The sequence below is a fragment of the Serratia sp. TSA_7 genome, assembly GCF_052692135.1.
This window is the reverse complement of sequence record NZ_JBQZFU010000011.1, coordinates 1-115,343: the sequence shown is the minus strand read 5'-3', so window position 1 is coordinate 115,343 and position 115,343 is coordinate 1. Positions and strand designations below refer to the sequence as shown.

At 58.0% G+C, this 115,343-nt stretch carries 96 protein-coding genes, 1 tRNA gene, 1 rRNA gene and 1 riboswitch (1 of these 99 running past the window's edge); of the genes, 45 read left to right on the top strand and 53 right to left on the bottom strand.

Annotated features, from left to right (window positions below; all coding sequences use genetic code 11):
• The 10 genes from ACUTQW_RS23370 to csrD all read right to left on the bottom strand — a co-directional run.
• Nucleotides 1-186, bottom strand: partial view of a ShlB/FhaC/HecB family hemolysin secretion/activation protein gene (locus ACUTQW_RS23370; protein WP_006328303.1) — the 5' end (the start) only. It extends 1,488 nt beyond the left edge of the window; 186 of the gene's 1,674 nt are visible here — the first part of the coding sequence; it begins with the start codon at nt 184-186; the stop codon falls past the left edge of the window.
• Nucleotides 187-454: 268 nt separating this feature from the next.
• Complete coding sequence (tldD, locus tag ACUTQW_RS23365) at nt 455-1,900, bottom strand: metalloprotease TldD (protein WP_004948634.1); 1,446 nt, start codon at nt 1,898-1,900, stop codon at nt 455-457.
• Between the two features lie 7 nt (nt 1,901-1,907).
• On the bottom strand, nt 1,908-2,768 hold the full coding sequence (gene nit1, locus ACUTQW_RS23360; RefSeq protein ID WP_004948637.1) for a deaminated glutathione amidase: 861 nt from the start codon (nt 2,766-2,768) through the stop codon (nt 1,908-1,910).
• Nucleotides 2,765-6,577, bottom strand: a complete 3,813-nt coding sequence (yhdP, locus tag ACUTQW_RS23355; protein ID WP_064799205.1) for an AsmA2 domain-containing protein YhdP — start codon at nt 6,575-6,577, stop codon at nt 2,765-2,767. Before yhdP ends, nit1 begins: the two co-directional genes overlap by 4 nt.
• 95 nt (nt 6,578-6,672) lie before the next feature.
• The gene (gene rng / locus ACUTQW_RS23350; protein WP_004948644.1) at nt 6,673-8,142 is read right to left on the bottom strand and encodes a ribonuclease G; all 1,470 of its coding nucleotides are present in this window, start codon (nt 8,140-8,142) and stop codon (nt 6,673-6,675) included.
• Nucleotides 8,143-8,179: 37 nt separating this feature from the next.
• Nucleotides 8,180-8,764, bottom strand: a complete 585-nt coding sequence (locus tag ACUTQW_RS23345; protein WP_004948648.1) for a Maf family protein — start codon at nt 8,762-8,764, stop codon at nt 8,180-8,182.
• Between the two features lie 8 nt (nt 8,765-8,772).
• On the bottom strand, nt 8,773-9,261 hold the full coding sequence (mreD, locus tag ACUTQW_RS23340) for a rod shape-determining protein MreD (RefSeq protein ID WP_004948651.1): 489 nt from the start codon (nt 9,259-9,261) through the stop codon (nt 8,773-8,775).
• Nucleotides 9,258-10,262, bottom strand: coding sequence for a rod shape-determining protein MreC (gene mreC, locus ACUTQW_RS23335; RefSeq protein WP_004948652.1), 1,005 nt, complete (start codon nt 10,260-10,262; stop codon nt 9,258-9,260). Before mreC ends, mreD begins: the two co-directional genes overlap by 4 nt.
• Nucleotides 10,263-10,356: 94 nt before the next feature.
• Nucleotides 10,357-11,400: a rod shape-determining protein MreB gene (gene mreB, locus ACUTQW_RS23330; protein WP_004948655.1), complete on the bottom strand. Its 1,044-nt coding sequence runs from the start codon at nt 11,398-11,400 to the stop codon at nt 10,357-10,359.
• Between the two features lie 412 nt (nt 11,401-11,812).
• Nucleotides 11,813-13,744: an RNase E specificity factor CsrD gene (csrD, locus tag ACUTQW_RS23325; RefSeq protein ID WP_020439876.1), complete on the bottom strand. Its 1,932-nt coding sequence runs from the start codon at nt 13,742-13,744 to the stop codon at nt 11,813-11,815.
• 307 nt (nt 13,745-14,051) lie between these two features.
• Between csrD and acuI the strand changes: the two genes are divergently transcribed.
• The 14 genes from acuI (at nt 14,052) to ACUTQW_RS23255 (ending at nt 26,840) form a co-directional block, all read left to right on the top strand.
• Nucleotides 14,052-15,029 carry an acrylyl-CoA reductase (NADPH) gene (gene acuI / locus ACUTQW_RS23320; RefSeq protein WP_020439877.1) on the top strand — a complete coding sequence of 326 codons (978 nt, stop codon included), beginning with the start codon at nt 14,052-14,054 and terminating at the stop codon, nt 15,027-15,029.
• Nucleotides 15,030-15,275: 246 nt separating this feature from the next.
• On the top strand, nt 15,276-16,277 hold the full coding sequence (msrP, locus tag ACUTQW_RS23315; RefSeq protein ID WP_004948661.1) for a protein-methionine-sulfoxide reductase catalytic subunit MsrP: 1,002 nt from the start codon (nt 15,276-15,278) through the stop codon (nt 16,275-16,277).
• Nucleotides 16,278-16,877 (top strand): protein-methionine-sulfoxide reductase heme-binding subunit MsrQ, encoded by a 600-nt coding sequence (gene msrQ, locus ACUTQW_RS23310; RefSeq protein ID WP_006328310.1) that lies wholly within the window; start codon nt 16,278-16,280, stop codon nt 16,875-16,877. It abuts the gene before it with no gap.
• 241 nt (nt 16,878-17,118) lie between these two features.
• On the top strand, nt 17,119-17,571 hold the full coding sequence (aroQ, locus tag ACUTQW_RS23305) for a type II 3-dehydroquinate dehydratase (RefSeq protein ID WP_004948665.1): 453 nt from the start codon (nt 17,119-17,121) through the stop codon (nt 17,569-17,571).
• Between the two features lie 32 nt (nt 17,572-17,603).
• Nucleotides 17,604-18,071 carry an acetyl-CoA carboxylase biotin carboxyl carrier protein gene (accB, locus tag ACUTQW_RS23300; protein WP_004948669.1) on the top strand — a complete coding sequence of 156 codons (468 nt, stop codon included), beginning with the start codon at nt 17,604-17,606 and terminating at the stop codon, nt 18,069-18,071.
• 10 nt (nt 18,072-18,081) lie between these two features.
• The gene (gene accC, locus ACUTQW_RS23295; protein WP_004948672.1) at nt 18,082-19,431 is read left to right on the top strand and encodes an acetyl-CoA carboxylase biotin carboxylase subunit; all 1,350 of its coding nucleotides are present in this window, start codon (nt 18,082-18,084) and stop codon (nt 19,429-19,431) included.
• Nucleotides 19,432-19,584: 153 nt separating this feature from the next.
• A complete protein-coding gene (locus ACUTQW_RS23290; protein ID WP_020439878.1) occupies nt 19,585-19,827 on the top strand; it encodes a YhdT family protein in 243 nt (80 codons plus the stop codon).
• On the top strand, nt 19,817-21,262 hold the full coding sequence (panF, locus tag ACUTQW_RS23285) for a sodium/pantothenate symporter (protein ID WP_004948678.1): 1,446 nt from the start codon (nt 19,817-19,819) through the stop codon (nt 21,260-21,262). The genes ACUTQW_RS23290 and panF overlap by 11 nt, the downstream gene beginning before the upstream one ends.
• An 11-nt stretch (nt 21,263-21,273) precedes the next feature.
• Nucleotides 21,274-22,155 carry a 50S ribosomal protein L11 methyltransferase gene (gene prmA, locus ACUTQW_RS23280; protein WP_004948683.1) on the top strand — a complete coding sequence of 294 codons (882 nt, stop codon included), beginning with the start codon at nt 21,274-21,276 and terminating at the stop codon, nt 22,153-22,155.
• 191 nt (nt 22,156-22,346) lie between these two features.
• A complete protein-coding gene (locus ACUTQW_RS23275; protein ID WP_004948687.1) occupies nt 22,347-23,081 on the top strand; it encodes a carbonic anhydrase in 735 nt (244 codons plus the stop codon).
• Nucleotides 23,082-23,451: 370 nt separating this feature from the next.
• Nucleotides 23,452-24,417 (top strand): tRNA dihydrouridine synthase DusB, encoded by a 966-nt coding sequence (gene dusB / locus ACUTQW_RS23270; RefSeq protein ID WP_004948691.1) that lies wholly within the window; start codon nt 23,452-23,454, stop codon nt 24,415-24,417.
• Between the two features lie 21 nt (nt 24,418-24,438).
• Nucleotides 24,439-24,735, top strand: a complete 297-nt coding sequence (gene fis, locus ACUTQW_RS23265) for a DNA-binding transcriptional regulator Fis (protein WP_000462905.1) — start codon at nt 24,439-24,441, stop codon at nt 24,733-24,735.
• A 361-nt stretch (nt 24,736-25,096) separates the two neighbouring features.
• Nucleotides 25,097-26,017 (top strand): kdo(2)-lipid IV(A) palmitoleoyltransferase, encoded by a 921-nt coding sequence (gene lpxP, locus ACUTQW_RS23260; protein WP_004948702.1) that lies wholly within the window; start codon nt 25,097-25,099, stop codon nt 26,015-26,017.
• A 127-nt stretch (nt 26,018-26,144) separates the two neighbouring features.
• On the top strand, nt 26,145-26,840 hold the full coding sequence (locus ACUTQW_RS23255) for a CTP synthase C-terminal region-related (seleno)protein (protein WP_064799206.1): 696 nt from the start codon (nt 26,145-26,147) through the stop codon (nt 26,838-26,840).
• Nucleotides 26,841-26,883: 43 nt separating this feature from the next.
• Here ACUTQW_RS23255 and ACUTQW_RS23250 read toward each other — a convergent pair whose 3' ends face one another.
• On the bottom strand, nt 26,884-27,573 hold the full coding sequence (locus ACUTQW_RS23250; protein ID WP_064799207.1) for an LrgB family protein: 690 nt from the start codon (nt 27,571-27,573) through the stop codon (nt 26,884-26,886).
• A complete protein-coding gene (locus ACUTQW_RS23245) occupies nt 27,566-27,988 on the bottom strand; it encodes a CidA/LrgA family protein (RefSeq protein ID WP_004948705.1) in 423 nt (140 codons plus the stop codon). The genes ACUTQW_RS23250 and ACUTQW_RS23245 overlap by 8 nt, the downstream gene beginning before the upstream one ends.
• 135 nt (nt 27,989-28,123) lie before the next feature.
• On the opposite strand from ACUTQW_RS23245, the gene ACUTQW_RS23240 reads away from it, so the two are divergent.
• On the top strand, nt 28,124-29,011 hold the full coding sequence (locus ACUTQW_RS23240; protein WP_006328328.1) for a LysR family transcriptional regulator: 888 nt from the start codon (nt 28,124-28,126) through the stop codon (nt 29,009-29,011).
• Nucleotides 29,012-29,049: 38 nt separating this feature from the next.
• On the opposite strand, the gene ACUTQW_RS23235 is transcribed toward ACUTQW_RS23240, so the two are convergent.
• From ACUTQW_RS23235 to ACUTQW_RS23220, 4 genes are all read right to left on the bottom strand, one after another.
• Nucleotides 29,050-30,699: a Na+/H+ antiporter gene (locus ACUTQW_RS23235; RefSeq protein WP_006328333.1), complete on the bottom strand. Its 1,650-nt coding sequence runs from the start codon at nt 30,697-30,699 to the stop codon at nt 29,050-29,052.
• 184 nt (nt 30,700-30,883) lie between these two features.
• A complete protein-coding gene (locus ACUTQW_RS23230) occupies nt 30,884-32,245 on the bottom strand; it encodes an NCS2 family permease (protein WP_004948711.1) in 1,362 nt (453 codons plus the stop codon).
• A 355-nt stretch (nt 32,246-32,600) separates the two neighbouring features.
• Nucleotides 32,601-33,008 (bottom strand): VOC family protein, encoded by a 408-nt coding sequence (locus ACUTQW_RS23225; RefSeq protein WP_004948713.1) that lies wholly within the window; start codon nt 33,006-33,008, stop codon nt 32,601-32,603.
• A 47-nt stretch (nt 33,009-33,055) separates the two neighbouring features.
• A complete protein-coding gene (locus tag ACUTQW_RS23220; RefSeq protein WP_004948715.1) occupies nt 33,056-33,724 on the bottom strand; it encodes a glutathione S-transferase family protein in 669 nt (222 codons plus the stop codon).
• A 316-nt stretch (nt 33,725-34,040) separates the two neighbouring features.
• Between ACUTQW_RS23220 and bhsA the strand changes: the two genes are divergently transcribed.
• Complete coding sequence (gene bhsA / locus ACUTQW_RS23215) at nt 34,041-34,301, top strand: multiple stress resistance protein BhsA (RefSeq protein ID WP_064799208.1); 261 nt, start codon at nt 34,041-34,043, stop codon at nt 34,299-34,301.
• A 57-nt stretch (nt 34,302-34,358) separates the two neighbouring features.
• On the opposite strand, the gene ACUTQW_RS23210 is transcribed toward bhsA, so the two are convergent.
• Nucleotides 34,359-35,276, bottom strand: a complete 918-nt coding sequence (locus ACUTQW_RS23210; protein WP_004948719.1) for a LysR family transcriptional regulator — start codon at nt 35,274-35,276, stop codon at nt 34,359-34,361.
• Nucleotides 35,277-35,405: 129 nt separating this feature from the next.
• On the opposite strand from ACUTQW_RS23210, the gene ACUTQW_RS23205 reads away from it, so the two are divergent.
• Nucleotides 35,406-36,155 carry a 3-oxoacyl-ACP reductase family protein gene (locus ACUTQW_RS23205; protein ID WP_037433713.1) on the top strand — a complete coding sequence of 250 codons (750 nt, stop codon included), beginning with the start codon at nt 35,406-35,408 and terminating at the stop codon, nt 36,153-36,155.
• 62 nt (nt 36,156-36,217) lie between these two features.
• On the opposite strand, the gene ssb1 is transcribed toward ACUTQW_RS23205, so the two are convergent.
• Nucleotides 36,218-36,754: a single-stranded DNA-binding protein SSB1 gene (gene ssb1, locus ACUTQW_RS23200; RefSeq protein WP_006317814.1), complete on the bottom strand. Its 537-nt coding sequence runs from the start codon at nt 36,752-36,754 to the stop codon at nt 36,218-36,220.
• A gap of 277 nt (nt 36,755-37,031) precedes the next feature.
• Here ssb1 and uvrA point away from each other — a divergent pair, with 277 nt between their 5' ends.
• Both uvrA and ACUTQW_RS23190 read left to right on the top strand, forming a co-directional pair.
• Nucleotides 37,032-39,866: an excinuclease ABC subunit UvrA gene (gene uvrA, locus ACUTQW_RS23195; protein WP_006328337.1), complete on the top strand. Its 2,835-nt coding sequence runs from the start codon at nt 37,032-37,034 to the stop codon at nt 39,864-39,866.
• Between the two features lie 222 nt (nt 39,867-40,088).
• On the top strand, nt 40,089-41,141 hold the full coding sequence (locus ACUTQW_RS23190; RefSeq protein WP_004948729.1) for an NAD(P)-dependent alcohol dehydrogenase: 1,053 nt from the start codon (nt 40,089-40,091) through the stop codon (nt 41,139-41,141).
• A gap of 34 nt (nt 41,142-41,175) precedes the next feature.
• On the opposite strand, the gene maa is transcribed toward ACUTQW_RS23190, so the two are convergent.
• From maa to ACUTQW_RS23160, 6 genes are all read right to left on the bottom strand, one after another.
• Nucleotides 41,176-41,733: a maltose O-acetyltransferase gene (gene maa, locus ACUTQW_RS23185; protein ID WP_020439896.1), complete on the bottom strand. Its 558-nt coding sequence runs from the start codon at nt 41,731-41,733 to the stop codon at nt 41,176-41,178.
• Between the two features lie 164 nt (nt 41,734-41,897).
• The gene (locus ACUTQW_RS23180) at nt 41,898-42,251 is read right to left on the bottom strand and encodes an MmcQ/YjbR family DNA-binding protein (protein ID WP_004948738.1); all 354 of its coding nucleotides are present in this window, start codon (nt 42,249-42,251) and stop codon (nt 41,898-41,900) included.
• Between the two features lie 4 nt (nt 42,252-42,255).
• Entirely contained in the window at nt 42,256-42,672 is a 417-nt protein-coding gene (locus tag ACUTQW_RS23175) for a secondary thiamine-phosphate synthase enzyme YjbQ (protein ID WP_004948741.1), read from the bottom strand.
• Nucleotides 42,673-42,797: 125 nt separating this feature from the next.
• The gene (locus ACUTQW_RS23170) at nt 42,798-43,991 is read right to left on the bottom strand and encodes an amino acid aminotransferase (protein WP_006328339.1); all 1,194 of its coding nucleotides are present in this window, start codon (nt 43,989-43,991) and stop codon (nt 42,798-42,800) included.
• A gap of 41 nt (nt 43,992-44,032) precedes the next feature.
• Nucleotides 44,033-44,650, bottom strand: a complete 618-nt coding sequence (locus ACUTQW_RS23165; RefSeq protein WP_006317804.1) for a YitT family protein — start codon at nt 44,648-44,650, stop codon at nt 44,033-44,035.
• Nucleotides 44,651-44,964: 314 nt separating this feature from the next.
• Complete coding sequence (locus tag ACUTQW_RS23160) at nt 44,965-45,432, bottom strand: Lrp/AsnC family transcriptional regulator (protein WP_004948752.1); 468 nt, start codon at nt 45,430-45,432, stop codon at nt 44,965-44,967.
• A 353-nt stretch (nt 45,433-45,785) separates the two neighbouring features.
• Here ACUTQW_RS23160 and ACUTQW_RS23155 point away from each other — a divergent pair, with 353 nt between their 5' ends.
• Together ACUTQW_RS23155 and ACUTQW_RS23150 are read left to right on the top strand one after the other, a co-directional pair.
• The gene (locus ACUTQW_RS23155) at nt 45,786-47,174 is read left to right on the top strand and encodes an amino acid permease (protein ID WP_006328340.1); all 1,389 of its coding nucleotides are present in this window, start codon (nt 45,786-45,788) and stop codon (nt 47,172-47,174) included.
• 13 nt (nt 47,175-47,187) lie between these two features.
• Entirely contained in the window at nt 47,188-47,955 is a 768-nt protein-coding gene (locus tag ACUTQW_RS23150) for a transporter substrate-binding domain-containing protein (protein WP_006328341.1), read from the top strand.
• A gap of 43 nt (nt 47,956-47,998) precedes the next feature.
• Here the strand turns inward: ACUTQW_RS23150 and alr are convergent, their stop codons facing one another.
• Both alr and dnaB read right to left on the bottom strand, forming a co-directional pair.
• On the bottom strand, nt 47,999-49,078 hold the full coding sequence (gene alr / locus ACUTQW_RS23145) for an alanine racemase (RefSeq protein WP_004948761.1): 1,080 nt from the start codon (nt 49,076-49,078) through the stop codon (nt 47,999-48,001).
• Nucleotides 49,079-49,095: 17 nt separating this feature from the next.
• Entirely contained in the window at nt 49,096-50,520 is a 1,425-nt protein-coding gene (dnaB, locus tag ACUTQW_RS23140; RefSeq protein ID WP_004948763.1) for a replicative DNA helicase, read from the bottom strand.
• A gap of 180 nt (nt 50,521-50,700) precedes the next feature.
• Here dnaB and ACUTQW_RS23135 point away from each other — a divergent pair, with 180 nt between their 5' ends.
• Nucleotides 50,701-51,684, top strand: coding sequence for a quinone oxidoreductase (locus tag ACUTQW_RS23135; protein WP_020439898.1), 984 nt, complete (start codon nt 50,701-50,703; stop codon nt 51,682-51,684).
• A 307-nt stretch (nt 51,685-51,991) separates the two neighbouring features.
• Here ACUTQW_RS23135 and pspG read toward each other — a convergent pair whose 3' ends face one another.
• The gene (gene pspG / locus ACUTQW_RS23130; RefSeq protein WP_006328344.1) at nt 51,992-52,210 is read right to left on the bottom strand and encodes an envelope stress response protein PspG; all 219 of its coding nucleotides are present in this window, start codon (nt 52,208-52,210) and stop codon (nt 51,992-51,994) included.
• 156 nt (nt 52,211-52,366) lie between these two features.
• Nucleotides 52,367-53,377 carry a tRNA dihydrouridine(20/20a) synthase DusA gene (dusA, locus tag ACUTQW_RS23125; RefSeq protein ID WP_006328345.1) on the bottom strand — a complete coding sequence of 337 codons (1,011 nt, stop codon included), beginning with the start codon at nt 53,375-53,377 and terminating at the stop codon, nt 52,367-52,369.
• Nucleotides 53,378-53,580: 203 nt separating this feature from the next.
• Between dusA and ACUTQW_RS23120 the strand changes: the two genes are divergently transcribed.
• The 4 genes from ACUTQW_RS23120 to zur all read left to right on the top strand — a co-directional run bounded on the left by ACUTQW_RS23120 (nt 53,581) and on the right by zur (nt 56,106).
• Nucleotides 53,581-54,114, top strand: a complete 534-nt coding sequence (locus tag ACUTQW_RS23120) for a tetratricopeptide repeat protein (RefSeq protein WP_004948775.1) — start codon at nt 53,581-53,583, stop codon at nt 54,112-54,114.
• 50 nt (nt 54,115-54,164) lie between these two features.
• A complete protein-coding gene (locus ACUTQW_RS23115) occupies nt 54,165-54,653 on the top strand; it encodes an RNA polymerase sigma factor (RefSeq protein ID WP_071531492.1) in 489 nt (162 codons plus the stop codon).
• Complete coding sequence (locus ACUTQW_RS23110; protein ID WP_004948784.1) at nt 54,650-55,408, top strand: anti-sigma factor family protein; 759 nt, start codon at nt 54,650-54,652, stop codon at nt 55,406-55,408. Before ACUTQW_RS23115 ends, ACUTQW_RS23110 begins: the two co-directional genes overlap by 4 nt.
• A gap of 185 nt (nt 55,409-55,593) precedes the next feature.
• A complete protein-coding gene (gene zur / locus ACUTQW_RS23105; protein ID WP_004948787.1) occupies nt 55,594-56,106 on the top strand; it encodes a zinc uptake transcriptional repressor Zur in 513 nt (170 codons plus the stop codon).
• Nucleotides 56,107-56,220: 114 nt separating this feature from the next.
• On the opposite strand, the gene ACUTQW_RS23100 is transcribed toward zur, so the two are convergent.
• The 4 genes from ACUTQW_RS23100 to ACUTQW_RS23085 all read right to left on the bottom strand — a co-directional run bounded on the left by ACUTQW_RS23100 (nt 56,221) and on the right by ACUTQW_RS23085 (nt 59,284).
• On the bottom strand, nt 56,221-56,430 hold the full coding sequence (locus ACUTQW_RS23100) for a CsbD family protein (protein ID WP_004948789.1): 210 nt from the start codon (nt 56,428-56,430) through the stop codon (nt 56,221-56,223).
• A 319-nt stretch (nt 56,431-56,749) separates the two neighbouring features.
• Entirely contained in the window at nt 56,750-58,087 is a 1,338-nt protein-coding gene (dinF, locus tag ACUTQW_RS23095; protein ID WP_006328347.1) for an MATE family efflux transporter DinF, read from the bottom strand.
• 101 nt (nt 58,088-58,188) lie between these two features.
• On the bottom strand, nt 58,189-58,797 hold the full coding sequence (lexA, locus tag ACUTQW_RS23090; protein WP_004948794.1) for a transcriptional repressor LexA: 609 nt from the start codon (nt 58,795-58,797) through the stop codon (nt 58,189-58,191).
• 118 nt (nt 58,798-58,915) lie between these two features.
• Nucleotides 58,916-59,284, bottom strand: a complete 369-nt coding sequence (locus ACUTQW_RS23085; RefSeq protein WP_004948796.1) for a diacylglycerol kinase — start codon at nt 59,282-59,284, stop codon at nt 58,916-58,918.
• 149 nt (nt 59,285-59,433) lie between these two features.
• Here ACUTQW_RS23085 and plsB point away from each other — a divergent pair, with 149 nt between their 5' ends.
• Nucleotides 59,434-61,899, top strand: coding sequence for a glycerol-3-phosphate 1-O-acyltransferase PlsB (gene plsB / locus ACUTQW_RS23080; RefSeq protein ID WP_062791592.1), 2,466 nt, complete (start codon nt 59,434-59,436; stop codon nt 61,897-61,899).
• 61 nt (nt 61,900-61,960) lie between these two features.
• Here plsB and ubiA read toward each other — a convergent pair whose 3' ends face one another.
• Complete coding sequence (gene ubiA, locus ACUTQW_RS23075) at nt 61,961-62,833, bottom strand: 4-hydroxybenzoate octaprenyltransferase (RefSeq protein WP_006328357.1); 873 nt, start codon at nt 62,831-62,833, stop codon at nt 61,961-61,963.
• A gap of 17 nt (nt 62,834-62,850) precedes the next feature.
• Nucleotides 62,851-63,375, bottom strand: a complete 525-nt coding sequence (gene ubiC, locus ACUTQW_RS23070; protein WP_006328360.1) for a chorismate lyase — start codon at nt 63,373-63,375, stop codon at nt 62,851-62,853.
• Nucleotides 63,376-64,013: 638 nt separating this feature from the next.
• Between ubiC and ACUTQW_RS23065 the strand changes: the two genes are divergently transcribed.
• The 3 genes from ACUTQW_RS23065 to ACUTQW_RS23055 are packed head-to-tail and all read left to right on the top strand — an operon-like array spanning nt 64,014 to nt 67,425.
• Complete coding sequence (locus ACUTQW_RS23065) at nt 64,014-65,396, top strand: MFS transporter (protein WP_037433716.1); 1,383 nt, start codon at nt 64,014-64,016, stop codon at nt 65,394-65,396.
• A 21-nt stretch (nt 65,397-65,417) separates the two neighbouring features.
• Nucleotides 65,418-66,419, top strand: coding sequence for a LacI family DNA-binding transcriptional regulator (locus ACUTQW_RS23060; protein ID WP_006328362.1), 1,002 nt, complete (start codon nt 65,418-65,420; stop codon nt 66,417-66,419).
• 22 nt (nt 66,420-66,441) lie between these two features.
• A complete protein-coding gene (locus ACUTQW_RS23055; protein WP_006328363.1) occupies nt 66,442-67,425 on the top strand; it encodes a nucleoside hydrolase in 984 nt (327 codons plus the stop codon).
• Between the two features lie 55 nt (nt 67,426-67,480).
• Here the strand turns inward: ACUTQW_RS23055 and malM are convergent, their stop codons facing one another.
• From malM to ACUTQW_RS23035, 4 genes are all read right to left on the bottom strand, one after another.
• The gene (malM, locus tag ACUTQW_RS23050) at nt 67,481-68,383 is read right to left on the bottom strand and encodes a maltose operon protein MalM (RefSeq protein ID WP_445654970.1); all 903 of its coding nucleotides are present in this window, start codon (nt 68,381-68,383) and stop codon (nt 67,481-67,483) included.
• A gap of 97 nt (nt 68,384-68,480) precedes the next feature.
• On the bottom strand, nt 68,481-69,776 hold the full coding sequence (locus ACUTQW_RS23045) for a maltoporin (RefSeq protein ID WP_139281263.1): 1,296 nt from the start codon (nt 69,774-69,776) through the stop codon (nt 68,481-68,483).
• A gap of 29 nt (nt 69,777-69,805) precedes the next feature.
• A complete protein-coding gene (gene malK, locus ACUTQW_RS23040; protein WP_004948818.1) occupies nt 69,806-70,915 on the bottom strand; it encodes a maltose/maltodextrin ABC transporter ATP-binding protein MalK in 1,110 nt (369 codons plus the stop codon).
• The gene (locus ACUTQW_RS23035) at nt 70,908-71,879 is read right to left on the bottom strand and encodes an alpha-amylase family glycosyl hydrolase (RefSeq protein ID WP_006328365.1); all 972 of its coding nucleotides are present in this window, start codon (nt 71,877-71,879) and stop codon (nt 70,908-70,910) included. Before ACUTQW_RS23035 ends, malK begins: the two co-directional genes overlap by 8 nt.
• Before the next feature lie 360 nt (nt 71,880-72,239).
• Between ACUTQW_RS23035 and malE the strand changes: the two genes are divergently transcribed.
• The 3 genes from malE (at nt 72,240) to malG (ending at nt 75,976) form a co-directional block, all read left to right on the top strand.
• On the top strand, nt 72,240-73,433 hold the full coding sequence (malE, locus tag ACUTQW_RS23030) for a maltose/maltodextrin ABC transporter substrate-binding protein MalE (protein ID WP_073441199.1): 1,194 nt from the start codon (nt 72,240-72,242) through the stop codon (nt 73,431-73,433).
• 63 nt (nt 73,434-73,496) lie between these two features.
• Nucleotides 73,497-75,074 (top strand): maltose ABC transporter permease MalF, encoded by a 1,578-nt coding sequence (malF, locus tag ACUTQW_RS23025; RefSeq protein WP_006328367.1) that lies wholly within the window; start codon nt 73,497-73,499, stop codon nt 75,072-75,074.
• An 11-nt stretch (nt 75,075-75,085) separates the two neighbouring features.
• A complete protein-coding gene (gene malG / locus ACUTQW_RS23020) occupies nt 75,086-75,976 on the top strand; it encodes a maltose ABC transporter permease MalG (RefSeq protein WP_004948829.1) in 891 nt (296 codons plus the stop codon).
• 95 nt (nt 75,977-76,071) lie between these two features.
• Here the strand turns inward: malG and psiE are convergent, their stop codons facing one another.
• Nucleotides 76,072-76,479 carry a phosphate-starvation-inducible protein PsiE gene (psiE, locus tag ACUTQW_RS23015; RefSeq protein ID WP_004948831.1) on the bottom strand — a complete coding sequence of 136 codons (408 nt, stop codon included), beginning with the start codon at nt 76,477-76,479 and terminating at the stop codon, nt 76,072-76,074.
• 223 nt (nt 76,480-76,702) lie between these two features.
• Between psiE and ACUTQW_RS23010 the strand changes: the two genes are divergently transcribed.
• On the top strand, nt 76,703-78,139 hold the full coding sequence (locus ACUTQW_RS23010; protein ID WP_020439902.1) for a capsule assembly Wzi family protein: 1,437 nt from the start codon (nt 76,703-76,705) through the stop codon (nt 78,137-78,139).
• Between the two features lie 63 nt (nt 78,140-78,202).
• Here the strand turns inward: ACUTQW_RS23010 and pgi are convergent, their stop codons facing one another.
• Nucleotides 78,203-79,849, bottom strand: a complete 1,647-nt coding sequence (gene pgi / locus ACUTQW_RS23005; RefSeq protein ID WP_020439903.1) for a glucose-6-phosphate isomerase — start codon at nt 79,847-79,849, stop codon at nt 78,203-78,205.
• A 228-nt stretch (nt 79,850-80,077) separates the two neighbouring features.
• On the opposite strand from pgi, the gene ACUTQW_RS23000 reads away from it, so the two are divergent.
• From ACUTQW_RS23000 to ACUTQW_RS22980, 5 genes are all read left to right on the top strand, one after another.
• Nucleotides 80,078-81,886 carry a cation:proton antiporter gene (locus ACUTQW_RS23000; RefSeq protein ID WP_020439904.1) on the top strand — a complete coding sequence of 603 codons (1,809 nt, stop codon included), beginning with the start codon at nt 80,078-80,080 and terminating at the stop codon, nt 81,884-81,886.
• A gap of 52 nt (nt 81,887-81,938) precedes the next feature.
• A riboswitch (Lysine riboswitch) is annotated at nt 81,939-82,133 on the top strand.
• Between the two features lie 109 nt (nt 82,134-82,242).
• Nucleotides 82,243-83,610: a lysine-sensitive aspartokinase 3 gene (gene lysC, locus ACUTQW_RS22995; protein WP_006328372.1), complete on the top strand. Its 1,368-nt coding sequence runs from the start codon at nt 82,243-82,245 to the stop codon at nt 83,608-83,610.
• Nucleotides 83,611-83,758: 148 nt separating this feature from the next.
• Nucleotides 83,759-84,676, top strand: a complete 918-nt coding sequence (panS, locus tag ACUTQW_RS22990) for a ketopantoate/pantoate/pantothenate transporter PanS (RefSeq protein WP_006328373.1) — start codon at nt 83,759-83,761, stop codon at nt 84,674-84,676.
• A gap of 412 nt (nt 84,677-85,088) precedes the next feature.
• Nucleotides 85,089-86,765, top strand: a complete 1,677-nt coding sequence (locus tag ACUTQW_RS22985; protein ID WP_062791576.1) for a ShlB/FhaC/HecB family hemolysin secretion/activation protein — start codon at nt 85,089-85,091, stop codon at nt 86,763-86,765.
• 45 nt (nt 86,766-86,810) lie between these two features.
• Nucleotides 86,811-91,634 (top strand): hemagglutinin repeat-containing protein, encoded by a 4,824-nt coding sequence (locus ACUTQW_RS22980; RefSeq protein WP_445654969.1) that lies wholly within the window; start codon nt 86,811-86,813, stop codon nt 91,632-91,634.
• 51 nt (nt 91,635-91,685) lie between these two features.
• On the opposite strand, the gene ACUTQW_RS22975 is transcribed toward ACUTQW_RS22980, so the two are convergent.
• The 6 genes from ACUTQW_RS22975 to ACUTQW_RS22950 all read right to left on the bottom strand — a co-directional run bounded on the left by ACUTQW_RS22975 (nt 91,686) and on the right by ACUTQW_RS22950 (nt 98,149).
• Nucleotides 91,686-93,335 (bottom strand): Na/Pi cotransporter family protein, encoded by a 1,650-nt coding sequence (locus tag ACUTQW_RS22975; protein ID WP_013814766.1) that lies wholly within the window; start codon nt 93,333-93,335, stop codon nt 91,686-91,688.
• 295 nt (nt 93,336-93,630) lie between these two features.
• Entirely contained in the window at nt 93,631-94,623 is a 993-nt protein-coding gene (locus tag ACUTQW_RS22970; protein WP_198640482.1) for an ABC transporter ATP-binding protein, read from the bottom strand.
• 3 nt (nt 94,624-94,626) lie between these two features.
• Nucleotides 94,627-95,412, bottom strand: a complete 786-nt coding sequence (locus tag ACUTQW_RS22965; protein WP_006328385.1) for an ABC transporter permease — start codon at nt 95,410-95,412, stop codon at nt 94,627-94,629.
• Nucleotides 95,413-95,429: 17 nt separating this feature from the next.
• Nucleotides 95,430-96,269 carry an ABC transporter permease gene (locus ACUTQW_RS22960; RefSeq protein WP_037433736.1) on the bottom strand — a complete coding sequence of 280 codons (840 nt, stop codon included), beginning with the start codon at nt 96,267-96,269 and terminating at the stop codon, nt 95,430-95,432.
• A gap of 9 nt (nt 96,270-96,278) precedes the next feature.
• Nucleotides 96,279-97,076 (bottom strand): alkaline phosphatase family protein, encoded by a 798-nt coding sequence (locus ACUTQW_RS22955; protein ID WP_004948873.1) that lies wholly within the window; start codon nt 97,074-97,076, stop codon nt 96,279-96,281.
• Between the two features lie 11 nt (nt 97,077-97,087).
• On the bottom strand, nt 97,088-98,149 hold the full coding sequence (locus ACUTQW_RS22950; RefSeq protein WP_004948876.1) for an ABC transporter substrate-binding protein: 1,062 nt from the start codon (nt 98,147-98,149) through the stop codon (nt 97,088-97,090).
• 193 nt (nt 98,150-98,342) lie between these two features.
• Here ACUTQW_RS22950 and ACUTQW_RS22945 point away from each other — a divergent pair, with 193 nt between their 5' ends.
• Entirely contained in the window at nt 98,343-99,068 is a 726-nt protein-coding gene (locus ACUTQW_RS22945) for a UTRA domain-containing protein (protein WP_006328387.1), read from the top strand.
• A gap of 76 nt (nt 99,069-99,144) precedes the next feature.
• Here ACUTQW_RS22945 and metH read toward each other — a convergent pair whose 3' ends face one another.
• Complete coding sequence (metH, locus tag ACUTQW_RS22940) at nt 99,145-102,855, bottom strand: methionine synthase (protein WP_145917168.1); 3,711 nt, start codon at nt 102,853-102,855, stop codon at nt 99,145-99,147.
• A gap of 182 nt (nt 102,856-103,037) precedes the next feature.
• On the opposite strand from metH, the gene iclR reads away from it, so the two are divergent.
• The 5 genes from iclR (at nt 103,038) to ACUTQW_RS22915 (ending at nt 108,588) form a co-directional block, all read left to right on the top strand.
• Nucleotides 103,038-103,868 (top strand): glyoxylate bypass operon transcriptional repressor IclR, encoded by an 831-nt coding sequence (iclR, locus tag ACUTQW_RS22935; RefSeq protein WP_004948889.1) that lies wholly within the window; start codon nt 103,038-103,040, stop codon nt 103,866-103,868.
• Between the two features lie 236 nt (nt 103,869-104,104).
• Nucleotides 104,105-104,644, top strand: a complete 540-nt coding sequence (gntK, locus tag ACUTQW_RS22930; protein WP_004948892.1) for a gluconokinase — start codon at nt 104,105-104,107, stop codon at nt 104,642-104,644.
• On the top strand, nt 104,641-105,978 hold the full coding sequence (gene gntU / locus ACUTQW_RS22925; protein WP_004948895.1) for a gluconate transporter: 1,338 nt from the start codon (nt 104,641-104,643) through the stop codon (nt 105,976-105,978). Before gntK ends, gntU begins: the two co-directional genes overlap by 4 nt.
• A 110-nt stretch (nt 105,979-106,088) precedes the next feature.
• Nucleotides 106,089-107,903 (top strand): phosphogluconate dehydratase, encoded by a 1,815-nt coding sequence (edd, locus tag ACUTQW_RS22920; RefSeq protein ID WP_006328390.1) that lies wholly within the window; start codon nt 106,089-106,091, stop codon nt 107,901-107,903.
• 43 nt (nt 107,904-107,946) lie between these two features.
• Nucleotides 107,947-108,588, top strand: a complete 642-nt coding sequence (locus ACUTQW_RS22915; RefSeq protein WP_020439908.1) for a bifunctional 4-hydroxy-2-oxoglutarate aldolase/2-dehydro-3-deoxy-phosphogluconate aldolase — start codon at nt 107,947-107,949, stop codon at nt 108,586-108,588.
• Nucleotides 108,589-108,615: 27 nt separating this feature from the next.
• On the opposite strand, the gene aceK is transcribed toward ACUTQW_RS22915, so the two are convergent.
• The 6 genes from aceK to ACUTQW_RS22885 all read right to left on the bottom strand — a co-directional run bounded on the left by aceK (nt 108,616) and on the right by ACUTQW_RS22885 (nt 115,337).
• Nucleotides 108,616-110,370: a bifunctional isocitrate dehydrogenase kinase/phosphatase gene (gene aceK / locus ACUTQW_RS22910; RefSeq protein ID WP_006328392.1), complete on the bottom strand. Its 1,755-nt coding sequence runs from the start codon at nt 110,368-110,370 to the stop codon at nt 108,616-108,618.
• Between the two features lie 70 nt (nt 110,371-110,440).
• Nucleotides 110,441-111,748, bottom strand: a complete 1,308-nt coding sequence (gene aceA, locus ACUTQW_RS22905; protein ID WP_004948909.1) for an isocitrate lyase — start codon at nt 111,746-111,748, stop codon at nt 110,441-110,443.
• 47 nt (nt 111,749-111,795) lie between these two features.
• Nucleotides 111,796-113,394: a malate synthase A gene (gene aceB / locus ACUTQW_RS22900; RefSeq protein WP_004948910.1), complete on the bottom strand. Its 1,599-nt coding sequence runs from the start codon at nt 113,392-113,394 to the stop codon at nt 111,796-111,798.
• Nucleotides 113,395-113,782: 388 nt separating this feature from the next.
• A complete protein-coding gene (gene metA, locus ACUTQW_RS22895) occupies nt 113,783-114,712 on the bottom strand; it encodes a homoserine O-acetyltransferase MetA (RefSeq protein WP_006328395.1) in 930 nt (309 codons plus the stop codon).
• Nucleotides 114,713-115,094: 382 nt separating this feature from the next.
• Nucleotides 115,095-115,210: ribosomal RNA gene (rrf, locus tag ACUTQW_RS22890) — 5S ribosomal RNA — on the bottom strand.
• Between the two features lie 51 nt (nt 115,211-115,261).
• A tRNA-Thr gene (locus tag ACUTQW_RS22885) sits at nt 115,262-115,337 on the bottom strand.
• Nucleotides 115,338-115,343: the final 6 nt, after the last annotated feature.

Below are 115,343 nucleotides of genomic sequence, written 5' to 3'. Positions count from 1 at the left end.
CGCGGGCAACGTCGGCGTCAGGCTGCGTTGCAGTTCCTGCCGCTGCTGCTGATTTTGCTCAAGCAAACCACGCTGCTGCTGTTGAATACTGTCGCGATCCGCCGGGCTAAGCAGGCTAGCGCCGGCAGTGGGGGAAAAGAAAATGCAGAGTAAAGCGGCTGAGAGCCGCCGAGTTACTGAATCCATTCAGAAGGCCATCCGTATGATTTTTCGGCATTCTAAAGGCTACGCGCGGCGGGGAACAAGGCATAAATTATGGGTAAACCATTAGATGGCCTAACCAAACAAGAAATATCTTAAACAAAAACTCCATAAGATCAGTTTTTACACTTAAAAATGGCTTATTGGTTTTCTCTAATCGGAAAAAGCAGCGAATCCGTCTTAATTATGGCTAATGCGATAAGCGCCGCAAAAAACGAATTTATTGGGGCCGTGAACCGGCCCCGGAAAAGGACTAGGCGGTACCGCCAACGGTCAGCATATCCAGCTTCAGGGTCGGCTGGCCGACGCCCACCGGCAGGCTTTGCCCTTCTTTGCCGCAAACGCCCACGCCTTTATCCAGCGCCAGATCGTTGCCGACCATCGAAATCTGCTGCATCGCCTCAATGCCGGAGCCGATCAGCGTCGCGCCCTTCACCGGCTTGGTGATGCGGCCTTTTTCGATCAGATAGGCTTCGGTGGTAGAGAACACGAATTTGCCGGAGGTGATGTCCACCTGGCCGCCGCCAAAGTTCGGCGCATACAGGCCGTACTCCACGCTGGCGATGATCTCTTCCGGCGTGGACTTGCCCGCCAGCATGTAAGTGTTGGTCATGCGCGGCATCGGCAGATGCGCATAGGACTCGCGGCGGCCGTTGCCGGTCGGCGCAACGCCCATCAGACGCGCATTAAGCTTGTCTTGCATGTAGCCTTTCAGGATGCCGTTTTCGATCAGCACATTGTACTGGCCCGGCACGCCTTCATCATCGATGGCCAGCGAACCGCGGCGCCCCTGCAAGGTGCCGTCATCCACCACGGTGCAAAGCTCGGAAGCCACCAGTTGGCCCATCTGGCCGCTGAATACCGAAGTGCCGCGACGGTTGAAATCGCCTTCCAGGCCGTGGCCTACCGCTTCATGCAACAGCACGCCAGGCCAGCCGGCGCCCAGCACTACCGGCATATTGCCGGCCGGGGCCGCTACGGCGGAAAGGTTAATCAACGCCATGCGCACCGCCTCTTTGGCGTAGGCGTCCGCGCGGACGTCGCCATCGACGACTTCCAGGAAATAGTCATAACCGAAACGGCCGCCGCCACCGCTGGAGCCGCGTTCACGCTTGCCGTCTTCTTCCACCAGCACGCTGACGGAAAGACGCACCAGCGGGCGAACGTCCGCCGCCAGGGTGCCGTCGGTCGCGGCCACCAGGATTTGTTCATATACGCCGGTGATGCTGGCGCTCACTTCCTGCACCCGCTTGTCGGCCGCACGGGCAACCTTGTCGACGCGGTGCAGCAGGGCAATTTTCTCTTCGCGCGGCAGGCTTTGCAGCGGATCGAGCAGCGGATACAGCGCCTTGTGGCTGATTTCACCGAGCGTATGCACCCGGCCGTCACCGCTGTCGCGCACGATGCTGCGCGCCGCCTGAGCGCTTTGATTCAGGGCGTTCAGGGTTATCTGATCGGCATAGGCGAACCCGGTTTTCTCGCCGCTGACGGCGCGCACCCCAACGCCCTGGTCGATATTATAAGAACCATCCTTGATGATGCTGTCTTCAATCACCCAGGCTTCGTGGTAGCTGGACTGAAAATAGAGATCGGCGTAATCGAGGCGGCGTTCGGCCAGTTGCCCCAAGACAGAAAACAGGTCCTGGTGGCTCAACTTATTCGCAGCAAGTAACTGCTCACTGACAAACGTCAGGCTCATAATTTTTTCACTCTTTATTGGAGGAGGTTTTTTCAAACGGCGCCGTCAGCGACGTCTGGAATCTGTTGTGTTGCAATACCGGCATTTGCGCGCGAAGGGTGTTGAGGCCGGCCGTATCGACCCGCACTTTCAACGCCGAAACCGCATCCGGGTTTTCGGCCAGCACCTTGCCCCAGCCGTCCACCGCCAGCGAATGGCCCCAGGTGCGGCGGGTCGGGCCGTGGCTGCCAACCTGCGCAGGCGCCAGTATCACACACTGGTTTTCAATCGCCCTGGCGCGCAGCAGGATTTCCCAATGCGCCTCGCCGGTTACGCGGGTAAAGGCGGCAGGCACGGAAATCAGCTCTGCGCCCTGAGCGCGCAGCGCCTGATACAGGGCCGGGAAGCGCAGGTCGTAACATATCGTCATGCCAAGCCGGCCAACCGGCGTATCCACCACGGTCAACTGCTGGCCATGCTGGTACGTGTCCGATTCCCGATAATGGCCGTGGGAGTCGTTAATGTCCACGTCGAACATATGCAGCTTGTCGTAGCGCGCCCGGATTTCACCCTGGTCGTCAAACAGCAGGCTGCTGGTGGTGATCAACGCAGGATTTTCGCGGCTGATCAACGGCATCGAACCGACCAGCAACCATACGCCATAGCGCCGCGCCAACTCGCGTACCGCCTGCTGCAGCGGGCCATCACCCTGCGGCTCCGCATGCTGGCGATAAGCGGCAGAATTGGCGAACAGCAGCGCGTTCTCCGGTGTCATGACCAGCTTTACCCCGGCATTGAGCTGCTTAATCTGCTGTTCGATCTGGGCCAGGTTATCGCGCACCCGATCGCCACTGCACAACTGTAACAACGCAACGTTAGCATTTCTCATGACGCCTTATTCTCCTTTGGCTTGCGCAACACCTCGTTAATTTTCGGCTGGTCCAGATCGCCGCTGATATGGTATCGAATCAGGGAGATCTTGTTCCACAACGGTGCCAGTACCTTAGATGCGGCAAACACCGCCGCGCCGACGATCGGGTTGATCACGAACGCCGTCGCCACGCCGACCGTGGCTGAGATCTCCGGCGCCACCACCGCTTCCATATCAATCTGCCGACGCGCCAGATCGATCTGGCCGTTCATGGCGATATCCGCCGCCAGCCCGTCAACCAACAGATTGTCGGTATGCATTATGCCATCTTTCATCCACGCGGTGCTGCGGATGGAATCAAAGTAGAAGCCTTTCCCGAAGGTATCGCTGAAATCAAACTGCAGCTTGCGTAACAGGGCGTCGAAACTCACCAAACGCAGCAACTGGCCGGCACGGCCGCCGCCCATGCTGTCGATCTCGCCCTTGCCCATTTTAATCGTCAACGCGCCGCTGAGCGTTTCTACCTGCGGTTTCCACGGTTGGCCACGCCAGTAGAGGTCGAAATCGACATCGTAAGGCGCGCCCTTCAGCGGGGTGGTGATACCAAAGAAGGCGGCGGTTTCGTCGATCTTGCCGCCCAGCAACTTGCCTTTCAGCGAGCTGCGCTCTTCCTGCGCGTTTTGCTTCCACAGGCCGCTGGCGGTCATGCGCCCTTTGCCGGTGTCGATCAGCCCATGCTCCAACGTCAGAGTATCCCCCTGATTGGCCAGATCGGCTTCGACCTTACCGAGGTTCTGCCCCATCACCCAGCACGACTTGCAGCGCAGCATCAGCGAAGGCCAGTCACTGAAGGAGACTTTATCCGCCACGGCCAACGGGTTGGTCGCCGCAGGGGCGCTCTTGTCCGCGCTGAACTGCGGGTTGTAATAGAGGTAGTTGATGTCCGCACGCCATGGCCCGCGATCCGCGATCCGCAGATTGCCGTCAACTTCATCGCCCTTGGCGCTGACCAGCGTGCCACCCAGCTGTTTTTCCGCCGTCAGTTGCAGCTTGTGCCATGCCTGGCCACCCAGCATCAATTGCGGTGTTTTCAACGCTACTGTGGTCGGGAAATTAAAACCGCCCACCTGGCCTGAACCACCGCCTTGTTTTATCGCAGGCGCCAACAGCGCCAGCCATTTCTCACCGTCCAGCGGCGGCAGGTTCAGCGTCAGCGATGGGCTACCCGGCAACGGCGGCGTAGCGCCGGCGTCGGTTTGCCATGCGGCACGCGCCAGCGTCACCTGCTTTTTGGCAAAGATCCATTCGCTGTTGAACCGGTTCTGCTTGCCTGCGCTGCCGGTCAACATGAACCCATTCAGGCCACCCTTCACCTTAACGCTCAATGGCAGGGGCTCACCCGCCGGTTTATCCAGCGGTGACGGTAAGTGACTGCTTACTTTTCTGAGGTCGGCATCGAGGCCAATGTCGTAACTGGCCGCGCCCTGATGTGGCAGGACGATCGCAACCTGGCTCTGCCACGGCGCGCTGCCGCTCAGCGCGTCACTCGCTTCCTGCGGTATGCCGGGGAATTTGGCGGGCAACCAGTCAGCTTTCAGGCCAACATTGACCTTATAGTCACTTTTGCCCTCTTGGGTGGTGAAATTCACCGCCACCGGCTGCCCGAACCAGTTAGCCGACAGCGTGTCGCTTGTCAGATTGCCGTTATCAAAGCGGAATTTGCCGCTGACCTTTTTCAGTTCGCTTTCAATCGGCTTCACCAACAGCGAATTGTTGTTCAGCGCAACCTCACCCTGAGCACGCACCTGCTCGCCGTTCAAGGGGATATCGAGATGTAAGCGCCCACTGACATTACCGCCAATCTGCAGCTCATCCAAGGCGGAACCGAGCGAATCATGCAGCGGGGTCTGGTTAAAATAGTTATGGATCTCTGCGCCTTCGCCCGCCACGTCGGCGTCAATCAGCAAGCGTTCTTTCAGGTAGTCCGGAATCACCGCCGTAATATTCTTGCCGTCCACCTTGCCCAATTTGGTTTGCGGGGCATTCATCCACAACCCCTCGTTGGCAAAGTCGAGATCAATCGCCAGATCGGTCAGCGCCGGCCAGCCCGGCTGGAACTGGAAGGTAGAATGACGCAGCGGCACAAACACTTCAAACTGCCCTTCGTTCTTGCGATAAGGGAAATGTTGCGGGTCGCCGGCGTAAATCAGCGTGGCGTTATCCACCTGCCCACCCTGAATCGCACCGCCAAGATAATCCACCAGGTGCTTGCCCATCAGCGGTTCGGGGAAGTAACGCCAGGCGTCTGCGCCGTCATACAAACGAATACCGGCCAAAATGCTCAGCCAGGGATCGCCTTTCGCCGGCTGCTGATAGCGGAAATCGCCGTTAACCCACAGCGATTTGGCCTTCACATCCAGGTTCTTGCTGGCCAACTCCCAGCCCTGGTCGTTGTTAAGCCAGGTCAGCGCACCGCGCGCGCTGCTGATTTCCAACGGGGCGCGGAACATGTCGCCGTAAGGTAAGGTGCTGTTGTCGAGATCAAGCTGCAGGCGGCCATTCTCCACGCCGCCGCTCAGCGCGCCGGAGAAGTGATTAACCCCCGGCAGCAGTTTCCAGTGCTGCCAGCTGACATCCTGCCAGCGGGCCTGGAAACGGGTTTTTTCCGGCTGTTTCAGCGGAATGTCCAGCGCCAGCGCATCGAGTTTGCCCTTCGGCTGCAAGTCGTTCCAGCGCTCCAGTACGTCCGGGCTGAGGAATGAGAACGTGGGCAACAGCGCCGACAGTCGCTCAAGCTGAATATCGGTAGCGCGGACGCGTAATTCTTCGTTCTGCCCCGGCCCCATAAATTCGGTATTTTCCGGCAGCCACAGCGCTGAAAGCCGGCCCTGCGGCCAGGTCTTGCCGTCGGTTTGCAAACTGAGCTGCGGCACGTCAACTTGCCAGCCGTTGCCTTGGCGACTGAGCGCCAGCGCCTGATTGTCCACATCCAGCCGGTGCTGTTCGGTTCCCACGCGCCAGTTGGCCGCGCCTTGTTTCAGCAGCACATTGCCGCCGGCTATCTCGCCGTTTTTGATCTGCAGCCAGGCCGCCAGGCTGAAATCCGCGCTCTCCAGGCCGGTATTGGCGCGCAACCAGCGGGTAAACCACGGCTTCATGTCAATGTTATCGGCCTGCATATAGACCGTACCGGTGTTTAATAACCCCTGGTTATCACGCAGATCCATGCGCAGCTGCACCACGCCGTGCTGGCCATTCAGCGTCGACAGGCTAAGCTGCCCTTCAGCGCGGTGGCGATCGCGGCCATTGAGCCAGGTGAGCTGCGGGATTTCGAATTCGGCGCGTGCGCCGGAAGGCATGAGAAAAGAGATACGGCTGTCGCGCAGATCAAAATGATCGAGCTGATGCAGCATCAGATCGCTGATTTTACCCGGCTCGATGGTGTTGCCCTTACGGTCATCACCGCCCAGCGTGGTATTCATGTCGAGCTGGAATTGATAAAAGGTGAGATCGCGGAACTGCCAGCGCCAGTGCAGCAGCGACTGCCACACATCCAGCGCCAGCGTCACGCGTTCGATGTGCAAATTGCTCTTGGGCAGCGTGGCGCGCACGTTGCGCATTTCAAGCTGTGGGCCGAAGGTTTCCCAGCTCCCCTGCATGAAATCGACCTGGAAAGGCACGCCGGAGAGGCTTGCCACTTTTTCCAGCACCTGAGGGCGGTACTTGTTCAGTTCAGGCAGCGCCAGACGCAGCCCGCTGACCAGTAACGCCACAACAACAACCAGAGTGGCGCCTGTTGCTAACAAAATCCCAGGCAGTCGCCTCACACAGTTCTCCTTGCTTCCGCTGCCTGGCAACGGAAATATCTCGACTGTTCGTCCTCACCCTACCTCGGGGAGAGGTATGGGGCGAGGGCCAACGATCACATCATGACAACGTCAAACTGTTCCTGGCTGTACAAGGGTTCGATTTGCACCTTAACCTGTTTGCCAACAAAGATTTCCACTTCCGCCAGCGCATGTGACTCTTCGCTTTTCAGCGCTTCGCCAACCGCCGCAGAGGCATATACCAGGAAACGATCGGAATCGTAAGCATGGTGTACGCGAACAATTTCACGCAAAATTTCGTAGCAGACGGTTTCCACCGTTTTCACGGTGCCGCGCCCATTACAGGTAGGACAGTCATGACACAGCACATGTTCAATGCTTTCTCGCGTGCGTTTTCGCGTCATTTCCACTAAGCCTAGCTGAGAGAAGCCGTTGATCGTGGTTTTTACCCGATCTTTACTCAGCGCCTGCTCCAACGAGTGCAGCACCCGGCGGCGATGTTCGTCATTGTTCATGTCGATGAAGTCAATGATGATGATGCCGCCGAGGTTGCGCAGCCGCAGCTGGCGGGCAATGGCCTGCGTCGCTTCGATATTGGTATTGAAGATGGTTTCGTCGAGGTTGCGGTGGCCGACAAAGGCGCCGGTGTTGATATCCACGGTGGTCATCGCCTCGGTCTGGTCGATGATCAGGTAACCGCCGGACTTCAGCTCCACCTTGCGCTCCAGCGCCCGCTGGACTTCGTTTTCGACATCGTACAGGTCGAAGATCGGCTGCTTGCCGACGTACAACTCCAGCTTGTCGGTGATGTCCGGAATGTATTCGCCGGTAAATTCCACCAGTTGATCATGGGTCTGGCGCGAATCAATGCGGATCCGGTCCAACGCCGCACCGGCGAAATCGCGCAGAATACGGTGCGCCAACGCCAGCTCGCCGTACAGTTTGTATTTGGTCTGATTGCGTTTTTTGCGCTCCATGACCTTGGTCCACAGGCGCTTGAGGAATGCGGCGTCCTGCGACAATTCTTCTTCGCCGATGCCTTCTGCCGCCGTGCGGATGATAAACCCCCCCAGCTCGTCGCAGTAGGCGGATACGGCCTTTTTCAACCGCTCGCGTTCGGCCTCGCTTTCAATGCGCTGCGAGACGCCAACGTGCGCCGCACCCGGCATGAACACCAGATAACGCGAAGGCAGGGTTATGTCGGTGGTCAGGCGCGCGCCTTTGGTACCAAGGGGATCTTTCACCACCTGCACCATCAGATCCTGCCCCTGGCGCACCAGTTCGGCGATATCGCGCACGTGGAAATTCTTCTGCTCATCACCGGCGACACATTCGGTGTGCGGCATGATATCGGAGGCGTGCAGGAAAGCGGCCTTGTCCAGGCCGATATCGACGAATGCCGCCTGCATACCCGGCAAGACGCGGCTTACGCGCCCTTTATAAATATTGCCGACGATGCCGCGTTTGGATTCGCGCTCGATGTGGATCTCTTGCAGGATGCCGCCATCAATATAGGCAACCCGCGTTTCAGACGGTGTGATATTAACCAGTAGCTCAGCTGTCATGCCTTCTCCTCAGAGCCGGTCGATATGGCAGCGCCCATCAACCGGTTCTTACATCACGTAATGCGACAAAATGACTGAGCAGCTCATGTGTTTCGACCAGCGGCAGGCCCATCACCGCGTGATAACTCCCGGTTATCGTTCTGACGAAACAACCACCCTTTCCTTGAATTCCGTAGGCGCCCGCTTTATCCATCGGCTCGCCCGTTGCAATATAATCGCAGATATCCTGTTGTGACAGGTTGCGGAACGTCACGTCCGTGACCACCAGTTGGCACAAAACGTCCTGGCTATCGGCGATCGCCACTGCGGTCATCACCTGATGCTGCTTGCCCGAGAGCACCGCCAGCATTTCTGCCGCATGCGCTTCGTCGCGCGGTTTTTCCAACACCCGGCCGTTGAGCACCACAATGGTATCCGCGCCCAGCACCGGCCAGTTCTGCTGCGCCAGCGCCACGCCCGCTTTGGCCTTGTCCTGCGCCAGACGGCGCACGTAAGTTTCCGCGGCTTCCCCTTCCCGACGCTGCTCTTCGGTATCCGTCAGGATAATTTCAAACGGAACGCCCAGCAGGGTCAGTAATTCACGTCGACGCGGAGAGCCGGAGGCCAGATAAAGCGAAGTCATTGATATCCTCATTGTACGGCGAACTGACGGCGGATTTTGCGCATCAGCAGGAACAACCACGGCCACAGAATGCCGTTAACCACACTACTCCAGAACACCTCTGGGCGGAAAGAGACGTTGATCACTAAAAACTCAGCCCAGAACACCACAACATCCATCGCCAAGGATAACAGTACGACGATCAGCGCCTGTTGCCATAGCGCCATGTTGCGGAACAGCTGGAATTTGAACGCCACCAGATAGGCGATGATGCCCAACGCCAGCGCACGCACGCCCAGCGTGGAGCCGAGGATCAGATCCATGACCAGCCCCAGCACAAAGCCGGTGCCGACATTCACCCTGTGTGGCAGCGCCATCACCCAGTAAATCAGGATCAAAGCCAGCCAGGACGGCCGGAACATATAGATTTGCTCCGGCCACGGCATGATTTGCAGCACCAGCGCCACCAAAAATGACAGCCAGATTACCCAGCGCCCGTTGCTGCGGTAGCGGTTCATTGCGTGGCTCCCGCAGCCGGTGCGGCGGTCTGCGTCCCAGCGGCACCGGTTGCAGCGGCAGGCAGGGAGGGTTGCGGGCCCATGGCATCGGCCGGCGGCAGCACCTGCGGCATCATCTGCATCAGGCGTTCATTGGCGACGCGGTGAACTTCGTCCGGTGGCAGCGGCATATCGCCATTGCGATCGGCGCCCCACAGCAGCAGCAGGTAGCGCAAGCGTTGCAGGCCTGCGGTTGGCCGCGCCTGGATCACGGTATAAGCACGCTGGTTATCCACTTTAACCGAGGAGACCACCGCTACCGGATAACCTTCCGGGAAGCGGCCGCCCAGGCCGGAAGTGACCAGCACGTCCCCCACACGGATGTCGGTATTGTTGGGCAGGTGCTCTAGCTGCAAATCGTCGGCGCAACCGCTGCCTGCGGCAATCACCCGGATATCGTTGCGCAGCACCTGAATCGGCAGTGCGTGCGAGGCGTCGCAAATCAGCAGCACGCGGCTGGTGAACTTCGCCACCGCCACCACCTGACCGACTACGCCTTTATCGCTGATCACCGGCTGGCCTTCATAGACGCCGTTGTCCGAACCTTTGTCGATCACAACCTGATCGCTATAAGGATCGGAACCGGTAGAGATCACCTGGGTGACCATTTTGTGTTCATCCTGGCGCAGCGGCGAGCCTAGCAGCTCACGCAAGCGGGCGTTTTCCTGCTTGAATTGGCCAAGAAGAAGAGTGTCGCTGTTTTTCAGCAGCAGTTCCTGCCGCAGAGCTCGGTTTTCCAGCTCCAGCTGTTGGCGGGTAGCCAGCGTTTCTGAAACGCCGTCCAAAACTTTACGTGGCCCATTGGCCAAAAAATAGAAAGGGCTGACGGCCGTGTCCATGTAGTTGCGAATTTTCACGAACGTACCGAGACGGCTATCGGCAACGATCAGGCCAATGGCCGCAATCACCGCCAAAAAAAGTCGGAGTTGCAGGGAAGGCCCCCTGCTAAAAATCGGCTTCATAAATTATGCGAGTTCCTCGACAACAGAAAAAGGAACCGTACCTGATTTCCGCTTTGCGCTGTCATCCGATACAGTTCCTCTTTCCTGGGGCTGACTATTCTTCGCTGAACAAATCGCCGCCATGCATGTCGATCATTTCCAACGCCTTGCCGCCGCCGCGGGCTACGCAGGTCAGCGGATCTTCTGCCACGACAACCGGGATACCGGTTTCTTCCATCAGCAGGCGATCCAGGTTGCGCAGCAGTGCGCCACCGCCGGTCAACACCATACCGCGTTCGGAAATGTCGGAGGCCAGCTCCGGCGGACACTGTTCCAGCGCCACCATCACCGCACTGACGATGCCGGTCAACGGCTCCTGCAGCGCTTCGAGGATTTCATTGGAGTTCAGGGTAAAGCCGCGTGGCACGCCCTCAGCCAGGTTACGGCCGCGAACTTCAATTTCATGCACTTCATCGCCCGGATAAGCTGAGCCGATGCCGTGCTTGATACGCTCGGCGGTCGCTTCACCAATCAGCGAGCCATAGTTACGGCGCACATAATTAATGATGGCTTCGTCGAAGCGATCGCCGCCGATACGTACGGAAGAGGAGTACACCACACCGTTCAGTGAGATCACCGCGACTTCAGTGGTACCGCCACCGATATCAACCACCATGGAACCGGTCGCTTCAGACACCGGCAAGCCGGCACCGATCGCGGCAGCCATCGGTTCTTCAATCAGAAACACCTCACGCGCACCGGCCCCTTGGGCGGATTCGCGAATGGCGCGGCGTTCAACCTGAGTTGCGCCAACCGGTACACACACCAACACACGCGGGCTTGGCCGCATGAAGCTGTTGCTGTGAACCTGTTTGATAAAGTGCTGCAGCATTTTTTCGGTCACGAAGAAGTCGGCGATTACGCCGTCTTTCATCGGGCGAATAGCCGCGATATTGCCGGGCGTACGGCCCAGCATCTGTTTTGCCGCATGACCCACGGCCGCAACGCTCTTGGGTGAACCGGCACGATCCTGGCGAATGGCAACCACCGACGGTTCGTTCAGTACAATGCCTTGCCCTTTAACATAAATCAGGGTATTGGCGGTACCCAAGTCGATGGACAAGTCATTGGAAAACATGCCACGAAATTTCTTAAACATAACTAAAGGATAATCCTGCAAGCTGGGGGCGGAAAATAAAATCCGCCTACTTTACCAACCACACGAAGCAGCGACAAGGCGCAAAAACGTTCTACTTCGGTGAAAAATAGTCTGTATTGTTTCTGCTCGAATGCACGGAAATTGGATGAGGCCTGAATTCCCTGAACAAAGGCTCAGTTTACCACCCTGTCAGCGTACGAAACGGCGTAACACAGCTCATAAAATCTAACATATTCCCTGATTGACGCGGGTGGTAAGCACCTACCAACGTACAACAGAAAAGGACTGACAAGAGCCTATATCAAATAGGCGTTCTTGTCGCAGGCAGTTTGGGGATAATCCCAAAATGACAGATAAGATAGCCCGGATGAATTGGCGCTCATTCTACGTCAATTTTTGCCCGGCATTCAGGTTAAACGCGATAACGACGCGAATATTTTTTACGCCCCACGTCTATCGGCTCCGGCGGCGCAAAAAAGTCACCTTGCCCGCCAAGGATCCCGCGCTCTTTCAGCGTCTGCCATTCGTTGCTCGTCCGCACGCTGGCGGCAAACACCTTGGCACGGGTGCCTTCGCAGGCGCCGGTCAGGCTCTGAACGAACAGCTGATTTTCATCACGTTTATCAATCCCCCGCACTAAACCCGGGTGGAGTTTGACGATCTCCACCGGTAAGGACTTGATATAAGAGGCACTGACCACGGTTAACCCCGCCTGAGAAACGGCAAGACGACACCCCAATCCTGAAAGCAATCTCAGCACCGGTCGCAAACGGTCGATATGTTGACACACGTCTGCCTCTGCAAGTTCAATCAGAATTCGTCGACGGTGGTTTTTTTCGCACTGTAGCAGGGTATCGCGCAGCCAGCGCTGGAAACTGCGCTGCAATAATGAATCGACGCACAGCGTAAATGCCAGCGTCTCTTCCGGCCACAACGCCAGCAAGGGAAGAATGCGGCTGATATGCTGACGATCGTAACTTTCGGCCAGCCCCAACTGCTGCACCAGCGGCATATATTCCGAGGGTAGCAACTCTTGGGTTCCATCATAAATCCGGCTCATGATCTCGCGGTGATGAACGTCCCCTTCCACCGTTACCGCCGGTTTCTGATACAGGCGTGGGCCGCCCCGTACCAATACCTGTTCCAACAGGGTGCGCCATTTAACGCTGCCGCGCCCTTTTTCGGGCACCTGGCTGTCGTAAACGTACCAGCCGTTTTCCCCTTGTAACGTGGCGTGACGCGTTGCCTGCTCCGCGTAATCAATCACCTGTTCCGGGGTTTGCCCACTGCGATACGCCACTATGCCGATATGCAAGAACGCTTCGCGATCGATAAGCGCCGTTGAAGGCAATGAGTCAATGGCATTCACCAACTGCGCGGCGATGCCGTCCGCCTCTTTCAACGTGCGGTGCGGCAACAGCACGGTGAAATCACTGTGGAAATAGCGCGCCAACAGCGCCGCCGGATAGCGCATCACAAAGGTCGACAGCAAATTGACCAGCGAGTACATCAGTTCCTGCACCGCCGTGTTGCCGTGGGTTTCCCGCAGCGTATCGAAATCGGGTAACCGCACCATCATGACAATGCCGTGCGAGCCTTGCTCCTCCAATTGAGTGGCCAGTTGGTTATCGAAAAACAATCGGTTGTTCAGCCCGGTTTTTGCGTCCTGTGCGGCAAAAGCGCGGATCAGCGTATCGACCCGGCTGCGCGCTTCACGCGCTTCCGCCAAATCCGCCAGCAGGCGATCAAGCGCACCGCTGACGTTGGCCGGCCATTCGCGCACATCGCCCTGCATCACGTTTTCTCGTTCACCGTTAAGGATGCGGCGCGCACGACGCTCCAGCAGATCCTCCCCCTCGGCCTGCTCACGCAGCCAGCGCAGGCTGAACAACAAAATCACCACCATCGCGACAATCGACAAGGTCACAGCCCCGGTGGATTGCAGCGAGCGCACATCGCTGACGAACGGATCGATATAGGTAATGTGGAGCGAACTGCCTGGGTGCTGCAGCAGCGACCGGGAAACCTGCCGGTAGCCGTTCAGCGAATCCCAGGGCAACTTCAAAGCCGGCAGTTTATAAGTGAAGAGATTGGTGCGGTCGCTATCGACGCTGACGGCCACGATACCAAGCGGGCGCATCACCAGCGGCAACCATTGTTGCTGTTCATCGGGAGAACCATGCAGCATTGACTGATCGAGCGACGTCACCAGCGAATCGAAGCGGCGCTCCAGACGATCCTGAGTCACGTAGAAGAAACTGTATGAGCACCCCATCAGCATCAAAAACATCGCCAGAGCAACAAGCAGGGTGATCAGCGCTGACAGTTTGGTGGTAAATCGCATCCCTGTGCCTTGTCCGTTATGGTTACGTGAATTTTCACCTTTGGAGATATAAAGGCCCCGAATCCGCTCAAATGAATGCAACTCAATACCCTGATTTCTTAATTAATCACTGACTATGCACTTCATTCGTTCCGCCAACGTAAGGCAGTAAATCGTGCCGCTCAACCTATCAAGCCAGGCCTGAGAAGGAAACCTTAAAACGTCATTTTTGCCCTTTATCAAGACATAAGCGTCTTAGTAAGCATATAGTCAAATAAGTCTGATTCAGCCATATATGGCAAAAAATGATAACGAGAGGAAGAGTGACATGCGTGCACTGTTATTGGAACAACAAGACGGGCAAACTTTGGCGCACATCAAAGACATCAACAGCGATCAACTGCCCGATGGCGATGTGACGATCGACGTCAACTGGTCCAGCCTTAACTATAAAGATGCGCTGGCGATCACCGGCAAAGGCAAGATCATCCGCCAATTTCCTATGGTGCCGGGCATCGACTTCGCCGGCACGGTGCGTGACAGCCGAGACCCGCGCTTTAAAGAGGGCCAGAGCGTGGTGCTCACCGGCTGGGGCGTCGGCGAAAATCACTGGGGCGGCCTGGCAGAACAGGCGCGGGTATCCGGCGAATGGCTGGTGCCGCTGCCGCACGGGTTGGATGAGCGTAAAGCGATGATCCTCGGCACCGCCGGCTTTACCGCCATGCTATGCGTGATGGCGCTGGAGGAAGGCGGCGTACATCCGGATGACGGCGACATTCTGGTGACCGGCGCCAGCGGCGGCGTTGGCAGCGCGGCAATCGCCATTCTGACGGCCCTGGGCTATCACGTCACCGCGATCAGCGGCCGCGAAAGCAACGTCGACTACCTGAAAGCGCTGGGCGCCAAAGAGGTTCTGTCGCGTAGCGGCTACCTGGAAGCGCCGCGTCCGCTGGAGAAACAGTTGTGGGCCGGTGCGATAGATACCGTCGGCGACACCCTGTTGGCACGGGTGCTGGCGCAGATGAACTACAACGGCGTCGTCGCCGCTTGCGGGCTGGCCGGCGGTTACCACCTGCCCACCACGGTGATGCCGTTTATTCTGCGCAACGTACGCCTGCAGGGTGTGGACTCGGTACACGCCCCGCTGCACCGCCGCCAAACCGCCTGGGAACGCCTGGCCGGTATCCTGCCGGACAGCTTCTACCAGCAGGCCACGCAGGAAATTACGCTGGAACAGGCGCCGGCCACCGCCGCAGCGTTGCTGGATAACCAAGTCACCGGCCGCACGCTGGTGAAAATCCGCTAAATCTTCTCGCCCCCCGGCGACGGGGGGCAACCGCTCTGCGAAATTTCATATTTTCCTGCCACCTCTCGCATAAGCCCTGCTTTCACGCCATGCTTACCTTTATATACCCCAGCGTATTGCAGGGGCGCGGCTACTGCGCCCGCGTTCATCGGGGCGAATATACGCGGCCCCTACAGTCAGTCTGACCGGCGCAGCTTTGAACGCCCCATTGGCAAGGCGACGGGTAAAAATGCGGAGAAAAACACCATGAGCAAATCCCCAAAATTGACCGAGGCCGACGTCACGCCCGAGAGCGTGTTTTATCAGCGGCGCAAAGTGCTGCAGGCGTTAGGTATCACCGCCGCGTCCTTGGCGCTGCCGCTTAATGCGCAGGCCGATGTGTTGTCATGGTTCAAAGGTAACGATCGGCCCAAAGCCCCGGCGGGCAAGCCGCTGGCGTTCAGCAAGCCGCCCGCCTGGCAGGCGCAACTGGCCATGACGCCCGAAGACAAGGTTTCCGGTTACAACAATTTCTACGAATTCGGTCTCGATAAGGCCGATCCCGCCGCCAATGCCGGCGGATTGAAAACCGAAGGCTGGAAGGTGCGCATCGACGGTGAAGTCGGTAAACCCATCACGCTGGATATCGATGATTTAATCAAACGCTTCCCACTGGAACAGCGCATCTACCGCATGCGCTGCGTGGAGGCCTGGTCGATGGTCGTCCCCTGGATTGGCTTTGAGCTGGGTAAACTCATCAAACTGGCGGAACCGAACAGCAATGCGCGCTATGTCGCCTTCCAGACGCTGTACGATCCGGAACAGATGCCGGGCCAGAAGGATCGTTTTATCGGCGGCGGCCTGAAGTATCCGTATGTCGAAGGGCTGCGTCTGGATGAGGCCATGAACCCGCTGGCGCTGCTGACCGTTGGCGTGTACGGCAAAACGCTGCCGCCGCAAAATGGCGCGCCGCTGCGGCTGATCACTCCATGGAAATACGGGTTTAAAGGCATTAAATCGATTGTCCATATTCGCCTGGTGCGCGATCAACCGCCGACGACCTGGAATGAGTCCGCACCCAATGAATACGGTTTCTACGCCAACGTGAATCCGCACGTCGATCATCCGCGCTGGTCGCAAGCGACCGAGCGTTTTATCGGCTCCGGCGGCATTCTGGATGTCAAACGTCAGCCGACGCTGCTGTTCAACGGCTATGCCGATCAGGTGGCGTCGCTGTATCGCGGAATGGACCTGCGGGAGAATTTCTAAGTGCGTTTAACTCCGACTCACATCAAAGGGATCAAGGTCGCTATTTATCTGGCGGCATTCCTGCCTTTTCTCTGGCTGGTGCTGGCGGTGGATCAGGGCTGGTTCAGCGCCGATCCGGCCAAGGATATTCAGCATTTTACCGGCAGGATGACGCTGAAACTGCTGTTGGCGACCCTGATGATAGCCCCGCTGGCGCGCTATGCCCGCCAACCGCTGCTGATCCGCTGCCGCCGCCTGGTGGGGTTGTGGTGTTTTGCCTGGGGCACGCTGCATCTGATAAGCTATTCGACGCTTGAGTTGGGGCTGAGCAATATCGGTCTTCTGGGGCGCGAACTGGTGACTCGTCCTTATCTGACACTCGGCATTATCAGTTGGCTGATTCTGCTGGCGCTGGCTGCCACCTCTACGCTGTGGGCCATGCGCAAACTGGGCGCCAAATGGCAGACATTGCATAACTTCGTCTATCTGGCGGCGATACTGGCACCGATTCACTACCTGTGGTCGGTAAAAACTTTTTCGCCGCAGCCTTTCATTTACGCCCTGTTGGCTATACTGCTGCTGGCGCTGCGATACAAGAAATTCCGCAATTGGTGGAGTTAAAGGGCGGAACTTTTCTGTGTTCTATCCCTCATAATGCGATAACGCCATCGTCAGTTTGCTGATTTAGGGTTGAATATCTTCGCTGATAAGACCAGTATTTAGCTGCGAATTGCTACGATATCGTTATAATGCCCGGCCTTGCTCCTGTTCACAGGGTGAATTTCCCCCTTAACAGGTGACAAATCGGTGACATCGGGTTATTTTCTACGATGATGGTTTTATTGCCGGAGATACCAGCACAATGGCAGACAAGTCTCACATTTTGCTTCTGAACGGCCCCAATCTGAATCTGCTGGGGACGCGTGAGCCGGAGAAGTACGGCAGCACGACGCTGACAGAGATCGTTAACGGATTGGAAAACCAGGCATCCGCGCTGGATATCACCCTGAGCCATCTGCAATCCAACGCCGAGTATCAGCTGATCGATCGCATACATCAGGCACGCGGCAACACGGATTTTATTCTGATTAACCCTGCCGCGTTCACGCATACCAGCGTGGCGCTGCGCGATGCATTGCTGGCGGTGCAGATCCCGTTTATCGAGATCCACCTCTCCAATGTGCACGCCCGCGAGCCTTTCCGCCATCATTCCTACCTCTCCGATGTTGCGGTAGGCGTGATTTGCGGCCTCGGCGCGGATGGCTACACATTTGCTTTACAGGCAGCGGTTAACCGTCTGTCAAAAACCCACTAATTGCTACGCAAAAAGAGTACGGAATCACACTCATGGATATTCGTAAAATCAAGAAACTGATCGAACTGGTTGAAGAATCAGGCATTTCTGAACTGGAAATCTCTGAAGGCGAAGAGTCGGTTCGCATCAGCCGTGCCGCTCCGGTGCAGACTTACCCAATGATGCCACAGGCCTATGCCATGCAGCCTCAGCAGCAGCCAGCTCTGGCTAGCGCCGTTGCCAGCGCGCCTGCCGCAGAAACCCCGGCAGCACCGGCGGCCATGAGTGGCCACATCGTTCGTTCCCCAATGGTCGGCACTTTCTACCGCACGCCAAGCCCGGATGCGAAAGCCTTCATCGAAGTCGGCCAGAAAGTGAACGCCGGCGACACTCTGTGCATCGTTGAAGCCATGAAAATGATGAACCAGATCGAAGCGGACAAATCCGGCGTTGTTAAAGCTATTCTGGTAGAAAACGGCCAACCGGTTGAATTTGACGAGCCACTGGTCGTCATCGAATAACGAGGCGAACATGCTTGATAAAATTGTTATCGCCAACCGCGGCGAGATCGCGCTTCGTATCCTGCGTGCTTGTAAAGAGCTAGGCATCAAAACCGTTGCCGTGCACTCCACAGCCGATCGCGATCTGAAACACGTACTGCTGGCTGACGAGACCGTCTGTATTGGTCCTGCGCCCTCGGTAAAAAGCTATTTGAACATCCCGGCCATCATCTCTGCAGCGGAAATCACCGGCGCAGTGGCGATCCATCCGGGCTACGGCTTCCTGTCCGAAAACGCCGATTTCGCCGAGCAGATCGAACGCTCCGGCTTTATCTTCATCGGCCCGAAAGCCGAAACCATCCGCCTGATGGGCGACAAGGTTTCTGCGATCAACGCCATGAAGAAAGCCGGCGTACCTTGCGTTCCAGGCTCCGATGGCCCGCTGACCGACGACATGGATAAAAACCGTGCCTTCGCCAAGCGCATCGGCTACCCGGTGATCATCAAGGCGTCCGGCGGCGGCGGCGGCCGTGGCATGCGCGTAGTGCGCAGCGACAAAGATCTCGAGCAATCCATTGCCATGACCAAAGCTGAAGCCAAAGCGGCGTTCAACAATGACATGGTTTACATGGAGAAATACCTGGAAAACCCACGTCATATCGAAATTCAGGTTTTGGCGGACGGCCAGGGCAACGCCATCTATCTGGCCGAGCGCGACTGCTCCATGCAGCGCCGCCACCAGAAAGTGGTTGAAGAGGCTCCGGCACCGGGCATCACCAGCGAAATGCGCCGTTACATCGGCGAGCGCTGCTCGAAGGCCTGTGTGGAAATCGGTTATCGCGGTGCAGGCACCTTCGAGTTCCTGTATGAAAACGGCGAGTTCTATTTCATCGAAATGAACACCCGTATTCAGGTTGAACATCCTGTGACCGAAATGATCACCGGCGTGGATCTGATCAAAGAGCAGCTGCGCATCGCTGCCGGTCAGCCGCTGTCGATCAAACAAGACGAAGTGAAGGTTCACGGCCACGCGGTGGAATGCCGTATCAATGCCGAAGACGCGAACACCTTCCTGCCAAGCCCGGGCAAGATCACCCGTTTCCATGCGCCAGGCGGTTTCGGCGTGCGTTGGGAATCTCATATTTACGCCGGTTATACCGTACCGCCGTACTATGATTCCATGATCGGCAAACTGATCACTTACGGTGAAAACCGTGACGTGGCCATTGCCCGCATGAAGAACGCCCTGGCTGAGCTGATCATCGATGGCATCAAAACCAACGTTGAACTGCAGCAAAAGATCATGAGCGACGAAAACTTCCAGCACGGTGGCACCAACATCCACTACCTGGAGAAAAAGCTGGGTCTGCAGGAAACCTAAGGCAGGCTACTCGCATTGCCTGACAGAAGGCCGGTTAATCACCGGCCTTTTTCTTTTTCGTTTCAGGCAAGTAACGGCTTGGCAAAACGCCGACATGCCGTAAAATTCCCTACCTTTGATACATCCCTCACCCTAAACCTGTGGGAGACACTGATGGACAAACGCTTTATTCAAGCACACCGCGAAGCGCGCTGGGCGCTGGTGCTGACGCTGCTCTATCTGCTGGCCTGGTCGCTGGCGGCCTATCTGCCGGGCAGCGATGCCGGCATCACCGGCCTGCCGCACTGGTTCGAAATGGCGTGCCTGCTGGTGCCTCTGCTGTTTATCGGCCTGTGCTGGCTGATGGTACGCGGCGTGTTCCGCGATATTTCGCTGGAGGATAGCGATGCAAACTGAAGTGATCCTGCCGTTGATCGCTTATCTGCTGCTGGTGTTCGGCCTGTCGGTATATGCTTACAGCCGGCGTCAGAGCGGTAACTTCCTCAGCGAATATTTCCTCGGTAACCGGTCAATGGGCGGCTTTGTGCTGGCCATGACGCTGACCGCCACCTATATCAGCGCCAGCTCGTTTATCGGTGGCCCCGGTGCCGCCTACAAATACGGCCTGGGCTGGGTGCTGCTAGCAATGATCCAACTGCCTGCGGTGTGGTTGTCGCTCGGCGTGCTGGGCAAAAAGTTCGCCATTCTGGCACGCCGCTATAACGCCATCACCCTGAACGACATGCTGTACGGCCGCTATCAAAGCCGTCTGTTGGTATGGTTGGCCAGCCTCAGCCTGCTGGTGGCCTTCCTCGGTGCCATGACGGTGCAATTTATCGGTGGTGCGCGCCTGCTGGAAACCGCTGCCGGTATCCCTTACGACACCGGCTTGCTGATTTTCGGCATCAGCATCGCGCTGTATACCGCCTTTGGCGGCTTCCGCGCCAGCGTGCTCAATGACGCCATGCAAGGGCTGGTGATGCTGCTTGGCACCGTGCTGCTGCTGGTTGCGGTGATCCACGCTGCCGGCGGTCTGCACAGCGCGGTGGACAAACTGCAGCAGATCGACCCGGCGCTGGTATCGCCGCAGGGCGGCGAGCAGATCCTCAGCCTGCCCTTTATGGCATCGTTCTGGATCCTGGTGTGCTTTGGCGTGATTGGCCTGCCGCACACTGCGGTGCGCTGCATCTCATACAAAGACAGCAAAGCGGTGCATCGCGGCATTATCCTCGGCACCATGGTGGTGGCGGTGCTGATGTTCGGCATGCATCTGGCCGGCGCGCTGGGCCGCGCGGTGTTGCCGGATCTGAAGATCCCCGATCAGGTGATCCCGACGCTGATGATCACCGTGCTGCCGCCGTACGCCGCCGGCATTTTCCTGGCCGCACCGATGGCGGCAATCATGTCGACGATTAACGCCCAACTGCTGCAATCTTCCGCCACTATCGTCAAAGATCTCTATCTTGGCGTGCGCCCGCAGCAAATGCAGAACGAAAGGTTGATCAAGCGTTTCTCCAGCCTGACCACGTTGATCCTTGGTCTGCTGGTGCTACTGGCGGCCTGGCGGCCACCGGAAATGATCATCTGGCTGAACCTGCTGGCGTTTGGTGGCCTGGAAGCGGTCTTCCTGTGGCCGCTGGTGCTTGGCCTTTACTGGGAACGCGCCAACGCGCAGGGAGCGCTTAGCTCAATGGTGACGGGTGCGGTATGCTATACGCTATTGGCCAGCTTCAAACTGCAGTTGGCGGGGTTGCACCCTATCGTGCCTTCGTTGTTACTCAGCCTGCTGGCGTTTTATATCGGTAACGTCGTCGGCGAAAAACGCCGGGTGACGTCATCATTACCCTCTTAAAGAGAATTGCTATGCCTTGGATCCAACTAAAACTGAACACCACCGGCAGCCAGGCGGAAGACCTGAGCGACGCGCTGGTTGAAAGCGGCGCGGTATCGGTAACCTTCCAGGACACCCACGACAACCCGGTGTTCGAGCCGCTGCCGGGTGAAACCCTGCTGTGGGGCGATACCGACGTGATCGGGCTGTACGACGCGGAAACCGACATGGCCGAAGTGGTGGCGATACTGGAACAGCATCCGCTGCTGGGCGCCGGTTTCCGCCACAAGATTGAACAGCTGGAAGACAAGGACTGGGAACGCGAGTGGATGGATAACTTCCACCCGATGCGCTTTGGCGAGCGCCTGTGGATCTGCCCGAGCTGGCGCGACGTGCCCGATCCGGACGCGGTCAACGTGATGCTCGACCCGGGCCTGGCGTTCGGTACCGGCACCCATCCGACTACCGCGCTGTGCCTGCAGTGGCTGGACGGCCTCGATCTGACCGGAAAAACCATTATCGACTTCGGTTGCGGTTCCGGCATTCTGGCGATTGCCGCACTTAAGCTCGGTGCAGAGCGCGCTATCGGCATCGATATCGATCCCCAAGCCATTCAGGCCAGCCGCGACAATGCGCAGCGTAACGGCGTTTCAGAGCGTCTGGAGTTGTATCTGCCGAAAGACCAACCGGCCGACCTGCTGGCAGACGTCGTGGTCGCCAACATCCTGGCCGGCCCCTTGCGCGAGCTGGCGCCGCTGATCGGCTGCCTGCCGAAGTCCGGCGGCTATCTGGGCCTGTCCGGCGTGCTGGCCACCCAGGCGGCAAGCGTAGCGGAAGCCTACGAAGATAAATTCACGCTCGATCCGGTCGCAGAACGCGAAGAATGGTGCCGCATCACCGGCCAGCGTAACTAATCACACCGCCCTTTCATGCAAAAATCCATCGGAAGTTACTCCCTTCCGGTGGATTTTTTATTTCCCTCAAGCCAGACCGATTTATACATACAGTTAGTAGGTGTATTCTCTCCTCCCTGGCGCCAACGCCCCCTGAGGTGACGGCGACAATTCAGGCAAATCTCACACTGTCGTTTTTAAAGGGAGTTAACATGAAAGGTCACTTATTGATTGCCGCGCTTTTAGCCGGCAGTTTTGCGGCCACTGCGGCTGAACAGGCGCATTGGGGCTATGACGGCCAGGAAGATCCGGCGCACTGGGGCAAACTTTCCCCAGACTTTTCGCTGTGCGAAACCGGTAAGAATCAGTCGCCGATCAATATCAAAGGCGCCCTGGAAACCCATCACGCCCAATTGCAGCTGGCATTCCAGCCAGGCAAGCAGCAGATCGTCAACAACGGTCACACCGTGCAGGTCAACGTCAGCGGCGGCAATACATTGGTGCTGGATAGCAGCACCTTCACGCTGCAGCAGTTCCACTTCCACGCCCCAAGCGAAAACGAAATTGACGGCAAACAGTTCCCGTTGGAAGCCCACTTTGTTTACAAAGGCAAAGACGGCGAACTGGCGGTGCTGGCGTTGATGTTCCAGCCAGGCAAGGCAAACGCGCAATTGGCGAAGGCCTGGCAACAGATACCGACTGCCGTCAATCAAACCGCGGTGCTGAGCGCTCCGCTGGATATCCAGGCCCTGCTGCCGAAACAGTTCAACTTCTATCGCTTCAGCGGTTCGCTGACCACGCCACCCTGCTCCGAAGGCGTTAGCTGGATGGTGCTGGATAAACCGGTCAGCGCGTCGGCCGAACAGATTGCTCAATTCAAGAACGTAGTCCGGCATGCGAACAACCGCCCGATACAGCCGCTGAATGGCCGGGTCATCATCGACTAAGGGCATCCGCAGGGCTTCACCGCCGGTTCTGACCACCGGCGGCGAATAAACACCTGTTCAGTCGGTTAAGCGTAATTCAGCCTATTCTCAACGGAATACCCTGATAAACACCCTATATTGATACCGTTCTCCAGTGGAATCCGCGCTGATTACAGATAAAATTCTGTTGTGTCGGGAATATTTTATTGTGCGAAAAACAATCAACCAAAGTCAACTCATTGTAAAATATATACAATATTTTTATGAAACCTGACGCAGCCCCTTTTCTCTGCCCGATAACGGCAAATTGGTCAAAGTTTGGCCTTTCATCTCAACGCAAAAATGCGTAATATACGCGCCCTTGCGGACACAGTATGGTTACTCTTTGTCTATGCGCATTGGACACCACCAGCTTACAAATTGCTTGATTGCGGCCCCTATGGCCGGCATTACAGATCGCCCGTTTAGAACCCTATGTCATGCAATGGGTGCTGGGATGGCTGTATCCGAAATGCTCTCCTCCAATCCGGAGGTATGGCGGACGGATAAGTCGCGTCTGCGTATGGTACATAGCGATGAACCTGGGATCCGTTCCGTGCAGATTGCCGGATGCGATCCCGATGATATGGCTGCCGCGGCGCGGATTAACGTGGCCGGCGGCGCACAGATCATCGACATCAATATGGGATGCCCGGCCAAAAAAGTGAACCGGAAGCTTGCAGGGTCTGCGTTGCTGCAGTACCCGGATCTGGTTAAACAGATCCTCCACGCGGTGGTTAACGCAGTGGATGTGCCGGTAACACTTAAGATTCGCACCGGCTGGGCGCCAGAACACCGTAACTGTGTAGAGATTGCCCAACTGGCCGAAGACTGTGGTATACAGGCCCTGACTATTCATGGCCGAACCCGCGCCTGCCTGTTCAACGGCAACGCGGAGTACGACAGCATTCGGGCAGTTAAGCAGAGTGTTTCCATTCCGATTATCGCGAATGGGGACATTACTGACCCGCATAAAGCCAGAGCAGTGCTCGACTACACCGGGGCCGATGCCCTGATGATAGGCCGCGCTGCTCAGGGGAGACCCTGGATCTTCCGGGAAATCCAGCATTATCTGGACACTGGGGAGTTGCTGCCGCCTTTGCCGCTTGGCGAGGTTAAGCGCTTGTTGATAGGGCATATTCGGGAATTGCACGGCTTTTATGGCCAAGGCAAGGGATTCCGGATTGCTCGTAAGCACGTGTCCTGGTATCTACAGGAACACGCCCCGAATGACCAGTTTCGGCGCACATTCAACGCCATAGAGGATGCCAGCGAACAGCTGGAGGCGTTGGAGGCATATTTCGAAAATCTTGCGTAACAAAAAAGAGCTGACAGAACTATGTTCGAACAACGCGTAAATTCTGACGTACTGACCGTTTCTACCGTGAACTCACAGGATCAAGTGACTCAAAAGCCTCTGCGTGACTCGGTTAAACAAGCACTGAAGAACTATTTTGCTCAACTGAATGGTCAGGACGTTAATGACTTGTATGAGCTGGTTTTGGCTGAAGTTGAACAGCCACTGTTGGACATGGTGATGCAATACACCCGTGGCAACCAAACCCGTGCTGCTCTGATGATGGGCATCAACCGCGGTACGCTGCGTAAGAAATTGAAAAAATACGGCATGAACTGATACTAGTCAGTCAGGTTGTTGAAAAAAGGCGCTTTATCTCATTTGATAAGCGCCTTTTTCTTTGTCTTTACACCGCATCAGCGCCGGCGTAATGCGAATGAGAATATTCGTCTACTCCTCTTCCTTCGTAACCCGTATTGTGTGATACAATAAACATTCCTAGAGCCGCCTTCGCTGGCCTACAGCCATCCTTCCGAAGCCTGATAGCAGCGCGAATCGCCCCTTCGAGTGTAAAGATTTAGTCAATTATGGAATCTGGCTAAACCATAATGATGTCTGGGTGTCTTAGTAGTCGTATCGCAATCGAGTGGATCCTTTATGCGTTACAGGTTGCTGCCCCCTACTGCATAAATGAGTTGATATGAAGCGTCCACAAGAATTCCGTTCGGCCCTGCTGCACCCGCGCTACTGGTTTACCTGGTTCGGCCTGGCCATTTTGTTCCTGCTGGTTCAACTGCCTTACCCGCTGCTGCACAAGCTCGGCGTATGGATGGGCCGCACCTCGATGCGTTTCCTGAAACGCCGCGTCGCCATTACCCGCCGTAACCTGGAGCTGTGCTTCCCGGATATGGACGAGGCGCAACGCGAGCGCAAAGTGATCGGCAATTTCGAATCCCTCGGCATGGGCCTGCTGGAAACCGGTATGGCCTGGTTCTGGTCAGATAAACGCGTCAAACGCTGGTTCAACGTCTCCGGCATCAATCACCTGAAAATGGCGCAGCAGAATGAACGCGGCGTGCTGGTGATTGGCGTGCACTTTATGTCGTTGGAGCTGGGCGGCCGTGCTATGGGGCTGTGCCAACCCATGATGGCGATGTACCGCCCGCACAACAATAAAGCGATGGAATGGGCGCAGACCAAAGGTCGCATGCGCTCCAACAAGGCCATGCTCGATCGCAAAGACCTGCGCGGCATGGTGCATGCACTGAAGCGCGGTGAAGCCGTATGGTTCGCTCCGGATCAAGACTACGGCCCACGAGGCAGCGTATTCGCGCCGTTATTCGCCGTCGATCAGGCCGCCACCACCAGCGGCACCTTTATGCTGGCGCGTATGGCCAAGCCGGCACTGGTTCCGGTGGTATTAATACGCCGCGAGAAAGGCCGCGGCTATGACCTGTTGATCCAGCCTGCCCTGGAAGATTACCCGATAGGCGATGAGCTCGCGGCGGCGGCCTATATGAACAAAGTGGTCGAGAAAGAGATCATGCGGGCGCCGGAGCAGTACATGTGGCTGCATCGCCGTTTCAAAACCCGCCCGATCGGCGCTCCCTCGCTGTACTGAGCCCAGATTCTGTTTCCCAGCCCGGCCAAAACGCCGGGCTTTTTTGTGCGTTGCGTTTAAAAAACCTGCTGTCGGCCCTTCGGCTTTGCTGTAACCTCTTTTTTTACCCGCACAGGAAAAGGAAACGATGAAAACCCACGTCCGCATTGCTCTGGTCGGTGACTACAAACCCCAGGCAGTATCTCACCAGGCCATCCCCGTCGCTCTCCAGCTCACCGCCGCACACCTTAACGTCGATATTCAATCCCACTGGCTGCCCACAGAAACCCTCACCGACACCTCGGTATTGCAGGATTATGATGCTATCTGGGTGGTACCCGGCAGCCCGTACAACCATGACGATGGCGTTTTTATGACCATTCGCCATGCTCGCGAACAGAATATCCCCTTCCTCGGCTCCTGCGGTGGCTTCCAGTATGCGATTGTGGAATACGCTCGCAACGTCATGGGGTGGCACGATGCCGGACATGCGGAAACCGATACCGGCGGCAGGCTGGTTATCGCTCCGTTGAGCTGTTCGCTGGTGGAAAAAAGCGGGGACATTATTTTCCAGCCAGACACGCTGGTCGCCCGCGCTTACGGCAAGCTGGAAACGCGTGAAGGCTACCACTGCAATTTCGGCGTTAACCCGGAGTTCGTTGCCGATCTGCAGCAACACCCGCTGATTATCAGTAGCCATGACCACGAAGGTGACGTCCGTTCGATAGAGCTGCCGGGGCACCGTTTTTACGCCGCTACGCTGTTCCAGTCCGAACGTGCCGCGTTGCGCGATGAGCTGTCGCCGCTGCTGGTCGAACTGATTAAAACCGCGGCTAACAGCTGAAAAAAAGCCCTCGTACGAGGGCTTGTAGTATTGTTCAATATCTTTACCACATCAGTTGGCCAATCAGCGGGGCGGCGATCACCGTGATAACCCCCGACAGCATCATCACCAGGCTGGAAACCACGCCTTCTTCCTGTCCCATTTCATAGGCTTTCGCCGTGCCGGCACCGTGCGACGACGCCCCCAACCCGGCACCCTTGGCCAGGCTGCTGCGCACCGCCAGCCGCAGGAACAGAATGTCCCCCACCGCCATGCCGAATACTCCGGTAATCACCACGAACAACGCCACTAAATCCGGCTGACCGCCCATCTGTTTGGCGGCCTCCAGCGCAAACGGCGTGGTGATGGACCGCACCGCCAGGCTGCGCTGTACCTCTTCAGGCAGCGTTAGCAGCCGCGCCAGCCACACCGAGCTGTAGACCGCCACCAGCACCGCCGTCAACACCCCGGCGGTGAGCGACAGCCAGTGGCGGCGGATAATATGCAGGTTCTCATAAACCGGCACCGCAAACGCGATAGTCGCCGGCCCCAACAGCCACAGCAACCAGTGCGTTTCACCGATGTAATCCTGATACGAGATATGCGTCACCACCAGCAACAGCACCAGGATCATGGGGGTCAGCACCAACGGCATCAGCAGCAGAGTGCGATGGCGGCGGTAGAGCTTCTTATTGGCGAAGTACAACGCCAGCGTCGCCAGAAAGCAGGCCAGACTAAGGATAAAATCATTCATCGCGCTGTTTCCGCCGCTGCAGCCAAACCTCTAGACGGTATACCCGATCGACCACCAGCCCGGTTACGCCGAGCGTCAACATGGTACTGATCGCAATCACCAGAAAAATCTTCCAGCCTTCCACCATCAGCAACTGGGCATAGTTGACCACCGCCACCACCGCCGGGACAAAAAACAGCAGCATCTCTGCCAGCAGCCAGCGTGAACCGGCCCTGACCCAGCTCAACGGTAAAACCCTCAGCAAGATCAGCGCCAGCAGCATCAGCATGCCGACAATGTTGGCGGGCAACGGCAGATGAAATTGCTTTACCAACCGGTCGGCAATCAGAAACAGCACCGCATACAAAACAACCTGAACCGGCACCTGCAGGCGGGTCAACAAAGAGGGGGCTGCACGGCGTAACGCCAATGACATGGAAGATAACCTCAAAAAAATTCAAGGTTTGCAGTATACGCGGCCAGGAAACCTTGCCTGAAATGAATTAAAATCATCAATATCATGCCATCAGGGAATAGTTTCCCGCCGGTATTGCCCTGAGGAGAGCCCAACGTGGATGTCCGCACCCTGCGTTACTTCGTGGAAGTCGTGCGCCAGCAAAGCTTCACCCGCGCGGCGGAGAAACTGTTCGTCACCCAGCCGACCATCAGCAAGATGTTGCGGCATCTGGAAGAAGAGTTGGAGTGTACGCTGCTGATCCGCGAAGGACGCAAGCTGCACCTGACCGACAGCGGCCAGGCAGTGTACCAGCGTGGGCTGGCGATCCTGGATGAGTTCCGCCAACTGGAGGCTGAACTGGAAGACATCAGTTCGGTGAAAAAAGGCGTGTTGCGGCTGGGTATCCCGCCAATGGTCGGCCGGCAGATCGCCGATTTGATCCGCCGGTTTCGCCAGACCTATCCTGGCATTGAACTGAAAATTTCCGAGCTGGGCGGGTTGTCGGTCGAGCAGGCGGTGATGTCCGGCGAACTGGACCTGGCGATGACGGTACTGCCCGTCGACCTGGATCAACCGCTGACTTTCTTGCCGCTGCTGAGCCATCCGATGTGCGTGGTTGCGCCGCGTACGCCGCACTGGCTTAACCGCACCAGCATCGATATCGCCGAATTGGCCAACTGGCCGATCCTGATTTATAACGAGGATTTCTCGCTGTACAAAATGCTGATGAAGGCGTTCCGCCTGGCCGGTTTTGAACCGCAGATTGCCGTACGCAGCGGGCAGTGGGATTTTCTGGCATCGATGGTGCAGGCCGGGGTCGGTATCGCTACCCTGCCGGAGCCGGTTTGCCAGTGGCTGGATAAAGAAAACCTGATCTGGCTACCGCTTGAGCCGCGGATGGAATGGCGTGTAGGGCTCATCTGGCGCCAGGGCAGCTACCTGTCGCACGGCGCCCAGGCCTGGATCGCCTGCTGCCGCGACTACTGGCCACCGGTCAAATAGCCGCAAGAACAAGGGCCGCATCTGCGGCCCTGTTGGCATTACCCTTCGCGCTCTATCAGCAGCGCTTCCAGCAGGTCGAGATCGTGCAACAGCTTTTGCAGCGTCTCGTTGCTGATTTTCTGCGTGGCGCGCAGGTGATACAGCTCCCCACGCTCGGCGCGCAGTGCGGTCAGGCGGAAGCGTCGCTCGAGGTTCTCCAGCATCAGCGCATTTTCGATATCGTCTTTGGTGGTGATGCGCCGCCGCAACGTGCCCACGACCCGTGAACTGATCTCTTTCAGCACCTGCGGGTCGATGTTTTCCTCGACGTCGACGGCCAGGCGTTCTTCCATCTTGTTGATGCTTTCGATCGCCACTTCCGCCGCCATGGCAATCGCCATCCGCTCCTCGCTCTTGCTGGCGCTCTTGTCCGCCACCACTACGCCGCGCAGCAGCAACGGCAATGCCAGCACGCCGACGATCAGTGAAAGCAGGATCACACCGGCGGCGATAAACACCAACTGATAGCGCGCCGGGAAGGCGGTGCCGTCACTTAACAGCAGCGGAATCGACAGCACACCGGCCAACGTGATCGCCCCACGCACCCCAGCGAACGACGCTATCCACAGCTCACGCGTACTGTAATCGCCAAACTGCAGTGGCCGTTTTTTCATAAAACGCCGGCTGGCGTTTTTCATCAGCCACAGCCAGGTAAAGCGCAGCAACAACAACGCTGCGTAGATAATCGCCACATCGGCGAACAGGTACCAGGTCTGAATGGTCGGATCCAGCTCCGCCTGCAGGATTGAGGTTTCCAGGATCCCCGGCAGTTGCAGGCCCAACATGATGAACACCATGCCGTTAAACACGAACTCCAGCATCGCCCAGACGCTGTTGGCGCGCAGGCGCATCGCCAGTGGCGCATTGCGGATCACGCCGGACTGGCTGATGGTCATCCCCGCGGCAACCGCGGCCAGAATGCCGGAGACGCCGATATGTTCGGCAATCAGATAAGAAGCGAACGGCAACAGCAGCAGGAACACGATCTGCGTGGCCGGATCATCGCCGCTCCAGCGGCTCATCATCCGCAGCGATTTGCTGTAGCACCAGGTAACAGCCACGCCGGCCAGCAGGCCGCCGATAGCGACCTTCAAGAACTCCAGAGTGGCGCCGCCCACGGTAAACACCATGGTGCCCATCGCCACCGCGATGGCGAACTTGAGCGAAACCAGGCCGGACGCGTCGTTCATCAGCGCCTCGCCTTCCAGCACGCCCATGATCGGTTTCGGAATACGCCCTTTACCGACGATGCCGCCCAGCGCCACGGCGTCCGTTGGCGACAGCACTGCCGCCAGCGCAAACGCCGCCACCAGCGGGATACCCGGCACCATGGCGTAAATCAGGTAACCGACACCGACCACGGTAAGCAACACCAGCACCAGCGCCAGCCCCAGGATTTCACGGCCGTGATGCAGAAATTCGCGCGTTGGGGTTTTCCAACCGTCGGCAAACAGCAGCGGCGGGATAAACAGCACCAGGAACAGTTCGGGGTCAAAGTCGACATGCAGCCCGAAATGCGGCCAGGCCAGCAGAGCCCCGATGGCAATTTGCATTAACGGCAGCGGTATCTGGAACGGCAACATACGTGTCACCACCCCGGACAGAGAAACCACCAGGATCAAAATGAGGATTGTAAAAAATATTTCCATGCTTTCCTTAGACTCTCGGGTTCAGATTACATCTCTGATGTATACCCCGATAGTAGATCACTTTTTTTACAGCGATTAAAGCTTGTTGTGCTTTTCAAAACGCAGCACAGAAAGAAGAAGACTTTTCTGAAGGGGAAGAAGGTCAGATTTTCCCCCACCCAACGGGTGGGGGAAACACAGCGGATTAAATCGCCCAACCGCCGGCATAGAACACCACCAGCGCCACCGCGATCAGCACGGTGCCGATATTCAGCTTGCGCCATTCACCGGAGCAAATGCGGCCAATCACCAGCGAGCTGAAGCCCAGCATGATACCGGTGACGATATTGCAGGTCAGCACGATAAACACCGCGCACAGCAGGCCGGACATGGCGTCGACAAAGTCGTTGAAGTCCAGCTTGGTGACGTTGCTCAACATCAGCAGGCCGACGTACATCAGCGCCGGCGCAGTAGCGTAAATCGGCACCAGATAAGACAGCGGCGACAAGAACAGGATCAGCAGGAACAACAGGCCGACTACGGTTGCGGTCAGGCCGGTTTTACCGCCCGCCGCGGTGCCCGCTGCGGATTCGATATAGACCGCCGCCGGGGCCGCGCCCACCAGGCCGGAGAAAATGCTGCTCAGGGAATCCGAGGTCAGCGCCTTGCCGCCGTTGATGATCTGCCCGTCCTTATCCAGCAGGTTGGCCTGCCCGGCCACCGCGCGAATGGTGCCGGTAGCGTCAAACACTGCGGTCATCACCAGTGCCAGCACGCTCGGCAACACCACCGGTTGCAACGCACCCATGATATCCAGGCTGAAGATCAACGAATTGCCATTGGCGTCCGCCAGGCTTGGCATGGCGAACAGCCCCTGATATTTCACCGCGGGGTCAAACAGCAGGCCAATCACCGAAATGGCGATGATCACCAGCAGAATACCGCCGGGTACACGCAGTTTTTCCAACCCGAAAATCACCGCCAGACCGAGCAACGTCATCACCACCGGGAAAGAGGTGAACGCGCCCAGCGCCACCGGCAGGCCATCCAGCGGATTCTTCACTACCAGACCCACGCCGTTGGCGGCGATCAGCAGCAGGAAAAGACCGATGCCGATACCGGTACCGTGCGCCACGCCCATCGGCAAATTGCGCAAGATCCAGGAACGGATGCCGGTTATCGAGATGATGGTGAACAGCACGCCCATCAGGAAGACCGCGCCCAGCGCCACCGGAATGCTGATGTGCTGGCCCAGCACCAGGCTGAAAGCGGTAAAGGCGGTCAGGGAAATCGCACAACCGATGGCCATCGGCAGGTTAGCCCATAGCCCCATCAGCAATGAGCCGAGGCCGGCGACCAGGCAGGTGGCAACAAATACCGCCGTTGGCGGGAAGCCCGCTTTGCCCAACATGCTCGGCACCACGATCACCGAGTAAACCATCGCCAGGAAAGTGGTTAATCCCGCCACCACTTCCTGACGCACGGAGCTGCCGCGTGCGGAAATATTAAAATAGCCATCAAGCCCGCCTTTTGGTTTAACGGCGTTGTTCGCTTGAGAATTCGACATGTTGCTGTCCCCTGTATTTCATTGCCAGCCCGTTTCACAAGGCTTGTTGCTTGTTATTCCGCCCACGCATGTTCATTACGGAATCGTTTCCATCACGTCAGCTTCCCTGCCCTTCGGCCGCACCGCCCATCGGCGTGGCGTTAAAAGGCAAACGTTTAACTCTCATCGCGTGATACGGGTGATTTATGGTGGTTTATTCAAGGCAAACGATTATCCGGCCTTCCATACCCTCTGATCAACCAAGATCGCGGCAATTCATGCAGAAAAGCGCCGGGATCAATCATTATCGAAAAGGCAAGATTTGTCACATAGGTAAATCCGATGGGGCGCCCCCGGCTCAGGGGGCAAAAACCGGCTACTGAGCCTGTGCGGCTTTTTCATCCATGTACATCAGTTCCCAGATATGGCCGTCCAAATCCTGGAAACCGTGGCCGTACATAGAACCGTAATCCTGCGGCTGATTATAGGTATTGCCGCCGGCGGCAATCGCCTTGCGCACCAGGCTGTCCACCGCCGCCCGGCTGGGCTGCGACAGACAAAGCAGCACTTCGGTCGCCCTCCTGGCATCGCCAATCGGGTTCGGGGTGAACATTTTGAATTTATCGTGAGTCAGCAACATTACATAAATGCTCTCGCTGACCACCATGCAAGCGGCGGTATCATCGGTAAACTGCTGATTAAAGCTGAAACCCAACTGGGTGAAAAACTCGATGGATGCGGGCAAATTGTCCACCGGCAGGTTAACAAAAATTTGCGTAGGCATAGGCTATCTCCAAACAGAGGTTAACCCGTCAAGTATAGTTCATGCCCTCAGCTCAGCAGTTCGTAAGGGCCGCCCTGCTCCAACGCCCGCTGGTAAGCCGGCCGGGTATGGATACGCTGCAGATAGCCGCGCAGCTTCGGGCAATTGTCCAGCGAACCGCGCGCCGCCATCGCTTCCAGCGGAAAGCTCATCTGGATATCCGCCGCGCTGAATTCGTTGCCGACAAACCAGGTGCTTTTGCTCAGGTGCTGCTCAAGATAATCGCGATGCGTGGCGATCTGTTTGTCCAGATATTCCCGCTGAACCCCTTTGCCAATCGCCCCCGCTAGCGGCCGCAACAACCAGGGGACCGGCGATTGACCCAGGCGGCTGAACACCAGCTTCATGACCTGCAGCGGCATCAGCGATCCTTCCGCATAATGCAGCCAGTAACGGTATTGTTGGCGAGCATGATGGTCGGTCGGGATAAACAGCCCCTGGGCATCGTAGGCTTCTTGCAAATATTCGATAATGGCGCCGGACTCCGCCAGGGTCAGATCGCCATCGACAATCACCGGGGATTTGCCCAACGGGTGGATCTTTTTCAGCTCCGGCGGCGCCAGCAGGGTTTGCGGATCGCGTTGGTAACGCTGTACCTGATAAGGCACACCCAATTCTTCCAGAAACCACAAGATACGCTGCGAGCGTGAATTATTCAGATGGTGCACGATAACCATGAAGTTTCTCCAATCCGTTGCCAACCCAGTTCGCCAGTCTGCACGCCGTTACCGATTTGCAGCGGCACGGTGCGCAACGTCAGTCGATCGTCAGTGAAGCGGTAAAAGCGGATCTGATGCCATTGCGCTCCCCTTTAAGAATCACCTTTAAAGGGTAGTGGCGATTGTTCCAGCACGCCAGCGCTCAAAATTAAGTCAATTTATTTGAATAAAATACTCAAAACTCTCCGATTTTCTCTGTGGGCATGTCGGCCTATTATTCAACACATCGAGAGGAAACAACCTCTCACCTGACAAATACTCTGAGGATTGAATCATGAAAAACATCAAAATTTTTGCTACGGCTCTACTGCTGACTACCGCCTCTTTCGCCACCGTTGCCGCTGACCAGCCTTCCAGCCAACCTGCCGCCGACGCTCAGAAAATCGGTGTCGTCTCCGTTGCCGGCGCTTCTAACCTGAGCGCACTGGAAACCGAACTGGCTAACAAGGCCGCAGCATCAGGCGCCAGCTCTTACCGCATCATCTCTGCCGGTGGCCAGAACAAACTGCACGGCACCGCTGAAATCTTCAACTGATCGTCAGACAGCCCACTGACGGAAGAAAAAAAGCCCCGCGAGGGGCTTTTCTCGTTTCTAGCGCGCATCAAAACGCGTCGCCAGCTTCTGCAGGCGAAATTGCTCGGTGATGTAATCGACAAACACCCGGGTTTTGCTGGGCAGAAATTTGGTCGTGGGAAAGTAAAGATAGACGCTACCGCGATCGACATACCAGGCTGGCAACACCCGCAATAAGCGACCGCTTTCCAGATAAGGCAAGGCGCTTGGCATGGCGATCAACGCAATGCCCAGCCCCATTTCCGCCGCTCGCGCCGCCGCCTCCGGCTCATTCACCGTCATGTTAACGGTCATCAAGGGCGCCCGCTGTTCGTTATCCGCATTGCGCAGCGGCAGGTTGCGAATCCGCCCGGTTTGCGGCGAGCGGATAAAAATCCCCGCGTGGTTCGCCAGCTGTTCCGGTTGGCTCAAAAGCGGATGACGCCGCAGATAATCCGCCGAAGCCACCAATACCCCGTGGGCCGGCGCCAATTCACGCGCAATCATTCCCTGCGCCAATTCAATACCGCCGCCAATTGCGGCGTCGAAGTGTTCGCCAATCATATCCACTTTGCGATTGTCAAAATGCCAGTCCGGCACTATCGACGGGTAACGAGATAAAAACGCCGGCAACAGAGGCATCACGAAATGCAGACCGAAGGCGGTGCCCATGCTGACCTTTAGCGTACCTGCCGCGACAGAGCCACTGCTGTTCACCCTTTTCAGCGCACACTGGATCGACTGCAAACCGCCGCTCACTTCCTGAAGAAAACGTTCCCCCTCTTCGGTCAGGATCAGCTTGCGCGTGTTGCGCTGGAATAACCGTACGCCCACCAGCGTCTCCAGCTTGGTGACATTTTTCCCCACCGCCGCAGAGCTGATGCCCAGCTTGCGGCCGGCTGCGGAAAAACTGCCGTTTTCCGCGCTGCTGACAAAACATTCCAGATGGCCGAGCATGGCTTTCCTCCGTTGATTTCAAACCAATGGTTTAAGCTGATTATAGCGCTTTGTGGCTAGTGGCCGCGTTACGTTTCTCCGATACTGGTCCGGTAGATTTTTTAACCTTACCCACTCTGGAGAAACATCATGTCAGCAACCCTCTCTCTGCAAGGCAAAGTCGCATTCGTTCAGGGCGGCTCACGCGGTATCGGCGCCGCCATCGTCAAACGGCTGGCGCGCGATGGTGCCGCGGTGGCATTCACCTACGTAGCTTCCGCCGACCGGGCCGATGCCGTGGTGAGCGAAATCACCGCCGCCGGCGGCAAGGCTATCGCCATCAAAGCCGACAGCGCCGACGCCGCCGCAGTACAGCAGGCGGTACGCCAGGCGGTAAACAGCTTCGGCAATCTGGACATTCTGGTGAACAACGCCGGGGTGTTTACGTTGGGCAGCACCGAAGAACTGGCGCTGGAAGATCTGGACCGTATGCTCGCGGTGAACGTACGCAGCGTCTTTGTTGCCAGCCAGGAAGCTGCGCGCCATATGAACGACGGTGGCCGCATCATTCACATCGGCAGCACCAACGCCGAGCGCGTGCCCTTTGGCGGCGCCGCAGTTTACGCGATGAGCAAATCCGCGCTGGTCGGCCTGACCAAGGGCATGGCGCGCGATCTCGGCCCGCGCGGCATCACCGTCAACAACGTGCAGCCCGGCCCGGTGGATACCGAGATGAACCCGGACGACGGCGATTTCGCCGAGCAGTTGAAACAGCTGATGGCCATCGGCCGCTACGGTAAAGACGAAGAGATCGCCAGCTTTGTCGCCTACCTGGCCGGCCCGCAAGCGGGCTACATCACCGGCGCCAGTCTGAGCATCGACGGCGGCTTCTCGGCTTAACGGTTCTGAAATGCAAAAAGCCCCGAAAAGGGGCTTTTTTATTGGCTTCAGACAGCCCGATATCAGAAAGGAATATCGTCGTCGAAGTCCATTGGCGGTTCGTTGCTGCTGGCTGCCGGCGCGTTGTTCTGCGCTGGGCGCGCCTGCTGGCCGCCGCTGAACTGGTTGCCGCCCTGCGGTTGCTGAGGCTGGCCCCAACCGCCCTGGCCGCCTGCTGCCTGACCACCGCCTGCAGGTGCGCCGCCGCCTTGACGGCCGCCCAGCATCTGCATGGTGCCGCCAACGTTCACCACAACTTCGGTGGTGTATTTTTCTACGCCAGCCTGATCGGTCCATTTACGGGTCTGCAGGGCACCTTCGATATACACCTGGGAACCTTTACGCAGATACTCGCCCGCAACTTCAGCCAGCTTGCCGAACAACACAACGCGGTGCCATTCGGTTTTTTCTTTCTGCTCGCCAGTCGCTTTGTCACGCCAGCTTTCGGAGGTCGCCAGGGTAATGTTGGCCACTGCGCCGCCATTCGGCATGTAACGGACTTCCGGGTCTTGGCCCAGATTCCCGACCAGAATTACTTTGTTTACGCCTCTGCTGGCCATGAGAACTCTCCTGATGATTGATTTTTACACAGTATAAACGAGTAAGTTTAACACGCTCAGCCTGAAACGACACCCGTGTTGATAACTGCGTATTGTATTCCAGAATTGTCCTTTCGAACGACCTTGTTGCATTCGTATACTGGATATTCATTCAGGTTTTTTTGTGTCATAATTATGCGTTTCGTACTGGCTGTGCCGGTTTTTTGCGCGGTTGATCACAAAATCACCCGCACTAAACCCAGACAGGCGCGGTGTATCATCAAGACGGGAAGTGTAAATGGACAATATCGAAGTTCGTGGTGCTCGAACCCATAATCTCAAAAACATCAACCTGATTATCCCGCGTGACAAGCTGATCGTCGTCACCGGTTTGTCCGGTTCAGGCAAGTCCTCGCTGGCTTTTGATACGCTGTATGCCGAAGGGCAGCGCCGCTACGTCGAGTCGCTCTCCGCCTATGCACGCCAGTTTCTTTCGCTGATGGAAAAACCGGACGTCGACCATATTGAAGGTCTGTCGCCGGCGATTTCCATCGAGCAGAAATCCACCTCGCATAACCCGCGATCCACGGTCGGCACCATCACCGAGATCCACGATTACCTGCGCCTGCTGTTCGCCCGCGTCGGCGAACCGCGCTGCCCGGATCACCATGTGGAACTGGCGGCGCAAACCGTCAGCCAGATGGTGGACAACGTACTCAGCCAGCCGGAAGGCAAACGCCTGATGCTGCTGGCGCCGGTGGTGAAAGACCGCAAGGGCGAGCACACCAAAACGCTGGAAAACCTGGCGACCCAGGGCTATATCCGCGCACGCATCGACGGCGAAGTCTGTGACCTCTCGGATCCGCCGAAGCTCGAGCTGCAGAAAAAGCACACCATTGAAGTGGTGGTCGATCGCTTCAAGGTGCGTGAAGATCTGGCGCAGCGCCTGGCGGAATCGTTCGAAACCGCGCTGGAGCTGTCCGGCGGCACGGCGGTAGTGGCCGACATGGACGACGAAAAAGCGGACGAGCTGCTGTTCTCCGCCAACTTCGCCTGCCCGATCTGCGGCTACAGCATGCGCGAGCTGGAACCGCGCCTGTTCTCGTTCAATAACCCGGCCGGTGCCTGCCCGACCTGTGACGGCCTGGGTGTGCAGCAGTTCTTCGATCCGGAACGCGTGGTGCAGAACCCCGAGCTTTCTCTGGCCGGCGGTGCAATCCGCGGTTGGGATCGCCGCAACTTTTATTATTTCCAGATGCTGCGTTCGCTGTCGGAACATTATGCCTTCGACGTCGAAGCGCCGTTCAACTCTCTGGACGCCAACGTGCAGAAAGCGGTGCTCAGCGGTTCCGGCAAAGAGTCGATCGAGTTCAAATACATTAACGATCGCGGTGACACCACCGTGCGCCGCCACCCGTTCGAAGGCGTGCTGCACAACATGGAACGCCGCTATAAAGAGACGGAATCCAGCGCGGTGCGCGAAGAGCTGGCGAAGTTTATCAGCAACCGCCCTTGCGCCTCCTGTCACGGCACCCGCCTGCGCGAAGAAGCACGCAACGTGTTTGTCGAAGACACCACGCTGCCGGAAATCTCCGATCTGAGCATCGGCCACGCCATGACCTTCTTCCAGAACATGAAGCTCAGCGGCCAGCGCGCCCAGATCGCCGAAAAAGTCCTGAAAGAGATTGGCGACCGCCTGAAATTCCTGGTGAACGTAGGGCTTAACTACCTGTCGCTGTCGCGCTCGGCGGAAACCCTGTCCGGCGGCGAGGCGCAGCGTATTCGTCTGGCCAGCCAGATCGGCGCCGGCCTGGTGGGCGTAATGTACGTTCTTGATGAGCCGTCGATCGGCCTGCACCAGCGTGACAACGAACGCCTGCTGGAAACCCTGATCCACCTGCGTAACCTGGGCAACACGGTGATCGTGGTGGAGCATGACGAAGACGCCATCCGCGCCGCCGATCACGTGATCGATATCGGCCCCGGCGCCGGCGTGCATGGCGGCCAGGTGGTGGCGGAAGGCACCGTCGAAGACATCATGGCGCAGCCCGAATCGCTGACCGGCCAGTTCCTCAGCGGCAAACGCGAGATTGCCATCCCTGAGCAGCGCGTACCTGCCGATCCGACCAAGGTGCTGAAGCTGAGCGGCGCGCGCGGCAACAACCTGAAAGACGTGACGCTGACGCTGCCGGTGGGGCTGTTTACCTGCATCACCGGGGTCTCCGGCTCAGGCAAATCCACGCTGATCAACGACACGCTGTTCCCGATAGCCCAACGCCAGCTCAACGGCGCCACCATTGCCGAACCGGCGCCGTTCCGCGAAGTGACCGGCCTCGAACATTTCGACAAAGTGATCGACATCGATCAAAGCCCGATCGGCCGCACCCCGCGCTCCAACCCGGCCACCTACACCGGCATCTTCACCCCGGTGCGCGAGCTGTTCGCCGGCGTACCGGAATCGCGCAGCCGCGGCTATAACCCGGGCCGCTTCAGCTTCAACGTCAAGGGCGGGCGCTGCGAGGCCTGTCAGGGCGATGGCGTGATCAAGGTAGAAATGCACTTCCTGCCGGATATCTACGTGCCCTGCGACCAGTGCAAAGGCAAGCGCTATAACCGTGAGACGCTGGAAGTGAAGTACAAAGGCAAGAGCATCCACGAAGTGCTGGAGATGACCATCGAAGAAGCGCGCGATTTCTTCGACGTGGTGCCGGCGCTGGCACGCAAGCTGCAAACGCTGATGGACGTCGGCCTGTCCTACATTCGCCTCGGCCAGTCGGCGACCACGCTGTCCGGAGGTGAGGCGCAACGCGTCAAGCTGGCGCGCGAGCTGTCTAAACGCGGTACCGGCCAGACGCTGTATATCCTTGATGAGCCGACCACCGGTCTGCACTTCGCCGATATCCAGCAACTGCTGGCGGTGCTGCATCAGTTGCGCGATCAGGGCAATACCATCGTGGTGATTGAGCACAACCTGGACGTGATTAAAACGGCGGACTGGATTGTCGACCTGGGGCCGGAAGGCGGCAGCGGCGGCGGTGAAATCCTGGTCTCCGGCACGCCGGAAACCGTGGCCAACTGCGAAGCTTCGCATACCGCGCGCTTCCTCAAGCCGTTACTGAAAATGAAGAAATAACCTTTCTTGCCGGCGGGCCGTTTGCGGCCCGCCATTTTATCCGTTCTGCCCAAATTAAAGAGAAACAGGCAAGATTTAGACATTTTCAGGCATTTCCCTCCCTGCTCGCCCCTTTTATCATCAATGTTCCCTCTGCGCCGCCCGTATGACCTGGGCCGCGTCTCACCGGCACTCTGCCGCCGGAAAGCATTCTCCCCCCATTCACTGATGACTGGAGTTACCATGAACATTACGCATGCCTATGCCGCGCATGACGCGAAGTCAGCGCTCGTACCTTTCGATTACACACCGCGCGCCCTGCGCGACCACGACGTGCAAATCGAAGTTCTGTTCTGTGGCGTTTGCCATTCGGATCTGCACCAGGCCCGCAACGAATGGAACAACTCGATTTTCCCGGTGGTGCCCGGCCATGAAATTGTTGGCCGCGTGACCGCCGTCGGCAACCACGTATCCCGCCATCAGGTTGGCGATCTGGTCGGTGTCGGCTGCATGGTCGATTCCTGTCGCAGCTGTCCTAGCTGTGACGAAGGGCTGGAGCAATACTGTGAAAGCGGCTTTACCGGCACCTATAACGGCCAGGATCGGCAAACAGGCGCCATCACCTACGGCGGCTACTCAACCGCTATGGTGGTGGATCAGGACTTTGTGCTGCGGGTGCCGGCAAACCTCGATCCGGCCGGTGTCGCGCCGCTGCTTTGCGCCGGTATCACCACCTATTCGCCGCTGCGCCAATGGGGTGCAGGACCGGGCAAGAAGGTCGGTATCGTCGGCCTCGGCGGCCTGGGGCATATGGGGGTCAAGCTGGCGCGGGCAATGGGCGCTCATGTGGTGCTGTTCACCACGTCGGCCTCCAAAGTTGAAGACGCCAAACGCCTCGGCGCTCATGAGGTAGTGATCTCGCGCAACCCGGAAGAAATGGCGCAGCACGTCAACAGCTTCGATTTTATTCTCAACACGGTGGCGGCTCAGCACGATCTGAACCCGTTCCTCAACCTGCTGCGGCGTGATGGCACCTTGACGCTGGTCGGCGCGCCGGAACATGACCACCCGTCGCCGCAGGTGTTTAACCTGATCATGAAACGCCGCCGCCTCGCCGGCTCGCTGATCGGCGGTATTGCAGAAACCCAGGAGATGCTGGATTTCTGCGGCCAGCACGGCATCACTTCGGATATCGAACTGATCCCGATGCAGCAAATCAACGAAGCCTATGAGCGCATGCTGAAAAGCGACGTGAAATACCGTTTCGTGGTGGATATCAACTCTCTGCGAGCATAATGCTACGGGCGCCCACTGTGGCGCCCGTTTTTTGTTATAGCTGTTTAATCACCCGCGCCGGATTGCCGCCGACCACACAGTTGGCCGGTACGTCTTTGGTGACAACCGCACCGGACGCCACCACCACGTTATCGCCCAGAGTAACGCCGGGGTTAATGACCGCCCTGCCGCCGATCCAAACATTGTTGCCAATGTTTACCGGTTTGCCGAACTCCGCACCGCCGACGCGGGTTTGCGCATCCAGCGGATGGGTAGCGGTATAAATATGCACACCCGGCGCCAACAGGCAGTTATCGCCGATATGCACTTCGCACACATCCAGGATTACGCAGTCAAAATTGGCGTAAAAATTCTTCCCCAGATAGATGTTATAACCGTAATCGCAGCGGAACGTCGGTTCGATGGTTCCCCCCTGATACTGGCCCAACAGCGCCGTCAGCCACTGTTTGCGCAGATCGCCCTCGTCCGGGGATGAATGGTTGTAATGGTGCACCAGTTGGCGCGCGCGCTTGCGTTCGCTGCGCAGCAGCTCGTCACCGGCATCGTACAGTTCGCCGGCAATCATCTTGCGTTTTTCTTCACTCATGGCCATCTCACGGCATCCTTTGGTCTCGCGGCTCATCGATTAAAAAGCCTAGTCCTTCCTGGTGAGCAATGGAACGGGAACGTTCCCATTCTCGAATCGCGATCACAATTTAAAGAGAAAAAAGGAGACAACGGAACGGAAAAGGCAGGCGGCCACGCCTGCCCTGCCGGTTAAGCGCGCAGTTCCTGCCGCACGTGGTCGGGTAACCCTTCCAGCACCAGCTGATATGAACTGTCGATCAAGGTGTAAAATTGCGAGTTCGGCAGGTTGCCGTCGAGAAACACCGTATTCCAGTGCGCCTTGTTCAGGCCAGCGCAGGCGACGATCTCCGGGTGATGCTCGCGCAGACTTTCCGCCAACTCCGGGCTTGATTTCACCGCCAGGGCCGGCCGGCCCTGTACCTCGCACACCATGGCGAACATCACGTCGCCGACCTTGATCTGGCTGGCCTGCCACTGGTTCTGGTCGCTTTGCTCCGCGCCCGGCTTCGCCATGCAGTATTCCAGCAGTGCTGTGTTATTCATTGGGTTACTCCCCCTGTAAAGTGGCCACAATACGGCGTGAACCGCCGTGGATGCGGTGCTCCCCCAGCCAAATTCCCTGCCATGTGCCCAACATCAGCCGCCCATGGCCGACGGGCAGCATCAAAGATGCGCCCAGCAGCGAGGATTTGATGTGTGCCGGCATGTCGTCCAGCCCTTCGTAGTCGTGCTGATAGGGTGCGTTCTCGGGTACCTGACGCAGGAAATGCTGTTCCATGTCGGCTCGCACCGTGGGATCGCAGTTCTCGTTGAGCGTCAGCGAGGCCGAGGTATGCTGCAACAACAGATGCAGCAGGCCGGTTTGCAGGCGGTGTAAGTGGGTTAACTGGTCAGTAATCTCTTCGGTAACCAGATGAAAACCACGCGCTTTTGCGCTGAGGATAAGCGTTTGCTGATGCCACATGAGTGAGCGCCCCTCAATCAGTATATTCTCTATCCGGTTTGCGGCAACTTTGGCGGCAAACCGACAACAAAAAAGGAGCGATATCGCTATCGCTCCTTTGCGAACGTCAGTTCACCCTAACAACATTACTGCACCGCGGCAAACGCCTCGGCCACCTGATGCACGTTGTTGTGGTTCAGGCCGGCCATGCAAACGCGCCCGCTGTGGATCAGGTAGACGCCGAACTCTTCACGCAGGCGATCAACCTGCGCCGCGCTGAAACCGGTGTAGCTGAACATGCCGCGCTGCTGCAGCAGGTAATCGAAGTTACGCTGCGGCAACGCGATTTTCAGCGCCTCTACCAGCGTTTTGCGCATCTCAAGGATACGGGTGCGCATGCTTTCCACTTCCGCCAACCACTGGGCCTTCAACTGCGTATCGTTCAGCACCTTCGCCACCACCTGCGCACCGAAGTTCGGCGGGCTGGAGTAGTTGCGGCGTACGGTGGCCTTCAATTGCCCCAGCACGCGCCCGGCGGCTTCTTCGCTTTCGCACACTACCGACAGGCCGCCGACGCGTTCGCCATACAGCGAGAAGATTTTCGAGAACGAGTTACTCACCAGGCACGGCAGGCCGGCGGCGGCGATAGTGCGGATAGCGTAGGCATCTTCGGTGATACCGCCGCCAAAACCCTGATAGGCGATATCGAGGAACGGGATCAGCTCACGCTCGGCGATCACCTTGACCACCTCGTCCCACTGGGCATTGGTCAGGTCAGAGCCGGTCGGGTTGTGGCAGCACGGATGCAGCAGCGCGATGCTGTGTTTCGGCAGCTGTTTCAACGCGCTCAACATGGCGTCGAACTTCACGCCCAGGCTTTCGCCATCAAAGTACGGATAGGTGTTCACTTTGAAACCGGCCCCGCCGAAGATGGCGATATGGTTTTCCCAGGTAGGATCGCTGACCCATACCTGCGAATCCGGGAAGTAGCTTTTCAGGAAGTCGGCACCCACTTTCAGCGCGCCGGAACCGCCTACGGTCTGAATGGTGGCGATGCGCCCCTGCTGCAGCATCGGGTGCTCGGCACCGAACAGCAGATGCTGAATGGCGGTACGGTAAGGCAGCAGGCCTTCCATCGGCAGGTACACCGACGCGCCCTGATCCACGCTGTTCAACTGCGCTTCCGCTGCGGCAACCGCCTTCATCTGCGGGATAATACCCCGCTCGTCGTAGTAAAGGCCGATACTCAGGTTAACCTTGTGCGCACGTGTGTCTTTTTTGAATTTTTCCATCAGCGACAGGATAGGATCGCCTGCATAGGCATCAACGTTCTGGAACACGGGGTCGTTCTCCTAGATTGGGTTATTCAGAGGGTACAAATTCAAACGCTGTAACGACCAGGGCGATGGTTCATCGCGATAATCAGATTCAGCACCATTGCACCTAATATAGACGCAATTAGCAGGGAAATATTCACCACAAACAGTGAGGCTAACACGATAGAAATATCGACCGCCATTTGCAATTTGCCGGCGCGCAAACCGTATTTATCCTGCAGATACAGCGCGAGAATATTGACGCCGCCCAGGCTGGCCTTATGGCGAAATAACACAATAAACCCTAACCCCATGATCATGCTACCGAACACCGTTGCATAAAAAGGCTGCAGGCGGTCGAAATGGATGAAATAGGGGTGCAAATCGGAAAATATCGACACCAGCGCCACCGAGCAGAAGGTTTTGACGGTGAACGCCCACCCCATACGGCGGATCGCCAGATAATAGAACGGCAGGTTAAGCAAAAAGAACGCTACGCCGAACGACAGCGGTGTCAGGTAATTGATTAAGAAAGCCAATCCGGCGGTGCCGCCGGTCAGCGCACCGGCCTGCCGCAGCAGGATCACGCCGAACGACACCATCAGCGTGCCGATCAGGATCGCCAGCACGTCTTCCAGCAGAGTATGGGAAATATTGTCTTCAGGGCTGATGCAGTTATCCATGGTGTTATTACTCAAAGTAGGTTGCCATCACCGCCCGGTGAACCGGGTTTGTACGCTGAATAATGCAAAAGCCACACCATAAGATAAGCAAAACAGCCGTCATCATGCGATTTCGCAAAATGTTCGGCGTTTATCCACAATAAGCCGCTGTTTTTATTTAAAATAAAAAATGCACAAAATACGCATAAAAAACAAAATAACCGCGAACATCATGCATAAAAAGCAAGCTTGTCGGCCACTCGTAGCATTAAATGCCCATTAATGGTGCAGGTCGCCCCTAAATGGTTCATTAAAATGGAGGCGACAATGTCCGATCAGCGCGCTACCGGCAGCAGCCCGTTTTCTTTCAGCCGATTCAGTACCACCGCGGTTTTCACGTGCGCTACGCTCTTGTGCATCGACAGAGTCTTGCTGATAAAGTCGCTCAGCGCTGCCAGATCGGCCACGGCCACCTTTAACAGATAGTCAGCGTCGCCGGTGGTTTTATAGGCGTCGAGAATAGCGTCAACCTCTTCCAGCATGCGATGAAAGCTGTCCACATGCTCCTGGGCATGGTTGGTCAGGCTCACTTCGATTAACCCCACCATCCCCAACCCAACGGCCTCCGGCGCCAGCCGCGCATGGTAGCCACGAATCAACTGAGCCTGTTCCAGGCTGATGCGCCGCCGTGAGCACTGGGAAGCAGACAACCCCACCAACTCGCTCAGTTCCTGATTGGTCAGACGGCCATTGGCCTGTAACAGCGTCAGGATTTTCATATCAAAATCGTCAATGTTGTACATAGCCACCTGTAAACCCGTTAAGAAATGTTGACGTTACAGACTATCAGTTTTTTTGCCCCTGTAATCCCCCCGTTTTGATTCCCCGGCGACGCCTCACAGTTTCGTTGCACCACCCTGGCCCATTTCCGGTCATCACAGGCACCCAATACGGGCATTGCGTGCGAAAAATAAGGTTAAAACGCCTTGAATCCCGCAATAAATACAGTTTAATGCACGGTTTGTGAGCCAAGGTGAAAAATAATTAAATAACGTTTTCAGCAGGTTATTAGTGATGCGCCCCCATCGCCCTTACTCGCTGGCCCGATAGTTGCTAAATCCCCAGCGACACGCATTTACCTTTTTGGGGAACACAGATGGACAATCATCAGTCAGAAAACCAGTTGAAAAGAGGGTTAAAAAACCGTCACATCCAACTGATCGCCCTCGGCGGCGCCATCGGCACCGGCCTGTTTCTCGGCATTGCCCAGACCATAAAAATGGCCGGCCCTTCGGTGCTGCTCGGTTACGCCATCGCCGGGGTTATCGCCTTCTTTATCATGCGCCAACTGGGTGAAATGGTGGTGGAAGAGCCGGTGGCCGGCTCCTTCAGCCACTTTGCCAATAAATACTGGAGCGGTTTTGCCGGCTTTATGTCCGGCTGGAACTATTGGGTGCTGTACGTGCTGGTGAGCATGGCGGAACTGACCGCAGTGGGCATTTACGTGCAGTATTGGTGGCCGGAAATTCCGACCTGGGTCTCCGCAGCGGTATTCTTTGTGGCGATCAACGCCATCAACCTGACCAGCGTCAAAGTGTACGGCGAGATGGAATTCTGGTTTTCCATCATCAAAGTGGCGGCGATCATCAGCATGATCGCATTTGGCGCCTGGCTGTTGGCCAGCGGGCACGGCGGGCCGGACGCCAGCGTGGCCAACCTGTGGCAATACGGCGGTTTCTTCCCTAACGGCATCAGCGGCCTGGTGATGGCAATGGCGGTGATCATGTTCTCGTTCGGCGGTCTGGAGCTGGTCGGCATTACCGCCGCCGAAGCGGATAACCCGGAGAAAAGTATCCCGCGAGCCACCAATCAGGTGATTTACCGTATTCTGCTGTTTTATGTCGGCGCACTGGCGGTGCTGCTGTCACTGTATCCGTGGCAGAAGGTGGTGGAAGGCGGCAGCCCGTTCGTCCTGATCTTCCATGCGCTGGACAGCAATCTGGTGGCGACGCTGCTGAACATGGTGGTGCTGTCCGCCGCCCTGTCGGTGTACAACAGCTGCGTGTATTGCAACAGCCGCATGCTGTTTGGGCTGGCGAAACAGGGCAACGCACCGCGCGCACTGCTGAAGACCAACCGGCGCGGCATTCCGCTGGCGGCGCTGAGCGTGTCGGCGCTGGTGACCGCACTGTGCGTGCTGCTCAATTACCTGATGCCGGGCAAGGCGTTTGAATTGCTGATGGCGTTGGTGGTGTCCGCATTGGTGATCAACTGGGCAATGATCTGCATTACTCACCTGAAGTTTCGGCGCGCCAAGCGGCTGGCCGGGCAGCAAACGCGTTTCCAAAGTTGGGGTTACCCGTTCACCAATCTGATTTGTCTGCTGTTTTTAGCCGGGATTTTGGTCATTATGTTTATGACGCCAGGCATCCGGATTTCGGTATGGTTGATTCCGGTTTGGCTGTTGGTGCTGGCGGCAAGCTATCTGCTGAAGAAAAAGAACGCCGCCGCGCCGGGCGCCATTGCTGAATCCAATAACGTATAAGCAAGGGAAACAGATGAAAAAGCTATTACCTCTCGCACTGCTGGTCGCCGCCGGGAGCGCCAGCGCCCAATCCCATCTGGATAAGGTGACACAACAGGGCACGCTGGAAGTGTGCACCACCGGCGATTACAAGCCCTACACCTTTTTGAAGGAAGACGGCAGCTACGAAGGCATTGATATCGCCATGGCGGAATCGCTGGCCAAGAGCCTGGGCGCCAAAGTGAAATGGGTGAAAACCAGTTGGAAAACCCTGACGCCGGACTTTGTCGCCGGCAAGTGCGACATCGCCATGGGCGGCATTTCCGTCACGCTACAGCGGCAAAAACAGGTGTTCTTCGCCGATAAGCTGGATACCGACGGCAAAATCCCGCTGGTGCGCTGCACCGACGTGAAGAAATACCGGACGGTCGAGCAGATCAACAAAGCGTCCGTGCGCCTGCTGGAGCCGGCGGGCGGCACCAACGAAGCGTTCGTACATGCTTACCTGCCCGACGCCAAGCTGACGTTGACCCATGATAACGTGGGTATTTTTCAGCAGTTAGTGGACAAGAAAGCCGATGTGATGATTACCGACGCTTCCGAGGCGCTGTATCAGCAAAAACACTATCCGAAACTGTGCGCGGTAAATCCGGACAAACCGCTGCAATACGGCGAGAAGGCCTATATGTTGCCGCGTGATGATCTGAGCTGGAAGCTGTATGTGGATCAGTGGCTGCACCTGGCCAAAGCGACCGGCGAGTATCAAAGCATTATCGATCAGTGGCTGGCGGTAAAGAAGTAACGCGTTGAAGATTAGGGCCGGCACCTTGCCGGCCCACGACAGGTTATTCGCCGATATATTCCATCGCCACGCGCTGCGTCAGCTTGGTAATCAGCTCATAGGCGCTGATGCCGGTACAGGCGGCAATGCGCTCGACCGGCAACGCCTTGCCCCATAGCACCACTTCATCGCCGACCTTATCGGTCGCGTTTGGCCCGAGATCGACCGAAATCATGTCCATAGATACCCGGCCGACCACCGGCACTTCGCGGCCATTAAGCCATACCGGGGTACCGGAGGGCGCACTGCGCGGGTAACCATCACCATAACCCATCGCCACCACGCCCAGCCGGGTGTCGCCTTCGCTCACCCAGGTGCCGCCGTAACCCACCGCCTCGCCGGCCTTGTGGTCGCGCACCGCAATCAGGTTGGACTTCAGCGTCATCGCCGGCTGCAGATCAAATTGGCTGCCGCAGGCATCCTCCATCGGAGAAACGCCGTACAGGATAATGCCCGGCCGCACCCAGTCATTGTGCGCATCCGGCCACAGCAAGGTGCCGCCCGAAGCGGCGATCGAGCGCTGGCCCGGCTTGCCACGGACAAAACTTTCGAAACACTGCATTTGCTTGAGCGTAGCGTCAGAGTCCGGTTCATCGGCGCGGCTGAAGTGGCTCATGATATTGACCGGCTGCGCCACGTTACGGCAGGCGCTCAGACGCTGATAAAACGCCTCGGCCTGTTCCGGACGCACGCCCAGGCGGTGCATGCCGGTATCGAGCTTCATCCATACCGGCACCGGGCGCGCCAGCTCGGTCTGCTCCAGCGCTTCAAGCTGTTCGATGCTGTGCACTGCGGTTTCGATGTTATTCGCCACCAGCACCGGCAGATCTTCAGCGCAGAAAAAACCTTCCAGCAGCAGGATCGGTTTCACGATGCCGCCGGAGCGCAGCATCAGCGCCTCGCCAATGCGCGCCACACCGTAGCAGTCGGCGTCTTGCAAAGTGTGAGCTGTTTCCAGCAGGCCATGTCCATAAGCGTTTGCTTTCACAACGGCAATCAGGCGGCTTTGCGGCGCCTGGCGGCGCACCTGTTGCAGATTATGTCGCAGAGCGCGGCGGTCGATTACAGCGGTTGCCGCTTTCATTTCAGTTCCTTAGCTGATTATTCATCATCATATTGTGGCCCCGCGTAGTTATCGAAACGCGACCACTGGCCGTTAAAGGTCAGGCGCACGGTACCGATCGGGCCGTTACGCTGCTTACCCAGAATAATTTCGGCAATCCCTTTCATGTCGCTGTTCTCATGATAAACCTCATCACGGTAGATGAACATGATCAGGTCGGCATCCTGCTCGATGGAACCGGACTCACGCAGGTCTGAGTTGACCGGGCGTTTGTCGGCGCGCTGCTCCAGGCTTCGGTTCAGCTGCGACAGTGCCACCACCGGCACCTGCAGCTCTTTCGCCAGCGCCTTCAGCGAGCGGGAGATTTCGGCGATTTCCAGCGTACGGTTGTCGGACAGGGCCGGCACACGCATCAGCTGCAGGTAGTCGATCATGATCAGGCTGAGGCCGTCATGTTCGCGGAAAATACGGCGCGCGCGGGAGCGCACTTCGGTTGGCGTCAGGCCGGAGGAGTCGTCAATGTACATATTGCGCTTCTCCAGCAGGATGCCCATGGTGCTGGAAATGCGCGCCCAGTCCTCGTCGTCGAGCTGGCCGGTACGGATACGCGTCTGGTCGACGCGCGACAGCGACGCCAGCATACGCATCATGATCTGGTTGCCGGGCATCTCCAGGCTGAAGATCAGCACCGGCTTTTCCTGCGTCATCGCGGCGTGTTCGCACAGGTTCATGGCGAAAGTGGTTTTACCCATCGAAGGACGGGCGGCGACGATGATCAGGTCCGATTTTTGCAAACCGGCAGTTTTCTTATTGAGATCCTGATAGCCGGTGTCTACCCCGGTAACGCCGTCGTGCGGCTGTTGATACAGCTGCTCGATGCGCGAAACGGTGTCTTCCAGAATACGCTCGATGCCTTTCGGGCCTTCATCTTTACTGGCGCGATTTTCCGCGATCTGGAATACCCGCGACTCGGCCAGATCGAGCAGATCTTCGCTGCTGCGGCCCTGCGGATCGTAACCGGCGTCGGCGATCTCATTGGCTACCGAGATCATTTCGCGTACGACCGCACGTTCACGCACGATGTCGGCATAAGCGCCGATGTTGGCGGCGCTTGGGGTGTTTTTCGACAGCTCGGCCAGATAGGCGAAACCGCCCACCGAATCCAGTTCGCCGCGCTGCTCGAGCGATTCGGACAGGGTGATCAGATCGATAGGCCGGCTCATTTCCAACAGCCGCTGCATCTCGGTAAAGATCAGGCGGTGCGGGCGGCTGAAGAAATCGTTGGAGACCACGCGTTCCGATACGTTATCCCAGCGTTCGTTATCCAGCATCAAACCGCCCAACACGGACTGTTCCGCCTCCAGCGAATGTGGCGGCATCTTCAGCCCTTCCATCTGGCGATCTCGAGGGCGATCTCTGGCTTCGTCCGCGTAAGTTTTGTTGGTTGGTTTTTTTCCTGCCATGAAGCGTATTCTTTATCCGGTTGCGAATGGAGAATCCTGACGCGAGAGTATACGTGATTTTTATCTGTGATTCCCGCGGCATAACCGATGCAAAAAAGGTATCAATCCGCACCCGGCTAAACTGGATCGTCGATACTAAAACGCGTAGGGTGAAATCAGACACCCCAACGAGGTAATGAAATGGCAAAGCGCATTCAATTCTCCGCCACCGGCGGCCCGGACGTGTTGCAATACGTTGATTTTACACCTATCGATCCGGCAGCCGGTGAGGTACAGGTTGAGAATAAGGCGATCGGCATCAACTACATCGATACCTATATTCGCAGCGGCCTCTATGCACCCGCCAGCCTGCCAAGCGGGTTGGGCACCGAAGCGGCCGGCGTGGTGATCAAGGTAGGCGCCGGCGTCAGCGCGGTGAAACCGGGCGACCGCGTGGTTTACGCCCAATCGTCACTCGGCGCCTACAGCGACGTTCACAATGTTTCGGTAGAGAAAGTGGCGATCCTGCCGCACAACCTGAGCTTTGAGCAGGGTGCCGCCTCGTTTCTGAAAGGGCTGACGGTACACTATCTGCTGCGCCAAACCCATGAAGTGCAGCCGGGCGAAGTGTTCCTGTTCCATGCCGCCGCAGGCGGCGTCGGGTTGATTGCCTGCCAGTGGGCCAAGGCGCTCGGCGCAAAGCTTATCGGCAGCGTCGGTTCTGACGAAAAAGCTGAACTGGCTAAACGCGCCGGCGCCTGGGCGACCATCAATTACCATCAAGAAGATATCGCCCAGCGCGTGTCTGAACTGACGCAGGGCGAAAAAGTCGGCGTGGTGTACGATTCGGTGGGCCAAAGCACCTGGCAGGCCTCACTCAATAGCCTGAAGCGCCGTGGGCTGATGGTCAGCTTCGGCAACGCCTCTGGCCCGGTAACCGGCGTCGATCTGGCATTGCTGAACCAGAAAGGTTCGCTGTACGTCACCCGCCCTTCGCTCAACGGTTACGTCACTAACCGCGCGGAGTTGCAGTTCGCCAGCAATGAACTGTTTTCGTTGATCGGCAGTGGCGCCATCAAGGTCGACGTAAAAGAAGAGCAAAAATTTGCGCTGGCCGATGCACAACGTGCGCATGAGGTGCTGGAAAGCCGCAATACCAGCGGTTCAAGCCTGCTGATCCCTTGATCCCCAGGCAAAAGAAAAGGGCTCCGTAAGGAGCCCTTTCTATTTACTGCATTTGTAGGGGTAGAGCAGAGTCCGCCAGAGACAGGGGGGTTGCTTCAGCAACGCTCGTATTGGGTATTATTGTCTCTTGCGGTGATGAAATAGGTCGCATCGCTGCATCGACAAATATCCTACCAGCCCCTAAACGCAAAAAACACGCTTAATGTGCCGCATTCGCATTTAAAACACCAAGGTGTGATCGTCGCCGCATTCACGATGCATTCGTTACGCAAATTTCAGCGTGACTGCCTGATTACTCGACAAAAAATCAGTAACGACGTATTTGCGGCTTCTGCACCGAACGGTATATCCAAACGCCCACCACCGCCAAAATCAACCAGGGCAGCAGCTTGATCACTATCGCCAGCAGGCCGCCCAGCAGCATAAACGCCGCCGCGACCAGTAACGCGGCGAAGACGCCCAGCAGCGAAATTCCGGTCACCATCAGCATCACTACAAAGCCAATGAGAAAGAAGAGTTCTAACATGATTGCTCCTTCGCAAAACAAAGTCTCTGCAGGAGTATTACAAGATGCGTGCCAGAACGGCAGAAAAGATAAGTAGTTGAAATATAAAAACAGGCAAACAGCAGAGCGCTGAATGCCTGATGAAAAAGACTAACTGTTAGTCAAATTCTTTGCGTATTACGCCACTTCGGTACGCGGCAGACGAACCAGATCCAGCGCAGCTTCCACCACGCGCGCATCGGCGCCCGGTTTGTGGGCGTTCTCGCTCAGATGGCGACGCCACTGGCGCGCCCCCGGCACGCCCTGGAACAGGCCGAGGATATGGCGGGTGATGTGCCCCAAATAGGTACCGTTCGACAGCTCACGTTCGATATAGGGATACAGCGATTCGATAATCGCCACGCTGTCCATGACCTCGGTCTGGCGACCAAACAGCTCGCTGTCGACCCGCGCCAAAATGCCCGGATTCTGATAAGCCTCGCGCCCCATCATCACGCCATCCAGATGCTCCAGATGCTGCTTTGCTTCTCCCAGCGTTTTCACACCGCCGTTGATGGCGAGAGTCAACTGCGGGAAATCCCGTTTCAGTTGGTACACGCGCGGATAGTCCAGCGGCGGCACTTCACGGTTTTCTTTCGGGCTGAGGCCGGACAACCAGGCCTTGCGCGCATGGATAGTAAACATATCGCACTCGCCGCGCCCGGCGACGGTGGCGATAAAATCGCACAGAAACTCGTAGCTGTCCTGGTCGTCGATGCCGATGCGGGTCTTGACCGTCACCGGGATCGACACCACGTCGCGCATCGCCTTGATACAGTCGGCAACCAGCGTTGCCTGCCCCATCAGACAGGCGCCGAACATGCCGTTTTGTACGCGATCGGACGGGCAACCGACGTTGAGGTTAATCTCGTCGTAACCGCGCTGTTCGGCCAGTTTGGCGCAGTGCGCCAGCGCAGCCGGATCGCTGCCGCCCAGTTGCAACGCCACCGGGTGCTCTTCTTCGCTGTAGGCCAGATAGTCGCCCTTGCCGTGAATAATCGCGCCGGTGGTCACCATTTCGGTGTACAGCAGCGTTTCTTTGGTCAGCAGGCGGTGGAAGTATCGGCAATGACGATCGGTCCAGTCGAGCATCGGCGCAATGGAGAAACGATTGGCGGCATATTTTGAGGCGTGGTTGTCTGTCGTCATGCTGAGTTACTGGCTACCTGATCTGTCTGGGATTCAACGAACGGCATGCTGCCGCAAACGGCTATTATAACGACAATCGACGGCATTGGGAAAACCGCCGTGCCATCAGGCCAAAAAGAAAAAGAAAAAACGAATAAAAACGCGCCTTCAGGTGTTCTCTCACCAAGGGGGCAACTCGCCTCCCTTCCAATGAGGAAAAAACCATGAACAGTTTCGTTAAACGCCTGTTGCTGCCCGTGATTGCTGGCTCTGTGCTGTTTTCCGGCGCGGCCCTGGCGATGGGGGGTGACGGCAGCGGCCAAACCACGCCAACCTGCCCGAAAGGCCAGATATACGACACAAAAACCAAGACCTGCATGGTGGATAAAAGCAGCATGATCGGCGACAACGATCGGGCGAACTACGCCTATGCGCTGGCGAAAAGCGGCCGCTATCAGGATGCCCTCGACGTGCTGAACACTCTGAAAAACCCCAACACCGCCGTGGCATTGAACTACCGGGGTTACGCCACCCGCAAGCTCGGACGCACGGATGAAGGCATCGGCTACTATTTAAAATCAGTAGCGCTCGATCCCAACTACCCAAAAGTCCGCGAATACTTGGGTGAAGCCTATATGGTGAAAGGCCGCCCGGACCTGGCGAAAGAGCAGCTCAAGGTGATCCAGTCGCTGTGCGGCACCGGTTGCGAAGAGTACCGCGACCTGGCGGCAGCCATAGATCACCATCCCGAATCATAAGGTAGCCAGGCCCGGAGGCGAGCATCAGCAACGACGCAATCCGCAACGAAATCGGCCAGTATCTTTCCCGCCTGTGGCGCTATGGTTTAGTGCTCTCTCACCGGCGGGATATCGCCGACGATCTGGTACAAGCCACCTGTGTGCGGGCGCTGGAACGCGCCGCACAGTTTACATTGGGCTCGCGCATGGATCGCTGGCTGTTTTCGATTCTGCATTCCATTTGGCTGAACGAAGTCCGTGCCCGGCATATCCGTCAGGGGCAGGGTTTTGTCGATGCCGACGATCTGGCCGGCGAGGAAAACGGTGAAGATACGATATGGGCCAATGAAGTGATGCAGCGGGTCAATCGCCTGCCGGAGGCACAGCGCAATACGCTGTTCCTGGTGTACGTGGAGGAGCTTTCTTACCGGGAAGCGGCCGAGGTGCTGGGCGTCCCTATCGGCACCATCATGAGCCGCCTGGCAGCGGCACGTCTACGACTTGCGAACGACAGTGTGCTGCAACCCCATATCCCGCAGTCAAAAGGAGAACGATCATGAGCTCATACTATACTGCGGATGAACTGCTGGTCGCCTATCTGGACAATCAACTGGATCCCCAGCAGCGCCGCAGCCTGGAACAGCGCCTGGTCGACGAACCGGCATTGGCCGACCGTTTGTCGCTGCTGGAACGCAGCAATCTGCCGTTCAAACAGGCGTTCGCCCCTTTGCTGGATGAAGCACCGGTGCAACAACTGCAGGACAGGTGGCCACTTGCCATGCCGGCCCCACAACGCGGCGTCAGCCGCCGTGCCCTGATTGCCGCTGCCGTCGGTTTTCTGGCGCTGGGTGTCGCAGGCGATCGCGCCTGGCTGCAAGCGAGTCAGCCAGAAGACAACTGGCGCGGCCTGGTGGCCCAATATATGGCGCTTTACACCCCGGAAACGCTGGCGGGCTTCGATAGCGCCCCTGCGTTACTCGCCAGTCAATTGCAGCACACCGGCGAACGGCTCGGCATTGCCCTCCCCGCTCCCAAACTGGCATTGAACGGCGCTGAGCTGAAAAATGCCCGCGTGTTGGCTTACGACGATCGCCGCATTGCTCAGTTGACCTGGCTGGACGCGCAGTTTGGCCCGCTGGCGCTGTGCATCATTCAGCAACCGGGCAAGCCGGAGTCCGCACAAAGCGAACGCCGCCAGGGGATGAACGTGGTGTATTGGGCCGATGGCAGCCACAGCTTTATGCTGATTGGCCATAATCCTGCGGCGGAGATGACCAGGCTGGCGGAGCGCTTGCAGCGTTCACTGTCCACCTGAGAAGGAATCACGGCGCTTGCCCACCGCTCAGATGCCGGTGTAGCGCGTGAAGGGTCACTCATTTTTCATCGCACCAGCCGTATCTCCGCATCAGGTTGCTCCTTCTCAGCGGAAAAGGGGGCGACTCTCGGCGATTGCGCTTAATCATGATAAAATCGGTTTTTTTACGTACCGGGATATTTGCCATGAACTCAAGCACCCAGGAAAAACTGCTGGCGCAGGCTGAACAACTCTGCCTGCAACGCAATGTGCGGCTGACACCGCAGCGGCTGGAAGTGTTACGCCTGATGGCACAACAACCCGGTGCCATCAGCGCTTATGACCTGCTGGATCTGCTGCGCGTAGCTGAACCGCAGGCGAAACCGCCAACGGTCTATCGCGCGCTGGATTTCTTGTTGGAACAAGGGTTTATTCATCGGGTGGAGTCGGCCAACAGCTACGTGCTGTGCCATCATTTCGAACAACCGATGCATACCTCCGCGCTGTTTATCTGCGATCGCTGTGCTCAGGTGACTGAACGCACCACCGAAGGGGTGGAGGAAACGCTGCAAAAACTGGCGAAAGAGTCGGGTTTTGTGCTGCGCCACAGCGTGGTGGAAGCGCATGGCCTGTGTTCGGGCTGTGTTGAAGTGGAAGCCTGCGACAGCAAGCATGATTGCGGTGAGCACGATCACAGCATTGCCATCAAGAAGAAATAAATTAAGCGGGATTGGTCAGGCACTTCCCTGTACCTGTGGCCGTGGCGTTAAGGGGATCAAAACACCCGGCCGGCTACAGTCGATTACGGCCACCGTATGCTGTGGCCCTGCTCTCTACCAGCGATACTTGCTGTGGTCTTCCCAGGATTTCACTTCTTTCTCGGCCGCCTCTTTCTGGTAGCCATAGCGTTCCTGGATTTTACCGACAAGCTGTTCGCGTTTCCCTTCAATGACCGCCAAATCGTCATCGGTCAGCTTGCCCCATTGTTCCTTCACTTTCCCTTTAAACTGTTTCCAGTTACCGTCGGCTTGATCTTTGTTCATAGTCTCTCCGTTAACCTGTCGTAAATCAGTTTGATACTGTGCTGACCGGGCGTCTAACCAAGCAATTTTTATGGTCTATTACCGCCAACCAAAGGGTTGCCACTCCCCCATTCATTTCGCCAGCCACATGATTAATTGTAGACGCAGATAACGACAACCAAACAAAAACCAGAATAAAAAGCCATAAAAAAACAATTAACCAGAAAAAGACACTAACAAACAAGGTGCTACCCGACTGGAATGGCTCTTGGGAACATGTAAGCAAATATAAATAAAAAACATAAGAAAAATTACTCAATTATCTATAAAGCTCTCTGTCTTATTGCCCCCTAAACCAGGTACCGCGCAGCCGGTGACGGTGCCAGAACCAGCCCAGCGCAATGCCCCTCAGCGACAGAAACACCGCCAGCGCCAGCCATAATCCGTGGTTGCCCAATACAGGTACGGTAAACAACGTCAGGCCGAAGCCGACGGCCGCCACCGCCATGCTGTTGCGCATTTCGGCACCGCGGGTCGCGCCAATAAACATGCCGTCCAGCAGGTAACACCACACACCGACCAACGGCAGCACCACCTGCCACGGCAGATAATGGCTCGCCAGCGTACGCAACTCGGGTAAAGAGGTTAATGCCGAGATGATTTGCTGCCCGGCAACGGCATACAGCACCCCAAAAGCCAGTGCCACCAAACAAGCCTGGCGACAGGCGGCGCGCCATACCTTGCGCAGTTGGCTGTCGTCGCGAGCGCCATAGGCATGGCCGGAATGCGCCTCTACCGCGTAGGCAAAGCCGTCGAGCGCGTAGGCCGTGAAGGTCAGCAAATTCATCAGTACCGCGTTTACCGCCACCACGTCGCCGCCAAGCCGGGCACCGAAAATGGTCAGTGAGGCAAAACACGCTTGCAGCAACAGTGAACGCAACATGATGTCGCGATTCAGCGCCAGCAGGCGCCGCAGATTACCGCGCCAGGCCTGGCGCAGCATCGGCGCGGAAATGCCTCGTATGCGCATCACCCGCCAGGCAAGCCATAGCCCCAGCAGCAGGGTGGCATATTCAGAGATGACGGTCGCCGTCGCCGCCCCTTGCACGTTCCAACCCAGCCCCATCACCAACCAGATATCCAGTACGATATTCAGCAGGTTACCGATAATCAGCAAGATCACCGGTGCACGCACGTATTGCACGCCAAGCAGCCAGCCCAGGATCACCATGTTGGCCAACGCCGCCGGCGCACTTAGCCAGCGGATTTCGAGGAATAGCCGCGCTTGTTCCAGCACCGCGCCATCGCCGCCCACGATCTGCAACGCCATATCGATCAACGGGTGGCGCAGCAGCACAATCGCCACACCGGCCAACACCGCCAGCCACAACGGCTGCATAAAAGCGCGCGCCAACCCCTGAGGATCCTGTGCACCGAGCGCCTGTGCCGCCAGCCCGGTAGTGCTCATACGAAGGAACAGCAGCAACATAAACAGGAAGCTGGTAGCCATGGCACCAATAGCAACGCCACCCAGATAGGCGGGGCTATCCAGGTGGCCAATCACCGCAGTATCCACCAGCCCGAGCAGCGGAACGGTAATATTGGAAAAGATCATGGGTAACGCAAGGCGCCATAGGGCTTTATCAGTATCGCTGGTGAAGGCAGAAAGCAGGCGCATAGTGAAATGTTCCCGTGGCGGTAGGGTTTGAATGAATCAGAAATGACATCGCCCCAGAGCTGGGGCGATTTAAATCAGAGGACAACGTTCAGGCGCAGCGATTAAATCCAGTCGCCGTTGCGGATCACGCCGACCGCCAGACCTTCAATGGTGAAATTTTGCTGACGCAGGTCGACCACGATAGGCTGGAACTCGCTGTTTTCCGGCAGCAGTTCAACCACATTGCCGTGTTTTTTCAGGCGTTTGACCGTAACTTCATCTTCAATACGCGCCACAACTACCTGGCCGTTCCGCACGTCCTGGGTTTTATGCACCGCCAGCAGATCGCCGTCGAGGATGCCGATATCACGCATCGACATGCCGTTGACCCGCAGCAGGAAATCCGCGCTCGGTTTGAACAAAGAAGGATCCACCTTATAGTGCCCTTCGATATGCTGCTGCGCCAGCAGCGGTTCACCGGCGGCCACGCGGCCAATCAGCGGTAAACCTTCTTCATCTTCCATCAGCAGGCGAATGCCGCGTGAAGCGCCGGAGACGATCTCGATCACGCCCTTGCGCGCCAGCGCTTTCAGATGTTCTTCTGCAGCATTTGGCGAACGGAACCCCAGACGCATGGCGATCTCGGCGCGCGTTGGCGGCATGCCAGTTGACGAAATATGATCGCGAATCAGATCATAGACTTCTTGTTGTCTGGTAGTTAATGCTTTCATTCCGCCCCCTGTTTGTTTATACAGTCTTGCTGTGAGTATATACAGGTAAGCGCGGCTTGGGAACCGAAGAATGAATAAAAATCAGGGATTAGCGCCCCGCCGCAACGGAGCGTTCCACTCAGGCAAAGTGTTGCCAGAGTACCGAACCCCAGACAAACAGCGCCAGTATGATCGTCAGCGTTACCGCCGCCGACCCCATATCTTTCGCCCGCCCGGAAAGCTCGTGGTGTTCCGTGCCCACCCTATCGACAATGGCTTCAATCGCGCTGTTCAGCATCTCGACGATCACGACCAACAGCACCGATCCGATCAGTAAAATGCGCGCTATCGCACCCACATCCAGCCAGATCGCCAGTATGATAGCCAGCACGGTCGCCACCAGCTCCTGGCGGAATGCGGCTTCGTGCTGCCAGGCAGCAGAAAAGCCTTTATATGAGTAGCCGGCGGCTTTAATAATACGGGTCAGGCCGGTTGCTTGGTTTGCCATGTTTTTTAGTGCCTTTCACAGAGGTAAGTCATAATTATAGAGCTTGGGTCAGGAAACTCTCCCGGCTCACGGTTTTCCAACACCACAGATCTGCTACCCGGTTTCTGGTATGCTTGCGGCGCATTGCTAACAAGAGGCTTCACGTTGTTATGTCAGGTTGGCGTAAAATTTATTATAAATTATTGAATTTACCACTTAAATTGTTGGTAAGAAGTAAGGTTATCCCTTCAGATCCGGTCACGGAGTTAGGGTTGGATCCCTCACGGCCGATTTTGTATGTTTTACCTTATAATTCCAAGGCGGATTTACTGACGCTGCGCACCCAGTGCCTGGCGCAGGATTTGCCCGACCCCCTCAATCCGCTGGAGATAGACGGCACCGTACTGCCAAGCCATGTGTTTATTCACGACGGCCCGCGCGTGTTCCGCTACTACACACCGAAAGAAGAGTCGGTAAAACTGTTTCACGACTATCTGGATCTGCACCGCAGCAATCCGGATCTCGATATTCAGATGCTGCCGGTGTCGGTGATGTTTGGCCGTTCCCCAGGCCGAGAAGGCCACGGCACGCCGCATCTGCGCTTGCTGAACGGCGTCCAGAAATTCTTCGCCGTCCTGTGGCTGGGCCGCGACAGCTTCGTGCGTTTCTCCAACACCGTTTCGCTGCGCCGAATGGCGACCGAACACGGCACGGACAAAACTATCGCACAAAAACTGGCGCGCGTGGCGCGCATGCATTTCTCGCGTCAACGTCTGGCCGCCGTCGGCCCAAGCCTGCCGGCTCGTCAGGATCTGTTCAATAAGCTGCTGGCGTCCAAAGCGATCGAAAAAGCGGTCGAGGACGAAGCGCGCAGCAAGAAAATTTCCCATGAAAAGGCCCAGCAGAACGCCATTGCGCTGATGGAAGAGATCGCCGCCGACTTCTCGTACGAGACGGTGCGCCTTTCCGATCGCGTGCTGAGCTGGACCTGGAACCGGCTGTATCAGGGCATCAACGTCACCAATGCCGAGCGCGTGCGCCAGTTGGCGCAGGACGGCCACGAGATCGTTTATGTGCCGTGCCACCGCAGCCATATGGACTACCTGCTGCTGTCCTACGTGCTGTATCACCAGGGCCTGGTGCCGCCGCACATCGCCGCCGGCATCAACCTCAACTTCTGGCCGGCCGGGCCGATCTTCCGTCGCCTGGGCGCGTTCTTTATCCGCCGCACCTTCAAAGGCAACAAGCTGTATTCAACGGTGTTCCGCGAATACCTCGGCGAGCTGTTTACCCGCGGTTACTCGGTGGAATACTTCGTCGAAGGCGGCCGTTCCCGTACCGGGCGCCTGCTGGAACCGAAGACCGGCACCCTGTCGATGACCATCCAGGCAATGTTGCGCGGTGGCACTCGCCCTATCACGCTGGTCCCGATCTACATCGGTTACGAACACGTGATGGAAGTAGGTACTTACGCCAAAGAGCTGCGCGGTGCGACCAAGGAAAAAGAGAGCCTGTTGCAGATGCTGCGCGGCCTGCGCAAGCTGCGTAATCTCGGCCAGGGTTACGTCAACTTCGGCGATCCGCTGCCGTTGACCGCCTACCTGAACCAGAACGTGCCGCAGTGGCGCGAATCGATTGACCCGATCGAAGCCCAACGTCCAAGCTGGCTGACGCCAACGGTCAACGACCTGGCGGCCAAGATCATGGTCCGCATCAACAACGCCGCCGCCGCCAATGCCATGAACCTGTGTTCCACGGCGCTGCTGGCCTCACGCCAGCGCTCGCTGACCCGCGAGCAGCTGCTTGAGCAGTTGGAGTGTTATCTGCAACTGATGCGCAACGTGCCTTACGCCGGCGACGTCACAGTGCCGACCCAAACGCCGGACGAGCTGCTGGATCACGCGCTGAACATGAACAAGTTCGAGGTGGAGAAGGATAACATCGGCGATATCATCATCCTGCCGCGCGAGCAGGCGGTGCTGATGACCTATTACCGCAACAATATCCACCATCTGCTGGTGCTGCCTTCGTTGATCGCCACCATAGTGATGCATCACCGCCGGGTGTCCCGCGCTGAACTGCTGCGGCAGATCGGCCTGATTTACCCGATGCTGAAGGCCGAACTGTTCCTGCACAACGACAAGGAACAACTGCCGGAAGTGCTGCGGCCGCTGATCGCGGAAATGATCCGCCAGCAGCTCATCTGCGACAAAGGCGAGGATCTGGTGCTTAACCCGGCGCGCATTCGCCCTCTGCAATTGCTGGCAGCCGGCGTGCGCGAAACGTTGCAGCGCTATGCCATCACCATGTCTATCCTCAGCGCCAACCCGAGCATCAACCGCGGCGCGCTGGAGAAAGAGAGCCGCATCATGGCCCAGCGTCTTTCGGTGCTGCATGGTATCAATGCGCCAGAGTTCTTCGACAAGGCGGTGTTCTCTACCCTGGTGGCGACGCTGCGTGAAGAAGGCTACATCAACGATGTCGGCGATGCCGTTCGTGAGCACACCCTGGAGGTGTACAGCATGTTGAGCGATTTGATTACCCCGGAAATCAAGCTGACTATCGAGAGCGTCAGCATGCCGGCGGAAACCAGCGTGCAGCCGGAAACGGCGGCGACGGAAGAAAAAGCTGAATAATTGATTGATAATCAAAAACAAAAAGGCACCGCAGGGTGCCTTTTTTATTGCAGGAATACCGCTAGCCCTGCCAATAACTCAATGCGATACCGATAAACAACACCAGCCCGACATAGTTATTATCCAGAAACGCCTTGAAGCAGGCGTCGCGATCGCGGGTAGCGATTTGCTTTTGCTGATGAATAAACAAGGCACCCGCCAATAGCAACGACCAATAAAACGCCCCGCTCAGTTTGGCCAGATAGCCCACCCACAGCAGCAGCAGCAGCGTCGCGAACTGCAGCAGACCGACGATCAGTTTGTCGTAACGGCCAAACAGAATGGCGGTGGATTTGACGCCAATCTTCAGGTCATCGTCACGGTCCACCATCGCATACAGCGTATCGTAAGCCACCGTCCAGCAGATATTGGCCAGCAGCAGCAACCAGCAGCTCAACGGCAGTGCCTCGCTGACGGCGGCGTAGCCCATTGGGATGCCCCAACCGAACGCCGCTCCCAGCACGAACTGCGGCAGATTGGTGACCCGCTTCATAAACGGATAGATCCACGCCAGCGCCAGCGCCGCCAGCGACAGCCAGATGGTCATGGCGTTCAGCGTCAGCACCAGCCCAAACGAGACCAGCACCAGCACCACGAACAGGATCTTGGCCTCTTTCTCGCTCACCCGGCCGCTCGGCATTGGGCGCCCCGCGGTTCGCTTCACGTGGCCGTCAACGGCGCGGTCGGCATAGTCATTCACCACGCAGCCGGCAGCACGCATCAGGAACACCCCAATCACGAACACCAGCAGGATAGACAGTGGCGGCACCCCCTGCCCCGCAATCCACAGCGCCCACAGCGTTGGCCACAGCAGCAGCAGGCTGCCGATCGGTTTATCGAGGCGCATCAGATGGCCGTATGCCCGCCATTTGCTTTGAGTCACGCTTCCCTCCAAGGTATTTCCTCTCCTCATCATGCGATTTCCGCGCTGCCCGCCGCGTACAACGGCGAAGCCGGTAAAAACAGTTCGGTCAGCAATAAGGGCTTGCCCGCCAGCCGTAAACGGGAGCGGCGCGCCCATAACGCATCCTGCCGCCCCATATGAATGTAATCGCGAGTCAATTCACCGCTGCTGAACAGGTAACGCCCCAGCGGGAGCGTGCCCAAATCCACCAACGCCTGATCCGGGCCGGTCAAGGTCTCTTGCGGGATCACCGTGCGCCCCAGCAGCCAAGGCTGGTTATCGCCCAGCAGTATTATCTCTCGCAGCCAGTAACGCGGGCTATCCGGCAGGTGTTCGGCTTCTTCACCCAACTGGTCGCGGGTGACGAAACATTCGCGCTGCGGTTCAACGTGCACGCGCCCACAGTGGCGTTCAAAACGGCGGGTCATGGATCCTGGCTCCATCAGCCAGTCGCTGACGGCGGCGGGTACCGGGGGGTGTTGCGCAGATAACCACTCAAGCGGCGGCAGGATGGAATCCCTATTGCCAGACATTGTTCTACTCCAGGCCTGACACCGCACCCTGCGGCCGCACCAGACCATACAAACTGTTAACAGAAATTCATTGTAACGCAGAAATCCAAAAGCGGCAGGCTGATTCGTGGCGCGGCGGGCAGCAAAATCGCCGCGGTAAAAACGCCGCAATGTCATCTTTCTGCCATCTGTTTTCTTTACCTTCACTCCCCGGAGCGGTGGGGATTCTGTGATCGCCTGCAAACTTTCACCTCTGCAGCATTGTTTTGTCTACGCGCGTAGATACCTTTGTCATGCAGCGTTGAATCGCCACCCGCTCGACACTTTTGTCTAAGGCTGTGCCCCGCAATAGGTCGTGGTGCCGTCGCAGTTCCAAAAGCCCGTAATCAAGGCGGAGGGTGCAGAACATAGTGGGCTACGTTCAAGCCCGACAACGCAGAGTACGGGCTTTTGGGGCGCGACCCGAAGGGCTGGGGCCATTTGAACGCGCACCTGTGTTACGAGCCGCTTATTTGGCCCACCAAACCTCACGGCCCGCGCCTTGCTGCGCGCTCAAATGACCGCCAGCGGCGCTCACGAACTATTGCGGGACGCAGCCTCTGGAAACCATCTTTAACGGCGCCACTCATGGCGCATGACGAAAAGAGGACATCAATGCCATGAGCGAAACAACGCTTGCCCCCCCACAGGCCACCGGCAATACGCTGGCAGCCGATGAACGCCTGGCCACCAAAGAAGGACGCAGTCAATTCTGGCGCGCCACCTTCTCATGCTGGCTCGGGACCGCCATGGAGTATGTCGATTTCGCCCTGTATGGCCTGGCGGCCGGCATGGTGTTCGGCGACGTGTTTTTCCCCGAAGCCACCCCAATGGTGGCGCTGCTGGCCAGTTTCGCCACCTACTCGGTCGGTTTTATCGCCCGCCCTATCGGCGCTTTGGTTTTCGGCTGGATTGGCGATCGCAAAGGCCGCCGCGTAGTGCTGATCACCACCGTGGCGCTGATGGGCGTCTCCACCACGCTGATCGGGCTGATCCCCTCCTACGCGCAAATCGGCATCTGGGCGCCAACCTGCCTGGTGATCCTGCGTTTTGCCCAAGGGTTCGGCGCCGGGGCGGAACTTTCCGGCGGAGCGGTGATGCTGGCGGAATACGCACCGGCCAAACGGCGCGGGCTGGTCGCCTCGATCATCGCTATCGGCTCCAACAGCGGTACCTTACTGGCCTCGCTGGTCTGGTTGCTGGTGTTGCAGTTGGATAAAGCCGATCTGATCGCCTGGGGCTGGCGCATTCCGTTCCTTGCCAGCATTCTGATCGCCGGGGGCGCGCTCTACCTGCGCCGACACGTGCGCGAAACGCCGGTATTTGAACGCGAGCTACAGCAAAACCACCAACGCATGCTGGACGCTTCCACCGCCGCGCCGGATGACCGCAGCTATCTGCAGCGCACCAAAGCCTTCTGGGTCATGCTCGGCCTGCGCATCGGCGAAAACGGCCCCTCTTACCTGTGCCAGGGCTTTATCGTGGGTTATGTCGCCAAGGTGCTGATGGTGGATAAGTCGGTGCCGGCATTGGCGGTGATGATCGCCTCACTGTGCGGCTTCCTGGTGATCCCGCTGGCCGGTTGGCTTTCCGATCGCTTCGGCCGCCGCATCACCTACCGCTGCTTCTGCCTGCTGCTGGTGCTGTACGCCTTCCCGGCTTTCTGGCTGCTCGACAGCCGCGATCCGGCGACGGTGATTTCGGTGATTGTCGTCGGCATGTGCATTGCGTCGCTGGGGATTTTTGGCGTGCAGGCCGCTTACGGGGTGGAGCTGTTCGGCGTCAAAAATCGCTACTCAAAAATGGCGTTCGCCAAGGAGCTTGGCTCGATCCTCTCCGGCGGCACCGCGCCGCTGATCGCCACCGCGCTGCTGTCCGGCTTCGGTCACTGGTGGCCTGTCGCCTGCTATTTTGTTGTAATGGCGGCCATTGGCTTAATCACTACCTTCTTTGCACCGGAAACCCGCGGCCGCGATCTCAACCTGCCGCAGGATGCGGTGTAACCAGGGGCACAGGAACCCAACTTGGATAATCAACCCGCGCGGCGCATCACCCGCGCCGACGTTGCCCGCGTGGCGGGCACGTCGGTCGCCGTAGTCAGCTACGTGATCAACAAGGGCCCGCGCCCGGTCGCAGAAGCCACTCGCCTGCGAGTGCTGGCGGCGATCGAGCAGACCGGTTATCGGCCAAACGACATCGCCCGGGCGCTGGCTTCGGGCAGTACGCAGACCTACGGTTTGGTCGTGCCCGACATCTCCAACCCGTTTTTTGCCATGTTGGCGCGGGCGCTGCAGCGTGAGGCATTCAGCCACGGCCGCGTGTTGCTGCTGGGCGACGCCGGTGATGACCGCCAGCGCGAGTACGAATTAATTAACCATCTGCTAAACCGTCAGGTCGACGGCCTGCTGTACACCAGCGTCGACCGCCACCCGTGGTTCGATTTGATCCGCACCTCCGGCACGCCGTGCGTGATGATCGACACCATCGACAGCCAGACCGGCATCTGCGCCATTCGCGTCGATGAACGTGACGCCGCCCACCAGGCAACCCGCCACCTGCTACAGCACGGCTACCTGGAGATCGGCATTTTTGTTGGCCCGCTGACCATGCTTAACGCACAAGATCGCCTGAACGGCTGGCGCGATGCTCTGCGCGAAGCGGGCATTACCCCGCGCGAAGAGTGGATTTTTGAAGCGCCCTATACCCGCCAGGGTGGGTTCCAGGCCACGCAGAAAATGGTTCAAGGTCCCCGCCCTCGGGCGATATTTACCTCCAACGAACAGCAGGCGCTCGGCTGCCTCTCCGCGCTGGCGGAACATCGCCTGCATGTGCCGGACGATCTGGCTATCATTTGTTTTAACGGCACGCAGCAATCCGAGTTCAGCGTACCGCCGCTCAGCGCAGTCGAACAGCCGATTGACGCCATGGCCAGGCAGGCCATCGCCATGCTGGCCGCCGGTGCCGCGCAGCCGGAGCTGCACGAGTTCGCTTTCCAGTTGCATATCCGCCGTTCATGCGGCTGTTAGTTTTTTTATTCAGGTAACCGTTATGCGTTTGATTATTGATTGCGATCCCGGCAACGGCGTTCCCGGTGCCAACGTGGACGACGGGCTGGCGCTGGCATTGGCGCTGGCGGCCAGACCGCAAATCTCGCTGGAGTTGATCAGCATCGTAGCGGGCAATACGCCACGCGACGTCGGCTTTGCCGTGGCCAACCACCTGCTGCTGCAAACCGGCTACCAGGTGCCGGTCGTGGCCGGAGCCGCCTGCGCATTGATCGAACCGCCGGAACCCTGGCGCGCCCACCTTGACCGGGCGATTACCCGGCAGGATTTGGCCGCCCTGTGGCATAACGTCCCTTACCCGCACACGGCGGCGACCGTCACGCCAAACGCCGCCGTGGCCCTCGGCGAACTGATCTGCAATAACCCGGGTGAAATCACGCTGGCGGCGATAGGCCCGCTGACCAATGTCGCCCATGCTCTGCAGCTCTACCCGCAGATGGCGCAAGCGGTGAAGGAAATCGTGATTATGGGCGGGGTGTTCAACGTGGAGGGTTACCTCAAGGACACCAATTTCGGTCTCGATCCTGAAGCCGCCCGACAGGTGCTGACCAGCGGCGCCAACATCACGCTTGCGCCTCTGGACGTCACTACGCAAACCATGCTCACCCAGGCGAGTCTGGCGCGCATGACGCAGCCGGATACGCCGCTGTGCCGCTATCTGCGGGCCACTACCCAACCCTGGATCCATTACTCGCGCCAGACCCGCCACCTGCCGGGTTGCTGGATCCACGATGCGTTGGTGATTGCCTGGCTGCTTGAGCCGCAGTTGGTGACCACCGCGGAGTATTATGTGGATGTAGCATTGGAAGGCGCCATGACGCGCGGCAGCTCTCGCCGCTGGCGACCGGACGGCCTGCGGTTGACGGTCGGCATGCCGGAGCCGCAGGGCAAACCGATACGGGTGATGGAGCAGGTAGATAACGCCCGTCTGCTGGCGCTGATTGGCGAAACGCTGGCCCGCGCATGAAAAAAGGTGCGCCGAGGCGCACCAATCATCGAGCCAGCATCGGCAGCGTCGGGTACTACCCCTTGCCTTTCACGCTGCCAATAAACGTTTCACGCGCTGTGGTGGAACCCAGTCTTTCAGCCTCATTCATCAGTTTCAGCGCTTTATCGATATCGCCCGCCTTCACCGCCTGCCTGATGCTGTTATTGAAGTAGCTTTCGGTGTCGTTCAGCATCGGCTCCGAAGGCTTGGCCGGTACTGCGGCAGGTGCCACCGTGGCCGGCGCGGTTGACCCCACCACCACCGGCGCAGCGGCCGGCGCCGGTTGCAGCATGCCGATCATCACGTTGCCGGAACCCTGTTCAGCGGTTACTTTCAGCTTGAGCGTCCCGCCGGTGCTGTGGCTGGCGATCGGGTCAGGGATATCCGGCACCGCGTTACCCACGCCGGCGGCATAGGCCTTGGCCGGGTTGGTCAACTGGGTGGTTTTGGCCAGATCCTGGCGGGTGGTGTACACCAACATGTAAATCTGTTTTTGACCGAGCGCCGGGGTCAGCTTCAGCGTGCCCTCGAGGCGATCGGAGGACATCGCCCCCGGCGGCTGATACGGGAAGTAGCTGCTCGGGTAATAAGCCGCCGGGCGCAGATGCTCATCCAGCACCAACACGCTTGGCGCGTAAATCGAATTATTCTTGCTGATGCTGCTCAGCGTAACTTCCAGCGAACCGCGATCGGCCGGCAGCGTATAGGCGGCAATGGCGCCCTGAATATCGCCCTGATTGAGTTGCGGGCTGACGTTATCCAGTTTCACTTCCTGGCTGACCGGCGGCACCAGCGGTTGCCATGGCAGGCTTTGCAGCGTGGCGGCGCTGATGGCCGGGGCAACAGAAACATGGGCAGGCGTATCGGCATTGGCCGCCAATGGCGCACCAAGGCTCAGCGCCAGTGACAAGCAGAGTGACAGCAGATTCTTTTTCATTGTTATACCCTCTATCAGCGCCGATGCAGGTCAGGCAAGAGAGCCGGCGTCGGCGAATACATGTTGGGGAGAGCTCAAGGCTCTCCCCGTCCTGTCATTACCACCAGATTTCCATCTGGGCGCCGAAGGTGACTTCATCGTCATTGCCGCGGCTGAAGGTGTGTACGCTGGTGTCGTTATAAGCGGTACCCGAGGTGTAAGCGGCGCCGGAATCGCTGTTGGCGTAGCCCCATTTCTCATCCCACTTGGCGTAGGTGGCGAATACGCGGATAGCCGGACGTGACCAGATGCTGTTGCCCGCCTGCCACTGTTGCGCCAGGGTGACTTTGTATTGGCCGTTGCGATCGCCGGTGCGCTGGGATTTCACGTTGTCGTAACCGGCTTCCAGCAAGGTGCTCATGATTGGCGTCCATTTGTACATCGGGCGTACGCCCACGGTGTACCAGGTGGTGCCGTTGTTGTTGTCGCGATCGATATCCTGGAACATGCCGACGTACATCAGCGCCCATTTATCGTTGAAATCGATAGCGCCGTGATCCAACACGCGAATCATCTTGCCGTCGTTGTTAATGGTCGCGCCCTGGCTGCGGCCGTTGTTTTGCGAGGTCATAGAGTCGGTGGCGTACTGCAGCACGAACTTGTTGTAACCGCTCAGGATGCTCTGGGTATGCTCAGCCGTTAACAGCCAGCCGTCTTTGCTGGCACCGTCGGCCAGGCGGAAATTATCCTGCGCGTTGGCGCGACCGTAGTCCACGCCGAGCTCCAGCGTACCACCCGGGTTCAGTTCCAGACCGGCCAGGCGCACGTCGAAGGTGTCGTTGACGGTTGGGCGTTCTTTCCACTCATTGTCCAGGTAGCCGTAGGAGCCGCCGGATTCGGAGTTACGGGTCACGGCGGCAGACAGCTTGCCGAAGCCCAGATCGATATTTTCCAGACCTGCGCCCGGGCCGGAGATATCCCAGTAGTAGAAGTCGATCATATGGACGTCATGACGCTGATAGAAGCGCTTACCTGCCCACATGTTGGCGCCCGGCAGCCAATCGATCAGGTTTTTACCCTGCACGTTTACTTCACGGAAGCCTGGCGTCACGTCTTCCCAGTCGGAGCGTTGTGAAACGGAATAAGCCAGATTGGTATCGAAGTAGAAGCTTTTATCGCCTTCTTTCCACACTTCCTGACCCAGCTTTAATTCAGCGTAGGTTTCACATTCGTTACCGAGACGGTATTTGCTGTCGGCGCCGGTGGCCTTGAAACATTGTTGTTCACCGCCGCTGCCGGTCCAGCCGATGCCGGAACGTGCATAGCCTTTAAAATCAACGGCCATTGCCTGGGTGGTCAGCACACCTGCGGCGATTGCCAGTGCCAGAGGAAGTTTGCGCAGAGTAGTCATCATTATTCTCCTGTTATACAGACTGTGATGCTTTAAACGCCCGGCTCCTGGTGCAGCCGTTTACATGCCGTACCGTCTTCGCGGAACAGATGGCAGCGGTGAGGCGGCAGGCCTATAGCGAATGTTGCACCTTCTTCTACCAGCACCACGTCGTTCTGGCGGTAAACCAGGTTCTGACGAATTGCCGGGATTTGGATGTGGATTTGCGTCTCGTTACCGAGTTGCTCCACCACCTGTACGTCCCCTGAAAGCTGAACTTCAGAGGCATTGCTGGGCAGCAGATGTTCCGGGCGGATGCCCAGAGACATGTTCGCGCCGGCCTGAACCTGCGTGCCTTCCACCGGCAGCCATACCAGCTGGCGGTTAGGCAGTTCGACCTGCACCTGTTGCGGCTCTGCGGCGGTCACTTTGACCGGCAGGAAATTCATTTTTGGCGAGCCGATAAAACCGGCGACAAAGCGGTTGGCCGGATAGTGATACAGCTCCAGCGGCTTGCCGACCTGGGCAACTCGCCCGGCGTCCAGCACCACGATCTTGTCGGCCAGCGTCATCGCTTCCACCTGATCGTGAGTGACGTAAATCATGGTGCGCTGCAGGCGTTTATGCAGGCGGGAAATCTCGATGCGCATCTGCACCCGCAGCGCGGCGTCGAGGTTCGACAGCGGCTCGTCGAGCAGGAACACGTCGGGTTCCGCCACCAGCGTACGGCCGATCGCTACCCGCTGACGCTGCCCGCCGGACAGCGCTTTGGGGCGCCTGTCGAGCAAGTGAGCCAGTTGCAACACTTCCGACACCTGATTCACCCGCTGGCTGATCTCCGCTTTCTTGGCGCCCGCCAGCTTCAGACCGAACGACATGTTGTCGGCGACGGACAGATGCGGGTACAGGGCATAAGACTGGAACACCATGCCGATACCGCGCTCAGACGGCGGCACTTCATTCATGCGTTTATCGCCGATCAGCAGGTCACCGGAGGTAATGTCCTCCAGCCCGGCGATCATGCGCAGCAGCGTCGATTTGCCGCAGCCCGATGGCCCGACAAACACCACAAACTCACCGTCATCGATGGTCAGATTGACGTCTTTGGAAATCACAGCTTCGCCGAAGGCCTTATAAACGCTGCGCAGTGTGACGCTAGCCATGCGTTACTCCCCTGCTTTCGCAGTTAACATTTCGTGTAAAAATGGCGGACGCAAAACCCGCCAAAACCCATTGATGACCCTCTTGCTGCGCGCCGTGCTGCCATGCCAGTGGCAAGGTCGCCTCAGACGGCGCGGCCGCCTGAGTATAAGGCTGCAGATTAATCAGCGCTTCAAGGCATTGATCCTGATGGGTAATAAGTAAACGAACCACACCGTTCTTTTGGCTGACTGCGCTCAGCTCACCGCGCTGGATCACCGGCAAGCGACGCAGCGCCAAAAGCGACTGGCAGTAACGTAAAGTGGATTGGCTGTCATGCTGTTGACGACTAATCGCCAGTGCGCGGTGCTCTATCGCCACCTGCTGATACCAATGGATCTCACCGGCAGTCACCTGTTCCGGCGCCTCGTGCCACGGCATCGGCGTTTGCGCGCCCAGCGGATCCTGCAGGCCGGCGGCGTGCGGCAGGCCAAGTTCCTCGCCCTGATACAAGCAGACAGGCGCAGGCAACATCGCCAGCAGCGTCAAAAACGCATCGGCGGAGCGTAAATTCCCCTGTCCCCAATGGCTGACCACCCGTGGCTGGTCGGCATCGCCGGTGCTCCACAGGCTGTCCGCCAGCGTGGCGCGGCGAGCATGCAATACCTCAACCAGCCGCTCGATGCTGAAGGGCATGACCTCCAGCGCCAACGGGCTGCGGACGTACTGTTGCCGGGCGACAGAGTGCCGGACAGGGCTTTGCCCGTCGCAGTACCACAACCCCAGCCCCTGAGCGGCGACCGCAGCCGCGGCTTGCGCCGACAGCTCATACGGCAATACCAACCCATCGATCGACAGCGTATTCAGATAAGGCAGCGCCGAAACCATGCCGTGTACGTCACCCACGCCGTCCCCGTTTCCATCACGGAAACTGACCGGATGGATCCGGTACAAGGTGGGTTGAGTGACGGTAGGCATTAGCGACATAAATCCGGTTCCCTGCTGCACGTGACGATGAAAAATCAATGTGGCCGATAGTGCGGGAATCCCCACAAGGGGTAATCATCCGTAACAAGATTTTTCATGGGGGAGGAGATGGGAGGATGAGAGAACGACCGTCGCGGCGAGAAGTTCAACGCTAAAAGCAAATCTGTGATCCGTTTGGCAAAAATCGTCACCCTATTTTGTGTCTTCCCCCACAGAATAGGGCGCAACGTTAACTGGATCACACTCCGCAGGCGTGGGGCGTAGAGGGGGGGAGGATGAGAATGTGTCGCTTTGTGACCCACTATTACTGCGAAACCTCTCTCCTTGATTTACGTGCCCACAAAAAAGAAGGATTGGATTATGACTCGCAGCTTTACCACCGCCCGTACGCTGGTGCTTTCCGCTCTGACCACCTTGGTGCTTTCCTCTTCCGCCTTCGCCAAGATCGAGGAAGGGAAACTGGTTATCTGGATCAACGGCGATAAAGGCTATAACGGCCTGGCCGAAGTCGGCAAAAAGTTTGAGAAAGACACCGGCATCAAAGTCACCATTGAGCACCCGGACAAGCTGGAAGAAAAATATCCGCAGGTAGCCGCCACCGGCGACGGCCCGGATATCATCTTCTGGGCTCATGACCGCTTTGGCGGCTACGCGCAGTCCGGCCTGTTGGCCGAGATCCACCCTTCCAAAGCCTTCCAGGACAAGCTGTTCCCGTTCACCTGGGACGCGGTGCGTTATGACGGCAAGCTGATTGGCTACCCGATCGCGGTAGAAGCGCTGTCGCTGATTTATAACAAAGACCTGATCAAAGACGCGCCCAAAACCTGGGAAGAGATCCCGGTGCTGGACAAAGAGCTGCGCGCCAAAGGCAAGAGCGCCATCATGTGGAACCTGCAAGAACCCTATTTCACCTGGCCGATTATTGCCGCCGACGGCGGTTATGCCTTCAAATATGAGAACGGCAAGTACAACATCAAGGACGTCGGCGTCGCCAACGCCGGTTCGCAGGCCGGCCTGCAGTTCATCGTCGATCTGGTGAAAAACAAACACATCAATGCCGACACCGATTACTCGATTGCCGAAGCGGCGTTCAACAAAGGCCAGACCGCAATGACCATTAACGGTCCTTGGGCGTGGGCAAACATCGAGCAAAGCAAAATCAATTACGGCGTAACCCTGCTGCCGACCTTCAAAGGCAAGGCGTCCAAACCCTTCGTCGGCGTGCTGACCGCCGGGATCAACGCCGCCAGCCCGAACAAAGAGCTGGCGACCGAATTCCTGGAAAACTACCTGCTGACCAACGAAGGCTTGGCGGACGTCAATAAAGACAAACCGCTGGGCGCCGTGGCGCTGAAGTCATATCAGGAACAACTGGCGAAAGATCCGAAGATTGCCGCCACCATGGCAAACTCGCAGACCGGCGAAATCATGCCAAATATTCCGCAGATGAGCGCCTTCTGGTACGCCGAACGCAGTGCGGTGATCAACGCCGTCAGCGGCCGCCAGACGGTGAAAGCCGCGCTGGACGACGTGCAAACCCGTATTACCAAGTAACAAACGACGCTGTGCGGGGCGCGGTAAAGCGCCTCGCTGTTGATCTACAGAAAGGAACGCCCTATGCAATTAGCTCACGCCGGGTCGCCTGCGCGCAAGAAGTCGAAGTGGTGGCAGAGTGACGTACTGAAATGGCTGGTGATCGGCCTGTTCAGTCTGGTTACCTGCTACCTGATTGTGTTGATGTATGCACAGGGTGAATACCTGTTTGCCATTCTGACGCTGATTCTGGTCAGCGCCGGGCTTTACGTCTTCGCCAACCGCCGCGCTTACGCCTGGCGTTACGTCTATCCGGGCATCGCCGGCATGGGGCTGTTTGTCCTGTTTCCGCTGATTTGCACCATCGCCATCGCCTTTACCAACTACAGCAGCACCAACCAGCTCACCTTTGAGCGCGCCCAGTCGGTGCTGATGCAACGTCAGTTCCAGACCGGCAAGACCTTTACCTTCGGCCTGTATCCGGCGGAAAACCAACAGTGGCGTCTGCAGTTAACCCACCCTGACAGCGGCCAACAGCTGATTTCCGGGCCGTTCAGCTTTGACGCCAACGCGCCGCAAACGCTGAAACTGACGGCGGAAAACGCCGAGCCGACAGGCGAACGCGCCACGCTGCGGGTGATTACTCAGAACCGCCAGGCCCTGAGCCAACTGGTAGCGCAGTTACCGGAAGGCGGCGAGCTGCGCATGAGTTCACTGCGCCAGTTTTCCGGCACCTCTCCGCTGTACCTGCTGGATAAAGACAGCAAGGTGCTGACCGACCAACAGACCCATATTCAATACCGGCCGAACCCGGACATTGGTTTCTATCAGGCACTGACTGCCGACGGCAACTGGGCCAAAGAAACCCTTAGCCCAGGATATACCGTCACCATCGGCTGGAAAAACTTCCTGCGCGTTTTGCAGGATGAAGGCATCAAAAAACCCTTTGTGTCGATCTTTATCTGGACCATCGTGTTCTCGGTAATGACCGTGATCCTCACCGTAGCCGTGGGCATGGTGCTGGCCTGCGTGGTGCAGTGGGAAGCGCTGAAAGGCAAAGCGGTGTACCGCGTCATGCTGATACTGCCCTACGCGGTGCCGTCGTTTATTTCGATTCTGATTTTCAAGGGGTTGTTTAACCAAAGCTTCGGTGAAATCAACATGATGCTCAGCCACCTGTTCGGCATCAAGCCGGCCTGGTTCAGCGATCCTATTACCGCCAAAAGCATGATCCTGATCGTCAACACCTGGCTGGGTTATCCGTACATGATGATCCTGTGCATGGGGCTGTTGAAAGCGATCCCCGACGATCTGTACGAAGCCTCGGCAATGGACGGCGCCACCCCGATGCAGAACTTTTTCCGCATCACTCTCCCGCTGTTGATCAAGCCGCTGACGCCGCTGATGATTGCCAGTTTCGCCTTTAACTTTAACAACTTCGTCTTGATTCAGCTGTTGACCAACGGCGGGCCGGACATGATCGGTACTACCACGCCGGCCGGTTATACCGACCTGCTGGTCAGCTACACCTACCGCATCGCCTTTGAAGGCGGCGGCGGGCAGGACTTTGGTCTGGCGGCCGCGATTGCCACGCTGATCTTCCTGCTGGTAGGTGCCCTGGCGATCCTGAACCTTAAAGCCAGCAAGATGAACTTCGACTAGGGAGAAAAATAATGGCTATGGTCCAACCCAAATCCCAGCGCCTGCGCCTGTGGATGACTCATACTCTGATGCTGTGCTTTATTGCCCTGATCATGTTCCCGCTGCTGATGGTGGTGACGATTTCACTGCGCTCCGGCAACTTTGCTACCGGCAGCCTGATACCGGAGCAGATTTCGTGGGATCACTGGCGTTTGGCGCTCGGCATGAGCGTGACGCACGCCGATGGCAGCGTCACCCCGCCGCCGTTCCCGGTGCTGCTGTGGTTGTGGAACTCGATTAAGATCGCGGTGATCACCGCTATCGGCATCGTCACGCTGTCCACCACCTGCGCCTATGCCTTTGCCCGCATGCGCTTTCGCGGTAAAAGTACGTTATTGAAAAGCATGCTGATTTTCCAGATGTTCCCGGCGGTGCTGTCGCTGGTGGCGCTGTATGCGTTGTTCGATCGCCTGGGCCAGTACATTCCGTTTATCGGCCTGAACACCCACGGCGGGGTGATCTTCGCCTATATGGGCGGCATTGCGCTGCACGTCTGGACCATCAAGGGCTACTTCGAAACCATCGACAATTCGCTGGAGGAAGCGGCAGCGCTGGATGGCGCCAGCCCGTGGCAGGCCTTCCGCCTGGTGCTGCTGCCGCTGTCGGTGCCGATTTTGGCGGTGGTGTTTATTCTGTCGTTTATCGCCGCGATTACCGAGGTGCCGGTAGCGTCTTTGCTGCTGCGCGACGTCAACAGCTACACGCTGGCGGTAGGGATGCAGCAATATCTGAACCCGCAAAACTATTTATGGGGCGACTTTGCCGCTGCGGCGGTGTTGTCGGCCATTCCAATTACCGCCGTATTCCTGCTGGCTCAACGCTGGTTGGTGGGTGGCCTGACGGCCGGCGGGGTGAAAGGTTAAGGTTTTTGCCACTGCAATGCGCTTGATGTACTTCAGTTCTTTCCGATCAATACCTGTGTCTTCGGCGGCCCTAGGGGCCGCCATTTTTATGTCGGTTATTCGCGTTTCAAGCGGTCGGTATTGGCCAAATAGAGAGTCACGACCAGCAGCAATATCGCTCCGGCATAAATCAAGGTATCGAATGGGTTTTTATGATCCACTATGATCAAACGAATAATCGCGGTAATGCCGATATAGATGAAATAGCGCAGCGGAAAATGATATCCCGACTCAAAATACTTGACGATCAAGGCGATGAACTCAAAATACAGAAAGTAAATCACGATGCCTTCGATCAACAGATAAGACGATGATTCCTCGCTGTTTACAAACAAGACTTTCGCCAAGTGAATAGTTTCTTTCACCAAAAAAACGATCAGGATCGCCGCCAGCAGCAGCAGCCCGACGTTCAGCACCCGCTGTAACCCCTTCGCAATCATTATCGAGCGCGATGTTTTCGCCATAAGAACCCCCCTTAAATACCGCTAAAATTATCCGCGCATCCTAACATAGGCATTATCTTAAAATTTATATCCTCAATGAAATCTCATTAAACTCAATTTAATTCAAAAGGTTACATTAGGACATTTCTGGTTGATATATTTGTAGCAAATTGAAATGTCAACTATGATGGGACATAGATCTTTACATAAAACTAATAACCTCGAATTAACAAGGGAATTCTTTATGCGCGCTAAACTTAACGGACTGGTCGCGGCGGGCCTGTTTACCTGTGCATTAACCGGCCACGCCGCCGGCCTGGTCACTCCTGATAACGATCTGCGTAACGATCTTGCCTGGTTGTCCGATCGCGGCGTGATTAACGTCAGCTTGTCCACCTGGCCGTTGAGCCAGGAAGAAATCAGCTCGGTTATTTCACAAGCCAAGCCGGTAACCAGTACCGAGAAAAGCGTCATTGACCGTGTTCAGCGCCGTGTCGATGCCCTGAAAGCCAATATTCGCGTCAGCGGCTACGCCTCTACCGACAAACCCGGCACCCCACAGGGCTTCGGCCAGAATGAATATGCTGATGACCGCCTGACTATCGGCGCAGGTGCCAACGGCGAGTTCTGGGACGTGCGCGTCCAGGGTTCTGTCGAGGGCGATCAACGCGTCAGCGACGGTTCAAAATTCAACCTGAATGGCTCCTACGGTGCAGTAAAAATCTGGAACCAATGGCTGTCCTTCGGTGAAGTCTCCCAATGGTGGGGCCCGGGTTACGACGGCAGCCTGATTCGCTCCGACGCCGCTCGCCCGGTGGCCGGCTTTATGCTGCAACGCGCCGACCAGTCTCCGTTTGAAACGCCTTGGCTGTCTTGGATTGGCCGCTGGCAGTACCAGCTGACCGCAGGCCAGCTGTCGCAATATGCTGCAGTTCCCCATACCAAGTTGATTGGCGGTCGTTTCACCATGATGCCGACCGACTTCGTGGAGCTGGGCGCCTCGCGCATCATGCAATGGGGTGGTGAAGGCCGGCCTCAGTCCTGGAGTTCTTTCTGGAATGCGTTTGCCGGCAAGGATAACGATGACTCTGGCAAAGGCAACGATCCGGGCAACCAGCTTGCCGGCTTCGATTTCAAGCTGAAAATGCAGCCGCTGATTGGCCTGCCGGTAAGCTTGTATGGTCAGTTGGTGGGTGAAGATGAAGCAGGTATGTTGCCTTCACAAAACACCTATTTACTGGGGCTGGAAGGGCACCCTGAATGGGGCACGACCACCATCAACTGGTCTATCGAAGGGGCTGATACCCGCGCCGATATGAACCGCAAAAACTATGTGTATAACCATTACATCTACAAAGGCGGCTACTATCAGCAGGGTTATCCGCTGGGCCACGCGATGGGCGGCGATGGCCAAATGTTGTCCGGCCGTGTAGAGCTGGTGCTGGATGACAGCCAACGCTGGAGCACCCGTTTGGTGTACGCCAAAGTGAACCCGAACAGCCAGTCAATCAACCAGGCGTTCCCGAAATCCGACACGCTGAAAGGCATTCAGCTCGGCTGGGGTTACACCCTGGATTCCCAGGTCAAGTTTGATACCAGCCTGTGGTATACCGATAACAATGCCAGCAAAGCCGATGACGTGGGCGCAGGCATCAGCTTCGAAGTGCCTATCAATCTGTAAGCATCCAGATGTAAAAAAACCCGCCGCGGCGGGTTTTTTGTTGGCATCAATCGGATACAGCTATTAACGCCATTCTTTAAAGCGGTTGATCAGCGCATTGGTTGAGCTGTCGTGGCTGCTGACTTTCTCGTCACCCGCCAACTCCGGCAGGATGCGGTTAGCCAGCTGTTTGCCCAGCTCTACGCCCCACTGGTCGAAAGTGAAGATGTTCAGGATCGCGCCCTGGGTGAAGATTTTGTGTTCATACAGCGCAATCAGGCTGCCCAGGCTGAACGGCGTGATCTCACGCAGCAGGATGGAGTTGGTCGGGCGGTTGCCTTCAAACACCTTGAACGGCGCCACGTGTTTGACTTCTTCCGCAGTCTTGCCCTGAGCGGCGAACTCTTCTTCCACCACTTCCAACGACTTGCCGAACGCCAGCGCCTCGGTCTGCGCGAAGAAGTTCGACAGCAATTTAGCGTGGTGGTCGCTCAGCGGGTTGTGGCTGATGGCCGGCGCGATAAAGTCGCAAGGAATCAGCTTGGTGCCCTGGTGAATCAGTTGGTAGAACGCGTGCTGGCCATTGGTGCCCGGCTCGCCCCAGATGATTGGGCCCGTCTGGTAATCCACCGGATTGCCGTTACGGTCTACGTATTTACCGTTCGATTCCATATTGCCTTGCTGGAAGTAAGCGGCAAAACGGTGCATGTACTGGTCGTACGGCAAAATCGCTTCAGTCTCTGCGCCGAAGAAATTGTTGTACCAGATGCCGATCAGCGCCAGCAGTACCGGCAGGTTTTGCTCCGCCGGCGTTTGCGCGAAGTGTTTGTCCATCTCGTGCGCGCCGCTCAGCAGCTGTTCGAAATTCTCATAGCCCAGCGACAGCGCGATAGACAGGCCAATCGCCGACCACAGCGAGTAACGGCCGCCGACCCAGTCCCAGAACTCGAACATATTGGCTGTATCAATACCAAACTCACCTACCGCCTTGCTGTTGGTGGACAGTGCCGCAAAGTGTTTCGCCACGTGCTTTTGATCGCCGGCGGTGTTCAGGAACCAGTCGCGCGCGCTGTGAGCGTTGGTCATGGTTTCCTGAGTGGTGAAGGTTTTGGACGCCACCAGGAACAGCGTGGTTTCCGGGTTCAGCGGTTTGAGCGTTTCGGCGATATGGGTGCCGTCAACGTTGGAGACAAAATGCATATTCAGGTGATTTTTGTAAGGGCGCAGCGCTTCGGTCGCCATATAAGGGCCGAGATCCGAACCGCCGATACCGATATTCACCACGTCGGTAATCGCTTTGCCGGTGTAGCCTTTCCAGTCGCCGCCAATCACGCGGTCGCAGAACTGTTTCATCTTGGCCAGCACCGCGTTCACTTCCGGCATCACGTCTTTGCCGTCAACGATAATCGGGCTGTTGCTGCGGTTGCGCAGGGCAACGTGCAGTACCGCACGGTCTTCGGTACGGTTGATTTTCTCGCCGGCAAACATCGATTTGATCGCGCTTTGCAGATCGGTCTCTTTCGCCAGTGCCTGCAGCTTCTCCAGCGTTTCTGCGGTAATGCGGTTTTTTGAGTAGTCCACCAGCATCTGATCGTTGAAGGTGGCCGAGAAGCGGGAGAAGCGCTCTTTGTCCTGAGCGAACAGATCGCTGATCCGGACGTCTTTCATCTGTTCAAAATGTTGCTGCAGGGCTTGCCAAGCAGCGGTTTGACTAGGATTGATATTTTTCATAGCAACACTCTTAGGCTTGAGAATAAATGTGACGTGGTTGCCCGATTGTAGCCTGTTCGACCGTGATTATGATCTCTTTTCTTGCGATAGGCGCTAACTGTCAAACGTCCCCTGCATCGTTTCAGCCATTCCCCTATACTTTTGGATAACAGCCTGTTATCGGGGTTGCCGAACTGTCACTGAAATGTGCCATTGTTGCTGATAACCAATTCGAGAAGGACCTCCGCCATGGAATTATCTGCCCCACTGATGTTGGTTGTCATCGGGTTAAGTTCACTGCTGGCGCAATGGCTGGCCTGGCTGTTGAGACTGCCGGCCATTTTGCCGCTGCTGCTGTTTGGCATCGTGCTGGGGCCGGCAGTGCATCTGGTCCAGCCGGACGTGCTGTTCGGCGATCTGCTGTTCCCGCTGGTGTCGCTGTCGGTGGCGATCATTTTATTTGAAGGCGCGCTGACGCTGCGGGTAGAGGAGATACGCGGCCTGGGCGGCGTGGTGCGTAACCTGGTGACCATCGGCATGCTGATGACCTTCCTGGTGATCGGCGTCGCCTGCTGGTGGCTACTGGACTTTCCGCCCGAGCTGGCAGCGCTGATCGGCGCGGTTACGGTGGTGACCGGGCCTACGGTGATAGCCCCGCTGATGCGCGTGGTGCGGCCCAATGCCAATATCAACCAGGTGCTGCGCTGGGAAGGGATAGTGATCGACCCGGTTGGCGCTATCTTCACCCTGTTGGTATTTGAATTTATCGTGCTGAAGCAGCATTCGGAGTCCTATACCCACCTGTTCTGGACGCTGGGCATCACCGTCGCCGTCGGCCTGGCGATCGGCGCGCTGTTCGGTTATCTGCTGGGGCTGGCGCTGCGCCGCGTCTGGCTGCCGCGCTACCTGCAAAACCTGGCGGTACTGGCGATCATGTTGACCGCCTTTGGCGTGTCCAACGCCATTGCCGACGAATCCGGCCTGTTGACCGTGACGGTGATGGGCATTTGGCTGGCCAATATGCGCGATGTGGATACCAGCGACATTCTGGCATTCAAGGAAGAGCTGTCGGCTATCCTGATTTCTGCGCTGTTTATCATTCTGGCGGCGCGGCTGGATATTCATGCGCTGTGGAACATGGGCTGGCCGCTGTTGGGCCTGCTGCTGGCGGTACAGTTTATCGCCCGGCCGCTGTGCATTGCGGTGTCGACCTGGCGTTCTTCCCTGCATTGGCGCGATCGCCTGCTGCTGTGCTGGATCGCCCCACGCGGCATCGTCGCCGCCGCAGTCAGTTCGCTGTTTGCCCTGACATTGCAACGCAGCGGTTATCAGGGCGCCGATCGGCTGGTGACCGTGGTGTTCGCCGTCATCATCGGCACCGTGGTGTTGCAGAGCCTGACCAGCGGCATGATGGCGCGCTGGCTGCGAGTACAGCAGCAAAAACCGCGTGGCGTGCTGATCGTCGGCGCCAACAGCGTGGCGCGCATGCTGGCGCAGGCGTTGATAAAAATGAACATCCCGGTGCTTGTCACCGACAGCAGTTGGGAATATTACCGCCAGGCGCGGATGGAGGGCATTCCCGCCTATTATGGGCATGCTTACTCCGAACATGCCGAGAACTACCTCGATCTGAGCGATACCGCGCAGGTGTTGGCGCTCTCGCCCAATCGCCATCAGAATGCGCTGGCGGTGTACCACTTCGGCCATCTCTTTGGTGACGAACAGGTCTTCGCCATCCGCTCCGGCGCACCGCTGAAAGGGCGTGGCAACAGCGCGGAAAGCTCGCGCTTCCGCCGGCACGAAATCCTGTTCAATCAAGAGGCTACCTACGGCCGGTTAAGCAGCCTGATCGCCAAAGGCGCCACCATCAAAGCCACCAAGCTGAACGAAAACTTTGGCTGGCTGGAATATCTGGAAAAACATCAGGGCGTTATTCCGCTGTTGTGCCAACGCGAGGACGGCAAGCTGCAACCGATAGGCACCGGTTTTGTCCCCGCCATACCCTGCACGCTGATAGCGCTAGTGCAAATTGAAAATACCTCAACGTCTGACCGTTGACACAAGCGCAATAACCGGCTATTCCTATCAGCCTACTTGCGCACCCGGTGCGCAAGCCAGAAGAGGCGCGTCGCCCAGGTAGAGTGTCAGAGGAGCCGTTTTCCCATGACGGCACTTGAGGGGGAGCGACGCCGAGGTAGGGTGATGTACGGCATTCATCGTATCGGCTACAGGGGCTGAATCCCCTGGGTTGTCACCAAAGTTTGCCCCGCGGGGGCAATCAGCAAGGTGGGGCGCTTCTGGGTGTATCGTAGTTTCAACCTCTACGTCTGCCCCCTGTTTATCGCTCTCCCCTTGTGCCAAGGCTATGGAAAAAAGTGCTCTCAAAATAGGGCAACCCTGACACGAGGTTTTACATGAACCAAGCAGCACCCCAAAATTCTACCGTTGTGGCTAAATTCGGCGGCACCAGCGTTGCCGACTATGCAGCCATGAACCGCAGCGCCGACGTCGTGCTCGCCAATCCTCAAGTGCGCCTGGTGGTCCTGTCCGCTTCGGCGGGCGTCACCAATCTGCTGGTCGCGCTGGCTGAAGGCTGCGATGGTGACAAACGCAGCGCCCGGCTCGATGAAATCCGCCGCATCCAGTACGCCATTCTCGACAGCCTCGACAAGCCGGCGGTGATCCGCGACGAAATCGACCGCATGCTGGAAAACATCGCCATGCTGTCCGAAGCGGCAGCGCTGGCGACCTCTACGGCGCTGACCGACGAGCTGGTCAGCCACGGCGAACTGATGTCCACCCTGCTTTTCGTTGAGATCCTGCGGAGCCGCAACGTGCAGGCTGAGTGGTTTGACGTGCGCAAAGTGATGCACACCGACGATCATTTCGGCCGCGCCACGCCGGACAGCACCGCATTGCACGAACTCACCCAAACCCTGCTCAAGCCGCGCCTGCAAGAAGCGCTGGTGGTCACTCAAGGCTTTATCGGCAGCGAGCCGAAGGGCCGCACCACCACGCTGGGCCGCGGCGGCAGCGATTACACGGCCGCCCTGTTGGGCGAAGCGCTGAACGTCAGCCGGGTAGATATCTGGACCGACGTACCGGGCATCTACACCACCGACCCTCGCGTTGTCCCTACGGCGAAGCGCATCGACAGAATCACCTTTGAAGAAGCGGCTGAAATGGCCACCTTCGGCGCGAAAGTGCTGCACCCGGCGACCCTGCTGCCGGCAGTACGCAGCGATATTCCGGTGTTTGTCGGTTCCAGCAAAGATCCGTCCGCCGGCGGCACCCTGGTGTGCAATACCACCAAAAACCCGCCGCTGTTCCGTGCATTGGCATTGCGCCGCAAGCAAACCCTGTTAACGCTGCACAGCCTCAATATGCTGCACGCACGCGGTTTCCTGGCCGAAGTGTTCAGCATTCTGGCGCGCCACAACATTTCGGTGGATTTGATCACCACCTCCGAAGTCAGCGTGGCGCTGACCATGGACACCACCGGCTCCACCTCCACCGGCGGCAGCCTGCTGACCACCTCGCTACTGACCGAGTTGTCGTCGCTGTGTCGGGTAGAAGTGGAGGAGAACCTGGCGCTGGTGGCGATAATCGGCAACAAGCTTTCCCAGGCCTGCGGCGTGGGCAAAGAGGTGTTCGGCGTGCTTGACCCGTTCAATATCCGCATGATCTGCTACGGCGCCAGCAGCTACAACCTGTGCTTCCTGGTACCGGGCGATGACGCCGAACAGGTAGTACGTACTCTGCACCACAATCTGTTCGAATAACCGGATCTCATCCCATTGCGGGCGCAGCAGGCTGCGCCCCTACTTCTAAAAAAGGCCGTTCATCATTCGCAGGGGGTCCTGCACGCTGAACCCGCAAAAACACAACGCCATCCCGCAGTTCCCTTTTTGGCTAAGGAAAACCACATTCATGCTGGCATTACTAACCCGATTATTCCCCCTGTGGGCGGTGCTGCTCGCCGCCGCCGCCTACGCTACGCCCACCACCTTCACCGGTATTGGCCCGTACGTCAGCCCGCTGCTGATGCTGATCATGTTCGCCATGGGCGTCACGCTGCGGCTGGATGACTTCAAGCGCGTGCTGTCTCGCCCCGCGCCGGTGGCTGCGGGCATCTTTCTGCATTACCTGATCATGCCGCTGGCGGCCTGGTTGCTGGCGATGCTGTTCCATATGCCACCGGATCTTTCCGCCGGTATGGTGCTGGTCGGCAGCGTCGCCAGCGGTACCGCTTCCAACGTGATGATCTATCTGGCAAAAGGAGACGTTGCGCTGTCGGTGACCATTTCGGCGGTCTCCACGCTGGTGGGCGTATTCGCCACGCCGCTGCTGACCCGCCTGTATGTCGATACCGAAATCAGCGTCGATGTCATGGGCATGCTGCTGAGCATCCTGCAGATCGTCGTGATCCCGATTGGCCTCGGCCTGATCGTGCATCACACCTTTACCAAAACCGTCAAACGTATCGAGCCGTTCCTGCCGGCGCTGTCGATGATCTGCATCCTGGCGATCATCAGCGCGGTGGTCGCAGGCAGCCAGAGCCACATCGCCTCTGTCGGGCTGGTGGTGATCATCGCGGTGATCCTGCATAACGGCATCGGGCTGCTGAGCGGCTACTGGGGCGGCAAGTTGTTCGGCTTCGACGAATCCACCTGCCGCACGCTGGCCATTGAAGTCGGCATGCAGAACTCCGGGCTGGCGGCGACGCTGGGCAAGATTTACTTCTCACCGCTGGCCGCGCTGCCGGGTGCCCTGTTCTCCGTGTGGCATAATCTCTCCGGCTCTCTGCTGGCAGGTTACTGGTCCGGGCGGCCAATCAAGAAAAAATAATCTCATTCCGGGGCGCAGCCATTTGCGCCCCGCTCCACTTCTGCGAAATTTCGTATTTCCTCCCGGTTGGATTGTCATAATTATCCCCATCCCTTATTATCCCCCGACAAAATAAAATTCAGATTCTTCTTAATCCTGCCGATAACCGGGAGTAAGAGCGAAAAAGAAAAAACCCAACAAGTGGATCTTATTACCTCCTTTGGGGTAATTGACGGGCATGCATTGAAAAATAAAAACAAGCAGCCTAATTATTATTGGAAAGAATAAAAACCCACCTTCTTATTTGCCCTGAGCAATAAAAGAACCCCGCAATGTGATTGTCGCTCGCTGTTTCGGGCCGGCCGCCGGCCGTCCGTTATTGACCTCATGGATTGAGCAGGCTGCCCCCGGCGGCTTCTCATAATGGATTACAATGATTAAAAAAACTGCCGCCCTGGCGCTGCTGTTCAGCACCGCACTCCCCGCCGCTACCCTGCCCGAAATGGGCGATTTTTCACCGATGAGCGAATCACGTCGCGCCCTGCAAGACAGCACGCGTGAAGTGAATCAGCAGATAGAACAGCGCCGTTATCAGCAGCTCAAGCAGCAACAATTGTTGGCGGAACCTGCGCCTGCAGCCCCGACGCTGCCGCATTCTGCGCAGTGCCTGCCGATCGCAGGCGTGTATTTACAGGGGATCACCCTGCTGTCTGCGAAGGATTTGGCGGCGCTGAGCGCACTGCCGCAACGCTGTATCAGCAGCAATGACATTAACCGACTGACGCGTGAATTAACCCGCTTATACGTTGATAAAGGCTACATCACCGCGCGCGTGCAATTTATTCGCCCTAATGCCGATGGCGAATTAGGGCTGCGGGTCACCGAAGGGTTTATCGAAAAAATAGAGGGCGGCGACCGCTGGGTGAATAGCCAATTATTATTCCCCGGGCTCGAAGGCAAGCCCTTGAAATTAACTCAGCTCGATCAGGGATTGGATCAGGCCAATCGTTTGCAATCAAACAAAACCCGGCTGGATATATTGCCCGGCACCCAAACGGGCGGTTCTATTATTCGCCTGAATAACCAGCACGCCAAGCCCTGGCAACTGACCGCCACGGCGGACAATTATGGCCAAAAAACGACCGGTCAGTGGCTGGCGCGCACGACCGCCACGCTGGACAGCCCATTCGGCCTGTCGGATTTCGTCAGCCTGAACGCCACCAGCACGCTGACAAACCCGGCGCAGCGCTATAACCGCGCCTACACCCTGCTCTATTCCCTGCCCTATGGCGCTTTCACCTTCAGCGGATTCGCCAGCTATTCGGAATACGTGAACCATCAACAGCTGACGTTCAACCGCTATAAGCTGCACGGCCAGACTCAGCAATACGGCCTGCGCGGCGACTATGTGTTTTACCGCGATCGCGATCAGATCAACACCTTCAACGGCCAGCTCACCCATAAACGCATCGATAACTATTTCGACACCGTGCGCATCGGCCTCAATAGCCCAACGCTCAGCCTGTTTGAGCTGGGGATCAACCACCTGCAGATCCTGCCCACCGGCCTGATCAGCGCCAACCTTAGCGTGGAGCAGGGATTACCCTGGTTTGGCGCGGATCGCCACGCCGCTGCCGGGCTACCCGACGCTCAATTCACCAAGGGCAAACTGTTTGCCAACCTCAGCCAACGTGTGCAGCTTGCCGGTTCAACTTATCAGCTCAGCAACCTGCTGTATGGGCAATACAGCCGCGACAGCCTGCCTGGCGTGGAATGGCTCAGCCTGACCGACCGCAGTGCGATCCGCGGGTTCAGCCGCAGCACGCTGTCCGGCGACAACGGTTGGTATCTGCAAAATACCCTCTCGCGCAGCGTCAACCTGGGCCAGAGCACCCTCACCCCGCGCGTCGGCGCCGACGTCGGCCGGGTCCTGCCGCGCGACAACCGGCCATCAGGCTGGCAAAGCAGCGCCGGTCTGAGTACCGGTGCCACTCTGCGTTACCGGCGGGCAATTCTCGACATAGAAGCCAGCCGTGGCTGGATCCTCTCCGGGCACCCGATGCCCGATGATCCGATCCAGCTACTGGCACGCTTCTCATACACCTTTTAGTCAGCGCTTTTTTGCACTACCACAGCGATATAGGGAGATACATGGATGAAAAATAATAACTTCAGGCTTTCCGCAGCGGGCAAGCTGGCCGCGTCACTGGCGATTATTCTCGCCTCGTACGGCGCCGGCTACGCGGGGGAGATCGTGGCGGCCAACGGGGCTAATGGCCCCGGCGTTTCAACCGCCGCCACCGGCGCGCAGGTAATCGACATCGTGACGCCCAACGATCACGGACTGTCGCATAACCAGTATCAGGACTTTAACGTCAATCAACCCGGCGCCGTGCTGAATAACTCACGCGACGCCGGGCTGTCGCAGCTGGCCGGCCAACTGGGCGCCAACCCAAATTTGAATGGCCAGGCAGCCAGCGTGATCCTCAATGAAGTGATCAGCCGCAACCCGTCACTGTTGCACGGCCAACAGGAAATCTTCGGTATGGCGGCCGACTACGTGCTGGCGAATCCGAATGGTATCAGCTGCGACGGCTGCGGCTTTATCAATACCAGCCGTTCATCGCTGGTGGTGGGTAACCCGTTGGTGGAAAACGGCATGCTGCAAGGCTACAGTACGCTGGGCAACCACAATGTCTTGAGCCTTGAAGGTAAGCTGAACGCCGGTGGCGTGCTGGATCTGATCGCGCCGAAAATCGACAGCCGTGGCGAGGTGATCATCGCACCGGCATTCGATAAAAAAACCGGAAAAATGGTGTCGGATATTAATGCCATCAGCGGCAATAACCGCCTATCGCGCGATGCGCGAGTGCTCAGCAGCGAGCAGCCGCTGAGCGCGCTGGATAGCTACTACCTCGGCAGCATGCAGGCCGGGCGCATCAACATCATCAACACCGCGGCGGGCAGCGGCGTGAAGCTGGCAGGCAACCTGCGGGGCAGCGACGAAATCAGCGTGAAAGCCTATGACATTCGCGCCGAGAGCCAGATCAGCAACGCAAGCACCCAGCATGACAGCAATGAGAACTACCAAAACTATCGCGGCGGCATCTACATCAACGACCGCAGCACCAACCAGAAACTGACCCGTACCGAGCTGGCGGGCAAAAATATCAGCCTGCTGGCCGATAACAGCAACCACCTGAGCGCCACCGATATTCGCGGCGATGAGATAAAGCTGCAAGGCGCCAGCCTGACGTTAGACGGCCAACAACTGAAGCAAACCCAGGGTCAGACCAACGACCGATGGTTCTATTCCTCGCAGTACGACGTTACGCGGGAAAATGAGCAGCTCCAGCAGGTTGGCAGCACCATTACCGCGACCAAAAACGCCACGCTGACCGCCACGGTGCAAGATGTGAAGTTGCTCGGCGCCACGGTTACAGCAGGCGACGCGCTAAAAATCGAAGCCAGGCGCGATGTGCAGATCGCCGGGTTGGTCGAGCGGGACAAAACCAGCGAACGCGGTTACCAGCGCAACCACACTTCCAGCCTGCGCACCGGCAATTGGAGCAACAGCAACGCAACCGAGAGCCTGAAGGCCAGCGATTTGCGCGCCGGCGGTGAACTGGATCTGACGGCCGGCAATAACCTGGTCACTCAGGGAGCCAAGGTCCACACGAAGGGCAACCTCACGATAAACGCCAAAGAACGGATCAACATCGACGTACAAAAGACCGTCAATACGAAAACGGTTAGCGACAATACAACCTCATGGGGCGGGATCGGCGGCGGCAATAATCAAGACAACAGCAACCGCCGCGAGATCAGCAACGCCTCCGAACTGACCGCCGATGGCGTGTTGAGGCTCAACGGCAAACAGGGCGTGACCATTACCGGCAGCAAAGCGAGAGGCAAACAGGGCGGCTTCGTCGAAGCCACCGCCGGTGGCCTGCGTATTGATAACGCCCTCAGCACCACCGTGGACAAGATTGATGCCCGCACGGGCACCGTTTTCAACATCACCAGCAGCTCGCAGAAATCCAACAACAGCCACCAGCAGACTACCGGCAGTGAGCTGGTTTCCGATACCAATCTGCAGTTGGTCAGCCATAAAGATACCGACGTGGTAGGCAGCCAGGTGAGCAGCGTCGGCAAACTGGACGTCCGCTCCGGCGGCAATATCAACGTCAAGGCCGCCGAACAGCAGCAAAACATCGACGAACAGAAAACAGCGCTCGCCATCAACGGCTATGCCGACGAAAAAGGCGATAAGCAATACCGTGCAGGTCTGCGCATCGAACATACCCGCGACAGCGAGAAAACCACCCGCACCGAGCATCAGGCCGCCATGCTGAGCGGCGGCAGCGTGGCGCTGAACGCAGATAAAGACGTGACCTTCAGCGGTTCCAAACTGGTCGCCACTCAGGGCGATGCCAGCATCAGCGGCGATAATGTCGCTTTTCTGGCGGCCGATAACAAAACCGCCTCTGACACCGAACAAACCAACATCGGCGGCGGCGTCTATTACACGGGCGGCATCGACAAACTCGGTTCCGGCATCGAGGGGGGCTATGAGAACAGCAAAACCCATGCAGAAAGCAGCAAGGCCGTCACCTCCGGTACCCATGTCGCAGGCAACCTGACCATTACCGCTAAAAATCGGCTCACCCAGCAGGGCGCGCAGCATCAGGTAGGTGGGAAATATCAGGAAAACGTCGCCAACGTCTCCCATCTTGAGGCCACTAACAGCGAGAGCAGCACTACCCGCAAAACAGACGTCGGCGTGGATATCGGCGCTAACGTCGATTACAGCGCGGTCACCCGCCCGGTCGAACGCGCGGTGGGCAAAGTTGCCCAGTTGGACGCCAACGGCGTAATTAACGAAATCGGCGGTATCGGCGCGCCGAATGTCGGGCTGGATATCGGTGCCAAGGGCGGCAGCAGTGAAACACGCACCGGCGATTCAAAGGCGGTAGTCAGTAAAATTACCGCCGGAGAGATAGAGGTGACCGCCACCGGCGAGGTCCACGATCGCGGTACCCAATATCAGGCGACTCAAGGTGCAGTCACGCTGACGGCGGACAGCCATCGCAGTGAGGCGGCGGAAAACCGCCAACAGGAAAACCACAGCGAAACTCACGGCAGCGCCGGCTTACGCGTCTATACCACCACCGGCAGCGATTTGACTGTGGACGCCAAAGGCGAAGGCGGCAGCAAACGCAGTGAAAGTTCGGCCAGCCAGGCGGCCACCGGCAGCATCGGCGCCGCCAAGGGTATCGACATCCGGGTTAAAAAGGACGCCGTTTATCAGGGCACCGCGCTGGACGCCGGTGACGGCAAAGTGCGGGTGAAAGCCGAAGAGGGCAACATCCGTTTTGATCAGGCCACCGATACCCACCATGAGAGCCACAGTGGCTTCACGGTCAAGGCCTCGGCCAAAGGCGGCTCCACGCCAGAAACCAAAAACGTTGGCGTCGGGTTAGGCGGTGGTCGCAGTCAGGGTGAAAGCGACGGCAGTTACGCACACGTCAGCAACATCGGCGGCAAACAGGGCGTGGAGCTGGATGCAGGCCGCGATCTGTCGCTGCAAGGCAGCGTACTGACCAGCGACGGTGACGTTACGCTCAAGGCGGGCAATCAGGTTGCACTGACGGCAGCGGACGCCCACCAGAGGCGTAAAGATGACAGCCTGTCGGGCAATGTCGATCTCGGTGGCAACAGCACCGACTCCGCCAAAAAGAGCGGCGGCGGCATCTCCCTTGGCGGCGCATTTGATATCGCCAAGGTGGATGAATCCTCCACCACCCATCAGGGCGGCAAGATCACCAGCGGCGGTGCCGTGAAGATTACCGCCGGCGGCACGGGGAGTAACGCGTTGCATTTACAGGGGGCTGAAGTCACCGGTAATAGCGCCACGCTCGAAGCGAAAAACGGCGGTATCGTGCTGGAGTCGGTGCAAAACCAGGAGCAGAAAAACAATCTGAACCTGGGGCTGAAGGCCAACGCCAAAGGCGGTCAATCCTTCAACAAGGATGCCAACGGCCAGGTTGACGCCACCAGCGGCAGCGACACTCACACCCTGGGTGCCGGCGTGAAGGTCGGCGTGGATAAACTGGAGAAAACCACTCAGGGCAATACCCTGATTAACGCCGGGAAAGTGACGCTCAACAGCGGTAAAGATACCCGACTGGCCGGCGCCAGAGTGGACGCCGATCAGGTGCAGGGCAAGATCGATGGCGATCTGCACGTCGAAAGCCGCAAAGACAGCGAAAGCAGCGTGAAGGTTAATGTGGATGTCGGCCTGAGCCACACCAACGATCCGGCCAGCAGCATCACCTCCAAATTGTCGAAAGTGGGCACCCCGCGCTATGCGGGTAACGTGAAAGAGAAGCTGGAAGGCGGCATCAATAAAGTGGCCACAGCGACCACCGATAAGTACAACAGCGTAGCGCGTCGCCTCGATCCTAAGCAGGACACCACCGGTGCGGTCAGTTTCAGCAAGGCCGATGGCAAGGTGACGCTGCCGGAAACACCGGCTGGCGCAAAAGAGAAAGGCCCCTTGTGGGATCGCGGCGCTCGCTTCCTGGGCAACAAGTCCAAAGAAGCCCTGACCGGCCCTGCCGGGCTGCAAGGGCAGTTCAAGGTGAACGCCGATGTGGTCGATAACGATGCGGTTGGCGTGCAGTCCGCCATCAGCGGGAAAAATGGCGTTGCGCTGAACGTGCAAGGCGAAACCCACCTGACCGGCGGTGAAATCCGCAGCCGGCAGGGCCAGGTAGCGCTGGGTAACGGCAAGGTGGAACAGCAGGACGTGGCGGGCAACCGCTATCAGGGCGGCGGGCACCTTGATGCGGCGGCGTCTGCCGGCGCGCTGCTCGGTATCGCCGGTAAAAGCGTCGTCAAACTGGAAACGCCGGTTGGCGGCTACATCAATAATCAGGCCGCCGATGCCAAGGCGGGGATCTTTTCGGGTAAATAACCCGCGGTAAATAAACCTGGCACTGCCCCCGGCTTAACCGGGGGCAGTTTTTTACAGGGTGCTCGGCGTATCGTCCCACTCACGCTCATCATCGCGTTCATCCTGATCCAGCACGTTATACGCCACGGCGCAAAACAGCGAGTTCAGGCGTTTCATATCCCCCAACAACCCCAGATGCAGCGAACTGGTTTCGATGCTTTGCACGTTTTGCTGATGCAGACGATCGACGTGCGCATGCGCGTAACGGCGATCCAGAATGCGAAAACGGTGTTTGGAGCGTCGCAGCCGTTTGGCGCTGGTAAGATCGCCGGACAGGAACACCGACAGGCTTAGGCGCAGGTTGCCGACCAGCCGCTCATGCAGCGTATCCAGCTCCGCCAACCCTTCCGCCGAGAACGCCCGCCGCGCCGCGTGCGATTTCGCCGCCACATCGCCGGTCATGCGCTCAATGATGTCCCCGGCCTGCTCCAGGTTCAGCGCCATTTCGATGATTTCCGCCCAACGGCGCGAATCCTCTTCGCCCAAATCCTCTTTCTGGATCTGAGCCAGATACAGCTTGATGGCGGTATACAGCACGTCGACATCGTCGTCCAACCGGCGTACCTCTTTATCCTGCCCATTCTTGCCGTGCAGCACTTCGCGGAGCAGGATCATCATGTGTTCCACCACGTCGCCCATACGCAGGGTTTCACGCGCCGCATTGGCCAGCGCCAGCGTCGGCGTATCCAGCGCGCTGGCGTCCAGATGCCGCGGCCGCAAGCGGGGATCGTCGGCCGCCACATCGGCGATCAGGGTTTCGCATAAACGCGCCATCGGCCCGGCCAGCGGGATCAGTATCAGGCAGCGGATCAGGTTGTAGAAGACATGAAAGTAGATCACCAGTTCTTCGTTTTCGCCCGGCAATCGAGTCATTACCTCTGCCAGATAAGAGACAAACGGCAGCACCAGCACGCAGCCTATCAGCTTGAACAGCAGGCTGCCGAGCGCCACCCGACGGCCGGCGGCGTTCTGGCCGCTGGTATTGATGACCGCCAACAGGCCACTGCCGAGATTGGCGCCAATCACCAGACACAGCGCCACTTTCAGCGAGATCACGCCGGATGCGGTCAGGGTGGCGGTCAGCAACACTGCCGCCAGGCTGGAATAGCTGACGATGGCGAACAGCGCGCCGGTAAGGGCATCCAGCATCACGTCGCCGGTCAGCGACGAGAACAACACTTTCACACCCGCCGCCTGGGTTATGGGCGTCGCGGCGGCCACGATCAGCTCCAGCGCCAGTACGATCAGCCCGAGGCCGATGCACACGCGCCCCATTTGGCCAACCCGGGTTTGCTTGCGGCTGAGGAACAGGAAAACGCCTACCAAAATCAACAGCGGCGACAACCAGGAAAGATCGAAGGTCAGCACCCGTGCCATCAAGGCGGTGCCGACGTCGGCGCCCAGCATGATCACCAGCGCAGGCGCCAGCCCCACCAGCCCTTGCGCGACGAAAGAGGTGACCAGCAGCGCGGTGGCGTTGCTGCTTTGCACCAGCGCGGTTACGCCGATACCGGAGACGAACGCCAGCGGTTTTTTCTCGACGCTGTCACTCAATACCCGGCGCAGGTTAGCGCCGTAAACCCGCATAATCCCGGTGCGCACGATGTGGGTACCCCACACTAGCAACGCCACGGAGGAAAGCAGGTGAAGAAGGGTCAACACGGAAAATACGCTCCATTAACGCCCGGCAGGAAAAATCAAATCCATACCCTATGAATTTCGGGCTGCAGGACGGCGGCAAGCGGGTGAATCCCCAGGCGCTTACCCAAGTAAGTGACTGGGGTTAGACCGCACGGCCAACACACCTGCTGCTTGAAAGGTGACGGGTATGGCAGGCTATCCTGCCTGCCGGGCGGTAGTCGGGCAGGACAGCGGTAACAGGCTGCAGACCGCATATTGGAGGGTTAACGCAACGGCAGGCATTACCCTGGAGTTATCATTGATTGCCGCAGCGAAGTCATGCAACTTCCCGTAATGTAACAGTTTCCAAGTGTAGCCCAATTTCGCTGCCGTCGGGCCGCAAATCCTCGACCGACCGGTTGAGCGCGTCAACCAGCAGCTCGACGCCACGAACCTGGACACGGTAGCGTACCACATTCCCCAGCAGGCTATGGCTGAGGATCATCCCCTCGATCCCCTGCCCGGCCGGCAGCAGCGCGATGGATTCAGGGCGTATCGCCACCTTGCCGGCGTAGCTGCGGCCGGTGAGTGCGCTCGCCTGTTCGGCACTCAGCAGGTTGTAGTTGCCGATAAACCCGGCGGCGAAGACGTTAGCCGGCTGGGTGTACAGGGTTTCCGCATCGCCGCTCTGCACGATTTGGCCCTTGTTCATCAGCACGATGCGATCCGACAACGTCAACGCCTCTTCCTGATCGTGGGTGACGAAGATTGCCGTCAGATTCAGTTCGCGCTGGATACGGCGAATCTGCTCGCGCAGGTGCTTGCGGATACGTGCATCCAGCGCCGACAGCGGCTCGTCGAGCAGCAGCAGACGCGGGCGGGTCACCAGCGATCGCGCCAGCGCTACCCGCTGACATTGCCCGCCGGACAGTTGATGCGGGTAACGCTTCGCCAGTTCGGTCAACTCCACCAGCGCCAGCACTTCCTGTACCCGCTGCTGGATCTGCCCGGCCGCCAGTTTCTGCATTTTCAGGCCAAACGCCACGTTGCCTTCAACGGTCATGTTCGGGAACAGCGCATAGCTCTGGAACACCATACCGATGCCGCGCTTTTGCGGCGGCACCGGCACCAGATCCTGGCCCTGCAGCAAGATTTGCCCGCTGTCGACCGACGTCAGCCCCGCCAGGCAACGCAGCAGCGTGGATTTACCGCAGCCGCTCGGCCCGAGCAGCGTGACGAACTCGCCCTCCTCGGCGGTGAAATCGATATCCTGAAACACCTGGGTCTGGCCGTAGTGTTTGTTGAGGCGGGTGACGGTGAGATATGCCATGCGTTAACCCTTATTTTTATTCAGCAAATTCGCCAGCCAGGTGACAATCAGCACCACGGCGAAATAAGAAATGACCAGTGCGCTGGTGAAGTGGCCGCTGCCGTTGCGCATGTTATAGAGGTAAACCTGCAGCGTTTCATACTGGCTGCCCACCAGCAGGTTGGCGAAGACGAATTCGCCAATCAGGAACGAGAACGACAGCAGCACCGCAATCATTCCGCCCTTGCGCAGGTTCGGCAGCACCACCAGCAGCGCCGCCTGCCAGGTGCTGGCGCCCAATAGGTGTGCCGCATCCATCAGATCGCGCAGGTTGATCGCCTGCATGTTGTTGCTGATGGCGCGGTAAATAAACGGCAGAGCAATAGAGAAGTAGCAGCCGATCAGGATCCAGGGCGTACCGAGCAGCGGCAGCGGATCGGCGGCGAACAGCTGCATCAGCCCGACCGCCGACACCACCGGCGGTACGGCGAACGGCAACAGGATCAGCACGTTCATCACCGCGTCCAGTTTGGGAAAATAGTACGCAATCACGAACATCATCGGCAAAATCACCACCACCGCCAGCACCAGGGTGCCGAAACAGATCAGCAACGAGTGCCACAACGCCAGCAGGAAACGGGGATCGCTCCACAACGCCGTCACCCACTTCAGGGTAAAACCGTCCGGCAGGATGGTGGCGCCCCACTGAGTGGCCAGCGCGTAAATCAGCGTCGCCGCCAGCGGTAGCAGCAGGATCAGCAACAGCAGACTGGTCACCACGCGGTGGTAGCCGGTTTCAAAACGGGACATGGCCGCCCTCCGCAACATTATGAGCGCGCATTCAGGTAACTCCTGCGCAACAGCCATTGGTGGATCAGGGTAATGAACGCCATCATCGCCACCAACAGCATCGCCAGCGCGCTGGCCAGGTTCGGGTCGAGGGAAATATCCCCCGCCACCAGCGACGAAATACGTATCGGTATCACGTTGAAATTGCCGGTGGTCAACGCATATACCGTGGCATAGGCGCCCAGCGCGTTAGCCAGCAGGATGACAAAGGTGCCCATCAGCGCCGGTGCCAGCACCGGCAGGCCGATATGCCGCCAGTAGCGCCACGGGCTGGCGCCGAGCAGCGAGGCCGACTCGCGCCAGTCCTCACGCAGCGCGTCGAACGCCGGGTACAACAGCAATACGCCCAGCGGGATCTGGAAATAGGTGTAAAGCACGATCAGTCCGGTTTTGGAGTAAAGGTTAAAGCTCTCCATCAGGCCGTACTTGCGCAGCAGCAACGTCAGGCAGCCGTTCAGCCCCAACAGGATGACAAAGGCGAAAGCCAGCGGCACCCCGGCAAAGTTGCTGGTCATATTGGTAAACGACATCACAAAATCGTGGAACCGCGTCTGGCCCAATTGACGCAGCGAGTAACTGCCGACCAGGGCAATCAGCAGCCCGTAAACGCTCGACCAGAGGGAAATCTCCAGCGAGAACTGAAACGCCTGCAAATAGAACGGCGAGGTCAGGACGTCAACGTAATTGCCCAGCCCCCAACCGCTGGTCTGGCTGAAAAAACTGCCGACCGCAATCCACACCAGCGGCGCGATTTGAAACGCGCCGAACAGCAGGATAAACGGCAGCAGGCACAGCGCGGCAATCCACTTAGCTTTCATTATTCACCCTTATGCCAACAGCGCACGGCAACGCGGCTTGTCGTGCGCTACCTGCAGCACCTCGCACAGCGTGCCGCACAGGTCGGTTTGCTGCGGGTTGGCGTCGTTCTGGCTGAAAGCCGCACCGAACACGAACAGCGGCACCTGTCGCTCCTCCGGCAATACACCACCGTGGCTGCGGTCGTCATTCATGCCGTGATCGGCCGTCACCATCACCTGATATCCGGCCCTTAACCAGTCGCCCAGATAGCGCGACAGCACGCCATCGGCATTGCGCGCCGCGTTACGGTACTGCGGTGAAGACAGGCCGAAGCGGTGCCCGGCGTCGTCGATGTTCATCGGGTGGATCAGCAGGAAATCGGGCTGATGACGGCGGCGCAGGCTTTCGGCGTCGTCAAACAGATGGGAGTCCGGGTAGCGGTCGTCGTAATAAAAATGGCCGTGCTGAATGGGCAGTTCGGCATCGTCGGTATGGCGATCGCGCGCGGCGTCGAACGGGGTACGGTTATACAGCTCACTGAACCAATGGTAGGCGGCCGCAGCGGTAGTCAGCCCTGCGGCGCGCGCATAGTGAAACACGCTTTGTTGATGCGAGAGGCGCGATACCTGGTTATGCACCACGCCGCTCTCCACCGGCGGTACGCCGGTGAGGATGCATTCATACAGCGGCCGAGAGAGCGAAGGCAGCTCGCTCTCCAGCTGATACAACCGTCCGCGCCCTGCCGCACACTCGGCCTGCAGATACCCCATGGCATCATGCGCCACCTGATAGTTCAGGCCGTCCAGCAGTACGAGGATCGTTTTCATGATGGTTTAACTCACTGCTGCATAAACATAATGACGTTTTCCTGCCACTGGCGCGGCAGCGTTTTGGCGCTTTGCTCCCAGGCCGCCGGATCGGCGATCGGGTGGGCGTTTTTATACTGTTCGGCCGGCAACAGCTTGGCTTTTACGTCGTCCGGCAGCGTCAGGTGTTCCGCACGGATCGGGCGAGCATAGCCGCGCGCCAGGTTGATCTGACCGGCGTCGGAGAAGATGTATTCACGCGCCAGCTTGGCGGCGTTCGGGTGTTTGGCGAATTTGTTGATGATGGTGGTGTAGCCTGACGTGATTGAGCCGTCGGACGGGATCAACACTTCAAAACGGGTTTTGTCGATCTGGTCGCGGTAGTTCAGGCCGTTAAAGTCCCACACCACGCCGACCTGCACTTCGCCTTTTTCCAGCGAGGCGATCACCGGGTTGCTCAGGCTCAGGCGCCCTGCCTTGGCCAACTTGCCGAAGAACTCCAGACCCGGCTTCAGGTTTTTCTCGTTGCCGCCCATGGCGTAAGTGGCCGCCAGCACGCCGCTTGCCGCCTGCGAGGCGGTACCGACGTCACCGATGGTGACCTGATAAGTACCTTTCAGCAGATCGGCCCAGCTGTGCGGGATCTCTTTCACCTGCTGTTTGTTGATAATGAAGGCGATGGTGCCGGTATAGGCCAGCGCCCAATGGCCATCCTTGTCTTTCGCCCAGCCAGGCACCTGCTCCCAGGTGGACGGCTTATAAGGTTGGGTTACCCCTTTTTGCACCGCGATGGGGCCGAATGCCGCGCCCACGTCACCGATATCCGCCGTGGCATTGCCTTTTTCCGCGTCGAACTTGGCGATTTCCTGCGCCGAGCTCATGTCGGTATCGAGATGCTTCAAGCCGTACTTGCTCTGCAGATCCTGCCAGGTGTCTTTCCAGTTGGCCCAGCTGTCCGGCATGCCGACGCTGTTGACTTCACCTTCCTTCTTGGCAGCCTGCTCCAGCGCAGCCAGATCGGGATCTGCGGCCCAGCTCATCTGGCTGGTCAGTACAATGGCACTGGTTAACACAGAAGCGCACAAACGTTTCATAACAGATGCTCCAGGTGGTAGTGTGGGAAGTGGCTGGACTAGTCCAGCAAGAACCAAGCCAATCTAACGGACGAATGTGATAATTATATGTCAGCCCAAAAAAGCAGCAGTTTTATCTCATTTACGCCTCAAGGGGCCGCCCGCTGGTCTACCTTAACGGGAGCAATACGCACTGAAATGGGGCATTTGTGGCATGAGTGAAGTATCGACTACCGTGTCGACCATCTGTCAGGCGTTGAACGCCCGTATTGTCGCGGGGGAATTTAATACTGGCGGCAAACTGCCTTCCGAACGCGCCCTGAGCGAGCAGTTTTCCACCACCCGCATTACGCTGCAGGAGGCGCTCGGCCAGTTGGAGGCGCAAGGGGTGATTTACCGTCAGGTGAGGCGCGGCTGGTTTATCTCACCGCCGCGGTTGGTGTACAACCCGTTGCAGCGCAGCCACTTCCACGCCATGGCCCAGCAGCAGGGGCGCGACGCCCACACCCAGGTGATCGACAGTGGCCACGTGCAGGCCGACGCCACCCTGGCGCGGCGGCTGGAGCTGCCGGAGGGCGCAGAGGTTTACCGCATCCGCCGGCTACGCTTTATCGACGGGCGTGCAGTGCTGTATTGCGAGCACTACCTCAACCCGGCCTACTTCGCCGGTATCCTGGATGCCGATTTGACGCAGTCGCTGACCGCGCTGTACGCAGAGCGCTACGGTATCCGTTATGGCCGGGTGCGCTTCGATATGCTGCCGACCCTGTTACCGCAAGAGGCAGCCACGATGCTGAAGGTCACCTACGGCAGCCCGTCGCTGTTTATTACCCGGGTGAACCGGGATCAACACGATCGGGTGATTGATTGCGATTTGGAGTATTGGCGCTACGACGCGCTGCACATTGATGTCGAGGCGGTGGCGAACGACGAGGGATAAGAAGGCGGGGCCAACATGTGGGCCCCTGCGAGAGGAACTGGCTGACAGGGGCGCCGCATGCAGCGCCCCTGCGTCATCAGTCGGCGTCGTAGCCCAGGTTAGGCGCCAGCCAGCGTTCAACTTCACTGATGCTCATGCCTTTGCGCACCGCATAGTCTTCCACCTGATCGCGCTGGATCTGCGCCACCGCAAAGTACTTGCTCTCCGGATGGCTGAAGTACCAGCCCGATACCGCCGCTCCCGGCCACATGGCGAAGGATTCGGTCAGCTCCATGCCGGTGTGGCGGTTAACGTCCAGCAGGCGCCAGATCTCCGCTTTCTCGGTATGCTCCGGGCAGGCCGGGTAGCCCGGCGCCGGGCGGATGCCCTGGTAATTCTCGCGTATCAGCTCTTCGTTGCTCAGGTTCTCGTCAGCGGCAAAGCCCCAGTGCACTTTACGCACCTGCTCATGCAGGTACTCGGCGAAAGCTTCCGCCAGGCGATCGGACAACGCCTTGATCATGATTTTATTGTAATCATCATGCTGCGCATCATAGGCCGCAGCCAGCTCATCCTCTTCCAGACCGCCGGTCACGGCGAAAGCACCGAAATAGTCGGCCTTGCCACTGCTTTTCGGCGCGACGAAGTCCGCCAGGCAGTAGTTCGGGAAGTCGGTTTTCTCGGTCTGCTGGCGCAGGTGACGGCTGACCACCAGCACCTCGTCGCGGTTTTCGTCGCGATACACCTCGATGTCGTCGCCGACGCGGTTGGCCGGGAACAGGCCGTAGACGCCGCGCGGGTTGAGGCTGCCGTTGGCGGCCAGCATATCCAGCATCTGGTTGGCATCGGCGAACAGGCGCTTGGCTTCCTCACCCACCACCTCGTCTTCCAGAATCCGCGGGTATTTACCTGCCAGCGACCAGGTCATAAAGAACGGTGTCCAGTCGATGTACTGGCGCAGCGTCTCGATACCGGCCTCCACCGCATGTACCCCAAGCTGCTTCGGCACCGGCGGCCGGTAGTTTTCCCAATCCAGCGCCATGGCGTTATCACGCGCTTTCTGCAGGCTGACCGGCGGGGTGCGCGGTTTTTTGCGCGCATGCTGGATACGCACGGTTTCGTATTCTTTGCGGGTACGCGCCACAAAATCGTCGCGCTGAGTATCGGACAGCAACGCCGACACTACGCCCACGGTGCGGGAGGCATTTTGCACGTAGGTGGTCGAGCCGCTGTAGTTCTGTTCAATCTTCACCGCGGTATGCGCTTTGGAAGTGGTCGCGCCGCCGATCAGCAGCGGCAGGGTAAAGCCCTGGCGCTCCATCTCTTTCGCCACGTTGACCATTTCATCCAGCGACGGGGTGATCAGCCCCGACAAGCCGATGATGTCCACGTTCTGTTCGCGGGCGGTTTTCAGGATTTTCTCCGTCGGCACCATCACGCCCAGATCGACGATTTCGTAATTGTTGCACTGCAACACCACGCCGACGATGTTTTTGCCGATGTCATGCACGTCGCCCTTCACCGTCGCCAGCAGGATTTTGCCCGCCGTGGTGCCTTTCTGCTTGCTGGCCTCGATGTAGGGTTCCAGATAGGCCACCGCCTGCTTCATCACGCGGGCAGACTTCACCACCTGCGGCAGGAACATCTTGCCTTCGCCGAACAGGTCGCCGACCACGTTCATCCCCGCCATCAGCGGCCCTTCGATCACTTCGATCGGGCGTTCCGCACGCTGGCGGGCCTCTTCGGTATCCAGCTCGATAAACTCGGTAATGCCTTTCACCAGCGAGTATTCCAGCCGCTTTTCCACCGGCCAGCCGCGCCATTCCGCCTGCTGCACCGCCACTTCGTTGTCTTTGCTGCCGCGATATTTTTCCGCCAGATCCAACAGGCGTTCGGTACCGTCGTCACGGCGGTTGAGGATCACGTCCTCCACCGCGTTACGCAGTTCGTCACTCAGATCGTCGTAGATCGCCAGTTGCCCGGCGTTGACGATACCCATGTCCATGCCGTTGCGGATCGCGTGGTACAGGAAGACCGCGTGGATCGCTTCGCGCACCGGATCGTTGCCGCGGAACGAGAACGACACATTGGACACCCCGCCGGAGATCATCGCGTGCGGCAGGTGGGTTTTGATGTCGGCGCAGGCCTCGATAAAGTCGACGGCATAGTTGTTATGCTCTTCGATACCGGTGGCGACGGCAAAGATGTTCGGGTCAAAAATAATGTCTTCCGGCGGGAAGCCGACGCGTTCGGTCAGAATTTTATAGGCGCGGCGACAGATCTCGAACTTGCGCTCGCGGGTATCGGCCTGGCCAACCTCGTCAAACGCCATGACCACCACCGCCGCGCCGTAGCGGCGCACCAATTTGGCATGGTGAATAAAGGCCTCTTCGCCTTCTTTCATCGAGATGGAGTTAACGATGCCTTTGCCCTGAATGCACTTCAGGCCTTTTTCGATCACCGACCATTTGGAGGAGTCGATCATGATCGGCACCCGGGCGATGTCCGGCTCGCCGGCAATCAGGCTGAGAAAACGCACCATCGCCGCTTCGGCGTCCAGCATCCCTTCATCCATGTTGATATCTATTATCTGCGCGCCGCTTTCCACCTGTTGGCGCGCCACGGCCAAGGCTTCGTTATATTTTTCTTCTTTAATCAGCCGTTTGAAGCGCGCAGAGCCGGTGACGTTGGTCCGTTCACCGACGTTGACGAACAGCGTTTTGGCGTCGATATTCAGCGGTTCAAGGCCGGCCAAACGGCAGGCTACCGGGATATCCGGCAAGGGGCGCGGCGGTACGCCCGCCACCACATCGACCATTGCGGCGATATGCTCCGGCGTGGTGCCGCAACAACCGCCGATAATATTGAGGAAACCGGCATGCGCCCACTCGCCCACCTGTTTCGCCATCTCTTGCGCGTCCAGATCGTACTCACCGAAAGCGTTGGGCAAACCGGCGTTAGGGTGTGCGGTGACGTAGGTTTCCGAGATGCGCGACAGCTCGGCAACGTATTGACGCAGCTCGTCCGGCCCCAACGCACAGTTCAGGCCAAAACTTAGCGGCTTGACGTGGCGCATCGAGTTATAGAAGGCTTCGGTGGTTTGGCCGGACAGGGTACGGCCGGAGGCGTCGGTGATGGTGCCGGAGATCATGATCGGCAACTCCACGCCCAACGCTTCGAATTCGGTTTCCACCGCAAAGGCGGCCGCTTTGGCGTTCAGGGTATCGAAAATGGTTTCGATCATGATCAGATCGACGCCGCCTTCCACCAGCGCGCGCGTTGATTCGCGGTAGGCTTCCACCAGTTCGTCGAAGGAGACATTGCGGAATGCCGGATCGTTGACGTTCGGCGAAATGGAAGCGGTGCGGTTGGTCGGGCCAAGCACCCCGGCCACGTAGCGCGGTTTATCCGGCGTGCGCGCGGTCCATTCGTCGGCGCAGGCGCGTGCCAGACAAGCGGCCTGATAGTTAATCTCGGCTGACAGCGACTCCATGTGGTAGTCGGCCATGGCGATGGTGGTGGAGTTGAAGGTGTTGGTTTCGAGAATATCGGCGCCCGCTTCCAGATAACCGTAGTGGATCGCGGTAATCACTTCCGGCTTGGTCAGCACCAGCAGGTCGTTATTGCCTTTCAGATCGCTCTGCCAGTCGGCAAAACGTTCGCCGCGAAAATCGCTCTCTTCCAGCCGGTAGCTCTGGATCATGGTGCCCATGCCGCCGTCCAACACTAAAATGCGCTGTGCTAACTGCCGGCGCAGCTGTTCTACTCGATTTGTCACTGTAACCCCTTCAATTGCCATCCAGCCCATCGCTTAACTGCCGCAAAAACCAACGAGTCATCCTAGCACAGCTTGTGAGGCCAAAGTGGCGCGCGGCAATTGAGAGTTTTTCAGGTTGCCCGACAACACATCCGATGAGATGACAGACGGCTTGCAATTCATCTGCAAAAAACGAAAATGAATTCCATCATACGGAAAGAGGAATGCGAATTATGGTCACCCCCGCTCCCGCCAAACGCGGCAAAAAGCCCCGCGCCGCCTCGCCGGCCGCCAGCGCGGCGACCGGTCAGGTTCAATCGCTGACCCGTGGCCTGAAACTGCTGGAATACATTGCCGAAGCCCAGGGAAACGTGGCGCTGACCGATCTGGCCCAGCAGGCCGGGCTGCCGAATTCCACCACTCACCGCCTGCTCACCACCATGCAACAGCAGGGATTCGTGCGGCAAGTGGGCGATCTGGGCCTGTGGACCATTGGCTCACACGCCTTTGTGGTCGGCAGCAGCTTTCTGCAAAGCCGTAATCTGCTGGCGATGGTGCACCCGACGCTGCGCCGTCTGATGGAAGAATCCGGCGAGACGGTCAATCTGGCCGTGCTGGATACCAGCGAGTATCAGGCCATCATTATCGATCAGGTGCAATGCACCGCGCTGATGCGCATGTCGGCGCCGATCGGCGGTAAACTGCCGATGCATGCCTCCGGCGCGGGGAAGGCTTTTCTCTCTACCCTGTCGGATGAGCAAGTCACCAAACTACTGCATAAAAAGGGCATGCAGACCTACACCCAACATACGATGACGCCGCATAATCTGAAGGAAGGGCTGGCGCAGATCCGCAAACAGGGCTTTTCCTTCGACGACGAAGAGCATGCCCTCGGCCTGCGCTGCGTGGCGGCCTGCATCTTCGACGAGCACCGGGAAGCCTTCGCCGCCATTTCCATCTCCGGCCCGGTGTCGCGCATCACCGATAACCGCGTAATTGAGCTGGGCGCGCTGGTGATCCACGCCGCGAAAGAGATCAGTCTGGAGTACGGCGGCGTACGCTGAAGTGACCCCGTGGCGCCGCCAGCGGCGCCCCGTATCCCATGCTGTTGTCAGCATGTAAAACTCTGTAGGTAGAGTGTTTCCAGCCCCGAAAAAACCTTGAAGCCGATCACAGTTAACGATCCTCACCGCTAAAGCCCATTGCAACCGGCCAAACTTCCTTCGACAATGTTACCGATAACATGTTACCGGTAACAACGCCTGTCAACTAACCCTGTTTGCCGTTTTGGAGCTAAGCCATGACCAACAATCAAAACCGAATCTACGTCATCATGGGCGTTTCCGGCAGCGGCAAATCCGCCGTGGCCGCGGCGACCGCCCGCCAACTGTCCGCCGGGTTCCTCGACGGCGATTTCCTGCACCCACGCAGCAATATCCTGAAAATGGCCGCCGGTGAGCCGCTCAACGATGATGACCGCGCCCCGTGGCTGGCCGCGCTCAACGACGCCGCCTTCGCCATGCAGCGCACCAATAGCGTGTCGATCATCGTCTGCTCTGCGCTGAAAAAGCATTACCGCGATCGCCTGCGCGCCGGTAACGGCAACCTGTCATTCATCTATCTGCACGGTGATTTCCCGGTGATCGAAGCCCGCCTGGCGGCGCGCAACGGCCACTTCTTCAAACCGCAAATGCTGGTCACCCAGTTCGCCGCGCTGGAACAGCCGGGCGTCGATGAAAGCGACGTGATGGCCGTCGACATCAACCAGCCGCTGGAAGGCGTAATTGCCGATACGGTGCGCCATATCCAAAGCTTCCTGCCACAGGACGTGTGCGCGTGAGTACGATAACGCTGGTCGGTACCGCAGTCGGCTCGGTTTTACTGCTGTTATTCCTGGTGATGAAGGCGCGCATGCACGCCTTCGTCGCGTTAATGCTGGTGTCTATCGCCGCCGGTATCTTCTCCGGCATGCCGCTCGACCGCATCGCCGACACCATGCAGAAAGGCATGGGCGATACGCTGGGGTTTCTGGCGATTGTGGTGGCGCTGGGAGCCATGTTCGGCAAGATCCTGCATGAAGTCGGCGCGCTGGACCAAATTGCGGCGCATTTACTGAAACGTTTCGGTCAGAGCAAAGCGCATTATGCCCTCGGCATCGCCGGTTTGATCTGCGCCCTGCCGCTGTTCTTTGACGTGGCGGTGGTGCTGCTGATCGGCATCGTATTTGCCGTGGCGCGCCGCACCGACGGCAACATCGTCAAGCTGGCTATTCCGCTGTTTGCCGGGGTCGCGGCAGCCGCTTCGTTCCTGCTGCCGGGGCCGGTGCCGATGCTGCTGGCTTCGCAGATGAAGGCCGATTTCGGCTGGATGATCGCCATCGGGCTGGTCGCCGCCACTCTCGGCATGCTGATTGCAGGTCCGTTGTACGGCAGCTTTATCAGCCGCTTCGTTAACTGGCCAATGCCGGCGGAGGAAAACGAACCTACGCTCAATAAAGGCAATCTGCCGTCATTTGGCTTTAGCCTGGCGCTGGTACTCTGCCCGCTGGTGCTGGTCGGCATGAAAACCATTGGCGCACGACTGGTTACGCCCGGCTCTCAATTGCAGCAGTGGCTGGAGTTTATCGGCCACCCGTTCACCGCCATTCTGATCGCCTGTCTGATCGTGATTTACGGCCTGGCGAAACCGCGCGGCATGACCAATGAACAAACGCTGGCCATCTGCTCTGCGGCGGTGCAACCCGCCGGGATTATTCTGCTGATGACCGGCGCGGGCGGCGTGTTCAAACAGATCCTGGTGGATTCCGGCGTTGGCCCGGCGCTGGGTGATGCCATGATCGGCGCCGGCCTGCCGATCGCCGTAGCCTGTTTCGCGCTGTCCGCCGTAGTGCGGGTGATTCAGGGGTCTGCGACCGTCGCCTGCCTGACTACCGTCGGCCTGGTGCTGCCGGTCACCAGCCAACTGGGGCTGGGCGGTGGACAACTGGCCGCGCTGGCTATCTGCATCGCCGGCGGCTCGATCGTACTCAGCCACGTGAACGACGCCGGTTTTTGGCTGTTCGGTAAATTTACCGGCGCCAACGAACTGCAAACGCTGAAAACCTGGACGGTGATGGAAACCATTCTGGGCAGCGTGGGTGGGATCATCGGCATGGTCGCCTTCACCCTGTTTTAAAAAAATATAACGACATAACCCGCCCCCGGTCATTGCACATCAGGGCTGCAATCACCCCCCGGGGGCAGCGCCACTGGCGACGTCAATAACAACAGCAATGTGAGGAAGGTATGATTAATCCAACCCTATCTCGTGTCACACAGCGCATCATCGACCGCTCCAAAGAGAGCCGAACCGCCTATCTGGCGCGCATCGAGGCCGCCCGCTCCCAAACCGTACACCGCTCGCAACTGGCCTGCGGCAACCTGGCGCATGGCTTCGCCGCCTGCCAGCCGGATGATAAAGCCGCGCTGAAAAACATGGTGCGCAGCGATATCGCCATCATCACCGCCTATAACGATATGCTTTCTGCCCACCAGCCCTATGAAAACTATCCGCAGCGGCTGAAGCAGGCACTGCACGCGGTGGGGGCCGTCGGGCAAGTGGCCGGCGGCGTGCCGGCGATGTGCGATGGCGTGACTCAGGGTCAGGACGGTATGGAGCTGTCGCTGATGAGCCGAGACGTGATTGCCATGTCTTCCGCTATTGGCCTGTCGCACAACATGTTCGACGGTGCGCTGTTCCTCGGCATCTGCGACAAAATCGTACCAGGGCTGGTGATGTCCGCCCTGTCCTTCGGCCATTTGCCGGCGCTGTTTGTGCCCGCCGGCCCGATGAGCAGCGGTTTGCCGAACAAAGAAAAGGTGCGCGTGCGCCAGCTGTACGCCGAAGGCAAGGCTGACCGCCTGGCGCTGCTGGAAGCGGAGGCCGCCTCTTATCACGGCATCGGCACCTGCACCTTCTACGGCACCGCCAACACCAACCAGATGGTGATGGAAGTGATGGGTCTGCACCTGCCGGGCGCGTCCTTTGTTCACCCGGCCACGCCGCTGCGCGACGCGCTGACCGACGCCGCCGCACGCCAGGTCACCCGCCTGACCGAAACCGCCGGCAATTATCTGCCCGTCGGCCAACTGGTGGATGAGAAAGTGGTGGTGAACGGCATTGTTTCGCTGCTGGCCACCGGCGGCTCCACCAACCTGACCATGCACATGGTGGCGATGGCGCGCGCCGCAGGCATCATCATCAACTGGGACGATTTCTCAGAACTGTCGGATGCGGTGCCGCTGCTGTGCCGCATCTACCCGAACGGCCCGGCAGACATCAATCAGTTCCAGGCTGCGGGCGGCGTAGCCTTGGTGGTACGCGAGCTTTTGAAGCATGGCCTGCTGCACGAGGACGTGCACACCGTGGCCGGTTTTGGCCTGGCGCGTTACACCCAGGAGCCGTGGCTGGATAACGGCCAACTAGCCTGGCGTGAAGGGGTGGAAAGTTCGCTCGACGCCAAGGTTATCGCCAGCCTTGCCCAACCGTTCGAACATCACGGTGGCACCAAGGTGCTTTCCGGCAACCTCGGCCGGGCGGTGATGAAAACCTCGGCGGTGCCGACCGACAATCAGATTATCGAAGCGCCGGCGGTAGTCTTCGAAAGCCAGCACGACATCGTACCGGCGTTCGAGGCCGGCAAACTGGACCGCGACTGCGTGGTGGTCGTGCGCTTCCAGGGGCCACAGGCCAACGGCATGCCGGAGCTGCACAAGCTGATGCCACCGCTGGGCGTGTTGATGGACCGCGGTTTTAAAGTGGCGCTGGTGACCGACGGCCGCTTGTCAGGCGCTTCCGGCAAAGTGCCCTCCGCGATTCACGTTACCCCGGAAGCCTACACCGGTGGCCTGCTGGCGAAGGTGCAAAACGGCGACCCGATCCGCGTTAACGGCCGCACCGGCGAGCTGGAGTTGTTGGTCGATGCCGATGTGCTGGCGCAGCGCGCCCCCTCTCAGCCGGACCTGAGCGCGGAACACGTCGGTTGCGGCCGTGAACTGTTCGGCGCCTTGCGCAGCCAGCTTTCCGGCGCTGAACAAGGTGCCTGCTGCATCAAATTTTAATCGTTAGCATGGCCGCGGCGGCCATAACTGGAGAACATCGTTAATGAACAATTGGAAGACAAGCGCAGAGCAAATCCTGATGGCCGGGCCGGTCGTACCGGTGATCGTCATCAACAAGCTCGAACATGCAGTTCCGCTGGCAAAAGCCCTGGTCGCCGGCGGCGTGCGGGTGCTGGAAGTGACGCTGCGCACCGCCTGCGCGATGGACGCGATCCGCGCCATTGCCCAGGAAGTGCCGGACGCGATTATCGGTGCAGGCACCGTGATTAACCCGCAGCAGTTGCAGCAGGTGACCGACGCCGGCGCACAGTTCGCCATCAGCCCGGGCCTGACCGACGCGTTGCTGAAAGCGGCCACCGCCGGTTCGATCCCGTTAATTCCCGGTATCAGTACCGTATCTGAACTGATGTTGGGTATGGATTATGGCCTGCGCGAGTTCAAGTTCTTCCCGGCGGAAGCCAACGGCGGCGTGAAAGCGCTGCAGGCGATCGGCGGCCCGTTCCCGCAGGTGCGCTTTTGCCCTACCGGTGGCATTTCACCGGGTAACTACCGCGACTATTTGGCGCTGAAAAGCGTGCTGTGCATCGGCGGCTCCTGGCTGGTGCCGGCGGATGCGCTGGAAAACGGCGACTACGCGCGCATCACCGAATTGGCGCGCGCAGCCGTTGCGGGCGCCGCGGCTTAATCGTATCGGGCGCGGCTTGCCGCGCCCCTATGCGGTGGCGGATGTCGCGGGCAGCGCCGTGCCGCTGCGCTGGCTGAAACGCCGCTTCTTGCGGTAAGCGAACACATCTTCCACATGCCCATCGCGGATACGCTGTTGCAACCCGCGCCAATACTCCGCGGTAAACAGATCGCTGTGCATCTCTTCAAACACCTGGCGAATGCGTCGATCGCCGCACAGGAAATGCCTGAACTCCTCCGGAAACACGTCGTTCGGCGACACGCTGTACCACGGCTCGCTGGCCAGTTCGTCCTCCGGATAGCGCGGCGGCGGAATATCGCGGAAATTCACCTCGGTCATGTAACAAATTTCATCGTAATCGTAGAACACCACCCGCCCGTGACGGGTCACGCCGAAATTCTTGAACAGCATATCGCCGGGGAAGATATTGGCCGCCGCCAGTTGCTTGATGGCGTTGCCGTACTCCTCAATCGCATCGCGTATCTGCTGCTCACTGGCCTGCTCCAGATACAGGTTCAGCGGCGTCATGCGCCTTTCCATATACAGATGTTTGATCACGACGCGATCGCCCAGATCCTCCAGCTTGCCCGGCACTTCGCGCTGCAACTCCGCCAACAGTTCCGGGCTGAGACGCGCCTTGTCGACGACAAAATTCTCGTATTCCTGGGTATCCGCCATACGCCCGACGCGATCGTGCTCTTTCACCAGTTGGTAACAGGCCATCACCTGCGCCTGCGTCACCTCTTTTTGCGGTGCGAACTGATCTTTGATCACTTTGAACACCCGATCGAACGACGGCAGAGTAAACACCAGCATCACCATGCCCTTAACCCCTGGCGCGATGATGAACTGCTCCTGCGAGCGGGCCATGAACCTAAGGTATTCGCGGTAACACTCTGTTTTACCGTGCTTCTGGCAGCCAATCGCCATATACAACTCGGCGGTGGTTTTACCTGGCAGGATCTCGCGCAGCCACTCGACCATAGCCGCCGGCAAGGGTGCATAAACCATGAAGTACGAGCGGGCGAAGCCGAACACGATGCTGGCCTCGGCCTTGCTGGTCAGGCAGGTGTCGATAAACAGCGCGCCGGAATCGCTGTGATGAATAGGCAGCAGGAAAGGATAAACGCCGTCTGGCAACCGCAGTTTGCCAACCAGCCAGGCGGCCTTGTTGCGATAAAACAGTTCATTGGCGATCTGGAACGTTGCCCCCGCCAGTTGCTGTGCGCTGAAGCTTTGCTGCAATGCCAGGGTGATGTAATGAATATCGCGCGGCAAGTTCTCCCACGGCAGGCGCAGGGGTAAATCGGTCAGCAGGGTGTGCAGCATCGCCGGGACGTCGCCGCCGGCGGTAAAATTGCGCGATAGCGGGCGCGGGATGTCGCGAAAACGCCCTTCCGGCTGCGAACTGAAAACAAACAGCTTTTCCGGCGTCAGATCGCGGTGCCGGAACAGACGGCAATAGACCGAATTGAAGAAGCTCTCGGCAATCTCAAAACGCGGGTACTCCGGCAACAGATCGGTATAGACCGCTTTCACCCGGCAAGGGAAATCCGCATCAAAATATTTTTGCCCGGTGATGCACTTGAGTTGCTCCACCACCAGACCGACATGATGATCATACAGATGGATACGCTTTTTCATCGCCTGCTGTACGGCAGGCCAATCCGCCCGCTCAAAGCGCTGCTGCGCGCCGGCGGTCACCTCGAGGAAACGGCCGTATTGCGCATCAAAGCCCTGCAGGATCGTTTGTGCGATCAACAACTCCAGTTTTGCCGCCATCCTTACCTCCCGCCAGAAAACAGAGCCTGCATAAGCAGGCTCCGGAATACCCGTTATCAGCGCAGTTCCATCAGAACTGTTGCTCTTCCGTCGAACCGGTCAGCGCGGTCACCGAGGATGCGCCACCCTGAATGATGGTGGTGACTTTATCGAAGTAGCCGGTGCCCACTTCCTGCTGGTGTGAGGCAAAGGTGTAGCCACGCGCAACGGCGGCGAATTCCGGCTCTTGCACCTTCTCGACGTAGTGTTTCATGCCTTCACCCTGCGCATAAGCGTGTGCCAGATCGAACATGTTGAACCACATGCTGTGGATGCCGGCCAGGGTAATGAACTGGTATTTGTAGCCCATCGCGGACAGCTCTTCCTGGAAGCGAGCGATAGTCTGATCGTCCAGGTTCTTTTTCCAGTTGAACGACGGCGAGCAGTTGTAGGCCAGCAGCTTGCCCGGGAACTTGGCATGGATCGCGTCGGCGAAACGCTTGGCCGCTTGCAGATCCGGGGTTGAGGTTTCACACCACACCATGTCCGCATAAGGGGAGTAGGCCAGCCCGCGGCTGATCGCCTGTTCGATGCCGGCATGGGTGCGGAAAAAGCCCTCGGCGGTGCGTTCACCGGAAACGAATTCGCTGTCATAAGGATCGCAATCGGACGTCAGCAAATCAGCCGCATCGGCATCCGTACGCGCAATCACCAGCGTTGGCACGCCGAGTACGTCGGCTGCCAGACGCGCGGCAACCAGCTTTTGGATCGCTTCCTGGGTTGGCACCAGCACTTTGCCGCCCATATGGCCGCATTTTTTTACCGCCGCCAGTTGGTCTTCGAAATGCACCCCGGCGGCACCGGCTTCAATCATCGCTTTCATCAGTTCGTAGGCGTTCAGTACGCCGCCAAAGCCGGCTTCCGCATCGGCGACAATCGGCAGGAAGAAATCGGTGTAACCTTTGCTGCCCGGTTCAATCTTGTTGGACCACTGGATCTGATCGGCGCGGCGGAAAGTGTTGTTGATGCGCTCAACCACCGTCGGCACCGAGTCCACCGGGTACAGCGACTGGTCCGGGTACATCGCGGTCGCGGTGTTGGCATCCGCCGCCACCTGCCAGCCAGACAGGTAAATCGCCTCGACGCCCGCTTTGGCCTGCTGCAACGCCTGGCCGCCAGTCAGCGCCCCCAGGCAGTTAACGTAGCCTTTGCGTGATTTGCCATTCAGCAGATCCCAAAGTTTGGCAGCGCCGTTCTGCGCCAGAGTGCAAACCGGGTTGACTGAGCCACGCAGGTTGATCACGTCTTCGGCGCTGTATGGGCGAGTGATGCCTTTCCAGCGGGCCGATTTCCATTCCTGTTCCAGCTGTTGAATCTGTTGAGTACGTGAGGTAGACATAATTTTTATCCTTTTCAATAATGTAGGGTTAATGTTCAGGAATGTTTTCAGGCCAGTAATTCGTAGCCGGGCAATGTCAGGAAATCGATCAGCTCATCTGAAACGGTGATTTTCTCCATCAGGCGCGCGGCCTCGGTAAAACGCCCGTGGCTGAAACGTTGCTCACCGAGTTCTTCTTGAATAACGAGAACTTCTTCGGCAAGCATCTTACGAAACAGCGCTTTGGTGACCAGTTGGCCGTCGCTGAGAGATTTTTCATGGTGGATCCACTGCCAGATCGAGGTACGGGAAATTTCTGCCGTCGCCGCATCCTCCATCAGCCCGTAAATCGGTACGCAGCCGTTGCCTGAGATCCAGGCCTCAATGTATTGCACCGCCACGCGAATGTTGGCACGCATACCGGCTTCGGTCCGCTCGCCGTCGCAAGGCTCCAGCAGCTGCGCGGCACTGATCGGCGCATCGCTTTCACGCAGCACTTCCAGCTGGTTGCGGCGCTCGCCGAGTACCCGGCTGAACACTTCCATCACGGTGTCCGCCAGCCCTGGGTGCGCCACCCAGGTGCCGTCGTGACCGTTATTGGCCTCCAGCTCTTTATCCGCCCGCACCTTGTTCAGCACCCAGGCGTTTTTCTCGGCGTCTTTGCTCGGGATAAACGCCGCCATGCCGCCCATCGCGAAGGCGCCACGTTTATGGCAGGTTTTGATCAGCAAGCGGGAATAGGCGCTGAGGAACGATTTGTCCATCGTGACCGACTGACGATCCGGCAACACTCGGTCAGCATGGTTTTTCAGCGTTTTTATGTAGCTGAAGATGTAATCCCAACGACCGCAGTTCAACCCGACGATATGGTCGCGCAGGTGATACAGGATCTCATCCATCTGGAAGACCGCCGGCAGCGTTTCAATCAGTACCGTGGCTTTGATGGTGCCGCGCGGCAGATCAAAGCGATCCTCGGTAAAGCTGAATACCTCGCTCCACCAGGCCGCTTCCTGCCAGGACTGAGTTTTCGGCAGATAGAAGTAAGGGCCGCTGCCTTTTTCCAGCAGTTGGCGGTAGTTGTGAAAGAAATACAGTGCGAAATCAAACAAGCCGCCGGGGATCGCTTCCCCTTGCCACTGCACGTGTTTCTCCGGCAGATGCAGGCCGCGTACACGGGCGATCAAGACCGCCGGGTTCGGCTTCAACTGATAAATCTTTCCGGCTTCGTTGGTATAGGAGATGGTGCCGTTCACCGCATCATGCAGGTTGATTTGCCCCTCGATCACTTTGTCCCAGCTAGGTGCAAGCGAGTCTTCGAAATCGGCCATAAACACCTTCACATTGGCGTTCAAGGCATTGATCACCATCTTGCGTTCAACTGGCCCGGTGATTTCTACCCTGCGGTCGCGCAGATCATCGGGAATACCCAGGATCTTCCACTCACTTTCACGAATGGAAGTGGTTTCCGAAATAAATCCAGGAAGATCGCCTTGATCGATCTTCTGCTGCCAGCAGGCGCGCGCAGCCAATAGCTTGTTGCGCTGTGGAGTAAATTTACTCACCAGTTCCGCCAGGAATTCGACCGCGTCATCCGTTAACACCTGTCGCTCAGCAGCGGTAAAACCCTGCGTAAACGTTAACTCCGTGCCTACTATCTGTTGCGTCATTGTCTTACTCCTTCCCATTGTTGCGCACCCGCCGTCGCCAGAAGACAGGCGCTTCTTCATCAGAAATCAATGTGGATCAGGGCATGCAAAACGATCTCGGCTGGTCAGATCTCAACCCCATTGGATCTAAGAATACTCAACTAAAAATAAAAATCAAAAACGATTTCCATTTTAATATTAAATATTTTATTAACCTATAATTATCAATAAGTTAATTTGAATAACGAATTTAACCGACAAGGAAACCGGTTCCATTAAATATCAGAATATAAAATAAGTGTTTGTTAATGAATGGATTTTATTGAGAATTTGGAGTGGAAAATGGGTTCTGGCCAGGAGGGAAGGACATCGGCGGCCTCGATTCAGCCGCCGGTAAAGGTAAAAAACGTTACTCGAGAGTGGGGTTCATATGGCGCAGATCGTACGGCGTGATCTGGTAGACATAGTAGTTCAGCCAGTTGGCGAACAGCAGATGGCCATGGCTGCGCCAGGAGGCTTTTGGAGTGAGTTCGGGGTTATCATCGGGGAAGTAGTTTAGCGGAACGACAGGGTTAAGGCCGGCCTCGTTATCGCGACAATACTCCCCCGCTAACGTCAACGCATCATATTCAGGGTGGCCTGTCACAAATGCCAGTCGCTTGTCTTTGCTGGCGAATAAATAAGCCCCGGTTTGCTCCGACTCGGCCAGAATGTCCAGATCCGTGTATTGACGAATAACCTCTGTAGGGAAGTCCGCATAGCGTGAATGCGGTGCCAGGAAGGTCTCATCAAAGCCACGAGTCAGCAGTGCATGCTGCTGCAATGTCTGATGCTGATAAACGCCCGAGAGCTTCTCCTCACGCGTCATCTTCGGGATGCCGTAGAGGATATTCAGCGCGGCCTGGACCGCCCAGCACACGAACAGCGTGGAGGTGACGTGGTTCTTCGCCCAGTCGATAACGCGTTCTATCTGCGGCCAGTAGGCAACGTCACAGAAATCAACCAACCCCAACGGGGCGCCGGTTACGATCAGGCCATCGAAGTTCTGATCCTGAATGTCTTCAAAATCACAGTAAAAATTGTTCAGATGCTCCGCCGGCGTGTTCTTCGACTCACGGCTGTCGATGCGCAGCAGCTGGATGTCAATTTGCAGCGAAGAGTTGGAAAGTAGACGCAAAAACTGGTTTTCCGTCTCGATCTTCTTTGGCATCAGGTTGAGGATCAGTACTTTCAACGGCCTGATTTCCTGTGTTTTTGCCCGAGAGGATGTCATCACAAAGACATTCTCATTGCGCAAGAAACTGACTGCAGGTAACTCATCAGGAACACGAATCGGCATTGCTTAATCCTCACACATCCGTTTATACGTTTAGACTTCTAGATGCCCGAAGATAGCGTTTTTTTGGCTCAATGTCGAGTGTTCAACGGTAAGGTGAAAATGTTTCATTGCTGAGAACCTAGGGGGATGAAGCACCGTTATCGGGCAAATGCTGAAAAGCAAAAAGGCCATCCTTTCGGATGGCCTCTCGGCTTAATTGATGCCTGGCAGTGTCTTACAATATTCGTCTCATCCTGAGACTCCCCCCTTCGGGGCCGCCGCAAGCGGCGTTGAAGCCCGTTCCCGACGGGCTTTTCGCATGCCCATGCTCGTGTAGAACACCCAAAAATAGATAAAACAAAAAGCCCTATGCTTTCGCATAGGGCTTGTTGCTTTAATTGATGCTTGGCAGTGTCCTACTCTCGCATAGGGAGACCCCACACTACCATCGGCGCTACGGCGTTTCACTTCTGAGTTCGGCATGGGGTCAGGTGGGACCACCGCGCTATTGCCGCCAAGCAAATTCTTTTAATTCTTTTTGCCGAACTTCTAAACCCACTTTAAATAAAGTGGTGCTGATACCCAGAGTCGAACTGGGGACCTCACCCTTACCAAGGGTGCGCTCTACCAACTGAGCCATATCAGCACACTA

Coding starts and splice junctions, on each gene's coding strand:
- ACUTQW_RS22980 (WP_445654969.1), top strand. CDS start 86,811: ATGAAAAATAATAACTTCAGGCTTTCCGCAGCGGGCAAGCTGGCCGCG.
- ACUTQW_RS22965 (WP_006328385.1), bottom strand. CDS start 95,412: ATGTCCCGTTTTGAAACCGGCTACCACCGCGTGGTGACCAGTCTGCTG.
- malE (WP_073441199.1), top strand. CDS start 72,240: ATGACTCGCAGCTTTACCACCGCCCGTACGCTGGTGCTTTCCGCTCTG.
- mreD (WP_004948651.1), bottom strand. CDS start 9,261: ATGAACCGCTACCGCAGCAACGGGCGCTGGGTAATCTGGCTGTCATTT.
- msrP (WP_004948661.1), top strand. CDS start 15,276: ATGAGCAAATCCCCAAAATTGACCGAGGCCGACGTCACGCCCGAGAGC.
- ssb1 (WP_006317814.1), bottom strand. CDS start 36,754: ATGGCCAGCAGAGGCGTAAACAAAGTAATTCTGGTCGGGAATCTGGGC.
- ubiC (WP_006328360.1), bottom strand. CDS start 63,375: ATGTCTGGCAATAGGGATTCCATCCTGCCGCCGCTTGAGTGGTTATCT.
- ACUTQW_RS22970 (WP_198640482.1), bottom strand. CDS start 94,623: ATGGCATATCTCACCGTCACCCGCCTCAACAAACACTACGGCCAGACC.
- ACUTQW_RS23205 (WP_037433713.1), top strand. CDS start 35,406: ATGTCAGCAACCCTCTCTCTGCAAGGCAAAGTCGCATTCGTTCAGGGC.
- iclR (WP_004948889.1), top strand. CDS start 103,038: ATGGTCACCCCCGCTCCCGCCAAACGCGGCAAAAAGCCCCGCGCCGCC.
- panF (WP_004948678.1), top strand. CDS start 19,817: ATGCAAACTGAAGTGATCCTGCCGTTGATCGCTTATCTGCTGCTGGTG.
- ACUTQW_RS23065 (WP_037433716.1), top strand. CDS start 64,014: ATGAGCGAAACAACGCTTGCCCCCCCACAGGCCACCGGCAATACGCTG.
- malK (WP_004948818.1), bottom strand. CDS start 70,915: ATGGCTAGCGTCACACTGCGCAGCGTTTATAAGGCCTTCGGCGAAGCT.
- ACUTQW_RS23345 (WP_004948648.1), bottom strand. CDS start 8,764: ATGACTTCGCTTTATCTGGCCTCCGGCTCTCCGCGTCGACGTGAATTA.
- rng (WP_004948644.1), bottom strand. CDS start 8,142: ATGACAGCTGAGCTACTGGTTAATATCACACCGTCTGAAACGCGGGTT.
- ACUTQW_RS23135 (WP_020439898.1), top strand. CDS start 50,701: ATGGCAAAGCGCATTCAATTCTCCGCCACCGGCGGCCCGGACGTGTTG.
- ACUTQW_RS22985 (WP_062791576.1), top strand. CDS start 85,089: ATGATTAAAAAAACTGCCGCCCTGGCGCTGCTGTTCAGCACCGCACTC.
- metA (WP_006328395.1), bottom strand. CDS start 114,712: ATGCCGATTCGTGTTCCTGATGAGTTACCTGCAGTCAGTTTCTTGCGC.
- pspG (WP_006328344.1), bottom strand. CDS start 52,210: ATGTTAGAACTCTTCTTTCTCATTGGCTTTGTAGTGATGCTGATGGTG.
- ACUTQW_RS23175 (WP_004948741.1), bottom strand. CDS start 42,672: ATGTGGCATCAGCAAACGCTTATCCTCAGCGCAAAAGCGCGTGGTTTT.
- ACUTQW_RS23190 (WP_004948729.1), top strand. CDS start 40,089: ATGAACATTACGCATGCCTATGCCGCGCATGACGCGAAGTCAGCGCTC.
- dnaB (WP_004948763.1), bottom strand. CDS start 50,520: ATGGCAGGAAAAAAACCAACCAACAAAACTTACGCGGACGAAGCCAGA.
- ACUTQW_RS22960 (WP_037433736.1), bottom strand. CDS start 96,269: ATGAAAGCTAAGTGGATTGCCGCGCTGTGCCTGCTGCCGTTTATCCTG.
- ACUTQW_RS23150 (WP_006328341.1), top strand. CDS start 47,188: ATGAAAAAGCTATTACCTCTCGCACTGCTGGTCGCCGCCGGGAGCGCC.
- ACUTQW_RS22955 (WP_004948873.1), bottom strand. CDS start 97,076: ATGAAAACGATCCTCGTACTGCTGGACGGCCTGAACTATCAGGTGGCG.
- ACUTQW_RS23235 (WP_006328333.1), bottom strand. CDS start 30,699: ATGGAAATATTTTTTACAATCCTCATTTTGATCCTGGTGGTTTCTCTG.
- ACUTQW_RS23045 (WP_139281263.1), bottom strand. CDS start 69,776: ATGATGACTACTCTGCGCAAACTTCCTCTGGCACTGGCAATCGCCGCA.
- zur (WP_004948787.1), top strand. CDS start 55,594: ATGAACTCAAGCACCCAGGAAAAACTGCTGGCGCAGGCTGAACAACTC.
- accB (WP_004948669.1), top strand. CDS start 17,604: ATGGATATTCGTAAAATCAAGAAACTGATCGAACTGGTTGAAGAATCA.
- ACUTQW_RS23035 (WP_006328365.1), bottom strand. CDS start 71,879: ATGTCGCTAATGCCTACCGTCACTCAACCCACCTTGTACCGGATCCAT.
- prmA (WP_004948683.1), top strand. CDS start 21,274: ATGCCTTGGATCCAACTAAAACTGAACACCACCGGCAGCCAGGCGGAA.
- ACUTQW_RS23275 (WP_004948687.1), top strand. CDS start 22,347: ATGAAAGGTCACTTATTGATTGCCGCGCTTTTAGCCGGCAGTTTTGCG.
- dinF (WP_006328347.1), bottom strand. CDS start 58,087: ATGCGCCTGCTTTCTGCCTTCACCAGCGATACTGATAAAGCCCTATGG.
- ACUTQW_RS23220 (WP_004948715.1), bottom strand. CDS start 33,724: ATGGTTATCGTGCACCATCTGAATAATTCACGCTCGCAGCGTATCTTG.
- fis (WP_000462905.1), top strand. CDS start 24,439: ATGTTCGAACAACGCGTAAATTCTGACGTACTGACCGTTTCTACCGTG.
- aceB (WP_004948910.1), bottom strand. CDS start 113,394: ATGACGCAACAGATAGTAGGCACGGAGTTAACGTTTACGCAGGGTTTT.
- aceK (WP_006328392.1), bottom strand. CDS start 110,370: ATGGCGGCAAAACTGGAGTTGTTGATCGCACAAACGATCCTGCAGGGC.
- lexA (WP_004948794.1), bottom strand. CDS start 58,797: ATGAAAGCATTAACTACCAGACAACAAGAAGTCTATGATCTGATTCGC.
- gntK (WP_004948892.1), top strand. CDS start 104,105: ATGACCAACAATCAAAACCGAATCTACGTCATCATGGGCGTTTCCGGC.
- aceA (WP_004948909.1), bottom strand. CDS start 111,748: ATGTCTACCTCACGTACTCAACAGATTCAACAGCTGGAACAGGAATGG.
- pgi (WP_020439903.1), bottom strand. CDS start 79,849: ATGAAAAATATCAATCCTAGTCAAACCGCTGCTTGGCAAGCCCTGCAG.
- ACUTQW_RS23165 (WP_006317804.1), bottom strand. CDS start 44,650: ATGGATAACTGCATCAGCCCTGAAGACAATATTTCCCATACTCTGCTG.
- ACUTQW_RS23180 (WP_004948738.1), bottom strand. CDS start 42,251: ATGAATAACACAGCACTGCTGGAATACTGCATGGCGAAGCCGGGCGCG.
- ACUTQW_RS23085 (WP_004948796.1), bottom strand. CDS start 59,284: ATGGCAAACCAAGCAACCGGCCTGACCCGTATTATTAAAGCCGCCGGC.
- metH (WP_145917168.1), bottom strand. CDS start 102,855: ATGGGCTGGATGGCAATTGAAGGGGTTACAGTGACAAATCGAGTAGAA.
- ACUTQW_RS23155 (WP_006328340.1), top strand. CDS start 45,786: ATGGACAATCATCAGTCAGAAAACCAGTTGAAAAGAGGGTTAAAAAAC.
- dusA (WP_006328345.1), bottom strand. CDS start 53,377: ATGACGACAGACAACCACGCCTCAAAATATGCCGCCAATCGTTTCTCC.
- ACUTQW_RS22950 (WP_004948876.1), bottom strand. CDS start 98,149: ATGAAACGTTTGTGCGCTTCTGTGTTAACCAGTGCCATTGTACTGACC.
- plsB (WP_062791592.1), top strand. CDS start 59,434: ATGTCAGGTTGGCGTAAAATTTATTATAAATTATTGAATTTACCACTT.
- alr (WP_004948761.1), bottom strand. CDS start 49,078: ATGAAAGCGGCAACCGCTGTAATCGACCGCCGCGCTCTGCGACATAAT.
- lpxP (WP_004948702.1), top strand. CDS start 25,097: ATGAAGCGTCCACAAGAATTCCGTTCGGCCCTGCTGCACCCGCGCTAC.
- uvrA (WP_006328337.1), top strand. CDS start 37,032: ATGGACAATATCGAAGTTCGTGGTGCTCGAACCCATAATCTCAAAAAC.
- ACUTQW_RS23160 (WP_004948752.1), bottom strand. CDS start 45,432: ATGTACAACATTGACGATTTTGATATGAAAATCCTGACGCTGTTACAG.
- ACUTQW_RS23000 (WP_020439904.1), top strand. CDS start 80,078: ATGGAATTATCTGCCCCACTGATGTTGGTTGTCATCGGGTTAAGTTCA.
- malG (WP_004948829.1), top strand. CDS start 75,086: ATGGCTATGGTCCAACCCAAATCCCAGCGCCTGCGCCTGTGGATGACT.
- ACUTQW_RS23120 (WP_004948775.1), top strand. CDS start 53,581: ATGAACAGTTTCGTTAAACGCCTGTTGCTGCCCGTGATTGCTGGCTCT.
- bhsA (WP_064799208.1), top strand. CDS start 34,041: ATGAAAAACATCAAAATTTTTGCTACGGCTCTACTGCTGACTACCGCC.
- ACUTQW_RS23255 (WP_064799206.1), top strand. CDS start 26,145: ATGAAAACCCACGTCCGCATTGCTCTGGTCGGTGACTACAAACCCCAG.
- dusB (WP_004948691.1), top strand. CDS start 23,452: ATGCGCATTGGACACCACCAGCTTACAAATTGCTTGATTGCGGCCCCT.
- ACUTQW_RS23225 (WP_004948713.1), bottom strand. CDS start 33,008: ATGCCTACGCAAATTTTTGTTAACCTGCCGGTGGACAATTTGCCCGCA.
- mreC (WP_004948652.1), bottom strand. CDS start 10,262: ATGAAGCCGATTTTTAGCAGGGGGCCTTCCCTGCAACTCCGACTTTTT.
- ACUTQW_RS23100 (WP_004948789.1), bottom strand. CDS start 56,430: ATGAACAAAGATCAAGCCGACGGTAACTGGAAACAGTTTAAAGGGAAA.
- lysC (WP_006328372.1), top strand. CDS start 82,243: ATGAACCAAGCAGCACCCCAAAATTCTACCGTTGTGGCTAAATTCGGC.
- ACUTQW_RS23110 (WP_004948784.1), top strand. CDS start 54,650: ATGAGCTCATACTATACTGCGGATGAACTGCTGGTCGCCTATCTGGAC.
- tldD (WP_004948634.1), bottom strand. CDS start 1,900: ATGAGCCTGACGTTTGTCAGTGAGCAGTTACTTGCTGCGAATAAGTTG.
- panS (WP_006328373.1), top strand. CDS start 83,759: ATGCTGGCATTACTAACCCGATTATTCCCCCTGTGGGCGGTGCTGCTC.
- csrD (WP_020439876.1), bottom strand. CDS start 13,744: ATGCGATTTACCACCAAACTGTCAGCGCTGATCACCCTGCTTGTTGCT.
- edd (WP_006328390.1), top strand. CDS start 106,089: ATGATTAATCCAACCCTATCTCGTGTCACACAGCGCATCATCGACCGC.
- malF (WP_006328367.1), top strand. CDS start 73,497: ATGCAATTAGCTCACGCCGGGTCGCCTGCGCGCAAGAAGTCGAAGTGG.
- maa (WP_020439896.1), bottom strand. CDS start 41,733: ATGGCCATGAGTGAAGAAAAACGCAAGATGATTGCCGGCGAACTGTAC.
- ACUTQW_RS22945 (WP_006328387.1), top strand. CDS start 98,343: ATGAGTGAAGTATCGACTACCGTGTCGACCATCTGTCAGGCGTTGAAC.
- acuI (WP_020439877.1), top strand. CDS start 14,052: ATGCGTGCACTGTTATTGGAACAACAAGACGGGCAAACTTTGGCGCAC.
- nit1 (WP_004948637.1), bottom strand. CDS start 2,768: ATGAGAAATGCTAACGTTGCGTTGTTACAGTTGTGCAGTGGCGATCGG.
- ACUTQW_RS23290 (WP_020439878.1), top strand. CDS start 19,585: ATGGACAAACGCTTTATTCAAGCACACCGCGAAGCGCGCTGGGCGCTG.
- ACUTQW_RS23010 (WP_020439902.1), top strand. CDS start 76,703: ATGCGCGCTAAACTTAACGGACTGGTCGCGGCGGGCCTGTTTACCTGT.
- ACUTQW_RS23055 (WP_006328363.1), top strand. CDS start 66,442: ATGCGTTTGATTATTGATTGCGATCCCGGCAACGGCGTTCCCGGTGCC.
- mreB (WP_004948655.1), bottom strand. CDS start 11,400: ATGTTTAAGAAATTTCGTGGCATGTTTTCCAATGACTTGTCCATCGAC.
- psiE (WP_004948831.1), bottom strand. CDS start 76,479: ATGGCGAAAACATCGCGCTCGATAATGATTGCGAAGGGGTTACAGCGG.
- malM (WP_445654970.1), bottom strand. CDS start 68,383: ATGAAAAAGAATCTGCTGTCACTCTGCTTGTCACTGGCGCTGAGCCTT.
- ACUTQW_RS23210 (WP_004948719.1), bottom strand. CDS start 35,276: ATGCTCGGCCATCTGGAATGTTTTGTCAGCAGCGCGGAAAACGGCAGT.
- accC (WP_004948672.1), top strand. CDS start 18,082: ATGCTTGATAAAATTGTTATCGCCAACCGCGGCGAGATCGCGCTTCGT.
- ACUTQW_RS23230 (WP_004948711.1), bottom strand. CDS start 32,245: ATGTCGAATTCTCAAGCGAACAACGCCGTTAAACCAAAAGGCGGGCTT.
- ACUTQW_RS23245 (WP_004948705.1), bottom strand. CDS start 27,988: ATGTCATTGGCGTTACGCCGTGCAGCCCCCTCTTTGTTGACCCGCCTG.
- ACUTQW_RS23250 (WP_064799207.1), bottom strand. CDS start 27,573: ATGAATGATTTTATCCTTAGTCTGGCCTGCTTTCTGGCGACGCTGGCG.
- ACUTQW_RS22915 (WP_020439908.1), top strand. CDS start 107,947: ATGAACAATTGGAAGACAAGCGCAGAGCAAATCCTGATGGCCGGGCCG.
- aroQ (WP_004948665.1), top strand. CDS start 17,119: ATGGCAGACAAGTCTCACATTTTGCTTCTGAACGGCCCCAATCTGAAT.